This window comes from Streptomyces sp. NPDC031426, assembly GCF_055581585.1.
Genome location: NZ_JBVIJE010000015.1, coordinates 1 through 114,765, shown reverse-complemented (window position 1 = coordinate 114,765; position 114,765 = coordinate 1). Strand labels below are relative to the sequence as shown.

At 70.9% G+C, this 114,765-nt stretch carries 96 protein-coding genes, 1 tRNA gene and 1 rRNA gene (1 of these 98 only partly in view); 34 read left to right on the top strand and 64 right to left on the bottom strand.

Translation table 11 applies throughout. The annotated features are described in order from the left end of the window. From ACZ5NH_RS28555 to ACZ5NH_RS28545, 3 genes are all read left to right on the top strand, one after another. Positions 1–518: the 3' portion of a sucrase ferredoxin gene (locus ACZ5NH_RS28555; protein WP_468779203.1), read on the top strand. 424 nt of this gene lie to the left of the window's left edge; 518 of the gene's 942 nt are visible here — the last part of the coding sequence; its start codon lies beyond the left edge, outside the window; it ends in the stop codon at positions 516–518. 102 nt (positions 519–620) lie between these two features. Continuing rightward, positions 621–2,300: an ATP-binding protein gene (locus ACZ5NH_RS28550; protein WP_468779201.1), complete on the top strand. Its 1,680-nt coding sequence runs from the start codon at positions 621–623 to the stop codon at positions 2,298–2,300. Beyond that, the gene (locus ACZ5NH_RS28545) at positions 2,297–2,977 is read left to right on the top strand and encodes a response regulator (protein WP_468779199.1); all 681 of its coding nucleotides are present in this window, start codon (positions 2,297–2,299) and stop codon (positions 2,975–2,977) included. The genes ACZ5NH_RS28550 and ACZ5NH_RS28545 overlap by 4 nt, the downstream gene beginning before the upstream one ends. Before the next feature lie 24 nt (positions 2,978–3,001). Here ACZ5NH_RS28545 and ACZ5NH_RS28540 read toward each other — a convergent pair whose 3' ends face one another. The 3 genes from ACZ5NH_RS28540 to ACZ5NH_RS28530 all read right to left on the bottom strand — a co-directional run bounded on the left by ACZ5NH_RS28540 (position 3,002) and on the right by ACZ5NH_RS28530 (position 5,886). Further along, positions 3,002–4,060: an ABC transporter substrate-binding protein gene (locus ACZ5NH_RS28540; RefSeq protein WP_468779197.1), complete on the bottom strand. Its 1,059-nt coding sequence runs from the start codon at positions 4,058–4,060 to the stop codon at positions 3,002–3,004. 142 nt (positions 4,061–4,202) lie between these two features. Then, the gene (locus tag ACZ5NH_RS28535; RefSeq protein ID WP_388624904.1) at positions 4,203–5,081 is read right to left on the bottom strand and encodes an ABC transporter permease; all 879 of its coding nucleotides are present in this window, start codon (positions 5,079–5,081) and stop codon (positions 4,203–4,205) included. Next, complete coding sequence (locus ACZ5NH_RS28530) at positions 5,071–5,886, bottom strand: ABC transporter ATP-binding protein (RefSeq protein ID WP_388624907.1); 816 nt, start codon at positions 5,884–5,886, stop codon at positions 5,071–5,073. Before ACZ5NH_RS28530 ends, ACZ5NH_RS28535 begins: the two co-directional genes overlap by 11 nt. Positions 5,887–6,044: 158 nt before the next feature. Here ACZ5NH_RS28530 and ACZ5NH_RS28525 point away from each other — a divergent pair, with 158 nt between their 5' ends. Further along, on the top strand, positions 6,045–6,737 hold the full coding sequence (locus ACZ5NH_RS28525) for a response regulator (RefSeq protein ID WP_451555203.1): 693 nt from the start codon (positions 6,045–6,047) through the stop codon (positions 6,735–6,737). A gap of 27 nt (positions 6,738–6,764) precedes the next feature. Here ACZ5NH_RS28525 and ACZ5NH_RS28520 read toward each other — a convergent pair whose 3' ends face one another. The 6 genes from ACZ5NH_RS28520 to ACZ5NH_RS28495 all read right to left on the bottom strand — a co-directional run bounded on the left by ACZ5NH_RS28520 (position 6,765) and on the right by ACZ5NH_RS28495 (position 14,061). Next, a complete protein-coding gene (locus ACZ5NH_RS28520; RefSeq protein ID WP_468779194.1) occupies positions 6,765–8,357 on the bottom strand; it encodes a solute symporter family protein in 1,593 nt (530 codons plus the stop codon). Further along, positions 8,347–8,901: a DUF485 domain-containing protein gene (locus ACZ5NH_RS28515; RefSeq protein WP_468779192.1), complete on the bottom strand. Its 555-nt coding sequence runs from the start codon at positions 8,899–8,901 to the stop codon at positions 8,347–8,349. Before ACZ5NH_RS28515 ends, ACZ5NH_RS28520 begins: the two co-directional genes overlap by 11 nt. A 69-nt stretch (positions 8,902–8,970) precedes the next feature. Further along, positions 8,971–9,660, bottom strand: coding sequence for a response regulator transcription factor (locus tag ACZ5NH_RS28510; protein ID WP_468779190.1), 690 nt, complete (start codon positions 9,658–9,660; stop codon positions 8,971–8,973). Continuing rightward, positions 9,657–10,808 (bottom strand): sensor histidine kinase, encoded by a 1,152-nt coding sequence (locus ACZ5NH_RS28505; RefSeq protein WP_468779188.1) that lies wholly within the window; start codon positions 10,806–10,808, stop codon positions 9,657–9,659. Before ACZ5NH_RS28505 ends, ACZ5NH_RS28510 begins: the two co-directional genes overlap by 4 nt. Then, positions 10,805–11,326, bottom strand: coding sequence for a DUF1453 domain-containing protein (locus ACZ5NH_RS28500; protein WP_468779186.1), 522 nt, complete (start codon positions 11,324–11,326; stop codon positions 10,805–10,807). The genes ACZ5NH_RS28505 and ACZ5NH_RS28500 overlap by 4 nt, the downstream gene beginning before the upstream one ends. 611 nt (positions 11,327–11,937) lie before the next feature. Then, positions 11,938–14,061 (bottom strand): DNA gyrase/topoisomerase IV subunit B, encoded by a 2,124-nt coding sequence (locus ACZ5NH_RS28495; protein WP_468779184.1) that lies wholly within the window; start codon positions 14,059–14,061, stop codon positions 11,938–11,940. A gap of 440 nt (positions 14,062–14,501) precedes the next feature. Between ACZ5NH_RS28495 and ACZ5NH_RS28490 the strand changes: the two genes are divergently transcribed. Further along, positions 14,502–14,732, top strand: a complete 231-nt coding sequence (locus ACZ5NH_RS28490; protein WP_030735014.1) for a DUF7455 domain-containing protein — start codon at positions 14,502–14,504, stop codon at positions 14,730–14,732. A 101-nt stretch (positions 14,733–14,833) separates the two neighbouring features. On the opposite strand, the gene ACZ5NH_RS28485 is transcribed toward ACZ5NH_RS28490, so the two are convergent. The 6 genes from ACZ5NH_RS28485 to ACZ5NH_RS28460 all read right to left on the bottom strand — a co-directional run bounded on the left by ACZ5NH_RS28485 (position 14,834) and on the right by ACZ5NH_RS28460 (position 24,287). Next, a complete protein-coding gene (locus ACZ5NH_RS28485; RefSeq protein ID WP_468779182.1) occupies positions 14,834–15,694 on the bottom strand; it encodes a serine protease in 861 nt (286 codons plus the stop codon). Positions 15,695–15,814: 120 nt separating this feature from the next. Next, complete coding sequence (locus ACZ5NH_RS28480; RefSeq protein WP_468779180.1) at positions 15,815–17,359, bottom strand: RNA polymerase sigma factor; 1,545 nt, start codon at positions 17,357–17,359, stop codon at positions 15,815–15,817. A gap of 414 nt (positions 17,360–17,773) precedes the next feature. Next, positions 17,774–18,661 (bottom strand): FadR/GntR family transcriptional regulator, encoded by an 888-nt coding sequence (locus ACZ5NH_RS28475; protein WP_468779178.1) that lies wholly within the window; start codon positions 18,659–18,661, stop codon positions 17,774–17,776. Positions 18,662–18,822: 161 nt separating this feature from the next. After that, positions 18,823–21,384 carry an ABC transporter ATP-binding protein gene (locus ACZ5NH_RS28470; protein WP_468779176.1) on the bottom strand — a complete coding sequence of 854 codons (2,562 nt, stop codon included), beginning with the start codon at positions 21,382–21,384 and terminating at the stop codon, positions 18,823–18,825. 164 nt (positions 21,385–21,548) lie between these two features. Continuing rightward, entirely contained in the window at positions 21,549–22,307 is a 759-nt protein-coding gene (locus ACZ5NH_RS28465; RefSeq protein WP_388624936.1) for an NUDIX hydrolase, read from the bottom strand. A gap of 429 nt (positions 22,308–22,736) precedes the next feature. Continuing rightward, positions 22,737–24,287, bottom strand: a complete 1,551-nt coding sequence (locus tag ACZ5NH_RS28460) for a DUF4192 domain-containing protein (RefSeq protein WP_468779173.1) — start codon at positions 24,285–24,287, stop codon at positions 22,737–22,739. A gap of 143 nt (positions 24,288–24,430) precedes the next feature. Here ACZ5NH_RS28460 and ACZ5NH_RS28455 point away from each other — a divergent pair, with 143 nt between their 5' ends. Both ACZ5NH_RS28455 and ACZ5NH_RS28450 read left to right on the top strand, forming a co-directional pair. After that, positions 24,431–26,596: a RecQ family ATP-dependent DNA helicase gene (locus tag ACZ5NH_RS28455; RefSeq protein ID WP_468779171.1), complete on the top strand. Its 2,166-nt coding sequence runs from the start codon at positions 24,431–24,433 to the stop codon at positions 26,594–26,596. 265 nt (positions 26,597–26,861) lie between these two features. Next, positions 26,862–27,482, top strand: a complete 621-nt coding sequence (locus ACZ5NH_RS28450; protein ID WP_388635758.1) for a hypothetical protein — start codon at positions 26,862–26,864, stop codon at positions 27,480–27,482. Between the two features lie 548 nt (positions 27,483–28,030). Here the strand turns inward: ACZ5NH_RS28450 and ACZ5NH_RS28445 are convergent. From ACZ5NH_RS28445 to ACZ5NH_RS28435, 3 genes are all read right to left on the bottom strand, one after another. Beyond that, on the bottom strand, positions 28,031–28,663 hold the full coding sequence (locus ACZ5NH_RS28445; RefSeq protein WP_468779169.1) for a hypothetical protein: 633 nt from the start codon (positions 28,661–28,663) through the stop codon (positions 28,031–28,033). A gap of 68 nt (positions 28,664–28,731) precedes the next feature. Then, complete coding sequence (locus ACZ5NH_RS28440) at positions 28,732–29,433, bottom strand: ribonuclease HII (RefSeq protein WP_468779167.1); 702 nt, start codon at positions 29,431–29,433, stop codon at positions 28,732–28,734. Positions 29,434–29,514: 81 nt separating this feature from the next. Then, complete coding sequence (locus ACZ5NH_RS28435) at positions 29,515–30,138, bottom strand: TetR/AcrR family transcriptional regulator (RefSeq protein ID WP_468779165.1); 624 nt, start codon at positions 30,136–30,138, stop codon at positions 29,515–29,517. A gap of 182 nt (positions 30,139–30,320) precedes the next feature. Between ACZ5NH_RS28435 and ACZ5NH_RS28430 the strand changes: the two genes are divergently transcribed. After that, positions 30,321–31,868, top strand: a complete 1,548-nt coding sequence (locus tag ACZ5NH_RS28430) for an MFS transporter (RefSeq protein ID WP_388635750.1) — start codon at positions 30,321–30,323, stop codon at positions 31,866–31,868. Between the two features lie 365 nt (positions 31,869–32,233). Here ACZ5NH_RS28430 and ACZ5NH_RS28425 read toward each other — a convergent pair whose 3' ends face one another. From ACZ5NH_RS28425 to ACZ5NH_RS28415, 3 genes are all read right to left on the bottom strand, one after another. Then, the gene (locus ACZ5NH_RS28425) at positions 32,234–33,139 is read right to left on the bottom strand and encodes an ADP-ribosylglycohydrolase family protein (protein ID WP_468779163.1); all 906 of its coding nucleotides are present in this window, start codon (positions 33,137–33,139) and stop codon (positions 32,234–32,236) included. Then, positions 33,129–33,821, bottom strand: coding sequence for a histidine phosphatase family protein (locus tag ACZ5NH_RS28420; RefSeq protein ID WP_451555869.1), 693 nt, complete (start codon positions 33,819–33,821; stop codon positions 33,129–33,131). The genes ACZ5NH_RS28425 and ACZ5NH_RS28420 overlap by 11 nt, the downstream gene beginning before the upstream one ends. A gap of 153 nt (positions 33,822–33,974) precedes the next feature. Further along, on the bottom strand, positions 33,975–34,580 hold the full coding sequence (locus ACZ5NH_RS28415; protein ID WP_468779161.1) for a YdbC family protein: 606 nt from the start codon (positions 34,578–34,580) through the stop codon (positions 33,975–33,977). Between the two features lie 152 nt (positions 34,581–34,732). On the opposite strand from ACZ5NH_RS28415, the gene ACZ5NH_RS28410 reads away from it, so the two are divergent. Next, a complete protein-coding gene (locus tag ACZ5NH_RS28410) occupies positions 34,733–35,263 on the top strand; it encodes a TerD family protein (protein ID WP_468779159.1) in 531 nt (176 codons plus the stop codon). Between the two features lie 59 nt (positions 35,264–35,322). Here the strand turns inward: ACZ5NH_RS28410 and ACZ5NH_RS28405 are convergent, their stop codons facing one another. Both ACZ5NH_RS28405 and nrdR read right to left on the bottom strand, forming a co-directional pair. Then, positions 35,323–38,214 (bottom strand): vitamin B12-dependent ribonucleotide reductase, encoded by a 2,892-nt coding sequence (locus ACZ5NH_RS28405; RefSeq protein WP_451555871.1) that lies wholly within the window; start codon positions 38,212–38,214, stop codon positions 35,323–35,325. Between the two features lie 163 nt (positions 38,215–38,377). Further along, positions 38,378–38,929 carry a transcriptional regulator NrdR gene (gene nrdR / locus ACZ5NH_RS28400; protein ID WP_468779157.1) on the bottom strand — a complete coding sequence of 184 codons (552 nt, stop codon included), beginning with the start codon at positions 38,927–38,929 and terminating at the stop codon, positions 38,378–38,380. Between the two features lie 564 nt (positions 38,930–39,493). Here nrdR and lexA point away from each other — a divergent pair. Continuing rightward, the gene (gene lexA, locus ACZ5NH_RS28395) at positions 39,494–40,273 is read left to right on the top strand and encodes a transcriptional repressor LexA (RefSeq protein WP_468779155.1); all 780 of its coding nucleotides are present in this window, start codon (positions 39,494–39,496) and stop codon (positions 40,271–40,273) included. A 153-nt stretch (positions 40,274–40,426) separates the two neighbouring features. Here the strand turns inward: lexA and ACZ5NH_RS28390 are convergent, their stop codons facing one another. The 4 genes from ACZ5NH_RS28390 to ACZ5NH_RS28375 form a co-directional block, all read right to left on the bottom strand. Further along, a complete protein-coding gene (locus ACZ5NH_RS28390) occupies positions 40,427–42,418 on the bottom strand; it encodes an ATP-dependent DNA helicase (RefSeq protein ID WP_468779153.1) in 1,992 nt (663 codons plus the stop codon). 169 nt (positions 42,419–42,587) lie between these two features. Beyond that, the gene (locus ACZ5NH_RS28385) at positions 42,588–43,376 is read right to left on the bottom strand and encodes a GNAT family N-acetyltransferase (RefSeq protein WP_468779151.1); all 789 of its coding nucleotides are present in this window, start codon (positions 43,374–43,376) and stop codon (positions 42,588–42,590) included. A gap of 68 nt (positions 43,377–43,444) precedes the next feature. After that, a complete protein-coding gene (locus ACZ5NH_RS28380; protein WP_468779149.1) occupies positions 43,445–45,400 on the bottom strand; it encodes an IucA/IucC family protein in 1,956 nt (651 codons plus the stop codon). A gap of 280 nt (positions 45,401–45,680) precedes the next feature. After that, entirely contained in the window at positions 45,681–47,126 is a 1,446-nt protein-coding gene (locus tag ACZ5NH_RS28375; protein WP_468779147.1) for a diaminobutyrate--2-oxoglutarate transaminase family protein, read from the bottom strand. A 405-nt stretch (positions 47,127–47,531) separates the two neighbouring features. Between ACZ5NH_RS28375 and ACZ5NH_RS28370 the strand changes: the two genes are divergently transcribed. Further along, positions 47,532–48,755 (top strand): trypsin-like serine peptidase, encoded by a 1,224-nt coding sequence (locus ACZ5NH_RS28370; RefSeq protein WP_468779141.1) that lies wholly within the window; start codon positions 47,532–47,534, stop codon positions 48,753–48,755. Between the two features lie 87 nt (positions 48,756–48,842). On the opposite strand, the gene hflX is transcribed toward ACZ5NH_RS28370, so the two are convergent. The 6 genes from hflX to miaA all read right to left on the bottom strand — a co-directional run bounded on the left by hflX (position 48,843) and on the right by miaA (position 57,405). Beyond that, positions 48,843–50,333: a GTPase HflX gene (hflX, locus tag ACZ5NH_RS28365; RefSeq protein WP_468779139.1), complete on the bottom strand. Its 1,491-nt coding sequence runs from the start codon at positions 50,331–50,333 to the stop codon at positions 48,843–48,845. Positions 50,334–50,492: 159 nt separating this feature from the next. Beyond that, positions 50,493–52,064, bottom strand: coding sequence for a M1 family metallopeptidase (locus tag ACZ5NH_RS28360; RefSeq protein ID WP_468779137.1), 1,572 nt, complete (start codon positions 52,062–52,064; stop codon positions 50,493–50,495). Between the two features lie 104 nt (positions 52,065–52,168). Then, positions 52,169–54,436, bottom strand: a complete 2,268-nt coding sequence (locus ACZ5NH_RS28355; protein ID WP_468779135.1) for a RelA/SpoT family protein — start codon at positions 54,434–54,436, stop codon at positions 52,169–52,171. Positions 54,437–54,720: 284 nt separating this feature from the next. After that, positions 54,721–55,596 (bottom strand): diaminopimelate epimerase, encoded by an 876-nt coding sequence (gene dapF / locus ACZ5NH_RS28350; RefSeq protein WP_468779134.1) that lies wholly within the window; start codon positions 55,594–55,596, stop codon positions 54,721–54,723. A gap of 46 nt (positions 55,597–55,642) precedes the next feature. Continuing rightward, positions 55,643–56,176 carry a hypothetical protein gene (locus tag ACZ5NH_RS28345; protein WP_468779284.1) on the bottom strand — a complete coding sequence of 178 codons (534 nt, stop codon included), beginning with the start codon at positions 56,174–56,176 and terminating at the stop codon, positions 55,643–55,645. 290 nt (positions 56,177–56,466) lie between these two features. Next, entirely contained in the window at positions 56,467–57,405 is a 939-nt protein-coding gene (gene miaA, locus ACZ5NH_RS28340) for a tRNA (adenosine(37)-N6)-dimethylallyltransferase MiaA (protein WP_468779133.1), read from the bottom strand. Between the two features lie 182 nt (positions 57,406–57,587). On the opposite strand from miaA, the gene ACZ5NH_RS28335 reads away from it, so the two are divergent. Both ACZ5NH_RS28335 and ACZ5NH_RS28330 read left to right on the top strand, forming a co-directional pair. After that, positions 57,588–57,881 carry a hypothetical protein gene (locus tag ACZ5NH_RS28335; protein WP_468779132.1) on the top strand — a complete coding sequence of 98 codons (294 nt, stop codon included), beginning with the start codon at positions 57,588–57,590 and terminating at the stop codon, positions 57,879–57,881. Positions 57,882–57,905: 24 nt separating this feature from the next. Further along, entirely contained in the window at positions 57,906–58,199 is a 294-nt protein-coding gene (locus tag ACZ5NH_RS28330) for an antitoxin (RefSeq protein ID WP_388635717.1), read from the top strand. Positions 58,200–58,350: 151 nt separating this feature from the next. On the opposite strand, the gene ACZ5NH_RS28325 is transcribed toward ACZ5NH_RS28330, so the two are convergent. Together ACZ5NH_RS28325 and miaB are read right to left on the bottom strand one after the other, a co-directional pair. Continuing rightward, entirely contained in the window at positions 58,351–59,064 is a 714-nt protein-coding gene (locus ACZ5NH_RS28325; protein WP_468779130.1) for a class III extradiol dioxygenase subunit B-like domain-containing protein, read from the bottom strand. A gap of 89 nt (positions 59,065–59,153) precedes the next feature. Next, a complete protein-coding gene (miaB, locus tag ACZ5NH_RS28320) occupies positions 59,154–60,683 on the bottom strand; it encodes a tRNA (N6-isopentenyl adenosine(37)-C2)-methylthiotransferase MiaB (protein WP_450985575.1) in 1,530 nt (509 codons plus the stop codon). A 164-nt stretch (positions 60,684–60,847) separates the two neighbouring features. Between miaB and ACZ5NH_RS28315 the strand changes: the two genes are divergently transcribed. Next, entirely contained in the window at positions 60,848–61,438 is a 591-nt protein-coding gene (locus ACZ5NH_RS28315; protein ID WP_388635711.1) for a GNAT family N-acetyltransferase, read from the top strand. Between the two features lie 131 nt (positions 61,439–61,569). Here the strand turns inward: ACZ5NH_RS28315 and ACZ5NH_RS28310 are convergent, their stop codons facing one another. The 5 genes from ACZ5NH_RS28310 to ACZ5NH_RS28290 all read right to left on the bottom strand — a co-directional run bounded on the left by ACZ5NH_RS28310 (position 61,570) and on the right by ACZ5NH_RS28290 (position 65,149). Then, entirely contained in the window at positions 61,570–61,920 is a 351-nt protein-coding gene (locus ACZ5NH_RS28310) for an ArsR/SmtB family transcription factor (protein ID WP_468779127.1), read from the bottom strand. Between the two features lie 199 nt (positions 61,921–62,119). Further along, positions 62,120–62,470 carry a zinc ribbon domain-containing protein YjdM gene (locus ACZ5NH_RS28305; RefSeq protein ID WP_468779125.1) on the bottom strand — a complete coding sequence of 117 codons (351 nt, stop codon included), beginning with the start codon at positions 62,468–62,470 and terminating at the stop codon, positions 62,120–62,122. Beyond that, positions 62,467–62,913 (bottom strand): anti-sigma factor antagonist, encoded by a 447-nt coding sequence (locus ACZ5NH_RS28300; RefSeq protein ID WP_468779123.1) that lies wholly within the window; start codon positions 62,911–62,913, stop codon positions 62,467–62,469. Before ACZ5NH_RS28300 ends, ACZ5NH_RS28305 begins: the two co-directional genes overlap by 4 nt. Positions 62,914–63,086: 173 nt before the next feature. Then, entirely contained in the window at positions 63,087–64,811 is a 1,725-nt protein-coding gene (locus ACZ5NH_RS28295) for a SulP family inorganic anion transporter (protein WP_468779121.1), read from the bottom strand. After that, positions 64,808–65,149 (bottom strand): ArsR/SmtB family transcription factor, encoded by a 342-nt coding sequence (locus ACZ5NH_RS28290; RefSeq protein WP_451554827.1) that lies wholly within the window; start codon positions 65,147–65,149, stop codon positions 64,808–64,810. Before ACZ5NH_RS28290 ends, ACZ5NH_RS28295 begins: the two co-directional genes overlap by 4 nt. A gap of 223 nt (positions 65,150–65,372) precedes the next feature. On the opposite strand from ACZ5NH_RS28290, the gene ACZ5NH_RS28285 reads away from it, so the two are divergent. Then, on the top strand, positions 65,373–65,798 hold the full coding sequence (locus ACZ5NH_RS28285) for an SRPBCC family protein (protein WP_450985583.1): 426 nt from the start codon (positions 65,373–65,375) through the stop codon (positions 65,796–65,798). Between the two features lie 49 nt (positions 65,799–65,847). Here the strand turns inward: ACZ5NH_RS28285 and ACZ5NH_RS28280 are convergent, their stop codons facing one another. Then, the gene (locus ACZ5NH_RS28280) at positions 65,848–66,132 is read right to left on the bottom strand and encodes a hypothetical protein (RefSeq protein WP_451554825.1); all 285 of its coding nucleotides are present in this window, start codon (positions 66,130–66,132) and stop codon (positions 65,848–65,850) included. 46 nt (positions 66,133–66,178) lie between these two features. On the opposite strand from ACZ5NH_RS28280, the gene ACZ5NH_RS28275 reads away from it, so the two are divergent. Then, positions 66,179–66,853 carry a protein-L-isoaspartate O-methyltransferase family protein gene (locus tag ACZ5NH_RS28275; RefSeq protein WP_468779118.1) on the top strand — a complete coding sequence of 225 codons (675 nt, stop codon included), beginning with the start codon at positions 66,179–66,181 and terminating at the stop codon, positions 66,851–66,853. Between the two features lie 42 nt (positions 66,854–66,895). On the opposite strand, the gene ACZ5NH_RS28270 is transcribed toward ACZ5NH_RS28275, so the two are convergent. Further along, on the bottom strand, positions 66,896–67,645 hold the full coding sequence (locus ACZ5NH_RS28270; RefSeq protein ID WP_468779116.1) for a PP2C family protein-serine/threonine phosphatase: 750 nt from the start codon (positions 67,643–67,645) through the stop codon (positions 66,896–66,898). A 182-nt stretch (positions 67,646–67,827) separates the two neighbouring features. Between ACZ5NH_RS28270 and ACZ5NH_RS28265 the strand changes: the two genes are divergently transcribed. The 3 genes from ACZ5NH_RS28265 (at position 67,828) to ACZ5NH_RS28255 (ending at position 70,357) form a co-directional block, all read left to right on the top strand. After that, positions 67,828–68,187 (top strand): DUF6204 family protein, encoded by a 360-nt coding sequence (locus ACZ5NH_RS28265; protein WP_468779114.1) that lies wholly within the window; start codon positions 67,828–67,830, stop codon positions 68,185–68,187. 66 nt (positions 68,188–68,253) lie between these two features. Next, positions 68,254–68,697, top strand: a complete 444-nt coding sequence (locus ACZ5NH_RS28260; protein WP_468779112.1) for a MarR family winged helix-turn-helix transcriptional regulator — start codon at positions 68,254–68,256, stop codon at positions 68,695–68,697. Between the two features lie 223 nt (positions 68,698–68,920). Beyond that, a complete protein-coding gene (locus tag ACZ5NH_RS28255) occupies positions 68,921–70,357 on the top strand; it encodes a hypothetical protein (RefSeq protein ID WP_468779110.1) in 1,437 nt (478 codons plus the stop codon). Here ACZ5NH_RS28255 and ACZ5NH_RS28250 read toward each other — a convergent pair. Then, complete coding sequence (locus tag ACZ5NH_RS28250; protein ID WP_468779108.1) at positions 70,354–70,782, bottom strand: pyrophosphohydrolase domain-containing protein; 429 nt, start codon at positions 70,780–70,782, stop codon at positions 70,354–70,356. The two genes, ACZ5NH_RS28255 and ACZ5NH_RS28250, sit on opposite strands and share 4 nt — an antisense overlap. A 105-nt stretch (positions 70,783–70,887) precedes the next feature. On the opposite strand from ACZ5NH_RS28250, the gene ACZ5NH_RS28245 reads away from it, so the two are divergent. Beyond that, on the top strand, positions 70,888–71,886 hold the full coding sequence (locus tag ACZ5NH_RS28245; protein WP_468779106.1) for a TAXI family TRAP transporter solute-binding subunit: 999 nt from the start codon (positions 70,888–70,890) through the stop codon (positions 71,884–71,886). 82 nt (positions 71,887–71,968) lie between these two features. Here the strand turns inward: ACZ5NH_RS28245 and ACZ5NH_RS28240 are convergent, their stop codons facing one another. Together ACZ5NH_RS28240 and ACZ5NH_RS28235 are read right to left on the bottom strand one after the other, a co-directional pair. Next, on the bottom strand, positions 71,969–73,372 hold the full coding sequence (locus ACZ5NH_RS28240) for a sensor histidine kinase (RefSeq protein ID WP_468779104.1): 1,404 nt from the start codon (positions 73,370–73,372) through the stop codon (positions 71,969–71,971). 9 nt (positions 73,373–73,381) lie between these two features. Then, positions 73,382–74,068: a response regulator transcription factor gene (locus ACZ5NH_RS28235; protein WP_388635681.1), complete on the bottom strand. Its 687-nt coding sequence runs from the start codon at positions 74,066–74,068 to the stop codon at positions 73,382–73,384. A gap of 289 nt (positions 74,069–74,357) precedes the next feature. On the opposite strand from ACZ5NH_RS28235, the gene ACZ5NH_RS28230 reads away from it, so the two are divergent. From ACZ5NH_RS28230 to ACZ5NH_RS28195, 8 genes are all read left to right on the top strand, one after another. Next, a complete protein-coding gene (locus tag ACZ5NH_RS28230) occupies positions 74,358–75,134 on the top strand; it encodes an amino acid ABC transporter ATP-binding protein (protein ID WP_388635679.1) in 777 nt (258 codons plus the stop codon). Positions 75,135–75,232: 98 nt separating this feature from the next. After that, the gene (locus ACZ5NH_RS28225; RefSeq protein ID WP_468779101.1) at positions 75,233–76,069 is read left to right on the top strand and encodes a glutamate ABC transporter substrate-binding protein; all 837 of its coding nucleotides are present in this window, start codon (positions 75,233–75,235) and stop codon (positions 76,067–76,069) included. Positions 76,070–76,143: 74 nt separating this feature from the next. Continuing rightward, entirely contained in the window at positions 76,144–76,809 is a 666-nt protein-coding gene (locus ACZ5NH_RS28220) for an amino acid ABC transporter permease (RefSeq protein ID WP_388635675.1), read from the top strand. Then, a complete protein-coding gene (locus ACZ5NH_RS28215) occupies positions 76,806–77,696 on the top strand; it encodes an amino acid ABC transporter permease (RefSeq protein WP_468779098.1) in 891 nt (296 codons plus the stop codon). Before ACZ5NH_RS28220 ends, ACZ5NH_RS28215 begins: the two co-directional genes overlap by 4 nt. Positions 77,697–77,873: 177 nt before the next feature. Continuing rightward, positions 77,874–79,481: an FAD-dependent monooxygenase gene (locus ACZ5NH_RS28210; protein WP_468779096.1), complete on the top strand. Its 1,608-nt coding sequence runs from the start codon at positions 77,874–77,876 to the stop codon at positions 79,479–79,481. A gap of 76 nt (positions 79,482–79,557) precedes the next feature. Then, entirely contained in the window at positions 79,558–79,644 is an 87-nt protein-coding gene (locus ACZ5NH_RS28205; protein ID WP_313960178.1) for a putative leader peptide, read from the top strand. Positions 79,645–79,721: 77 nt separating this feature from the next. Continuing rightward, positions 79,722–80,255 (top strand): cupin domain-containing protein, encoded by a 534-nt coding sequence (locus ACZ5NH_RS28200; RefSeq protein ID WP_468779094.1) that lies wholly within the window; start codon positions 79,722–79,724, stop codon positions 80,253–80,255. Further along, positions 80,252–80,668, top strand: a complete 417-nt coding sequence (locus tag ACZ5NH_RS28195) for a rhodanese-like domain-containing protein (RefSeq protein ID WP_388635667.1) — start codon at positions 80,252–80,254, stop codon at positions 80,666–80,668. The genes ACZ5NH_RS28200 and ACZ5NH_RS28195 overlap by 4 nt, the downstream gene beginning before the upstream one ends. 61 nt (positions 80,669–80,729) lie before the next feature. Here the strand turns inward: ACZ5NH_RS28195 and recX are convergent, their stop codons facing one another. Both recX and recA read right to left on the bottom strand, forming a co-directional pair. Further along, positions 80,730–81,590 (bottom strand): recombination regulator RecX, encoded by an 861-nt coding sequence (gene recX, locus ACZ5NH_RS28190; RefSeq protein ID WP_468779092.1) that lies wholly within the window; start codon positions 81,588–81,590, stop codon positions 80,730–80,732. A 3-nt stretch (positions 81,591–81,593) separates the two neighbouring features. Then, a complete protein-coding gene (recA, locus tag ACZ5NH_RS28185; protein ID WP_468779090.1) occupies positions 81,594–82,721 on the bottom strand; it encodes a recombinase RecA in 1,128 nt (375 codons plus the stop codon). 311 nt (positions 82,722–83,032) lie between these two features. Between recA and ACZ5NH_RS28180 the strand changes: the two genes are divergently transcribed. Next, positions 83,033–83,779 carry a hypothetical protein gene (locus tag ACZ5NH_RS28180; protein ID WP_468779088.1) on the top strand — a complete coding sequence of 249 codons (747 nt, stop codon included), beginning with the start codon at positions 83,033–83,035 and terminating at the stop codon, positions 83,777–83,779. 74 nt (positions 83,780–83,853) lie between these two features. On the opposite strand, the gene ACZ5NH_RS28175 is transcribed toward ACZ5NH_RS28180, so the two are convergent. Together ACZ5NH_RS28175 and ACZ5NH_RS28170 are read right to left on the bottom strand one after the other, a co-directional pair. Continuing rightward, entirely contained in the window at positions 83,854–85,101 is a 1,248-nt protein-coding gene (locus ACZ5NH_RS28175; protein ID WP_468779086.1) for an AI-2E family transporter, read from the bottom strand. Positions 85,102–85,216: 115 nt separating this feature from the next. After that, complete coding sequence (locus tag ACZ5NH_RS28170; protein WP_388635657.1) at positions 85,217–85,411, bottom strand: DUF3046 domain-containing protein; 195 nt, start codon at positions 85,409–85,411, stop codon at positions 85,217–85,219. An 80-nt stretch (positions 85,412–85,491) separates the two neighbouring features. Here ACZ5NH_RS28170 and ACZ5NH_RS28165 point away from each other — a divergent pair, with 80 nt between their 5' ends. Further along, positions 85,492–86,436, top strand: coding sequence for a hypothetical protein (locus ACZ5NH_RS28165; protein WP_468779083.1), 945 nt, complete (start codon positions 85,492–85,494; stop codon positions 86,434–86,436). Between the two features lie 96 nt (positions 86,437–86,532). Here the strand turns inward: ACZ5NH_RS28165 and ACZ5NH_RS28160 are convergent, their stop codons facing one another. From ACZ5NH_RS28160 to ACZ5NH_RS28150, 3 genes are read right to left on the bottom strand one after another with little or no spacing between them, the layout of a single operon-like run. Then, complete coding sequence (locus ACZ5NH_RS28160) at positions 86,533–86,841, bottom strand: AzlD domain-containing protein (protein ID WP_388635653.1); 309 nt, start codon at positions 86,839–86,841, stop codon at positions 86,533–86,535. Beyond that, complete coding sequence (locus tag ACZ5NH_RS28155; RefSeq protein ID WP_468779081.1) at positions 86,838–87,614, bottom strand: AzlC family ABC transporter permease; 777 nt, start codon at positions 87,612–87,614, stop codon at positions 86,838–86,840. Before ACZ5NH_RS28155 ends, ACZ5NH_RS28160 begins: the two co-directional genes overlap by 4 nt. Before the next feature lie 23 nt (positions 87,615–87,637). Continuing rightward, complete coding sequence (locus ACZ5NH_RS28150) at positions 87,638–88,564, bottom strand: AraC family transcriptional regulator (protein ID WP_388635649.1); 927 nt, start codon at positions 88,562–88,564, stop codon at positions 87,638–87,640. A gap of 170 nt (positions 88,565–88,734) precedes the next feature. On the opposite strand from ACZ5NH_RS28150, the gene ACZ5NH_RS28145 reads away from it, so the two are divergent. The 3 genes from ACZ5NH_RS28145 (at position 88,735) to ACZ5NH_RS28135 (ending at position 95,544) form a co-directional block, all read left to right on the top strand. Then, complete coding sequence (locus ACZ5NH_RS28145) at positions 88,735–93,726, top strand: ATP-dependent helicase (RefSeq protein ID WP_468779078.1); 4,992 nt, start codon at positions 88,735–88,737, stop codon at positions 93,724–93,726. Between the two features lie 95 nt (positions 93,727–93,821). Then, the gene (locus ACZ5NH_RS28140; RefSeq protein ID WP_468779076.1) at positions 93,822–94,667 is read left to right on the top strand and encodes an Fpg/Nei family DNA glycosylase; all 846 of its coding nucleotides are present in this window, start codon (positions 93,822–93,824) and stop codon (positions 94,665–94,667) included. 112 nt (positions 94,668–94,779) lie between these two features. Beyond that, complete coding sequence (locus tag ACZ5NH_RS28135; RefSeq protein ID WP_468779074.1) at positions 94,780–95,544, top strand: SDR family NAD(P)-dependent oxidoreductase; 765 nt, start codon at positions 94,780–94,782, stop codon at positions 95,542–95,544. 360 nt (positions 95,545–95,904) lie between these two features. On the opposite strand, the gene ACZ5NH_RS28130 is transcribed toward ACZ5NH_RS28135, so the two are convergent. From ACZ5NH_RS28130 to ACZ5NH_RS28090, 9 genes are all read right to left on the bottom strand, one after another. Then, positions 95,905–96,375, bottom strand: a complete 471-nt coding sequence (locus ACZ5NH_RS28130) for a Dps family protein (protein ID WP_388635641.1) — start codon at positions 96,373–96,375, stop codon at positions 95,905–95,907. A gap of 192 nt (positions 96,376–96,567) precedes the next feature. Continuing rightward, on the bottom strand, positions 96,568–96,942 hold the full coding sequence (locus ACZ5NH_RS28125) for a helix-turn-helix domain-containing protein (RefSeq protein ID WP_053666341.1): 375 nt from the start codon (positions 96,940–96,942) through the stop codon (positions 96,568–96,570). Between the two features lie 109 nt (positions 96,943–97,051). Beyond that, positions 97,052–97,597 carry a CinA family protein gene (locus ACZ5NH_RS28120; RefSeq protein WP_451555557.1) on the bottom strand — a complete coding sequence of 182 codons (546 nt, stop codon included), beginning with the start codon at positions 97,595–97,597 and terminating at the stop codon, positions 97,052–97,054. After that, entirely contained in the window at positions 97,594–98,352 is a 759-nt protein-coding gene (gene pgsA / locus ACZ5NH_RS28115; RefSeq protein WP_468779072.1) for a CDP-diacylglycerol--glycerol-3-phosphate 3-phosphatidyltransferase, read from the bottom strand. Before pgsA ends, ACZ5NH_RS28120 begins: the two co-directional genes overlap by 4 nt. Further along, positions 98,349–99,821: a 30S ribosomal protein S12 methylthiotransferase RimO gene (gene rimO / locus ACZ5NH_RS28110; protein WP_468779070.1), complete on the bottom strand. Its 1,473-nt coding sequence runs from the start codon at positions 99,819–99,821 to the stop codon at positions 98,349–98,351. Before rimO ends, pgsA begins: the two co-directional genes overlap by 4 nt. 94 nt (positions 99,822–99,915) lie before the next feature. Then, positions 99,916–100,761, bottom strand: a complete 846-nt coding sequence (locus ACZ5NH_RS28105; protein ID WP_388635633.1) for a helix-turn-helix domain-containing protein — start codon at positions 100,759–100,761, stop codon at positions 99,916–99,918. 279 nt (positions 100,762–101,040) lie between these two features. Continuing rightward, positions 101,041–103,785, bottom strand: coding sequence for a DNA translocase FtsK (locus ACZ5NH_RS28100; RefSeq protein WP_468779067.1), 2,745 nt, complete (start codon positions 103,783–103,785; stop codon positions 101,041–101,043). A 124-nt stretch (positions 103,786–103,909) separates the two neighbouring features. After that, positions 103,910–104,590: a response regulator gene (locus tag ACZ5NH_RS28095; RefSeq protein WP_468779065.1), complete on the bottom strand. Its 681-nt coding sequence runs from the start codon at positions 104,588–104,590 to the stop codon at positions 103,910–103,912. 299 nt (positions 104,591–104,889) lie between these two features. Further along, positions 104,890–110,349 (bottom strand): HAMP domain-containing protein, encoded by a 5,460-nt coding sequence (locus ACZ5NH_RS28090; protein WP_468779063.1) that lies wholly within the window; start codon positions 110,347–110,349, stop codon positions 104,890–104,892. Positions 110,350–110,758: 409 nt separating this feature from the next. On the opposite strand from ACZ5NH_RS28090, the gene ACZ5NH_RS28085 reads away from it, so the two are divergent. Beyond that, positions 110,759–113,518 carry a SpoIIE family protein phosphatase gene (locus tag ACZ5NH_RS28085; protein ID WP_468779061.1) on the top strand — a complete coding sequence of 920 codons (2,760 nt, stop codon included), beginning with the start codon at positions 110,759–110,761 and terminating at the stop codon, positions 113,516–113,518. Between the two features lie 37 nt (positions 113,519–113,555). Here the strand turns inward: ACZ5NH_RS28085 and ACZ5NH_RS28080 are convergent. The 3 genes from ACZ5NH_RS28080 to rrf form a co-directional block, all read right to left on the bottom strand. After that, a tRNA-Thr gene (locus ACZ5NH_RS28080) sits at positions 113,556–113,628 on the bottom strand. Positions 113,629–113,712: 84 nt separating this feature from the next. Next, a complete protein-coding gene (locus ACZ5NH_RS28075; RefSeq protein ID WP_468779282.1) occupies positions 113,713–114,375 on the bottom strand; it encodes a DegT/DnrJ/EryC1/StrS family aminotransferase in 663 nt (220 codons plus the stop codon). A gap of 116 nt (positions 114,376–114,491) precedes the next feature. After that, positions 114,492–114,608, bottom strand: a 5S ribosomal RNA gene (gene rrf, locus ACZ5NH_RS28070). Positions 114,609–114,765 lie beyond the last annotated feature (157 nt).

Here is a 114,765-nt window from a genome sequence, read left to right as displayed (position 1 = left end):
ACGGCAAGCGCGACCGCTGCTGTGCTCTCCTGGGCCGTCCCCTCGCCGCCGAACTGTGCGCCTCGGGGGTGCGCGGCGTCTGGGAGGTCACCCACCTGGGTGGCCATCGCTTCTCGCCGACCGTGCTCGTCCTGCCGTACGGCTACGCCTACGGCCGCGCCGAGGCGCACACCATCAAGGAGGCGCTGCACGGCGCGCAGGAGGGGCGCGTGGTGGTCGAGGGGTGCCGCGGCTGCTCCGCCTGGGAACGGCCCGGTCAGGCGGCCGAGCTGGCCGTCCGGTCGGTGGCGGGCGAGTACCGGGCGGGGCTGCTGAGCGTCGTACGGACCGACGGTGCGGCCCCGCGCTGGGAGGTCACCGTCGGACACGCCGACGGCCGCCGCTGGCGGGTGACCGTGGCGCAGGGGGCGTCGCTGCCGCCGCGCCCGGAGAGCTGCGGCGCGGCGGTGCTCGGCACGCCGGCGCGCATGGACGTCGTCGCCGTGCGCGAGCTCAGGCCTACGGCGCCGGCGGGCTGAGCGACCGCCCTCCCACAGCGACCGCCTGTTTCAAGAACTGGTCAAGAGATCCCCACCACATCCCCTGGGGCGCGTCCGGTCACCCCACGTACCGTCATGGGCATGAGTCCCACTCCCCCCGCACGCCGTCTGCGCGTGGGTCTGCCGCGGCGGGTGTTCTCGCAGGTGCTGCTGATGCAGGTGGCGATCGCCGCGGGCGTCGCGGTGCTCGCGACCGGACTGTTCCTGGCACCGCTGAGCAGGCAGCTGGACCAGGAGGCGGAGCACCGCGCGCTGGCCATCGCGCAGACGACGGCCCAGGACCCGCAGATCGCGGAGGGCGTGCTGACCACCTCACCGACCGCGGACGGTCCGGTGCAGAAGGAGGCCGAGCGGATCCGACGGGCCACGCACGCGCAGTACATCGTGGTGATGGACCGGCGGGGCATGCGCTGGTCGCACACCACCCTCGCGGAGATCGGCGGGCATGTCTCCACCAACCCCAGGCCGGCTCTGGCCGGTCATGAGGTCATGGAGATCGACAACGGCACCCTGGGCCGCTCGGCCCGCGGCAAGGTGCCGCTGTACGACACCCACCACCGGATCATCGGGGCGGTCTCGGTCGGTATCGCCTACGACAGCGTGCGGGCGCGGCTGATCAGCGCGATCCCGGGCCTGTTCGCGTACGCCGGGGGTGCTCTCGCGGTGGGCGCGCTGGCCGCCTGGCTGATCTCCCGGCGGGTCCAGCGGCAGACCCGGGACCTGGCCTTCTCCGACATCTCGGCGCTGCTCGCGGAGCGCGAGGCGATGCTGCACGGCATCCGTGAGGGCGTGGTCGCCCTCGACCGCGGCGGCCGTGTCCGCCTGCTCAACGACGAGGCGCGGCGGCTGCTCGGCATCGGCGACGAGGCCGTCGGACGGACCCCGGACGAGGCGCTGGGCGCGGGCCGTACGACGGACGTCCTGGCCGGCCGGGTGACCGGCACCGATCTGCTCACCGTGCGTGGCCAGCGCGTGCTGGTCGCCAACCGTATGCCCACCGACGACGGCGGTGCCGTGGCCACCCTGCGCGACCGCACCGAACTGGAACAGCTGGGGCGCGAACTCGACTCCACGCGCGGGCTGATCGACGCCCTGCGCGCCCAGGACCACGAGCACGCCAACCGCATGCACACCATGCTCGGACTGCTGGAGCTGGAGATGTACGACGACGCCGTGGAGTTCGTCGGCGAGGTGGTCGGCGACCACCGGGCCACCGCCGAGCAGGTCACCGAGAAGATCCAGGATCCCCTGCTGGCGGCGCTGCTGGTCGGCAAGGCGACCGTGGCGGCCGAGCGGGGCGTCGCGCTGTGGGTGTCCGAGCACACCCGGCTGCCCGATCGGCTGATCGATCCGCGCGGTCTGGTCACGGTCGTGGGCAACCTGGTGGACAACGCCCTTGACGCGGTCGCCGGCACGCTGCACGCGCGCGTGGAGGTCGAGTTGCGCACCGAGGGCCGTACGGTCGTCCTCAGGGTGCGCGACACGGGCCCCGGGGTCCCGGCGGATCAGCGCGAGTTGATATTCACCGAGGGCTGGTCCACCAAGAAGCCGCCCGCGCACGGCAAACGGGGCCTCGGGCTCTCGCTGGTGCGCCGGCTCGCCCAACGACAGGGCGGAAGCGCGACGGCGGGCGAGGCGGCCGGTGGCGGCGCGGAGTTCACCGTGGTCCTGCCGGAGGCGCTGACCGAGCCGGAGCTGGAGCCCGCGGTGCCCGAGAAGTCCCTGGGGCCCGCCGCCGTCACCGAGGAGGAGGCCCGATGATCGAGGTCCTGGTCGTGGACGACGACACCCGCGTCGCCCGGGTCAACGCCGCGTACGTGGCGAAGGTGCCGGGATTCCACGTGGCCGGCGAGGCGCACAGCGCCGCCGAGGCGCTGCGGCAGGTGGAGACGCTGCCGCGGCTGGACCTGGTCCTCATGGACCACTACCTGTCCGACGACACCGGCCTCGCGGTCGTCCGCGAGATGCGCCGGCGCGGCCACCAGGCCGACGTGATCATGGTGACGGCGGCGCGGGACGTGTCGACCGTCCAGGCCGCGATGCGCCAGGGGGCGCTGCAGTACCTGGTGAAACCGTTCGCCTTCGCCGGTCTGCGCGCCAAACTGGAGGCATACTCCCAGTTGCGGCGCACACTGGACGGCGGCGGCGAGGCCGAACAGGCGGACGTGGACCGCATCTTCGGCGCGCTGTCCGCGAGGCCGGCGCCCGAACTGCCCAAGGGGCACTCCCCGACGACGGCAGAACTGGTGCGCCAGGCGCTGATGAACGCCGAGGGCCCGCTGTCCGCCCAGGAGATCGCCGAGCGGACCGGGGTGAGCCGGCAGACGGCCCAGCGGTATCTGAAGCTGCTGGAGCGCACCGGACGGGCGCGGCTGACCCTGAAGTACGGCGACGCGGGCCGCCCGGAACACCGTTACGTGTGGGCGACCCGCGGCTGAGCGGACGTCTGTACTTGGCCGCGTCTACTTGGCGGCGTTGACGAACTCGGTGGTGTACGTCTTGCTCAAGTCGACCTTTGCGTTCTTGATGTTCGGGTTGAACGACTTGAGGACCTTCTCAACCGTCTCCGGGCCGCCCTGGGGCATCACGCCGTCGTCGGTGAACATCGGCAGGGTGCTCTTGATGGCCTGGGCGTAGAGCGTCTTGTTGCCCTGGGAGTAGTCGGCGGGCATCTTGGCGGCGATCTCGTCGGCGCTGTGGGTGGACATCCACTTGAGCGTCTTGACGAATGCGTTGACCAACTTCTGGACGGTGTCCTTGTGTCCGTTCACCCAGTCCGTCTGCATGTACAGACTTGACGACGGGTACGGCCCGCCCAGCGCCTTCTGCGAGCCCTCGGGGGTGCGCATGTCGATGAGGACCTTGCCCGCCCTCTTGTCCAGGATCGTCGCGACGGTCGGGTCGGTGGTCATCCCGCCGTCGATCGCCCCCTTCTGGAGGGCCGCGATGAACGTGGGTCCGGCGCCTACGGCGACGGGGGTGAACTCGTTGACCTGCACGCCGTTCTTGACCGCGAGGTACTTGGTGAGGAAGTCGGTGGAGGAACCGAGCCCGGTCACGCCCAGCTTCCGGCCCTTGAAGTCCTTGGGCGACGTGAGGTCGCCGGCCGCCTTGTTCGAGACCACCTCGACCTCGCCGGGCGCGTGCGAGAACTGGACGACCGACTCCACCGACTTGCCCTTGGTCTGGAGGTCGAGGGTGTGGTCGTAGAAGCCGACCGCCCCCTGCACCTGGCCGGAGACGAGCGCGGTCTCGGCCTGGACACCGGCGGGTTCGCTGAGGAGTTGGACATTCAAACCCTCTGCCTGGAAGTAGCCGAGGCGCTGGGTGAGCATCGCGGGCAGATAGATGACCTTGTCCAGGCCGCCGACCATGATCTTGACGGTCTCGCCCTTGCCGCCGCCCCCATCGCTGCCGGTGTCGGCCGTGGAGCTGGCCGCGTCGTTGGCACAGGCGGTGAGCGAGGAGAGCGCCAGCAGGCCGGCTGCGGCCAGGGAGGCGTATCTGGCGGTGTTGCGCATGCGGTTCACGTCCTTGTGAGAGGGCGGTACGGGGAAGGCGTGGGGGACTGGTCCGGGGAGGGGCCCGGGGGCGGCCAGGAGGGCCATGGGTCCCCGGGGGGCGCCAGGCTGGGGCCGGAGATGGATCGGTGAAAGGAGCCGGTCAGCTGTCGGAACCGGAGGGCTTCCAGCGGAAGATGCGGCGCTCGGCGAAGGTCAGCAGCCCCTCGGCGGCGAGGGCGACGACGGCGAGGATGACCATCGCGGCGTAGACGCCGGCTGCGTTGAAGGTGTTCTGCGACTGCGCGACGAGCAGGCCGATGCCCTTGGTCGCGCCGATGTACTCGCCGACGATGGCCCCGATGAGGGCGAAGCCGAAGCTGACGTGGAGGCTGGTGAAGATCCAGGAGGTGGCCGACGGGATGACCACCTGGAGCGTGACACGGCGGTCGCCGGCGCCCAGGATGCGGGCGTTGGCCACCAGGTTGCGGTCCACCTCCCGGGCGCCCTGGAAGGCGTTGAAGAACACCGGGAAGAACACCAGCACGACGGCGGAGGCGACCTTGGAGGACGGCCCGAGCCCGAACCAGATCAGGAAGATCGGTGCCAGGACGATCCTGGGGATCGAGTTGAGCACCTTGATGTATGGACCAAGGACCTCGGCGAGCAAGCCGATCCGCCCAAGTGCAATACCGAGGAGCACACCGGCGACCACACCGATGACCCAGCCGAGCAGTGCCTCGTAGAGCGTGTACCAGATCTGTTCGCCCAGCGAGCCGAGCGCGGTTCCGTGGGTCACCCAGGTCCAGATCTGGTCCCAGATCTTCGACGGCATCGAGAAGTTGAACGGATCGATGACCTTCGCCCGGGACAGTCCCTCCCACAGGCCGAGGACGGCCACCAGCAGCAGCAAGCGCACAACGGCGACGAGAGCCTTGCGACGGCGGGCGGCCTGGGCGCGGGTCTGTGCGCGGTTCGTCTTGTCGGCGGGCTCGGTCGTGGCCGGCGCGACCTGGGCCTCGGGCATGACCTCAGGCGACATGGGCGGCACCCCTCTCACGGGTGATGCGGACCTCTTCGCCGAGGGACTCCCAGATCTCGCGGTAGATCTCGATGAACCGCGGCTCCAGGCGCACCGACTCCACCTTGCGCGGCCGGGGAAGGTCGATCTCGAAGACCTGCTTCACGGTCGCGGGTCCGGCGGTCATCACGACGACCTTGTCGGCGAGCGCGATGGATTCCTCCAGATCGTGGGTGACGAAGACGACGGAGGCGCCCGTGCCCTCCCACAGCTCCAGCAGCTCGTCCGACATCAGGGCCCGGGTCTGCACGTCCAGCGCCGAGAAGGGCTCGTCCATCAGCAGGATCTCGGGGTCGTTGACGAACGTGGCGGCGAGCGCCACGCGCTTGCGCTGACCGCCGGAGAGCTGGTGCGGGTAACGGTCCTCGAAGGCGGCGAGGCCGACGCGGGCCAGCCACTCCCGGGCCTTCTCCTTGGCCTCGGCCTTAGGTACGCCCCGGAAGCGGGGGCCGGCCATGACGTTGGACAGGACCGTGCGCCAGGGGAAGGTGGCGTCCTGCTGGAAGACGAAGCCGACCTTGTCGCCGACGCCGTCGACGGCCTCGCCGGCCACCAGCACCTCGCCCTCGCTGGGCTCCTCCAGGCCGCTGACCAGCGTCAGCGTGGTGGACTTGCCGCAGCCGGTCGGGCCGACGACGGCCACGAACTCACCGCGCTCGACGGTGAGGTCCAGACCGCGCACGGCTGTGTGCAGTCCCCCTGACGGGGTTCTGAAGGTCTTGCTCGCGCCCCGCAGCTCGATGGCGGGGCTGGTGTGTGCGCTCATGGCCCGGGACGGTAGGTGTGGCCCCGGCCACAGCAGGAGTCTTGTGAGCGCAAGCCGTTCTTTTGCTCGCAAGAGCCTGTTGTGCTCTTTTTGCTCGCGCTACAACTGCGGAGCCGAAACACGGGCTTAACGCTCGTCGGCCTTGAAGGAGAGGCCTGATGATTGACGTCCTGGTCGTGGACGACGACTTCCGCGTCGCTGAGATAAACGCCAAGTACGTGGGGAAGGTTCCCGGCTTCCGGGTGACCGCCCGCGCGCACAGCGCTGCCCAGGCCCTGGCCGCCGTAGAACGCGGCACCATCGACCTGGTCCTGCTCGACCACTATCTGCCGGACCAGACGGGTCTCGATCTCGTGCACCTCATGCGGGAGCAGGGCCACGGCACGGACGTCATCATGATCACCGCAGCCAGCGATGTGGCGACCGTGCAGCAGGCGATGCGCCTGGGCGCCCTGCACTACCTGGTCAAACCCTTTACCTTCGCCGCCCTGCGCACCCGCCTGGACTCCTATGCGGCGCTGCGTCGCACCGTGGAGCGGGTGGGCGGCCGCGGCCTGACCGGACAGGAGCAGGTCGACCGGATCTTCGGGGCGCTGCGGACGTCTCCCGCCCCCTCCGCGCCCGGCGTGCCGAGTGGCCACTCGGAGCCCACGACCGACCTGATCTGCGGCGTCCTGCACCGCGCCGACCAGCCGCTGTCCGCCCACGAGGTGGCCGCAAGGACCGGCCTGAGCCGCTCCACCGCCCAGCGCTATCTCCGTCACCTGGAACAGGCCGGCCGGCTCCGGCTCTCCCTGAAGTACGGCGACACCGGCCGGCCGGAGCACCGGTACGCCTGGGTGGCGCCGTAGCGATCCGTGCGCGGAGCCGGTGACCGGCTACACGGCGCCGGCGCCGGTCAGCGACCGGACCTCCGTCTCGGCGTACTTGGCCTCGTCCGCGACCTCCGCGGAGGTGACCGTGCCGAGCCAGCCGGCGAGGAAGCCGAGCGGGATGGAGACGATGCCCGGGTTCTGCAGCGGGAAGTACTGGAAGTCGACGCCCGGGAACAGCGAGGTGGGGCTGCCGGACACCACCGGGGAGAGCAGCACCAGTCCGAGCGCCGGGATCAGCCCGCCGTACACGGCCCAGACCGCGCCGCGGGTGGTGAAGCCGCGCCAGAACAGCGAGTACAGCAGCACCGGGAGGTTCGCCGAAGCGGCGACGGCGAAGGCGAGGCCGACGAGGAAGGCGACATTGAGGTCACGGGCCAGCAGACCGAGTGCGATCGCCACGACACCGATGCCGACCGCCGCCCAGCGCGCCACCGCCACTTCGCTGCGCGCCTTGCCTCGCGAGCGCCGCAGCGACGCGTACAGGTCGTGCGCCACCGACGCCGACGAGGCGAGGGTGATGCCGGCGACCACGGCGAGGATCGTCGCGAAGGCGACGGCGGCGACGACCGCGAACAGGACCGTGCCACCGGTGGAGCCCGCGCCACCGCCCAGGTCGAGGGCGAGCAGCGGCACCGCGGTGTTCCCGGCCGCGTTCGAGCCGCGCACCGCATCCGTGCCCACCACAGCGGCCGCCCCGAAGCCGAGGACGATCGTCATCAGATAGAAGCCGCCGATCAGCCCGATGGACCACACCGCGGAACGGCGGGCGGCACGCGCGGTGGCCACGGTGTAGAAGCGGGACAGGATGTGCGGCAGTCCGCCTGTGCCCAGCACGAGGGCGAGTCCCAGGCTGATGAAGTCGAGGCGAGCGGTCCAGGTCCCGCCGTACTTCAGACCCGGTGCCAGGAACGCCCTTCCATGACCGCTGCGGTCCGCGGCCGTGAGCAGCAGGCGGTCGACATCGCCGTGGAAGCGGAGCAGAACGAGGACGCTCAGCGCGATGGTGCCGCTCAGCAGCAGCACCGCCTTGACGATCTGGATCCAGGTGGTGGCCCGCATCCCTCCCAACGACACATAGATCACCATGAGCGCGCCGACCCCGATGACCGCCCAGGCCTGCTCGGCCCCGCTCGCCCGCCCCAGCAGCAGCGCCACCAGACTGCCCGCGCCGACCATTTGCGCCACCAGATACAGAACGGACACCGTGACCGAGGAAGTTCCCGCGGCGATCCGCACCGGCCGCTCGCTCATCCGAGCGGCCACCACGTCGGCCAGGGTGAACCGCCCGCAGTTGCGCACCAGTTCGGCCACCAGGAACAGCACGACCAACCAGGCCACCAGGAAGCCCACGACGTACAGCATCCCGTCGTACCCGTACAGCGCGATGAGCCCGGTGACCCCGAGGAAGGAGGCGGCCGACACATAGTCACCCGCGATGGCAAAACCATTCTCCATGGGAGAGAACAGCCGCCCTCCGGCATAGAACTCCTCCGCCGAACCACGCCGCCGACGGCTCACCCACGTCGTGATCCCGAGAGTGACGGCCACGAAAACGCTGAACAGCAGCAGCGCCAGCGTCTGATGCTCACCGGTCACGAGGCACCTCCCGCACTTCGCGGGTCAGTTCCTGGGTGTCCCAGCGCAGCTCCAGCGCCGCCCGGTCCCGACGGAGCCGCGCGTGCCGTGCGTAGGCCCAGGTGAGCAGGAACGTGGTGAGGAACTGTCCGAGCCCGGCCAGCATGGCCACGTTCACCGCGCCCGCCACGGGGCGGGCCATCAGCCCCGGCGCGGTCGTGGCGGTGACCACATAGCCCACGTACCAGGCGAGGAAGGCGGCGACTCCCGGCACGACGAACCGCCGGTACCTGGTGCGCACCTCCTGGAAGTCAGCGCTGCGCTGCACCTCGACGTACACATCACGTGCGCGCACCGCCGCTCCGCTCCGCTCCCCGCGTGCGGGTGGCACCGCCGGCGCCGGCACGCCGGTACCGTCCAGTTCGCCCCAGCCGGAGGCCAGTGTGTCGTACCAAGGGTCTTCGTACGCCTCGTCGCGGGAGGGCGCGCCGTGGTCTTGCCGGTTCTCGGCCGAACTCTCGGGACCGTCCCCGGCTCCATGGGCACGACCGTTGCTTGACTGCATGCCCAAGGATGGACAGATCGGGAAGATCCCTGACTCTTCTTCCTCGGGCTCTTCACCCCATCAGGTGATTCACTGTGCGGGCGGTCTCACCAGCCCCTTGCTGTAGGCGTAACGCACCGCCTGCGCCCGGTCCTTGAGGCCCGTCTTGGCGAAGAGATTGTTGATGTGTGTCTTCACAGTCGCGGTCGACACATGCAGCTTGCGGGCGATCTCCTGATTGCTGAGCCCTTCGGCGATCAGCAGCAGTACCTCTGTCTCCCGCGCGGTCAGTCCGTCGGGCGGCGCCTGGACGGTCGCCGGCGGGCTGGGCTCGGGCTGCGACAGCCGCTCCAGCAACCGGCGCTGGACACTCGGCGACAGACCCGCGTCCCCCGAGAGCACGCTCTCCACTGCACGCACGATCTCGTCACCGCCCGCGTCCTTGGTCAGATAACCCCGGGCGCCGGCGCGCAGTGCCGGGAACAGCGACTCGTCGTCCGCGTACGTGGTGAGCACCACGACCTCGGTCCCGGGGTACTGCGCCCGGATCCGCCGGGTGGCCTCGACACCGTCGCAGCGGGGCATCCTGAGATCCATCAGGACGACGTCCGGGGCCAGTTCCCCGACCAGCCGCACCGCCTCCTCGCCGTCTCCCGCGGCACCCACGACCTCCACCCCGGGCAGCAGCCCGAGCAGCATCACGATGCCCTCCCGGACCACGGTCTGGTCGTCGGCGACCACGACCCGTGCGGGACTCTTCTCCCCCTCCGTCTCCGTCATACAGGCACCTTCAGCGTCACCACGAACCCCTCCTCCTGCGGCCGCGCGTCCAGTGAGCCGCCCAGCAGCTCGGCCCGCTCGCGCATCCCCAGCAGACCGTACCCGGCTCCGGACCCCGTGAGTTCGCCCGGCCGCCCGCCCGTGTCCCGTACGTCCAGCCTCACTTCGTGCTCGCTGTAGTCGAGTCGCAGGTGCACCTTGGCGCCCTGTGCGTGCTTGCGGACGTTCGTCAGCGCCTCCTGGGCGACCCTGCGCACGGCCTGGGAGGCCTCGGCCGGCAGGGGTCTGCGCTCACCCGTCACGGTGACCTCGGCGCCATCGGCCCCGCTGACGAGTTCGCTCAGGAAGTCCTCCAGCGGGGTCAGCTCGCCCCGCAGCGCGGACAGGGCCTGCCGGGTCTCGGCGAGTCCGTCGCGGGCCATGCCCCGGGCAGCCACCACCCGCTCCAGGATGCGTTCTCGGTCCGCTCCCTTCTCGATCAGCAGCCGGGCCGCCTCCAGGTGCACCAGTTGCGCCGAGAGGCTGTGGGCCAGCACATCGTGGATCTCCCGTGCGATGCGGGCTCGCTCGGCCAGCGCCGCGGACTCCGCCTCGGCCGCCCGGGCTGCGCGCTCCTGGGCCAGCAGTTGCTGCGCATGGCCGCGGGCTTCGGCGTCCAGCCGAAGGACGTATCCAGCGAGGGCCATGCCCGCGACCGAGGCGGCCGTGGTCAGCCAGACGTCGTTGTTGAAAGCGGAATATGCTGCCAGGCCCACCGAGGTCACCGGCGCCGCGGCCGCGAGCGGCAGGCGCTCCAGGGCGCCGATCCCACAGCCGCACCAGATCACGAGGGCCGGCCCCCTGAATCCCGTGGCCTCGGCCTCGACCGCGATGCCCATGAGGGCGCCCATCAGCGTCAGGGAGGGCACCAACCGGTGCTGGTAGGTGGTCCGGAAGAAAGCCCAGGCCAGGAGGGCGGCGACAAGGACCCCGGCCATCGCACCGAGAGCGCCCCAGAGACCGACGTGCCTCTGGTTGTACGCGCCCCACAGGAGCATGCCGATCACCAGGCATCTGACGGACCAGGCGATCAGACGCCGGGGCCGGGTGGTTCCCTCGCGGCCGAGGGCCTCTCGTGACGGCCAGCGCGTCCAGGCGTTTTCCTTCACGCGCGCTCCCTCCATACCGACCGCGTGCCGTCACCGTACGCCGGGGCAGGGTGGTCCGTGGTGCCGAGGGCCTGCGCCCGCCAGACGAGGATTCCGCCGCGGACCAGTAGGGTGACGGCGAGAGCGCACATCAGGGCGGAACTGTTCTGGTGCAGGCCGAGTACGGCGCCGATGGCGTAGATACCGATGCGCATAGCTATGCCCACGATCCATACCGCGACGCTGGCCTTGGTGCTCTTGGTCCACACGACGCCGTCCGGTTCCCTCCAGACGCGGGTCGTCCAGGCCCAGCCGGCACCGGTGGCCACACCGATGATCAGCTCCACCGCGAGCAGCGCGGCGGATTCCGCATGATGGTGGGCGTCGAGAATGCCGGGCTCGCGCAGCGCGACGGCGGCAAGGACCACAGGGATCAGCCACCAGCGCCGGTCGGTGTTGATCGCGCGGGCGCGAAACTGCCGCACGATCACTATGGCGGCGACCGCCACGATCACCAGCGCGTTGACGAGCCCGGACATCAAAGCCTCCGTGAGCGAGAAGGTGGTGCCGGGAGCGGGTGCTGCCGGCACCTACGAAGCTACGGAAAAGCGCAGGTCGGGAGATCGGAGCGGGGGTGGATCACGGGTGGAAACCTGGAGCGGCTCGTCTCCACCCACGGGTGCAGATCCCGCGGGAGCGCATACCGGGCCGGTGCAAAGGCCGGGAGTGCCGGCGCCGGGGTGAGCGGGGAATCCGGCACCACCTCCGACGCCGGTTGACCGCCAGAAGAGCCGGGACCTCCCACTGCTCACGACGACTCGGACGGGAACGAGGGGGCTGACACAAGCGCCGCCGAACGCCCTCGAGCCCCAGACCGCGCCACAGCCGACGCCGCCGGTGCGATGCCGGGTGCGCGGCCGGCGTCCAGCGGCCGGTCGTCGCGGTCCAAGACACCGTCTGCCGTGTCCAGGCCATGGCTCACCGGCCACCGCACCCGACCGTCGAAGGAAGACCACGCGACCACCGGCGAAAGCCCCAGCCGCGGAGGCAGACCACCGTTCCCCTCCCCCGCCGGCCGATCCCTGCCGCCCCGGCCGACCAGGTCAGCCCGCCTGGGGCAAGCCCCGTCGGCCGAGGCCCGGTGCAGCGGCTACGCGTCGATGCGCGACCGGTCCAGTGTCGCCGCCGAGCCGGAGATGAACTCCTTGCGCGGCGCCACGTCGTTGCCCATCAGCAGATCGAAGACCTGCTCGGCGGCCTCCAGGTCGGACAGGTTGATCCTGCGCAGCGTGCGGTGACGCGGGTCCATCGTGGTCTCGGCCAGCTGGTCGGCGTCCATCTCACCCAGACCCTTGTAGCGCTGGATCGAGTCCTTGTACCGGATGCCCTTGCTCTGGAACTCCATGAGCTTGTCACGCAGCTCACGGTCGGAGTACGTGTAGACGTACTTGTCCTGGTCCTTCTTCGGCTGGACGATCTCGATGCGGTGCAGCGGCGGCACCGCGGCGAAGACCCGGCCGGCCTCGACCATCGGCCGCATGTAGCGCTGGAACAGCGTGAGCAGCAGGCAGCGGATGTGGGAACCGTCCACATCGGCGTCGGTCATCATGATGATCTTGCCGTAGCGGGCCTGGTCGATGTCGAAGGTCCGGCCCGAGCCCGCCCCTATGACCTGGATGATCGCGCCGCACTCGGCATTCTTGAGCATGTCGGTCACCGACGACCGCTGCACGTTGAGGATCTTGCCGCGGATCGGCAGCAGGGCCTGGAACTCGGAGTTCCGCGCCAGCTTGGCCGTACCGAGCGCAGAGTCGCCCTCGACGATGAACAGCTCGCTGCGGTCGACGTCGTCGCTGCGGCAGTCGGCGAGCTTCGCCGGCAGGGACGAGGACTCCAGGGCGGTCTTCCGGCGCTGGGCGTCCTTGTGCTGGCGGGCCGCGACACGCGTACGGGCGGCGGCCACCACCTTCTCCATGACGACCCGGGCCTGCGCGGCGGCGTCCCGCTTCGTGCTGGTCAGGAACGCCTTCAGCTCCTTGGTGACCACGTTGTTCACGATGCGGCGGGCCGCCGAGGTACCCAGGACCTCCTTGGTCTGACCCTCGAACTGCGGCTCGGCCAGGCGCACGGTCACGACGGCGGTCAGGCCCTCCAGGGCGTCGTCCTTGACGATGTTGTCCTCGGCCACCCGCAGCAGCTTCTTGGCGCGCAGCACGTCGTTGAACACGCCCGTCACGGACTGCTCGAAGCCGGAGACGTGGGTGCCGCCCTTGGGGGTGGCGATGATGTTGACGAAGGACCGGATGGTGGTGTCGTACCCGGTGCCCCAGCGCATCGCGATGTCCACACCCAGTTCACGAGTGACCTCGGTGGGGGTCATCTGGCCGTGCTCGTCGAGGACGGGGACGGTCTCCTTGAAGGTGCCCTTGCCCGAGAAGCGGATGACATCGCAGACCGGCTTGTCGCCCGCCAGGTACTCGCAGAACTCGCTGATGCCGCCGTCGAAGCGGAAGGATTCCTCGCCCTTGCTGCCGCCCTCTCCCAGGCCGAACTCGTCGCGCACGATGATCGTCAGACCCGGCACCAGGAAGGCGGTCTGCCGGGCGCGCTGGTGCAGGTTCTCCAGGGAGAGCTTGGCGTCCTTGAGGAAGATCTGGCGGTCGGCCCAGTACCGCACGCGCGTGCCGGTGCGGGTCTTGGGGATCTTCTTGGTCTTGCGCAGGCCGCTCTTGGCCTCGAACTTCGCGTCGGCGCCGTCTGCCGCGAAGGCGCCGGGCACGCCGCGCCGGAAGCTGATGGCGTGCGTGTGGCCGCCGCGGTCCACCTCGACGTCGAGGCGGGCGGAGAGGGCGTTCACCACGGAGGCACCGACGCCGTGCAGACCGCCGGAGGCGGCGTACGAGCCGCCGCCGAACTTGCCGCCCGCGTGCAGCTTGGTCATGACGACCTCGACGCCGGACAGGCCGGTCCTGGGCTCGACGTCCACAGGGATGCCACGACCGTTGTCGCGCACCTCCACGGAACCGTCGTCGTGGAGGATCACCTCGATGCGGTCGCAGACACCCGCGAGGGCCTCGTCCACGGAGTTGTCGATGATCTCCCACAGGCAGTGCATCAGACCACGACTGTCGGTCGAGCCGATGTACATACCCGGGCGCTTGCGCACGGCCTCGAGGCCCTCGAGGACGAGCAGGTGCCGCGCGGTGTAGTTGGAACCGTCCCGGTCTGCTCCTGCCAGCAGCGCTGTGGACGGCACGGACGTATCGGCGGTCACGCGGTTCGCTCCTCGCTGAATTTCAGTTTGCCCCCTACTGGGTAAGGGGACGGCTTCGGTCGCCGCTCAGAGGGTACCGAGGCCTGGTAGAGCCGGTGTAACGCCACCCTCGTCGAGAACTCAGACTAGTCCAGACTCGTATGCATGTTCGATCCCTCGATGGAGTGAAGTACATATCACGTTCCCTTGGAGGCATGAACCATTTAGGCTCCGGGCACGTCCTCATGAACAACAGGCAACCCCGCCTGGAGGACCGAGACACAACACTGCGCGAAACCGTAAGCACCACAAGAGACGCACTACGGCACATTCGCCGCCAACCGGCAGCAGACAGCCGCCCCGGAAGATTTTTTCGAGGAATAGCCACGAGCGGGAACGTTTTCGGGCTGGTTGGATGTTGACCCTGGTACGACAGCTCGTCGAGCTAGAGAAGAGGCGACGTGACTACTGTTCTGACCCCCGCGAGCCCGTTGACGGCCGCCGATCGCTGCGACCGCTGCGGCGCCCAGGCATACCTGCGCGTCGTCCTGCTCAGCGGCGGAGAACTGCTCTTCTGCGCCCACCACGGTCGCAAGTTCGAGCCGGAACTCAAGAAGATCGCCGCTGAGATACAGGACGAGACGGAGCGGCTGACCTCCGTTCCGAACACCGCTTCCGAAGAAGAGCGCTGAATCTCGCACACACGACGAGCCAGCCCCGGCACAGGCCGGTGAACGGGCGGCCGCTCCCCTCCGGGAGCGGCCGCCCGTGCTCATGTCCCTGTGCGGGCGCCTCAGGAGCCTCCGTGGGGCCTCCTACGGTTCCCCGAGGCCGCTCCCATGGCTTTCATGACGTCGGATGCGCGCGTGTACACGCCAGGCCTGCCCGGCCTGCCGCAGCCGCTGCCCCATGACACGAGCCCGATCAGCCGCCCTCCCGCCACCAGTGGGCCACCACTGTCGCCCTGGCAGGCGTCCGGGCCCCCGGCAACATCTCCGGCGCAGAGCATGCTGCCGGCCCGGTACGCACCGTCGGGACCGCCCGGATAGGCGCGGGCGCAGAGGTCGTCGGGCAGCACGCCTACGCGTGCGGCGTACAGCCTGTGCGCATAGGTGCCTTCGCCGGTCGTGTCCCCCCATCCGGACACGGTGGCCTGCGTGCCCGGGGCGTAGGCCGGATCACCTGCACCCGCCATGCCGATGACCGCGCGCTGTGGCAGCGGCTCGGCGAGGGTGAGCACGGCGAAGTCACCGGCATGGGTCCCGGTGTCGTACCCCGGATTGACCCAGGCATCACGTACGGCGATCTCCTGCCCCTCGTCCGACAGCAGATCGGTGCGGCCCGTGATCACCCGCAGGTCGCGCACGCGGTTCGGGGGCGCCCCGAGGACCTCCTCCGCCAGGCAGTGGGCCGCGGTGAGCACCGCCGTCCGGGCGACGGCCACACCGCCGCAGAACTGGCCCGCCCGCGTACCTCCGAACCGGTCACGGCTGGACAGCGCGACCGTCCACGGGGCCTGGGACACGTCTATCGGAAAGCCCCCGACCACCACGCTGTCGGCGGCCACGGGAGGCGCGCCCACCAGAGGTGTGGCGGTCATGACGGCCGCAAGGGCCAGCGGCCGGATCAGCGCCCGCGCAACGGAACAGCGCATACGCACTCCTCACTCTCAGTGGTGTCAGAATACCCAGAGTGATCCACCGCGCGGTCGCGCGCAGCACGAAGGCCCGGCTCCCGCGAGCGGAGCCGGGCCTTCGCCGTCGTACGACCTGACCTAGTCGAGGTAGTCGCGCAGCACCTGGGAACGCGAGGGGTGGCGCAGCTTCGACATGGTCTTGGACTCGATCTGGCGGATGCGCTCACGCGTCACGCCGTACACCTTGCCGATCTCGTCGAGGGTCTTCGGCTGACCGTCGGTGAGACCGAACCGCATCGAGACGACGCCGGCCTCGCGCTCGGACAGGGTGTCCAGAACGGAGTGCAGCTGCTCCTGCAGGAGCGTGAAGCTGACGGCGTCGGCGGGGACCACGGCCTCGGAGTCCTCGATGAGGTCACCGAACTCGCTGTCGCCGTCCTCGCCCAGGGGGGTGTGCAGCGAGATGGGCTCGCGGCCGTACTTCTGGACCTCGATGACCTTCTCCGGGGTCATGTCGAGCTCCTTGGCCAGCTCCTCCGGGGTGGGCTCGCGGCCCAGATCCTGGAGCATCTGGCGCTGCACGCGCGCGAGCTTGTTGATGACCTCGACCATGTGCACCGGGATACGGATGGTGCGCGCCTGGTCGGCCATGGCGCGGGTGATGGCCTGGCGGATCCACCAGGTGGCGTAGGTGGAGAACTTGTAGCCCTTGGTGTAGTCGAACTTCTCGACCGCGCGGATCAGACCGAGGTTGCCCTCCTGGATGAGATCCAGGAAGAGCATGCCGCGGCCGGTGTAGCGCTTGGCCAGGGAGACCACCAGACGGAGGTTGGCCTCCAGGAGGTGGTTCTTGGCGCGGCGGCCGTCCTCGGCGATGATCTCCAGCTCGCGCTTGAGCTTCGGCGCCAGCTTGTCGGCGTTGGCCAGCTTGTCCTCGGCGAACAGACCCGCCTCGATGCGCTTGGCCAGCTCGACCTCCTGCTCGGCGTTGAGCAGGGGGACCTTGCCGATCTGCTTCAGGTAGTCCTTGACCGGGTCGGCGGTCGCGCCGGCCGCGGCGACCTGCTGCGCGGGCGCGTCGTCCTCGTCCTCGTCGGACAGGACGAAGCCCGCGTTCTCGGCGACCTCGGGCTCGTCGGCGACCTTGGTGTCCTCGAGAACCTCGTCCTCGAGAAGTTCGACGTCGTCCTTCTTGGCCGTGGTCTTCTTGGCCGCCGTCTTCTTGGCGACGGTCTTCTTGGCGGCCGCCTTCTTGGCCACGGTCTTCTTGGCCGCGGCCTTCTTGGCGGGTGCGGCTTCCTCGGCGGAATCGGCTGCGGCAGGAGCGACGGGCGCCGCGGGGGCGGCCGTTGTGGCGGTGGCCTGCCTCGTCGTCGTCACCGTCTTCGCCGCGACCGTCTTGGTGGCGGTGCGCTTCGCCGGGCTCTTCGCTGCGACGCTCTTGCGGGTGCGCTTGGGCTCTGCGGCACTGACCATCAGCGTCACACCCTCTTCCTCAAGAATCTGGTTGAGGCTGCGCAGTACGTTCTTCCACTGAGTGGCCGGAATCTGGTCAGCTTCGAAGGCCCGACGCACATCGTCGCCGGCGATCTGCCCCTCAGCCTTTCCCCGCTCAATGAGCGCCATGACAGAGACGGACTCGGCGATCTCCGGCGGGAGCGTACGGGATGTGCTGGCCGACACGAACAACCTCTCGGAACGTTGGAAAACGGCTTCCGGCACCGTCCACTGCGGACAGGAGCCGACCACCGGCCTGGGGATGGGCCGACGGCGCGGGCGGGGCCGGGGAAGATGCACAGCGCCTGTGTTGGCGTCCGTATTCCCTCCGCGGCTGTCACCTCTTAGGTCATCGCGCTGTTCCCACGAGCGTTACGCCCAATCTGCGTGGCCCGAGTCACACCCCGTAAGCGGTCAAAAGCAGTCAGACATGGGCAGACGAGATCACCATTGCCGTCCTGCCAGGTCGCGCACATGCCCCCGGCGGCCCGCCGCACCGCTGGACCCCGCCGGACCGCACAGGGTCCGGCGGGGTCCAGCGGCGGCCGGCAAGGAGCCCGGCGCCGCCACGAGCACGCCGCACACCGACGACCGCGGGGGTCAGTGCTCGCGCGGGGCGGGTACCACGCGCTCGACCTCGGGATGGACCGTGAGCAGTTGACGCATGGCCGCCTCGGCGGCCGCGCCGTCGCCGGTGCCGAGCGCGTCGACGATTCGCGCGTGCTGCGCGAGCGACGTCTCGTTCGGCCGTTCACACCCCGTGACTGGGCCGCCGGAGACCTGGAGGGCCGCCGAGACGATCCCGGAGAGGTGCTCCAGCATGCGGTTGCCGGCGATCTGGATGAGCAGCCCGTGGAACTCGTTGTCGGCGCGCGAGTACGTCAGCGCGTCGCCCTGCGCCATGGCATGGCTCATGATCTCGACCATGTCACAGAGGCGCTGCTGCACGTCCTCCCGCCCGTGCCCGGCGGCGAGGCGGGCGGCGAGCGGCTCGATCGTCCACCGCAGCTCGCTCAGCTCGCGGCGCTGGTCGTCGCGCTGGGGCCCGAAGGCCCGCCACTCGATGATGTCCGGGTCGAGCAGGTTCCAGTCGCTGACCGGACGCACGCGCGTGCCGACGTTCGGGCGGGCACTGACCAGGCCCTTGGCCTCGAGGACACGGAGGGACTCGCGGACGACGGTGCGGGAGACCTCGAAGCGCTGGCCGATCTCCTCGGGCACCAGCGGTCGGTCCGCGCCCAGGTCGCCCGAGACGATCATCTGTCCCAGCTGCTGAACGAGTTGGCCGTGCAGTCCACGTCCGCGGCTGCCCGCGGCACGTCGGCCTACGCGGCCCAGATCAGGGTCCGCGCCCTCCCAGGAGGGCGCTGCGACGCGGTCGGCCACCTGCGGCTCTGCGTAGGGGTAGCGGTCGAGTTCGCCCGGGCCGGCCAGACCGGAGTCGGTGGAGCGGGCGGCGGTCATCATGGTGTGCGCAAGGGTACTCACGGATCCTTTGTCGGCGCCGTCTCCAACTCCCTTGAGGTCTTTGGTGAAAAGCACACGAAAGGGTGATCGCTCACCCCGTCGCAATTGACGCCTTATCGGAAAGAAATGGGCTTGCCGTGCGGAGTTGTGCACACGGCGGGACCGGAAGTGGACGCAACATGTCACCGGAACCGGGTGCGCAGCGTCGTGAACAGATACGCGCACAGCAGCACCGACAGCGACAACGCCAGTGCGCTGCCCATGGGTTGGGCGAGCACCCGGGCCATCCCGAGCAGGTAGCGCTCGCCACCGAAGGGCCACTGCGGCAGGAGAACCTCCCGCATCCGCACCGGGAACCCGGCGGCCATGCGCAGGGCGGGCCTCTGCATCGCCTGGTGCACGACGGGGACGACGACAACGGGTACGGCGAGTACGGTGGCCAGGCCGCCCGTGGTGGACCGGAACACACCGGCCGCCAGTACACCGGCCCAGGCACAGGCGACGACCAGACAGAACCAACTCGCGCCCAGCGAGAGCCAGTCCGCGGGAACTTGTGTCAGCTCTCGCCCGTAGACGATGTAGAGCGCTTCGGCGTCGCAGCCCACGGTGAGGAAGGCGAGGATGGCGGCGGTGGCTCCGGAGACGAGCAGTTTCGCGATGAGCAGTCCCAGCCGGCGGGGCACGGTGCCGCGGTCCGCCGCGAGGGCGGGGTGGCGGAACTCGTCCCCGAAGGCCAGCGCACCGAGCAACCCCGCCGCGAACGCCGCGGGCGGCAGCGGCAGCTCCCGCGGCCATGCGGCGAACAGCCGCGCCTGTGGGGTGTGCCCGATCCTGGCCAGCAGTACGGCGATGAGCGCGGAGACGGCCAGTACGGCACCGCAGGTGACGAAGCCGACGCCGATGCCGGTGGCACGCCGGATCTCGTAGCTAAGAGGACGCAGGGGGCTGGGGGCGGGGCGGACGGAGATGGGGGGTGGGAGGGGGAAAAGGGCATCGGGAACGCCGTCGAGGTGGGCGGCACGGGTGGTCTGCGGCTGACGAGTGCCGGGCTTCCTGGCGCCGGGGAGGCGGGTACGCAGGGCGGCGATGCTCGCTGCCACAGCGCTTGGGCCGCCGGACTGCGGTTCCTGGGCCGTGGAGGCAGCGTCGCGCCCGGCTTCCGTGGCAGCCGCCGCGTCGGCGGTCCGACCGCCGACGGCTCCCGCGAGCACCCCTGCGGGCAGCGCTCCGGCACTTCCGTCGAGCGTGTCGTCATCAGAGGGACCGACATCGCCGTATGCCGTCCCGCCGGTTCCCGGAGCCGCGTCGTCCAGCGACGCGCCCTCGGCCGGTTCGCGCTGGGGGGACTCCAGGTACTCCGCCCCCGGCCGGGCACTGGGCGTCTCGCCGAGCGACGGCTGCCCACCGCCGGCGGCCTGTGCCAGCTTGCCCTCCGGCAGTTCCTCGTCCAAGGAGGCGCTGGACACAGCCCGCTGCGGCACCGGCGTGTGCGCTGGGGCGTTCTCCCGCTCCCCCACCGAGAATCCGAACGGCAGGGCCGCCCGTTCTCTCCCCGAGAAACCCGAGGCCGCGGCGCCAGGCGCACCCGACAAGAGGCCGGACGCCACGGGGGCCTGCCCCGACACGGACGCGTCCACCACCGACGCGGCGGACTCAGCCGCCGCCGAACCGGGCGCCGGGAGGCCGGACGCGGACGCGGCCAGACCGATCCCCGAGGCACCCGGCTCCACCGTCGGCAGGCCGCGCACCACCGGCTCGGGCCCCGCGGACGACGCACCGGGCCCGGCGTGTTCCAGCTCCGCGTGGGGCTCGTTGGCCACCTCAGCGGTCGTTTCCTGGGACGAGCCTTCGATCGCGGCACCGGATCCCGGCCCCATGTCGCCGATCTCGTCAGCGAGTTGGTGCACGGGGATGCCGTGGCGGAACGCCGTCTCACCGACGTCGGCGGTAGTGGAGCCGTACACCGAGAGGCGATTGCCGCCTTCCCGTACGATCTCCACGGACCGGCGAGCGGTGCGGGCCTCCTTGGCGAGCAGGGCCGCGAGGCGAGCCGCGTGCGGACTGCGGACCGCCACCCGCGGACGCAGCCGGGTGCGGGCGAACTCGCCGGCCACCTGGTCGGCCACGAGCCTGCCGCCGTCGAGGGTCACGACCCGGTCGGCCGTGCGCGCGGCCTCCTTGGGGTCGGCCGTGGTGAAGAGCACCGTGCCACCCTGGCCGGCGTGGGCACGCAGCATGCCGTGCAGCCACTGCGCCTCACGGGCGGAGAGACCATGGGCGGGCTCGTCCAGGACGAGCGTGTGCGGATCGGGCAGCAGAGCGCAGGCCAGGCCGAGTCCGCGGTCCATCCCCCGCGAGAGCGTGCCGAGGCGCTCCTCACGGAGGCTGACGAGGCCGACCACTTCGAGGACTTCGTCGGCCCGTCGCGCGGGAACTCCCGCCGCCGCACACAACATGCGCAGATGCCCGCGGACCGAACGGGCCGGATGCCCCGGCACGTCCCCGAGGAGCACGCCGACCTCCCGCGAGGGGTGGGCGATCCGGTGCAGGGGCCGCCCTCTGAAGTAGGTGATGCCACGCCCCTGTTGAAGCTCGAGCATCAGCCTGAGCACGGTCGTCTTGCCCGCGCCGGCGCCTCCGAGGAGCACGGTGACATGCCCCGGTTGCGCTTCGAAGGACACGTCGTCGACGGCGGGCGGGTGCGCCTTGCGGGGATTGCTGGTCAGTCCGAAGGCCTGGATCATCTGCAGCAAGATAGCGCGCAATGTCTTGTTTTTCGGGTATCACCCGATCCAATACCACACGTGCTGCCGATCAACCTGGTTCAGATGCGCCGTTCGAGGGATGCGGCGCCCCTCCTCCGCGGTCGGCCCACCTGATCGTCCGCGCGGCCGACCGTCTGCGCTTCTCAGACCTCGGGGCGCAGCATCGGCGGATTGAGCAGGGTGGCGCCGCCCGCCCGGAAGAGCTGCGCCGGCCGGCCGCCCTGGCGCGTGGTCGTTCCTCCGGTGGGAACGAGGAATCCGGGGGTTCCGGTGACCTTGCGGTGGAAGTTGCGCGGGTCGAGGGCCACTCCCCACACCGCCTCGTACACCCGTCGCAACTCGCCGACGGTGAACTCGCTCGGGCAGAACGCGGTGGCCAGCGACGAGTACTCGATCTTGGACCGGGCCCGTTCCACGCCGTCGGCGAGGATCTGGGCGTGATCGAAGGCGAGCGGCGCCACGGGTTCGCCGTCACGGCCGTAACCGCCCTGCTGCAGCAGTTCCTCGACCGGTGCCCAGCGCGCGTTGCTGGCGTCGCCTCCCGCACGCGGGGCGGGCAGGTCGGGCGCGAGCGCGAGGTGCGCGACGCTCACCACACGCATGCGCGGGTCCCGCTTGGGATCCCCGTAGGTGGCGAGCTGCTCGAGATGAGCCCCGTTGCCCTGGGCCGGGGCCGAGGGGTCGTGTGCACACAGCCCGGTCTCCTCGGCGAGCTCACGAGCCGCCGCCTGTGAGAGGTCCTCGTCGGCCCGCACGAAGCCTCCGGGCAGCGCCCAGCGCCCTTGGAACGGGGGCTCGCCCCTGCGAACCGCCAGCGCACACAGGGCATGGCGGCGCACGGTCAGCACGACCAGGTCCACGGTGACGGCGAAGGGCGGAAAGGCTGACGGGTCGTAGGGCATGCCGCGATCATAGTCGTCTGCCTGACGATAAACACTCCCTTCCCCGGCCGCATCGATGGTGATTCCGCTTCGTTCTGGTATCGCGTGCAGGACCGGCTCCTGTTCTTGGCTTCCGTCGTGTCGTACGAGGTCACACTCCCAGCTGCAGACCTTCCGCCGCTTCCTCGACCATGACGAGCCCCAGCCGGCTGATGCGCACGGCGAACGGGGCGCCGGCGACTCGGAGCCCGGTCAGGCCGAGTGGCCGCGGTCGGCCAGGCCGCCGAGAAGTGCGCCACCGTCGTGGCCGCTGCACCGGCTCGCGCGAGATCGGTTCCCGAGCAGCCTCCGAGAGCGGGCACCGCACCCCGCGGACTCCGTCGATACGCCGGACGCCTTCCCTGGGCAGACGTTCGACCAGGTACCCGCCGGCACTCCCTCGCACGGCGATCACCCCTCCCTTTCGGGCTTCCGGTGGTCGTTCTTCGACAGGGCTGCGCCGGTCGTAGTGCCTTCCGCCGCACGCGTGCGCGCGCTGCCGAGGCCGCGGCCGCCGGGGCGTGAGGATTCGGCCGTCGACGGACCGTGATGGGAGCCGGCCGGCCGCCGCCGTCCGCCCGTGGGCCTGGCCGCGCGAGGGGCATCGCCGCCGTCGGCCGGTCGCACCCGGCGCCGTCGGCGCGTGCCTGTCTCTCGGCCCGCTTCGGCGCCGCCCTGATCGTCCTCTCGGGCGGTACCTGTCGCGTCATCGGTTGCCGGGAGCTCGGCACGGGCCGTCTTCTCGTCCATGTCCGGCTGTGAGCCGGTCTCCGCCGGCGTACGCCCCGCCCGGTCGGCGCGCAGGCAGCGGCGGACCGCTTCCGGGTCGAGGCCTTCGTTGCAGGCCTGGTGCAACAGCCGGGCGAACAGATAGTCGGGATCCGCGCCCAACGCCATGGCCAGCGCCTCACGGGCCTCCAACTCGTCACCTGTCGACCAGGCGACCCAGCCGGCCAGGGTCAGCGGGGCCGCGGCGTGCTCGCCGTAGGGCCCGACGCAGCGACGGGCCAGGGCCCGCCAGAGCCGGAGGGCCGGAACCGCCTCGTCGCCCTCCATCCATGCGGCCGCCCGGTCGCGGGTCGTGCGGTCCTGAAGGCCGAGGATCAGAGTCGCCGCCTCGTCATGTGCGAGCAGGCGGTCGTCGCGCAGGTCCGCCGGATGCGTGCCGGACACCGGTGCCGCGGCGGCGAAGCGGTGGATGACGCGCTCGGCGAGACCCAGGGTCTCCTCCGCGACTTCCGCGCGGGACGCCTCGTCGAGAATCCGGGGCACCAGGGTCATACCGGCCGCGTCCAGGGCGATCTCCTGCTCCAGGGCCGCGGTGGTCTCCCAGGGCTGCAGCCTGGCCCGCAACTCCCTGAGCGTGCCGCGCACTTGGATCCCGGCGTAGGTCGCCGCGGCGGCCAGGACGGAGGTGCCGGGAAGGCCCATCGGCGAGCCGTCCTCGGGGCAGCAGCTGTCGATCGGGCAGCAGTACGACCAGAAACGGCCGTCGGAGATGCACAGTGCCTCGATGACCGGCACGTCGAGCTCGCCGCACTGGGTGCGCAGCAGGTGGGCCAGCCGCTCGAGCCGTCGTTTGACGTCGCGGCCGGACTCTCCCGGGGCCGGTTCCTGGCAGACGTAGGCCACCATCTGTTCGGGCCGGGCGCCCCGCCGTTCACTGCCGGTCACCAGTCCGTGCGCGAGCTGGTGTGCGGCCGCCTCCCAGTCCTCCTCGTTCGCCGGGATGCCGAGCCGGGCCCTGCCGCCGAACCTGCCCCGGCCTTCGCGGTCGTGCAGGGCCACCAGCACCATGCTGTCCTCCGGCCGGTAGCCGAGAAGGTAGGGCAGGGCGTCGGCCAGCTCGGCGGGGGTGCGCAGCGTGACCTGCGCGTCGTGCGCGGACAGGCCGGTGAACGGGTCCTGTCCCGAGATGTCGCCGTTTTCGGACGGTCCGGTGGTTTCGCTGTGATTCGTCATGCGCAGACGATCTCGCGGATTCTGTGATTCCGCTTTGACCTGTGGACAAGTCGGATCAGGCACACGTCAAAACCGTCCCGGTTGTCCACAGCCGGGGGCAGCGGCCCGCCCGCTTGTCGGTCCCGTCCTGTTGTATGGAACGCATGGAGCACACGAGCAACGCGGACCTCCGGGCCCAGGCGGACGCCGTCCTCGCCCGGCTTGTCGGGGATGCCACGGGCGCGGCCCGGCTGCGCGAGGACCAGTGGCGGGCGATCGAGGCGCTGGTCGCCGAGCGGCGCCGGGCCCTGGTCGTGCAGCGCACGGGGTGGGGCAAGTCCGCGGTGTATTTCGTGGCGACCTCGTTGCTGCGGGCCAGAGGCGGCGGACCCACGGTGATCGTCTCGCCCCTGCTCGCGCTCATGCGCAATCAGGTGGAGGCCGCGGCCCGAGCCGGCATCCACGCCCGCACCATCAACTCCTCCAACACCGAGGAATGGGACGCCGTGCAGGCCGAGATCGCGGCCGGCGAGGTCGATGTCCTGCTGGTCAGCCCGGAGCGGCTGAACAACCCGGACTTCCGCGACCAGGTGCTGCCCAAGCTGTCCGCCGCGACCGGCCTGCTGGTCGTGGACGAGGCCCACTGCATCTCCGACTGGGGTCACGACTTCCGTCCCGACTACCGACGGCTGCGCACCATGCTCGGTGATCTCCCGCCAGGTGTCCCCGTGCTGGCCACCACCGCCACGGCCAATGCCCGGGTGACCGCGGATGTCGCCGTGCAGCTGGGCACCGGCGGCACCTCGGACGCCCTGGTGCTGCGCGGGCCGCTGGACCGGGAGAGCCTCAGCCTCGGCGTGCTGCGGCTGCCGGACGCCGCGCACCGGATGGCCTGGCTCGCCGACCACCTCGACGACCTGCCGGGCTCCGGCATCATCTACACGCTCACCGTGGCCGCCGCAGAGGAGGTCACCGCGTTCCTGAAACAGCGCGGGCACACCGTCGCCGCGTACACGGGCAAGACGGAGAACGCCGAGCGTCAGCAGGCCGAGGACGATCTGCTCGCCAACCGGGTCAAGGCCCTGGTCGCCACCTCAGCCCTCGGTATGGGCTTCGACAAGCCCGACCTCGGTTTCGTGGTCCACCTCGGCTCGCCCTCCTCCCCCATCGCCTACTACCAGCAGGTCGGCCGGGCGGGCCGCGGTGTCGAACACGCCGAGGTACTGCTGCTGCCGGGCAAGGAGGACGAGGCGATCTGGCAGTACTTCGCGTCGCTCGCCTTCCCCTCGGAGGAGCTGGTCCGGCGCACTCTGGACATCCTCGCCCGGGCGGACGGCCCCCTGTCGCTGCCTGCACTGGAGCCCCTGGTCGAGCTGCGCCGCTCCCGGCTGGAGACGATGCTGAAGGTCCTCGACGTGGACGGAGCGGTCCGCCGCGTCAAGGGCGGCTGGATCACCACCGGGCAGCCCTGGTCGTACGACACCGAGCGCTACGACTGGGTGGCCCGGCAGCGGGCGGCCGAGCAGGAGGCGATGCGCGCCTACGCGTCCACCACCGAGTGCCGGATGGAGTTCCTGCAGCGCCAACTGGACGACGAGGATGCCCGGCCCTGCGGCCGCTGCGACAACTGCGCCGGACCGCGCTTCACCGCCGACACGTCCATGGCAGCCGTGGACGCCGCGCGCGACGACCTGGGCCGGGCCGGCGTCGAGGTGGAACCCCGCCGCATGTGGCCGACGGGCCTGCCGGCCATCGGCATCGATCTCAAGGGACGCATTCCGGCCAGTGAACAGGCCTCTTCGGGGCGGGCTCTGGGTCGGCTGTCGGACATCGGCTGGGGCAACCGGCTGCGTCCGCTCCTCGCGCCCCAGGCGCCGGACACCGCTGTGCCGGACGACGTGGCGCGGGCTGTGGTCGAGGTCCTGGCCGACTGGGCGAAGGGCCCTGGCGGCTGGGCTTCGGGTGCGTCCGACCCCCAGGCCCGGCCGGTGGGTGTCGTCACCGTCGCCTCGCGGACCCGGCCCTTGCTGATCCACTCCCTGGGCGCCCGGATCGCCGAGATCGGCCGACTGCCGCTGCTCGGCTCCGTGGAGTTCGCCGAGGACGTGCCGCGGGTGTCGCGCAGCAACAGCGCGCAGCGGCTGAAGGCCCTCGACGGTGCGCTGACGGTACCGCCCGCCCTCGCTTCGGCGCTCACCGCGGCCGGCGGCCCCGTGCTGCTGGTCGACGACTTCACGGAGACGGGCTGGACCCTGGCGGTCGCGGCACGGCTGCTCAGAAGGTCCGGCGCCCGGGCGGTATTGCCGCTGGTCCTGGCCGTCCAGGGCTGACCGCGCACCCGCCGCGGCATCTGCACGGGACTCGGCCCGACACCTCAGGCGTCATCGGGCAAACCTTTGGGTAGGGATATAAGCCACGCACCACCAGATAACTGTCGGTGGCGCCAATTGCTCGTTGCCGCATCCAAGTTCGGCAGGAAGAATTGAGGTCCGCTCCCCGCACGGCTCGTCCGTGATCGGTTGGGCTCTGCTGCGGTGCGCGGTCCCTCGAATCCGACCTCGCCCGCAGTATGGGCGCGTAGCCGAAGGGAGGAACGTGACCTTCGGATTCGCCTCGTCCTCGGCGGCCTCGTTGTCGACCTCCGCGTCCGCCGCTTCCACCAGTCGTCTGCTCGAGCCGGCCGAATGGGCCGCCGCCGGAATCCCTCTGCTGCGCAACCCCCGTGAAGTCGTCAGCGGGCTGCATGCGCGCCATCGGCCCAGGCCCTCCACAGCGATCGTGGCAGTGCTCGATCCGGACGAGCGGCTGTGCGCCAGCGCATCGTTCACACGTCGCCCGGCCCCGGCCGACGGCTGGATGTTCCGCAACGCGCTGCTCGCCCAACTGCGCCGGGTGATTCCGCACGACCTGAGACGCCGGACCCCGGTGCGCACGGCCATCCTCGTCTACTGCCGTGAGGGCGACGCGCGTTGGACGGAGGAGGACGGCGCCTGGATGTGGGGGCTGCGTGACGCCTGCACCCTGCACGGTCTGCGATGCGGGGCGTACATCACACTGACCCACGACGGTTGGCATGTGCTCGGCGAAGGGCGCAGCGGCCGCCGCCCCAACGCCGACTCCGCACCCGAACCCTTCGCCACGTCCGAGACCCCGCCGCTCCCATCGCGCACCGGCGGCCCGGTCTCCGAGGTCCTGCGCCGCGCGGCGGCTCGCTGAGGGGCACGGCAGGAGGCCGGGCCCACGCCCGACCGTCTTCCGGCCACCGCCCCGCCCTTCGGACGGCGAGCCGACCACCCATCGCCCGGCCGCCAGGACGCCGCGCCGCATCAGGCCGCACCGTGCCCGAGGAACGCAAGGGCCGCCCGTGCCCGAAGCGATGTATGGGCCATACCGTGCCCGGGGGACACGGGGCTGAGCCGACCCGGGGGCCACCAGGCTGTGCCCCACCGAGCAAGCCGGCGCCCATGCGACATCCGGCAAGGAGCCGTACGGGCGGTACGAGAGCCTCAACCCAAGTTCCCGCGGCTCTGCCCATATGGGCGGCGGCTGCGCGGTCCCGATCGGCAGGCCCAGCAGCGTGAGCCCGGGTCCCGTCTCCGCCCTGCAACCGCTGCTCCGCACTCGGCGTCCTGGCGTAGTGCCGGGAAGCCGCCCAGGAGCCGAACGGCCGCCGGGGTACGGGCATGCCAATGGTCACGCCGTGCGGATTCCCGCGGAGCGGTCCCCTCTGTCACCCCGGTGCCCCGAGGTGCGTCGGAGCAGGCTCAGACGCCCGCGCCGAGTACCGAATTGATCTGCTGCGGGTCACCGCAGACGATCAGCAGGGCACCGGCCCGGGTGTGGGCCAGCGGAAGGGCCGAGGCAGCAGCGGAAGCCGGGCCTCCGTTGACGGCCACGACGACCACGGGACGTGACGCGGCGCGGGAGGCGACGGCGGCGTCCGCATAGAAGACGTCGTCACCGGCGTCGTGCTGCGCCCAGTAGGAAGCTTCACCGAAGGACAGCTCGTGCTCCGCCCACGGGTGCTGGGACCCGGTGGTGATCACGAGTACGTCGCCGGGGGCACGGCCGGAGTCCAGTAGCAGGTCCACCGCCTCCTCGGCGGCGTCGAGCGCGCCCTCGGCCGAGGCCGGGATCAGTTGGATCTGCGGGGTGACCGCCGCAGCGGCGGGAGCGGCCGGACCGGACGGGCCCGGCTTGGCCGAAGCGGCGTCACGCGGCGTGCGCTGCACCGGCGGAGCCGGCCGCGGAGGGCCGGGACGACCGGGGCGGGACGGAGCCGCGGGGCGGGGGCCGGGTACGGGGCGGGGGGTCGGCGCGGTACGGCCGCTGGCCGGAGTGGCGCGGGGACCCTGGGCACTCTCGTGAATCTGAGGCTCCTCGGGAATGAGAGGCATGAGCTGATATTTATCAAACATTGGTGCGGCGCGGGTGACCGGGTGGCACATCAGTGCGAGCGGAACCGTCAGAAATCGAAGCCGAGCTGACCCTCGATCTCCGGAACGCTTCCGTCCGCCCAGCTGCGGACCTTCTTGAGGTGCCGCCACTGAGGCAACGCATCAAGATACGCCCACGACAAGCGGTGGTGCGGGGTGGGCCCCCACTCCGCCAGTGCGGCCTTGTGCACGGGCGACGGATACCCGGCGTTGTCCGCAAATCCGAAGTGTGCATGGTCGGCACCCAGTTCGGCCATCATTTTGTCGCGCTGAACCTTGGCGATCACCGACGCCGCCGCGACGGCCACACACGACTGATCGCCCTTGATCACCGTGCGCACCTTCCAGGGGGTGCCGAGGTAGTCGTGCTTCCCGTCGAGGATCACGGCGTCGGGGCGGACCGGCAGGATGTCCAGGGCACGGACCGCGGCGAGCCGCAGCGCGGCCGTCATCCCCAGGTCGTCGATCTCCTCGGGAGAAGCATGCCCCAGCGCATAGGCCGTCACCCACGCCTGCAGGACCTCCGCCAGTTCCGTGCGCCGCTTGATCGTCAGCAGCTTGGAATCGGTCAGCCCCTCGGGCGGGCGGCGGAGTCCGGTGATCGCGGCGCAGACGGTGACAGGTCCGGCCCAGGCGCCGCGCCCCACCTCGTCGACACCGGCAATGACCTTCGCTCCGGTCGTGGCGCGCAGGGAGCGCTCGACGGTGTGAGTAGGCGGTTCGTACGGCATGGCGCCCTTAGCGTACGCCGATGGGATCGTCGGCCGACACCCCGGTCGCCCCACCGCCAGACGGATCGCCGCCGCGGGGGATCAGCTGCCGTGGGGCCGCAGCAGCGGGAGCATCAGCTGGTCGATCATCTCTTCGAGATCCTGATCGCACCATTCACTGGCGCACATCTTCGAGCGGTACATCATCATGGCCGGGATGGCGTCGAAGACATAGCCGTTGGCCGCGTCCGGACGCACCTCGCCCCGCTCTATTCCGCGGGTGATGACCTCACCAAGCAGTTTGACGGTCGGCTCCACCACTCCTCCGACGATCACCTCCTGGAAGCGTTCCACCTGGGTCTGATCGCACTCGTGAATCACGGAGCGCAGCGCGACACCCGGGGGCGAGAACATGATCTGCCGCACCTGGCGACACAGAGCGAGGAGGTCCTCGCGCACACTGCCGAGGTCCGGGGCCGTCTCGACCCGTGGCAGTCCGGCCACCAGGGCGTCCGCGACAAGGTCCTCCTTGGAGGGCCAGCGGCGATACACCGCCGCCTTGCCGGTCTGCGCGCCGGCGGCGACTCCCTCCATGGTCAGGCCTTTCCAGCCGACCTCGCCGAGCTGCTCCAGCGTGGCGTCGAGGATCGCGCGCTCCAGCACCACTCCGCGCCGACGAGGGGAAGCCGCCCGATCGGGAGCGGCCGTCCAGCGCGAGGTAACCATCTGTGTCCCTCCAACAAGGGAAGCGGGGATTCCGGGGGCGGGGTGCGCCACGCCGCAGCAACAGGGGGACGCAAAGCGGGGCGCAGGATTAAGTGAACGCTTGCGTTCACTGTTGCGGACTCACTACCGTGGACGCCTCAGTGAACGCGAGCGTTCACTAACGCCTTTATGGGGGACCCATTGTGACGACCTCTCAGCTGCTTCAGGAACCAAAACGCGGCGTGGCCCGCCGGGAGGGGCATCCCGGCATCGCACTCACCGTCATCGCGGCCTGCCAACTCATGGTGGTACTCGACGCGACGATTGTGAATATCGCGCTCCCGCACATTCAAGACGCGCTCAAGTTCAGCACGACGGACCTGACTTGGGTGGTCAGCGCCTACACGCTCACCTTTGGCGGCCTGCTGCTGCTCGGTGCGCGGGCCGGTGACATCCTCGGCCGGCGCCGGGTCTTCATGACCGGCATCCTCCTGTTCACCTTCGCCTCCCTGCTGGGTGGTCTCGCCCAGGAACCCTGGCAGCTGCTGGCCGCACGGGCTCTGCAGGGGGTGGGCGGTGCGATCGCTTCGCCCACGTCGCTGGCGCTGATCACCACGACCTTCCCCGAAGGCCCGGAACGCAACCGGGCGTTCGGTGTGTTCGCCGCCGTGTCCGCGGGTGGCGGCGCCATCGGCCTGCTGGCGGGCGGCATGCTCACGGACTGGCTGGACTGGCGGTGGGTGCTGTTCGTCAACGTGCCGATCGGCGTGCTGATCGCCTCGCTCGCGCCGCTGTACATCAACGAGTCCGAGCGGCATCCCGGGCGCTTCGACATCACGGGTGCGCTGACCTCGACGGCGGGCATGGCCTCGCTCGTCTACGGGTTCATCCGCGCCTCGGAGAACGGCTGGCGGGACGGTCTCACTCTCGGCTCGTTCGGCGCGGCTCTGGTGCTGCTGGTCGCCTTCGTCCTCACCGAGGTACGGGCGAAGGAGCCGATCACCCCGCTCAGGATGTTCGCAGACCGCAACCGCTGGGGCACGTACGTGATCATGCTCAGCCTCGCCGCGGCGATGTTCGGCATGTTCTTCTACATCGTGCTGTTCGTGCAGGACGTGCTCGGCTACAGCGCGATCAAGGCGGGTCTGGCCTTCCTTCCCGTGACGGTCGCGATCGCGGTCGGTGCCGGACTGTCCCAGCGCTTCCTTCCGGCACTCGGCCCGAGGCCGTTCATGATGGCCGGCACGGGGCTCGTGGCGATCGGGCTGACCTGGCAGGCCTTCATCCGGCCGGACAGCTCCTACCTCGGCGGCGTGCTGGGGCCGATGCTGGTGTTCGGCTTCGGCATGGGCCTGAACTTCGTGACGGCCACGGTCACGGCAGTGGCCGGCGTCGCCCAGCACGAGGCGGGTGCCGCCTCCGGACTGCTCAACGCCATGCAGCAGGTGGGCGGTTCGCTCGGGCTGTCCATCCTGACGACGGTGTTCGGCTCGGCCGCCAAGGACGAGACGAAGAAGCAGCTGCCGAAGTTCCTCGCCCACGGCTCGCCAGGACAGCAGGCCCACTTCGCCAAGACGCACCAACTGCCCGCGCCCTGGGGACACGATGTGCTCGCCCACGGCATCTCCACCGCCTTCGTGCCGGCTGCCGCGATGGCCGGGGTCGCGTTCCTCACCTCCTGGCTGGTGATCAGGGTCCGCAAGAGCGATCTCGATTCCCTCGCAGGCGTGGCGGGTCCGGGCATCGGCTGAACCGTCCCCGGCCGCACGGAGAAACAGTCGGCCGGACCGCCGCCCGGGGATGGGCGGCACACGCGACGGTCCGGCCGACCGCACCCAGGCCGCTGGCACCCGCAGGAGCGCCAGGACGGGAACCACCACCAGCACCGCCATCAGGTAGGCCATCTCCACACCCCCGCCAACCGTCGCTCTGCGCCTGTCCGGCGACCCGCCGCCGCAAGCCGCGGCACGGCGGACATGAGAGGAACGGCTGACGGTTACGCAGAGTTCCCACCAGGCACGGAGAGTTTCCAAGACCGCCTACCCGGGCGTGAACGGCACCGGCTCGGGCCACGAGATCACACCCGGATGCCCTCCGGCCACGGCCGTCGGACCCGTCAGAGCGCCGCCGGCACCCAGTCCGGCAGCACCTCACAGCGTTCCACCCACTCGGCGGGCGGTGTCCCCGCCTTGCCGGAGGCGATCACGCCGCCCACGATCGCGCAGGTCGTGTCCACATCGCCGCCGACCCCGGCCGTCGTCCAGAAGGCCGCCTCGAAGTCGCCCAGGGTCCGCGCGGCCGACCAGAGGGCGAAGGGAACGGTGTCGTGGGCGGTCGTACGGCGTCCGCAGCCCAGCACCGCCGCGACGGTGCCCGCGTCGCCGTAGTCGAGCATGTCCCGGGCGCGCCGGAGCCCCTGACCGACGGCGCTCTTCGGCACCAGGGCGATGACGCCGTCCAGGAGCGCCTCTGGGCTGGGCGGTCCGTCCGGCGAGCCGGCCAGCGCCGCCGCGGCGGCCACGGCCATGGCGCCGACGACGGCCTCGCGGTGCTGGTGGGTGGGGTAGGCCGAGATCTCCGCCTGGTGGGTCGCCTGCTCCGGATCGTCCGCGTACCAGGCGCCGAGGGGAGCGATCCGCATCGCCGCTCCGTTTCCCCAGGACCCCTGTCCGTTGAACAGTGCTGCGGCCAGTTCACGCCAGTCCTCGCCCTCCCGGACGAGTCTCAGCAGCCGGTTGACCGCGGGGCCGTAGCCCCGGTCGAAGTCGTGGTGCTCGGCGAAGGCGCGGGCCAGTGCATCCTGGTCGATGCGCCGGTGGGCGGCCAGGACGGCCACCACGGAGCAGGCCATCTCGGTGTCGTCCGTCCACTGCCAGGGACCCGCGGGCAGCGCGCGTCGCTTCAGCAGGGGGTAGTTCGCCGGGACGAAGAACTGGGAGCCCAGGGCGTCCCCCACGGCCAGTCCGCGCAGGCTCGCCAGGGCGCGCTCCAGGCGTCCGAAGGAAGAGGAGTCAGCGGTCATCGCTCTGCCACTCTATCCGTTCGCCCAGGTTCGCCCAGTACGGCACCGGTTTCCGCCAGCGCTCGAAGGGCCGGTCGAGCGTGTACCTGCCGTCGTCCCCGAGAACGAGCATCCGCATCTCCGCGTTCCCGGGGTTCGACAGTGACTCGAAGTCCGCGACCGTCCAGTGGAACCAGCGCATGCAGAACAGTCGCATCGCCAGTCCGTGTGTCACCAGGAGGACGTTCGGCGGGTGGTCCGGGGCCTCGAAGCTACGGAAGAGACTCTCCAGGAAGCCGCCGACCCGGTCGTACACGTCGGCGCCGGACTCGCCCTGCGGGAACCGGAAGAAGAAGTGGCCGTACGCGTCGCGGTAGGCCTTCTGCAGGCGCACGTCGTCGCGGTCCTGCCAGTTGCCCCAGTCCTGTTCGCGCAGCCTCGGCTCCTCCCGGACCCGTATGAGTTCGGGGTCGAGGTGGAAGGCGCGGAGCGTCTCGTGCGTCCGGCGGTACGGAGAGACGTACACGCTCACGCGTTCCCGGCCGAAGAGCTCCCGGAGCTCCTTGCCCGTCTCCTCCGCCTGCCCCCAGCCGCGCTCGGTCAGCGCGAGAGCGTGGTCGGGCTCGCGCTCGTACACGGAGTCGTCGACGTTGCCCGTGGACTCGCCGTGCCGGACAAGGACGATGCGCCGTGGTCGTGCCATGCCGAAACCCTAGATCGAACGAGGGAAGATCGAGCACTCGTACCGGCCCCATACGGCGTAGGTCACACGAATCTCGCCGCCAGGGCCTTTCCCGGGTCCGGCGAGTCGCACCTTCAGGCGGTGAGTTTGGTATTCAAACGTACGACGGTGGCCTCAGACCGTCCAGGACGGCTCCAGCTCCACGATGTCACCGGAGAGCGCCGCGACGTCGGCCTCGGTCTGGGCACGCAGCGCGAGACGTTCCACCCGCTCGGTACGGTACTTGCCGTGCTCGGCCGCCGACCGCCACATCGACAGGACCAGGAACTCCTGTGCGGGCGCCTCGGCGAACATGCCGCGGATCATGCCGGGCGAACCGGCCATCGCCGGGTTCCAGACCTTCTCCTGCATGAGCGTGAAGTGCTCGACGCGCCCCTCGTGGACGCGGCACAGGGCCACACGGATCAGATCGGAGTCGGTGAACCGCGGCTCGAAGCCCGTCTTCACATCGAAGCGGTACTCGAAGAGCTTGACCTGCACATCCTTGAACGTGCCGGACTGGGCGGCCGCCAGGCGGTCGTGCGAGCGGGCCATGAAGGAGTCGTAGAAGGCACGGCTCTCCCAGAAGGCGAAGATGTGTGCCACCCCCGGCCGCTGCCGGCTCCAGCCTCCACCCTGCCCCCGGAAACCCGGCTCCCCCAGAAGCCCCGCCCATTTCCGCTGCCCCCGCTCGAAGCCGCGGCGGTCCACCACGGTGCAGCGAATCCACTTGACCAGCACCGCGCCATCGTAAGGCCACGGGGCGTGGCGTCGGTCACGCTCGGGCGGAGATCGCCCGCGCATGCGCCCCGCGCGCGTGGCACGATGGACAAGAAGCCCTGACTGCACCCGAGTTGGGGAGCATGGCAGCCACCGGGGGAAGGGGAAGCCTGTTGACCGGTTTCAGCAAGGGAATCGGCAAGGTCGAGGTCGGGCTCAAGTGGGACCCCAGTCCTGCGGGTCAGCCGCCCACCGATCTCGACCTCGTCGCCGCGACGTTCCTGTCGGGCGATCCGTACGGGACCCCGGCCTATCTGGTGCACTTCGACAGCCGCTCACCGGACGGCACGATCTTCCTCAACCGGGACAGCACGGACGGCAGGGGCTTCGGCTGGGACGAGGTGATGACGCTGGAACTGGACCGGCTCGACGGCCGGTACGCGCGCGTGGTGGTCGGTGTCGTCATCCAACAGCGGTTCGGCCACAAGACGTTCGTCGATGTGCTGAATCCGGCCATGCGCATCCGGGTGGACCGCTACACCGTGCTCGCCCAGGACGACTTCGGCTCGGTCCGCGGCGCGACGGCGGCCACGATCGCGGAATTCGTCCGTGACGACTCCGGGGAGTGGAGCTTCCGTCCCGGCGTGCACGGCTTCGAGGAGGACCCGGCGACCTTCACCCGGGTCATGGGCAGGGCCCAGTAGCGGTAAGGGGCGCCGGCCATTGCCGGCGCCCCTTGCTTCACTTCAGAAACCGCGCTTCATCAGCTGCAGCCGCTGGTCGAGCCGCAGCCCTCGCAGATGTAGCAGGAACCGGCCCGCTGCATCTTCGTACCGCAGGAGAAGCACAGCGGGGCGTCGGCCTGGATGCCCAGCTGCATCTCCACCAGCTCGGCGCTGGTGTGGGCCTGCTTCGGGGCGGGCTTGGCCGCCTCGGACTCGGCCTTCGGCGTGGCGACCGCCTTCAGCTCCTGCGCGCGGGGCGCGGACTGGGCCAGACCCTCGACGTCGACCTCGTCCTCGTTCGGCTCGTAGGAACCGGTCTCCAGGTGCCGCTGACGCTCCTCGGCGGAGTGGATGCCGAGCGCGGAACGGGTCTCGAAGGGCAGGAAGTCCAGCGCCAGGCGGCGGAAGATGTAGTCGACGATCGACTGCGCCATCCGCACGTCCGGGTCGTCCGTCATGCCGGCCGGCTCGAAGCGCATGTTGGTGAACTTCGAGACGTACGTCTCCAGCGGCACGCCGTACTGGAGGCCGACGGAGACCGCGATGGAGAAGGCGTCCATCATGCCCGCGAGGGTCGAGCCCTGCTTGGACATCTTCAGGAAGACCTCGCCGAGACCGTCGTCCGGGTAGGAGTTGGCGGTCATGTAGCCCTCGGCGCCACCGACCGTGAAGGACGTGGTGATCCCCGGGCGGCCCTTGGGGAGACGCTTGCGGACCGGGCGGTACTCGACGACCTTCTCGACCTTGGCCTCGACGGCCGCGGGCTCCTCGGCCTTCTTCTCCTCGGTCTCCTTCTTCTTGGCCGACAGCGGCTGGCCGACCTTGCAGTTGTCGCGGTAGATCGCGAGCGCCTTGACGCCCAGCTTCCAGGCCTCGAAGTAGATCTCCTCGACCTCCTCGACGGTCGCCGTCTCCGGCATGTTGACCGTCTTGGAGATGGCGCCGGAGATCCACGGCTGGATCGCGGCCATCATGCGGACGTGGCCCATCGGGGAGATGGCGCGCTCGCCCATGGCGCAGTCGAACACCTCGTAGTGCTCGTGCTTCAGTCCGGGGGCGTCGATCACATTGCCGTGCTCGGCGATGTGGGCGACGATCGCCTCGATCTGCTCCTCCTGGTAGCCCAGGCGGCGCAGGGCCTGCGGGACGGTGCCGTTGACGATCTGCATCGAGCCGCCGCCGACCAGCTTCTTGAACTTCACGAGCGCAAGGTCGGGCTCGACACCGGTGGTGTCGCAGGACATCGCGAGACCGATGGTGCCGGTCGGGGCGAGGACGGACGCCTGCGAGTTACGGAAACCGTTCTTCTCACCGAGACGGACGACGTCCTGCCAGGCCTCCGTGGCGGCGGCCCACACCGGGGTGTCCAGGTCGTCCATGCGGACGGCCTTGCCGTTGGCGTCGGCGTGCTGCGCCATGACGCGCTTGTGGGCGTCGGCGTTGCGGGCGTAGCCGTCGTACGTGCCGACGACCGCGGCCAGCTCGGCGGAGCGGCGGTAGGCCGTACCGGTCATCAGGGAGGTGATGGCGCCGGCGAGGGCGCGGCCGCCGTCGGAGTCGTAGGCGTGGCCGGTGGCCATCAGCAGGGCGCCGAGGTTGGCGTAGCCGATGCCGAGCTGGCGGAAGGCGCGCGTGTTCTCGCCGATCTTCTGGGTCGGGAAGTCCGCGAAGCAGATCGAGATGTCCATCGCGGTGATGACCAGCTCGACGACCTTCTGGAAGCGCTCGGTCTCGAAGGACTGGCTGCCCTTGCCGTCGTCCTTCAGGAACTTCATCAGGTTCAGCGAGGCCAGGTTGCAGGACGTGTTGTCCAGGTGCATGTACTCGCTGCACGGGTTCGACGCGGTGATCCGGCCGGACTCGGGGCAGGTGTGCCAGTTGTTGATGGTGTCGTCGTACTGGATGCCCGGGTCGGCGCAGGCCCAGGCGGCCTCGGCGATCTTGCGGAAGAGCGCCTTGGCGTCGACCTCCTCGATGACCTCACCGGTCATACGGGCGCGCAGGCCGAACTTGTCGCCCTCCTCGACCGCCTTCATGAACTCGTCGTTCACGCGGACCGAGTTGTTGGCGTTCTGGTACTGGACGGAGGTGATGTCGTCGCCGCCCAGGTCCATGTCGAAGCCCGCGTCGCGCAGGACGCGGATCTTCTCCTCCTCCTTGACCTTGGTCTCGATGAAGTCCTCGATGTCGGGGTGGTCGACGTCGAGCACGACCATCTTGGCGGCGCGGCGGGTGGCACCACCGGACTTGATGGTGCCGGCGGAGGCGTCGGCGCCGCGCATGAAGGAGACCGGACCGGAGGCGTTGCCACCGGAGGACAGCAGTTCCTTGGAGGAGCGGATGCGGGAGAGGTTCAGGCCGGCACCGGAGCCGCCCTTGAAGATCATGCCCTCTTCCTTGTACCAGTCGAGGATCGACTCCATGGAGTCGTCGACGGACAGGATGAAACAGGCGGAGACCTGCTGGGGCTGCGGGGTGCCCACGTTGAACCAGACGGGGCTGTTGAAGCTGAAGATCTGGTGCAGGAGGGCGTAGGCCAGCTCGTGCTCGAAGATCTCGGCGTCGGCGGGCGAGGCGAAGTACTTGTGGTCCTCGCCGGCCTTCCGGTACGTCTTCACGATGCGGTCGATCAGCTGCTTGAGGCTGGTCTCGCGCTGCGGGGTGCCGACGGCACCACGGAAGTACTTGCTGGTGACGATGTTGACCGCGTTCACCGACCAGAAGTCGGGGAACTCGACGCCACGCTGCTCGAAATTGACCGAGCCGTCGCGCCAGTTGGTCATGACGACGTCACGGCGCTCCCACGAAACCTCGTCGTACGGGTGCACGCCAGGGGTGGTGTGGATGCGCTCGATGTGCAGTCCCTTGTTACCCGCCTTGGTGCCCTTGGCTCGGGAACCTCGTGCCGGACCGCTCGCCGTCTCTGTCATGCCGCCTCCCTGTACGGGCAAAACGCCCTGAAGTGCCCCGTTTGTTCCCGTGGCACGGTGTTCTGTCTTGTGTTGCGGGCACCCTCAGCTGCCGCCCGCAACAGGTCTTCGGTCGCCGCCTGGCGGCCGGAACCCGGCTCTTCTCCGGATTCCGGCCCGCCGGTCAGTCGGCGATGTGGGCGGGCACGGGGACCTGAGTGGTCCCGCCGCGCCCGCGGTCGTCTTCCTGACTCCCCGCTCCCGCGACTTCCTCGTCCGCGGCGGGGCCTCGCGTCGCCTCCCTCAGCTCCGCGATGGCAGCCTCGAAGTCCTCGAGCGAGTCGAACGCCCGGTAGACGGAGGCGAATCGCAGATAGGCGACGAGGTCGAGCTCCTGCAACGGGCCGAGTATGGCCAGCCCCACGTCATGGGTGGTCAGCTCGGCGCTTCCGGTGGCTCGCAGCGCCTCCTCGACCCGCTGGCCGAGCTGGGCGAGCGCGTCCTCGGTGACAGGCCGTCCCTGGCATGCCTTGCGCACGCCATTGATGACCTTGGTACGGCTGAAAGGCTCGGTGACCCCGGACCGCTTGATCACCATGAGCGAGCACGTCTCCACGGTCGTGAAACGACGGGAGCAGTCAGGGCACTGGCGGCGCCTGCGGATCGACGTGCCGTCGTCGGTCGTACGACTGTCGACCACACGGCTGTCGGGGTGCCTGCAGAAGGGGCAGTGCATGATCTCCAACCCTCCTCACAGCAGACTCAAAAACCTCACCAGGCCACATGAGCCCCGCGAAGCAGCCCTAAGCATAGGCGATCGCCGAGTCACCTCGGACCGGGGGGACCACAACTTCTGGGCTGGCGCAGCAATCCAACCACTAGATGTGGGGCTTGGCTCATACATCGAAGCCAACTCGCGTGTCGCGAGACAAGGAAGCGGACGCTGACCTGCACAGAGCCCGCAGAGACACGCGGGCGCAGAGCCGTATCGCTGTGAGGCTTACGGAGATAGCGTGGGCGCCGCACGGAGGACGCGTGGGACTCCGGCACAGAAGGGACCCGGAGCCCGGACGAGCAGGTTCCGGATGGCAGACTGGGGCAGCGACCCACGAGGTCGGCAACCTCAGCGGTGAAGAGTACAACAATGGGCGCTTTTGCCCGCCCGGTGGCGTGTCAGCGATACACCCAGACACATGATCGCGTCAGGTGAATCGCACTTTTTCACTCGAACGTGTGTTTGGCGCAACCTTTCGAAAGCAACTACCGTTGTCCAGCAGGGAGACCATCGAGAGGGGCCGACGTGACCACCACCGCAGACAGTGCCACCATCACCGCCCAGGACCGCTCCCAGGGACGAGTCGAGCCGGTACACGTGATGAACGAAGCCACGAATCCCGAGGGACACAAGCGTTCCCTGCCGGGCCGACCTCCAGGCATCCGGGCGGACAGCTCCGGGCTCACCGACCGGCAGCGCCGCGTGATCGAAGTCATCCGGGACTCCGTACAGCGGCGCGGTTACCCGCCGTCGATGCGGGAGATCGGGCAGGCCGTCGGTCTCTCGAGCACCTCCTCGGTGGCCCACCAGCTGATGGCGCTGGAGCGGAAGGGCTTTCTGCGCCGCGACCCGCACCGCCCGCGCGCGTACGAGGTCCGAGGTTCGGACCAGGCCGTGACCGTGCAGCCCACGGACACCGCCGGCAAGCCCGCCGCGTCGTACGTCCCGCTGGTCGGCCGCATCGCCGCAGGTGGCCCCATCCTCGCGGAAGAGTCCGTCGAGGACGTCTTCCCTCTCCCCCGCCAGCTCGTCGGCGACGGTGAGCTGTTCGTGCTGAAGGTCGTCGGTGACTCCATGATCGAGGCCGCGATCTGCGACGGCGACTGGGTCACCGTCCGCCGTCAGCCGGTCGCCGAGAACGGCGACATCGTGGCGGCGATGCTCGACGGCGAAGCCACCATCAAGCGCTTCAAGCGCGAGGACGGCCATGTCTGGCTCCTCCCGCACAACGCGGCCTACGAGCCGATCCCCGGTGACGACGCGACCATTCTGGGCAAGGTCGTCGCGGTGCTGCGGCGCGTGTGACGCCTGCGGCGGGCGGGCCGTATGGCCGGCTCGCTCCCTGACCGGGCCCCGGAACCCCTGCGCCGGTTCCGGGGCCCTGCTGTGTCCAGCGGGCTGCACGGTGCTTTCGCATCGCGGGGTAGCCTGACCGGCGCCGGTCAGGCTACCCCGCGATCATTTAGCCTCGGCCTGCTGCGCTTCCGCCGCCTGCGCCGCCGCGTCGATCGCCGCGAGCGACTTGCGTACCTGGTTACGGTCCGTGGTGTACCAGAAGTCCGGCAGTGACGCCTTGAGATAGCCGCCGTACCGTGCCGTGGCCAGCCGCTGGTCCAGTACGGCGACCACACCCCGGTCCCCCGACGCGCGGACGAGCCGGCCGGCACCCTGGGCCATGAGCAGGGCCGCGTGGGTGGCCGCCACCGCCATGAAGCCGTTGCCGCCCGCGTCCTCCACCGCCTTCTGCCGGGCGCTCATCAGCGGATCGTCGGGACGAGGGAACGGGATCTTGTCCATGACGACGAGCTGACAGCTGGAGCCGGGCACGTCGACGCCCTGCCACAGAGACAGGGTCCCGAACAGGCAGGTCTTCGGGTCGGCCGCGAAGTTCTTGATCAGTTCGCCGAGGGTCTCCTCGCCTTGGAGCAGGATCGGGAACTCGGGAATCCGGGAGCGCAGCTCCTCCGCCGCGAGCTGCGCGGCCCGCATGGACGAGAACAGCCCGAGCGTGCGGCCACCGGCCGCCTGGATGAGTTCGGTCAGCTCGTCGAGCATGTCGGAACGTTCTCCGTCACGCGCGGGGCGCGAGAGATGCCTGGCGACATAGAGGATGCCCTGCCTGCGGTAGTCGAAGGGCGAGCCGACGTCGACGCCCTTCCACTTCGGCAGGTCCTCGCCCTCCACACCCTCGGGGCCGAGGCCCAGGGACGCACCGACGCCGTTGAAGTCGCCGCCCAGCTTGAGGGTCGCAGAGGTGAGGACGACGGCGCGGTCGGCGAAGAGCTTCTCCCTGAGCAGGCCCGAGACCGACATGGGAGCGACCCGCAGGGACGCACCGAAGCGATCGTGCCGTTCGTACCAGACGACGTCCCACTCCGAGCCGTTCAGGACCCGCTCCGCCACGTCGTGCACCGTCTCCACCGAGGCCAGGGCCTGCTTGCGGACGGCGTCCTCGTCCTGCACCGACTTGTCGCGCGTCGCACCGATCGCGGAGATGACCGTCCGGGCGGCGTCCCGCAGCGCCATCAGGGCATAGCCGAGGTCTTCCGGGATCTCCTCCAGACGGGCGGGCAGGGCCAGCTCCATCAGCCGCTCGAAGCCCTCGGCGGCGGTCTGGAGCTGATCGGCGGCCTTCTCGTTCACCAGCTTGGCGGCGCGGCGCACCGCCCGGTTGACCTGGCCGGGCGTGAGCTCGCCGGTCGCGACGCCGGTGACCCGCGAGACGAGCTCGTGCGCCTCGTCCACAATCAGCACCTCGTGCTGCGGCAGCACCGGCGCGCCCTCGATGGCGTCGATGGCGAGCAGCGCGTGGTTGGTGACTACGACCTCGGCGAGCTTGGCGCGCTCGCGGGCCATCTCCGCGAAGCACTCGGCACCGTAGGCGCACTTCGACGCGCCCAGGCACTCCCGCGACGACACCGACACCTGCGCCCAGGCGCGGTCCGACACGCCCGGGGTGAGGTCGTCCCGGTCGCCCGTCTCCGTCTCGTCGGACCAGTCCCGCAGCCGCAGGAGGTCCTGGCCCAGCTTGCTGGTGGGCGCGGCGGCCTCGAACTGGTCGAAGAGGCCGTCCTCCTCGTCCTGCGGCATGCCCTCGTGCAGGCGGTGCAGGCACAGATAGTTCGACCGGCCCTTGAGCATCGCGAACTCCGGCCGGCGGCGCAGCAGCGGGTGCAGGGCCTCGACCGTGCGCGGCAGGTCGCGTTCCACGAGCTGGCGCTGCAGCGCGAGTGTGGCCGTCGCGACGACTACCCGTTCCCCGTGCGCGAGCGCCGGCACGAGATAGCCGAGCGACTTACCGGTGCCGGTGCCGGCCTGGACCAGCAGGTGGGATCCGTCGTCGATCGCCTCGGCGACCGCTTCGGCCATGGTCACCTGGCCGGGGCGCTCCGTGCCGCCGACAGCGGTGACAGCGGCATGCAGGAGTTCGGGGAGGGAGGGCTTCGTCATAGCCCGACCACCCTACGGCCCGGCACCGACAAACGGGCGATCAAGACGGCGAGGGAGGGCGGGATCACGGCCGGGCTCCTGGTGGAAATTGGCTTCGGAAATTTCTCGGAACGCGGGAACCCCAGCGCCCCGTGCTTCGTACTACATGTGAGCGTCCAGTCACACAACGCTACAGAACATCGCGCAGGACTCGGTCACGGATCATGAGGGCGGCCCGCTTGCCGGGCAGGTCGACCTCGGCCGCGTACCGGAAGCCGGCGCTCAGGAACGCTGCGACGGAGGGGGTGTTGCGAAGATCGGGTTCCGCTACGACCCGTGCGCAGGCGGGGCGCCGGTCCAGGATCAGGTCGGCTACGGCGCGGAGCAGGACGGATCCCAGTCCCTGCCCTCGATCCGCCGCTCCGCCGACGAGGAGGTGGATCCCGGTGTCATGCGGACGAGCCGGATAGCGGCGGGCCAGCGGATCCAGGTCTGCCCGGTAGATCTCCCAGTAGCTCATCGGTGTGCCGTCCAGCAGGCCCAGACACGGCGTGCTGCGTCCGTCGCCCTCGAGTTGGGCGCGCAGGTGGTCCTCCGTCCGGTTCTGGGGCCCGGCCAGCGCCCAGAATTCCGCGACGGCGGGGTCGTTCATCCAGCGATGGATGAGCAGCAGGTCTTCATCGATACGGACAGGAACCAGTTGGAAGGAGCCGACGCGAGTGACCACCGGGCCCCACGTGGGGAGCTGGTCCAGGAGGTAGGCCGTCCCTCCGGCGAAGAGCGCGAGGAACTCGGCGGGCAGATGCAGGTCCAGCGTGTCCTCGCTGTCCCCGTCGTCGTCCTCGATGGCGAAGCCGGTGAAGGGGGCCCGCAGGACACTCATGCTGTCCGCGCGGGGGCCAGGGGCGCCAGGGCCGACGGGGGCTCCCGGACAGGCAGGGCCGGCACCGGGGGCGGCGTTCGCGTCGGTGGGAGGCATGGTGCGCTCCTCTCAGGAGACGAGGTGGGTCATGGTCCTCGGAAGTGCGGAGAGACGGTTCGATTCGCTCAGGAATGAAGGGGGTTGGCGATGGTGACGTAGACGGACTGGGTGTCGACCGGGCCGATGAGTTCGTCGAGGCCGTGCAACCGGGTCAGCAGGTTGGCCTTGCACCGCAGCACGGGCGAGTCGAGCAGGCGGCGGGGCAGGGAGGTGCGCAGGGCGTTGGGTCCTGCGGCGACATCGGTGAGGAAACGCCGGAAGGCCGCGAGGAGGAGTCGTTCGTCGGCCAGGCGTTGGGAGCCGAACGCGCCGATCAGGCCGAGCACGTTGTTGATGGCGAGGTAATAGACGAAGCGTTCGTCGGTGACCTCGTCGGAGACGAAGGTGTCGCTGCGCTCACCGATACCGGGCAGCCGGGCATCCAGTTCGGCTCGCCGGGACTCGCGGAAGTAGTAGCCCTGGTTGTCGCGGTAGTAGCCGCCGGCGGGCCAGCCGTCGCCGTCGAGCAGAAGCAGGGTGTTCTGCTGGTGGGCTTCGAGGGCGATGCCGGCCTCGCTGTCCAGCCAGAGCACGGGGCGGACGACCTGCTCCAGGTAGCGGAGGAACCACTCCGCGGCAACGGCTCCGACGGGCCGCCCGGTGCGTGCGGCGAGCTTCGCCACAAGCTGGGCCAGCCGGGAGCGCATGGGCCGGGCCGGCTGCTGGACGCAGGAGCTGCCTTCGGGTTCGGCAACGGGCCCGGGCGAGACGAGACCGGCGACACAGCCGACGTTGTCGGTCGGGCTGAACGGGTTGTGCCTGATCATCACGTCGAGTCCGGGCACGGGCCGGCCGTCCGGGTCGTCGACGGCGAGCCAGGCGGGGTCGCGGACGATGTCGAAGCCGGGGTGTACGGCCTGCCACTGCTTGAACAGGCCGGTGCGCAGCAGTCGGTGCACCTCGACTCCCCGATGGAGTTCCTTGCGCAGGTTCTCCCGGCGGGAGTTGGTGATGCGCAGTCCCAGCGACAGCTTGAGCATCGCGGGGGCGCCGGATCGGTGGACCGTGCGCACGGAGGACGTGGGATGCCAGTAAGCGCCGAGGGGACCGAGGTCGCGGAGGAGACCGGAGTCGAGCAGGGCGGCGACGGGTTCGCGATGGCGCAGCTCGCGGGCCTGCCACGGGTGCAGCGGGAGGGCGGCGTGGCCGTCGGGCAGGAGGAGGTCGGTTGCGGCGAGGCGCCGGGTGAGATGGTCGGCGGGGACGGGGCGACCGCGCTCGGTCCAGGCCGAGTCGGTCGCGAGGAGGGAGGGGGCGACAGCCATCCAGTGAAGGGGGAAGGCGCCACGCAGCTCCGGTGAGTAGAGGCGGGCTTCTGCCTCGGTCAGACCTTCCCGGCTCTTGGGTGTCGGGTGCAGGGGGTGTCCGAGGAGGAGAGCCTGCTCTGCGGAGAGGAAGAGGTCGGGCGCGTCGGTGGGCTGCTCGCGCCGGTCGCGGATGAAGGCCGCGGTGCGGCGGAGGGAGTCGGCCACCCTGGCCACGAGGCCGCCGTCGTCGTGGCGGCAGGCCGCATTGGAGTCCGGGGCGCGGGAGGTGCTGCCCGTGTCTCCGGCTGTCTCCCGGGCGAGCAGCGCCGCCAGGGTGACGGCGTCGACGGCCGGGGCGGCCTCGGGGGCGCTGGTCAGGTGTGGTGGACCGAAGCGGTGCGAGCCGGTGGGCGACCAGTAGCGGACCGGCACGAGCAGGGAGATGCCGCTGGCCGGAAGCGGGAGGCGGAGGGTCCCACTGGTGGGGGCGGCGAGGCTGGTCTCGCGTACCCAGCACCGCAGCAGGTTCTCCACGGCGGCGGCCTGGGCCGCGATATGCGGGTCGGGATGGTCCAGCAGGTCGGCGCCGGGCTCGGTCACACGGGTGAGATCCGCGGTGCGCCGCTTCTGCTGGGGAACCGACTCGGCGAGCGGCACGGGAGCGACCGGGGTGGCGGAGTCTCCCTGGTCGTCGGGAGCGCCGGAGCTGCCGTCGGGAGTGGGAGTGGCGTTCATGACGGCTCCTCGTGGCTGGCTGGGGTGGTGCTGGGCTCGTGCCGTCGCTCGAGCAGCGTTCTCCCGGCCGATGGTTGCCTCGGCGGCGCCGACGGTCGGCTCGGCCGTGTCGAAGGGCCGGGTCGGCGGGGAGAGCGGGCGTGGGCGAGAGGGCTGGGGATGTGTCATGGGAGCCCGTTTCGGCCTGAGCGTCCTTGGAAGGAGATGCAGTTGGATGAGCAAGGTCGGTGTTCGTGAGGCTGGTGCCGGCTTCGAGGGCCGGGCGGTGTGGGTGTGGCTCTCAGCCCGCGCGTTGGCCAGGGCCGTGGTGTCCGCCGTGGTGTGGGCCGTGTGGGCCGTGCTCTTCGTAACTGCGGGCGACCGCGGCCACCGCGTCCGACAGCCGGTCCAGAACGGCCGCCGCCTGCTCCTCGCTGATCGTGAGCGGGGGAAGCAGCCGGACCACCGCCGAGTGGCGGCCGCCGAGTTCGACGATCAAGCCGCGCTGGAGGCACTCCCGCTGTACTGCCACGGCGAGTTCGGGCGCCGCCGGATACGGGGTGCGGGAGGGCTCCAGCCCCGTGGCCGCGGGGCTGTGGTCGAGGGGCTCGGACCCGGCGCGCGCCGGGTCCACCAGCTCGACCCCGATCATCAGTCCACGCCCCCGCACCTCGCCCACACACGCGAACGTGTCGGCGAGTTCGCCGAGTTGGTTCAGCATGCGGGAGCCGAGGTCGGCCGCGCGTTCGGCGAGGCCGTTCTCTCGGACATAGGTGAGGGTGGCGGTGCCCGCGGCCATGGCGAGCTGATTGCCCCGGAAGGTTCCGGCGTGGGCGCCGGGTTGCCAGACGTCGAGATCGTCGCGGTAGACGATCACGGCCAGTGGGAGGCTGCCGCCGATGGCCTTGGACAGGACCATCACGTCAGGGGTGACGCCGCTGTGCTCCACGGCCCAGAAGGCGCCCGTCCTGCCCACTCCGGTCTGGATCTCGTCGGCGATCAGTGGGATGGAGCGGTCCGCCGTGAGCCGGCGCATACGGCGCAGCCAGTCGTCCGGTCCGGGAATCACTCCGCCTTCGCCCTGGATGGGTTCGAGGATCATCCCGGCGGGCAGGGGCACGCCCGACTTGGGGTCGTCCAGGAGGGACTCGGTCCAGCGGGCGGCGAGTTCGGCGCCGCGCGCTCCGCCGACGCCGAAGGGGCAGCGGTAGTCCTGCGGATAGGGCAGACGGGCGACCTGGACGTCCGGGGCTCCGCCGGAGGCGGCCAGGGCGCCGGCGGTCATGCCGTGGTAGGCGCCGGTGAAGGCGAGGATGCCGGTGCGGCCGGTCGCGGCCCGGACCAGTTTGAGGGCGGCCTCGACGGCGTCGGTACCGGCCGGACCGCAGAACTGGACGCGGGCGCGATCGGCGAGGCCGGGCGGGAGGGTGCGGAACAGCTCGGTGATGAAGGCGTCCTTCACGGGGGTCGCCAGGTCGAGGACGGAGAGGGGAGCGCCGGAGTCGAGGACCCTGCGGATGGCTTCCAGTACGACCGGATGGTTGTGGCCGAGGGCAAGCGTTCCGGCGCCCGAGAGACAGTCCAGATAGCGGCGGCCGTCGGCGCCCTCGATGGTGAGCCCTCGGGCCCGGACCGGGACGATGGGCAGGGCCCGGGCATAGGTGCGGGCGGAGGACTCACGCGCCGACTGGCGTCTGAGGATCCCCTCGTGCACAGCACGCTCTTCCCCGTGCATCCCTGCAGCCATCGACTCCGTAACGGCCACGGCTCGCTGTCCTCCCCGCTGTCCAGAGGCGAGTTGATCCTCGGGGACCGGAGACAGGCAGCTGGCCCCCCACCCCTACAACCGTGGACCGTTCGGCGGGTTACGGGTTTACGCAAGATCATTGCCACGACGGGACGACGGCATGGACGGCAATCCGGAAGGCCGTACCGCCGAGTGGACGTCACATCGGGCAATCCAGGGATGGTTGTCCTGGTCAGACGGCTTGTGGCCGAACCGTTGCCGTTCCGTCGGAAGTCCCCCACAGCCAGCGCATAGTGTGTGATGCCGTTCCTAGACGGTCGTGAGACCGGCATGAACTCCCCACGAGTTCGCGGCCGGTGGCACGGCCGAAGCGCCGAGTACCTTCACAGCAGGGGGAGTCACAGCATGCGATCCATACGGCCGTCGTTCACTGTTCGGCGAGGGAGGGGCGCGCGCCGTACCTCCCCCGCGCTGGCGGCGGTCGCCCTCGCCTCCACGCTGGCGCTGACCGCCACTGCCTGCAACGGCGACGACAAGGCCGACGACAAGCCGACCGCCTCGGCGACCGCGGACGGCATCGGCGACGGCAAGATCAGGATCCCGGACGACCTCAAGCAGAGGCTCAAGGAGCACGGGATCGACATCGACAAGTGGAAGAACGGCGCCTGGAAGAACTGGAACAAGGAAGACTGGCTGCGCGAGGCCAACGACTTCATCAACCCGATCATCAAGGGCCTGTGGGATCCCAACCGGATGCGCCACGCCAACGACCCGAACAAGGGTGTCAACGACAACGACATCTCCGGTGACCAGGGCGTGACGGACCCGACCCCGCAGCCCGTGAAGGCCCAGGCGGTCACGCCGCTGTACCACACCAACGCGGCCGCCTCGGGCAAGGTGTTCTTCGACTCCCCCCAGGGCCACATGGTGTGCTCGGGCACGGTCGTGGAGGACCCCGCGCACCCGGGCAAGTCCAACCTCGTCTGGACGGCGGGGCACTGTGTGCACGCCGGCAAGAACGGCGGCTGGTACCGCAACATGGCCTTCGTGCCGTCGTACAACAACTCCGGCGAGTCGGTCGCTCAGCTGCAGAACGCCAGCCGGTCCGAGGTCGCCCCGTACGGTGTCTGGTGGGCCGATGCGGCGCGGACCTCGCAGCAGTGGATCGACCAGGGCGGCGAGACCGGCGGCAACGGTGCCCCGTACGACTTCGCGGTGATCCATGTGACGCCCGAGCAGGGCAACGGCGGCAAGTCGCTGGAGGAGACCGTCGGCGGGGCGCTGCCGGTGAACTTCAACGCTCCCGCGGTGCCGAAGGTCGACGGCATCACGGCGTCGGGCTACCCGGAGGCGGCTCCGTTCGACGGTCAGCTGCTCTACCAGTGCAAGGACAAGCCGGGCCGGCTCTCCATCGACCAGTCGGCTCCGACGATGTACCGCATCGGCTGCACGATGACCGCGGGCTCCTCCGGCGGTGGCTGGGTGGAGACCGGTTCCGACGGTAAGCCGGCGCTGGTGTCCAACACCTCGATCGGTCCGGTGACGTCGGGCTGGCTCGCCGGGCCGCGGCTGGGGTCGGTGGCCAAGGGCGTGTATGAGGCGGTCAGCAAGAAGTTTGCCGGGCAGTAACGGCGGTTGACTTCGCCATCTCGCGGCTGAAGAGGCGCGAAAGGCCCGCCCCCCGAAAGGGGAGCGGGCCTTTCGCATGGCCTTGGATCAGGACGCGGAGACCGGTGCGTACGGCGCCAGGTCCGCCGCCAGTTCCTCGTGCACCCGGACCTTGAGCAGGGTGCCCTCCGCGGTGTGCTCCTCGGAGATCACCTCGCCCTCGGTGTGGGCGCGGGCGACGAGCTTGCCGTGGGTGTACGGCACGAGCGCCTCGATCTCCACCGAGGGGCGGGGCAGCTCGTTGTCGATCAGGCCGAGCAGTTCCTCGATGCCCCGGCCGGTGCGGGCCGAGACGGCGATGGAGCGCCTCTCGACCCTGAGCAGCCGCTGGAGGACCAGCGGGTCCGCTGCGTCCGCCTTGTTGATCACGACGATCTCGGGCACGTCGGTGGCGCCGACGTCCCGGATCACCTCGCGCACGGCGGCGAGCTGCTCCTCGGGGTTCGGGTGCGAGCCGTCCACCACGTGCAGGATCAGGTCGGAGTCGCCGACCTCCTCCATGGTGGAGCGGAACGCCTCGACCAAGTGGTGCGGCAGGTGACGGACGAATCCGACGGTGTCCGCCAGGGTGTACAGCCGGCCACTGGGGGTCTCGGCCCGGCGGACGGTCGGGTCCAGGGTCGCGAACAGCGCGTTCTCGACCAGGACGCCGGCGCCCGTGAGGCGGTTGAGCAGGGAGGACTTGCCGGCGTTGGTGTAGCCCGCGATGGCGACGGACGGCACCTTGTTGCGCCGGCGCTCCTGGCGCTTGATCTCGCGCCCGGTCTTCATGTCCGCGATCTCCCGGCGCATCTTCGCCATCTTCTCGCGGATCCGTCGCCGGTCCGTCTCGATCTTGGTCTCACCGGGGCCACGCGTGGCGAGGCCGCCGCGACCGCCACCCATCTGCCGGGACAGCGACTGACCCCAGCCGCGGAGCCTGGGCAGCATGTACTGCATCTGCGCGAGAGCCACCTGCGCCTTGCCCTCTCGGGACTTGGCGTGCTGGGCGAAGATGTCCAGGATCAGGGCCGTACGGTCGATGACCTTGACCTTGACGACGTCCTCCAGCTGGATCAGCTGGCCCGGGCTCAGCTCACCGTCGCAGATGACCGTGTCGGCGCCCGATTCGAGGACGATGTCGCGCAGCTCCAGGGCCTTGCCGGAGCCGATGTAGGTGGCCGCGTCCGGCTTGTCGCGGCGCTGGATCACACCGTCGAGCACGAGCGCACCCGCGGTCTCCGCGAGGGCGGCAAGCTCCGCGAGGGAGTTGTCGGCGTCCTGAGCAGTGCCGGTGGTCCACACCCCGACGAGCACGACCCGCTCCAGGCGGAGCTGCCGGTACTCGACCTCGGTGACGTCCTCCAGCTCGGTGGACAGGCCCGCCACACGGCGCAGCGCCGCGCGCTCGGAGCGGTCGAACTGGTCGCCGTCCCGCTCGCCGTCGATCTCGTAGCTCCAGGCGTCGTCCTCTTCCATCAGGGCATCGGCCCGAAGACCCTCGGGATAGGCGTACGCGAGGCGCTTGGTGTCCTGGGAAGGGGAAGAAGAGGAGGTCATTGGATCCTTACGTCGATGGGAAGCCGTTACGGCGTCGGTGGCCGGTCCCGCTGGGCCGACTCTATGTCGTCAACGCACGAATACCCCGGGAGATTCCCGTTGTCCCGTCTCGCGCCGACCCGAAGATGGTCGCACGAGGCGGCCCGTCTCGTCACCGTGTTATCGCGCGCTCCGCGGTGCCTCGGGCCCGGCGGTCCCGGTCGGTGAAAGCTGCTTCCATTCCGGGTGGCCGGGCATCGGCGGGGTCTTCTCACCGTACAGCCAGTCCTTGAGGAAGCCGCTCAGGTCGCGGCCGGAGACCGCCGAGGCCAGCTGGACGAAGTCGGCTGTGGTGGCGGTGGAGTCCCGGTGTTCGAGGACCCAGATCCGTTCCAGCCGCTCGAAGGCCGGTCGGCCGATCTTCTGGCGCAGGGCGTAGAGGACCAGCGCGGCGCCGTCGTACACGCTGGGGCGGAAGATGCCGATCTTCTGGCCGGGGGCGGGGACCTTGGGCCGGGCGGGCGGGCCGCCGGCCTCGCGCCAGCGGTCGGAGGCGCTGTACGCGGCCTTCATCCGCTTCTCCATGGGCCGGTGCGCGGTTTCCTCGGCGTACAGCTGCTCGTACCAGGTGGCGTGCCCCTCGTTCAGCCAGACGTCGGACCAGGTGGCGGGGCTGACGCTGTCGCCGAACCACTGGTGGGACAGCTCGTGCACCATGACCGACTCGATGTACCACTTGGGGTAGGCGGGCTCGGTGAACAGGTTCTTCTCGAAGAGGGAGAGGGTCTGTGTCTCCAGTTCGAACCCGGTGGAGGCCTGTGCCATGAGCACGCCGTACGTCTCGAAGGGGAACGTGCCGACCTTGCTCTCCAGCCAGGCGATCTGGCCGGGCGTCCTGGCGAGCCACGGTTCGAGGGCCTTGGCGTCGGAGCTGGGCACGACGTCGCGCATCGGCAGCCCGTGCGGTCCCTCACGGTGCAGCACGGCGGAACGGCCGATGGACACCTGGGCGAGTTCGGTGGCCATGGGGTGCTGGGTGCGGTAGGTCCAGGTGGTGGTGCGGCCTACCCGGTCGGCTCCGGCGGGCAGCCCGTTGGCCACGGCCGTGTAGCCGTTCGGGGCGGTGATGTGGAAGGTGAACATCGCCTTGTCGGACGGGTGGTCGTTGCACGGGAAGACCTGGTGGGCGGCGTCGGCCTGGTTGGCCATGACAAGGCCGTCGGAGGTGCGCACCCAGCCGCCGTCCTGGTCCTTGGCGTAGACGGGATCGCTGGTGTGCTTCACCGTGATCCGGGTCCAGCTGCCCTCCGCGATGCCGTGGTCCGGGGTGACGACCAGGTCCTCGCCGGCGCTGGTGAAGGCCGCGGGACGCCCGTCGACCTCGACGGACTGCACGGTGCCGTGCGTGAAGTCGAGGTTGATCCGGTCCAGGTCGGCGGTGGTCCAGGCGTCGATGGTGGTGACGGCCTGGAGCGGCTTGTCGTTGGTACCGGGATAGGTGAAGGACAGGTCGTACGACGCCACGTCGTAGCCCGGGTTGCCCAGCTCCGGGTAGAGCCGGTCGCCGATGCCGAGGGGCTCGGCCGGGCCCGTGGCGGCGAGGAGACAGACGGAGACGGCTGAGGCGAGCAGGGCCGCCTTCCGGTGCCGCAAGACCCGGGGCCGGGTCCGGGAGTGGGGTCGGGATCCGGTCCCGGGCTGGGTCCGTGACTCGGAGCAGGCACGAGGGCCGACGCGGGGGGTGAGCAGCATGTCCCACCGCTACCAGTGCCTGCCCGCGCTACGACGGCGACTCGCACCCGGCCCACCCGATCGGGTTCGGTCGGGAGAGCCTTCTGATCCAAGCGCGGCAGCCCTCAGGAGCCCGGGGCCTGATGCTGGGCGCGGGACACGTCGTACACGCCCGGGACGTCCCGCATGGCGCGCATCAGGGCCGGGAGGGCGGCCGCGTCGGGGAGCAGGAGGGTGTACGTGTGCCGTACCCGCTGCTGGCTGGGCGGCTCCACGGTCGCCGAGACGATGTCGACGCCCGTCGAGGAGATCGCCTCGGTGAGGTCGGCGAGCAGATGGGGGCGACCGAACGATTCAGCGACCAGGGTGACCCGGCACTCGGTGGTGTCCCCCCAGCGCACGCCGATCTCCGCGCGCCCCCTGCCCTTCATATGCGCCACCGCGGCGCACTCCACCCGGTGCACGGTCACCACTCCCCCGCGCACCGCGAAGCCGGTGATCTCGTCGGGCGGCACGGGCGTACAGCACCGGGCGAGCCGTACGGAGGCCCCCGGCCGGTCCACGAGGACGTCGGCGCCGCGGGACCGGGTCGCGGGAGTGCCCTCGGCCGGTGCCGCGTCCGCCGGGCGGGACGCGGCGGTGCTCGGGGCCGCATCGGCGTGCCGTGCGGGGGCGGTGGCCTCGGCGGTTTCGGCGCGGGTGCCGGTCATGTCCTCCGCGCCGGTGCCGCCGCCGGGGTGCGTCGCCAGCCAGCGCTGGATGGCGATGCGGGCGGCCGGGGTGTGGGCGTGCTCCAGCCATTCCCGGGAGGGCTCGGAGGCCGGGTCCTGGCCCATGAGGAGCTGGACGGTGTCGCCGTCCTTCAGGACGGTGCTGAGGGTGGCCAGGCGGCCGTTGACACGGGCGCCGATGCAGGCGTGCGCGTCCTCGCCGTACTGGGCGTACGCGGCGTCCACGCAGGTGGCGCCCTCGGGCAGGCCGAGCGTGCCGCCGTCGGGGCGGAAGACGGTGATCTCGCGGTCCTGGGCGAGGTCCTCGCGCAGCGTGGACCAGAAGGTGTCGGGGTCGGGGGCGGCCTGCTGCCAGTCGAGGAGCCGGGAGAGCCAGCCGGGACGGGTGGGGTCGGCGCGCTCACCGTCGGCGGGGGCGTCGGCGGCGGGGGCGGGGGCGTACGGATTGCCGAGGGCGACGACGCCGGCCTCGGCGACCTTGTGCATCTGGTGGGTGCGGATGAGGACTTCGACGACCTGGGCGGCGATGGGGGTCCCCCCGGGCGAGTCGGTTCGGGCCTGGGGGCGGGCGACGGCCGTGTGCAGTGACTGGTACAGGTTGAACTTCGGTACGGCGATGAAGTCCTTGAACTCCGAGACGACCGGCGTCATGCACGTGTGCAGTTCGCCGAGAACGGCGTAACAGTCGGCGTCCTCGTTCACCAGCACGAGCAGGCGGCCGAAGTCGGTGCCGCGCAGCTGTCCGCGTTTGCGGGCCACGCGGTGGACGGAGACGAAGTGCCGCGGGCGGATGAGGACTTCGGCCTGGATGCCGGCCTCGCGCAGCACGCCGCGCATCTCGTCGGCGACCTCGGCGAGCGGGTCGTCGGGGCGCGCGGCGTTCTCGGCGATGAGCTCGCGTGTGTGCTCGTACTCCTCGGGGTGCAGGATGGCGAAGACCAGGTCCTCCATCTCGGTCTTCAGGGCCTGCACGCCGAGGCGTTCGGCGAGCGGGATGAGGACGTCGCGGGTGACCTTGGCGATCCGCGCCTGCTTCTCCGGGCGCATCACGCCGAGGGTGCGCATGTTGTGCAGGCGGTCGGCGAGTTTGATCGACATCACGCGCACGTCACTGCCGGTGGCGACGAGCATCTTGCGGAAGGTCTCCGGCTCGGCGGCGGCTCCGTAGTCGACCTTCTCCAGTTTCGTGACGCCGTCGACGAGATAACGAACCTCCTCGCCGAACTGTTCCCGCACCTGGTCGAGCGTCACATCGGTGTCCTCGACGGTGTCGTGGAGCAGAGAGGCCGTCAAGGTCGTGGTCTCGGCGCCGAGTTCGGCGAGGATCAGGGTCACGGCGAGCGGGTGGGTGATGTACGGTTCACCGCTCTTGCGCATCTGGCCGCGGTGCGAGGACTCCGCGAGGACGTAGGCGCGGCGCAGCGGGTCGAGGTCCGCGTCGGGGTAATGGGCGCGGTGCGCCTCCACGACGTGGCTGATGGCGTCGGGCAGTTTGCCGCGCACGGCGGGGCCGAGCAGCGCGGCCCGACCGAGCCTGCGCAGGTCGATCCGGGGCCGGGACTTCCTGCGGTCCGCCCTGGGCACCGCGGGGGCGGTGGCTGCCGCGGACGCGGTGGGCGATACCGGGCCAGGGGTCGCAGGGTTCGTGGCCTCCGCACTCATGGGCACCTCCGGCTCGTGGACCGGCGGACGGAGGCCCCAGGGCGTACGCGGCTCAGGGATGGCGACGTTCCCCCGTCCGTGCCGGTGCTTGATGCTATCGAGCCCACCACGCCCGACCGACCGCCTCTCGCCGAGCGTGAAACGGATCACCCATTCGAGCGATGAAAAGGAGGTTTAGGGTTTGCGCCAACTGCCTTGGTCTCGGCCGCCGTTTCCAACGTCCCGGGGCACCGGAAACCGCTGATCCGGAAGCCGCGGGGCGTCCCCCACGCGGTCACGCCGCATCAGCGAAGGGCGTTTTCCAGCCATTCACCGTCGATCTCACCCTCGGCGACGATCACGGCGGGTCCGGTCATCTCGATCTCACCGTCGGGCCGCTCGGTGATGACCAGACGGCCGCCGGGCAGGTCGACGGTGTACGTGGCCGGGGTCCCGGTGACGGCCGGGTCGGCCCCGTCGCGCCGGGCGGCTGCGACGGCGACGGCGCACGCACCCGTGCCGCACGAGCGGGTCTCGCCGGAGCCACGCTCGTGCACGCGCATGGCGACGTGGCCGGGGCCTCGGTCGACGACGAACTCGACGTTGACCCCGTCGGGGTAGGCGGCGGCCGGGCTGAACGGCGGCGGGTCGTACAGGGTGCCGGCCTGGGCGAGGTCGTCGACGAAGGCGACCGCGTGCGGGTTGCCCATGTTCACGTTGCGGGCGGGCCAGCTGTGCTCTCCGACGCTCACCGTGACCTCGCCCTCCGGCAGGCGGGCGCGGCCCATGCCGACGGTGATGTCACCGTCCTTCGCGATGTGGACCGTCTTCACGCCCGCGCGCGTGGCGATCGCGAGATCGCCCTCGCCCACGTGTCCGGCGTGCTGGAGGTAGCGCGCGAACACACGGACTCCGTTGCCGCACATCTCGGCGACCGAGCCGTCGCCGTTGCGGTAGTCCATGAACCACTCGGCCTCGGCCGCCATCGCCCGGGCCTCCGGGTGCGCGGCGGAGCGCACCACGTGCAGCACCCCGTCGCCGCCGATGCCGGCCCGGCGGTCGCACAGGGCGGCGACGGCGGCCGGGCTCAGGTCGAGGGCGTTCTCCGGGTCCGGGACGATCACGAAGTCGTTCTCGGTGCCGTGGCCCTTGAGGAAGGGGATCCGCGTGCGCGTGCTCATTCCTCGATCGTAAAGGACGGCAGCGGTCCCGCTGCGGACCGGTTGTTCAGCGCAGCCTTGCCACGCGCCAGACCGCGAGGACCACGACCACGGCCACCAGGAGGACGTATCCGAGTACGACCCGCCAGTCCGGGCGCTGGTCCGAGCCGCGTGGCGGGAGGCCGGGCATGGTGTAGCCCACGCGGCGGGCGGCCATCATGCCCCAGCCGGCGGCGCAGGAGCAGATCAGCAGGCCGAGCATGGCGATGACGGCGCCGCTGTCGCCGAAGTCGAAGGCGAGCGGGAAGGCGAACATCAGGGAGCCGACGGCGGACAGTCCCACGATGGGAGCGAGCTGCCAGAGGCGGAGCCTGCGCTGCGGGCGCAGCTCGACCTCGACCTCCGGACCGCCCGGGTACATCTCCTCGGGCGCCGGCCCGTCGTCGGTCACACCGTCCGGCGTCTCGTCGGGACCGTCGTCGGTCAGCCGGTCCGCGGTGAGCCGGTCTTCCGTGAGCCGATCTTCGGTGAGCCGGGGGTCGACGAGCCGGTCGTCGGTGAGGCGGGCCTCCGCCGGCCGGCCTTCGGCCTCCGCCGGCAGGTCCCCGGTCCGACGGGCTTCGGGCAGCCGGTGGCCGGCCGGGCGGTCTCCGCTCAGACGCTCTTCGGTCAGACGGTCCTCGGCCGGGCAGTCGTCGGTCAGACGGCCGCCCGGGGCCGGTTCGTCACCCGCAGTGGTGACGTGCTCGGCACTCTGTGCGGTGTCGCGAGGGCCGGCCTCCATCGCCACGCGCCCTCCCAACTAGGCTCCACTTGGTCGATCGAAGCTCGATGATGGCACGGCACCGAAGGCCTCGATGACCGGCGGCGCATCCCGATGCCATGACGTGATCAGGCTGTAACCGGTCGTTCGACCAACGCCAGGGCCTGGTGCGGAAGTTCCCCGCGGTCGGCTGCGGCCCCACTCAACCAGTGCACCCGGGGATCGCGCCTGAACCACGAATCCTGACGGCGCGCGAAGCGCTTGGTCGCGCGTACGGTCTCGGCCCGGGCTTCCGCTTCGGTGCACTCTCCGGCGAGCGCCGCGAGCACCTGCTGGTAACCCAGCGCACGCGACGCCGTGCGCCCCTCGCGCAACCCCTCCGCCTCCAGTGCGCGCACCTCGTCGACGAGGCCCGCCTCCCACATCCGGTCGACACGGCGCGCGATGCGCTCGTCGAGCTCCGGACGGGCGACGTCGACTCCGATCTGGACGGTGTCGTACACGGAGTCGTGACCCGGCAGATTGGCGGTGAAGGGCCGGCCGGTGATCTCGATCACTTCCAGCGCCCGGACGATACGGCGGCCGTTGCTCGGCAGGATCGCGCGGCCGGCCTCCGGGTCGGCGGCGGCCAGCCGGGCGTGCAGCGCACCCGAGCCGCGCAGGGCCAGCTCCTCCTCCAGGCGGGCGCGGACCTCGGGGTCGGTACCGGGGAACTCCAGGTTGTCGACGGCCCCCCGGACGTACAGGCCGGAGCCGCCGACCAGGATCGGCCAGCGGCCCTCGGCGAGCAGTGCGTCGATCCGGGCGCGGGCCAGTTTCTGGTACTCGGCGACGGAGGCGGTGACCGTCACGTCCCAGATGTCCAGCAGGTGGTGCGGGATGCCGCCGCGCTCCTCGGGCGTCAGCTTGGCGGTGCCGATGTCCATCCCTCGGTACAGCTGCATGGAGTCCGCGTTGACGACCTCCCCGCCGAGCTGTTGGGCCAGGAAAACACCGAGATCGGACTTTCCGGCCGCGGTGGGTCCGACGACGGCGATGACACGGGGGGCGGAGGGTGCACTGCTCACCGCACCAGTCTCGCAAACCTCCAGGCCGCGCCTCGAACGAGTTACGTGACGGGTGGGATTCCGGGTCGTTGCCCGTGGCGGATACCGCCATCCGGATCACCGGAGGCGGTGACCCGGGCGGCGCAACCGTACGCACCGGGTAACGCGGGAATTCGCCCGCACGAGTACCGTATGGAGTGGATATGGGCGTTTTTGCTCGATTCTTCGGAAGGTCGAAGACGACTCCGGAGACCTCGGCCGCCGAGGCACCGGCTGGTGCGGAGCCGGAAGGAGCCGAGGCGGAGGAAGCGGAGTCGGCGGAGGCCGAGGCGGCCGGGTCGGCGGAGGCGACGGGGTCGGCCGGGGGCGAGAGCGAGGACGCGGCGACGCGGTCGGACGCCGCCGCGGACGACGCGTCCGACGGCTCCGGCATCCCCAGGCAGCAGTCCGCCGAGGAGGCCGCCGACAATGAGTCCGGCGAGGGCGCCCGCAGGTAACTGCCCCGCGAGGGAAGGTGGACCATGGGTCTGTTGGACAACATGAAGGCCAAGCTCGGCCCGGCCAGGGACAAGGTGTCGGACCTCGCGCGACAGCACGGGGACAAGGTTCAGCACGGTATCGACAAGGCCGCGAAGGCCGTGGACGACCGGACCAAGCACAAGTACAGCGAGAAGATCCACGCGGGCACCGGCAAGGCCAAGCACGCGGTCGACCGACTCGCGCACAAGGAAGGTCACGGTCCGGAGCGGGCCGGCGGCACTCCGACGACCCCCACCCGGCCCACCCCGCCGGAGGGCCCGCCACCGGCTTCCTGAGCCTCCTGGACGGCGGCACACGAGCCTGCCGGACGGCATACGGCCGTACCGCAGGCGGATCGGCGGACGGTCGTGGAGCACAGCGGCTCCCGGCCGTCCGCAGGTTTCGCGTGCGCCGGGGTTTCCGGGACCGGGTGGCCACCGAGCCGCGCTAGGACCAGGTGGCCACCATGTATCCCACGCCGTACGGCGCGTCCTCGTACAGGAGTGCGCCGCTGAGGCCGGCGTCCTCGGCGGCGCCGGCCAGGACCTGCCAGGGCGCCCGGCCGGAGGCCTTCAGTTCGTGTGCCAGTTCGGCGTCCAGCGCCTGGACGGCCGCCACGTCCGCCGCGCCCAGCGCCCTGGCGACCTCCGCGTCGAAGGGTGCCGCCCGCTCGTCCAGGTAACCTGGCGCCTTGACCGTGCGGCACGCGCTGGCGTCTCCCATCACCAGCAGCGCCACGCGTCCGGCCCTGGCGCCGATCTCCCTTCCGGCTTCGACGCACCGCTCGGGCGCGAGCGCTTCCCCGACACCGAGTCCCTCGATCGGGGCATCCGCCCAGCCGGTCCGCTCCAGCAGCCAGGCGCCGACGGCCAGCGACGGGGGCAGCTCGCGCTCGGAGACGTCCGCCTCGGCGGGGCCCAGGCGGACCTCCACGTCGACCCCGAAGCCGCGGAAGGACCCCCGAGTGCCCTGCGGAAACGATCCGCGCCCGCTCTGCTCGGCGGGCCCGACGACCACCAGGAGGTCCGGGCGGGAAGCGGCGAGCACACCCAGGGCGTCGGCGCAGGCCGCGCGCGCGGCATCCATCTCGTGCGCGGCGCCCGCGGCCACCTCGGGCACGATCAGCGGAGGGCAGGGACAGACTGCGGCGGCGACAAGCATGATCGGCAGGGTACGCCGTACGCCAGCCGCCGGCCGAGTCGGTCCTCGATGAGCACGTCGGTCAGGTCGATCTCTGTCGTGACGGGCCCTCAGTCGCAGCCGCAGCCGCTTGCCGTGGCGACCGGCAGCGGCTCCGGCACCCCGATCCTCGGCAGGCCCAGCATGACGCCGGCCGGCTTGGCGGCCTCGGCGGCGTTGCGCTTCTCCCAGGCGTCCCCCGCGCGCGTGCGGCGCACGGAGAGGACGGGGCCCTCGGCGAGGAGGTGGTGCGGGGCGGCGTACGTCACCTCGACCGTGACCACGTCACCGGGGCGGACCTCCTGCTCCGGCTTGGTGAAGTGGACGAGGCGGTTGTCGGGGGCGCGGCCGGAGAGCCGGTGCGTGGCGCCGTCCTTGCGCCCCTCGCCCTCGGCCACCATCAGCTCCAGCGTGCGACCGACCTGCTTCTTGTTCTCCTCCCAGGAGATCTCCTCCTGGAGGGCGACCAGCCGCTCGTAGCGCGCCTGGACGACCTCCTTGGGGATCTGGTTCTCCATGGTCGCGGCCGGGGTGCCGGGCCGCTTGGAGTACTGGAAGGTGAAGGCCTGCGCGAAGCGCGCCTCGCGGACCACGTGCAGGGTCTGCTCGAAGTCCTCCTCGGTCTCGCCGGGGAAGCCCACGATGATGTCGGTGGTGATCGCGGCGTGCGGGATGGCGGCCCGCACCTTCTCGATGATCCCCAGGTAACGCTCCTGCCGGTAGGAGCGGCGCATCGCCTTCAGCACGGTGTCCGAGCCGGACTGCAGCGGCATGTGCAGCTGCGGCATCACGTTCGGTGTCTCGGCCATGGCGGCGATGACGTCGTCGGTGAAGTCACGGGGGTGCGGGGAGGTGAAGCGGACCCGCTCCAGGCCCTCGATGTTCCCGCAGGCGCGCAGCAGCTTGCTGAAGGCCTCGCGGTCGCCGATGTCGGAGCCGTACGCGTTGACGTTCTGGCCCAGCAGCGTGATCTCGGAGACACCCTCGGCGACCAGCGCCTCCACCTCGGCGAGGATGTCGCCGGGCCGGCGGTCCTTCTCCTTGCCGCGCAGCGCCGGGACGATACAGAAGGTGCAGGTGTTGTTGCAGCCGACGGAGATCGACACCCAGGCCGCGTAGGCGCTCTCGCGCCGGGTCGGCAGGGTGGACGGGAAGGCCTCCAGCGACTCGGCGATCTCGACCTGCGCCTCCTCCTGCACGCGGGCGCGCTCCAGCAGGACCGGCAGCTTGCCGATGTTGTGCGTACCGAAGACGACGTCCACCCAGGGCGCCTTCTTCACGATGGTGTCGCGGTCCTTCTGCGCGAGGCAGCCGCCGACCGCGATCTGCATGCCGGGCCGCGAGGCCTTCTTCGGCGCGAGCCTGCCGAGGTTGCCGTACAGCCGGTTGTCGGCGTTCTCCCGTACGGCGCAGGTGTTGAACACGACCACGTCCGCGTCCCCGTCCGACCCCTCGGGGGCCCGCACATACCCGGCGTCTTCGAGCAGGCCGGCCAACCGCTCGGAATCGTGGACGTTCATCTGGCACCCGTAGGTGCGCACTTCATACGTCTTGGGTGCTTGAACGTCCACTGCGGGGCTCCGGTCGCTGCTGCTGGTCATGCGTAAAGGGTAGGCCGTCCCCGGAGAACCCCGCCCCGGGCTCCGTCGCGGTGGGCCGGGACGAGAAGACCGGCTGTCCCTATGGGCGGCCGCACTCCGACTCTGCCGATAACCGCCCCACGGGGCGGTGGATCAGGACTCGATGCCTCTGACAGGATGTGTCCATGATCCCGTCGTCACCGGTGCCCCCGGTCGTTCCCGCAGGTCGGATGGCCCAGCTCCAGCAGCCGGTGCTCGGTCTGCCCCACGGCCTGGAGCTGCGGCCGTGGCACGTCGACGACGCCGGTGTCCTGGTGGCCGCCGGCCAGGATCCGGCCATACGGAAGTGGAACCGCCTGGAGGTGGGGTCACCGGAGGGCGCGCGCCGGAGGATCGAGCGGATGCACCGGCGCTGGCAGACCGAGGAGGCCGCGATCTGGGCCATCGCCCGGGCGGACGGCGGCGAGGCCCTGGGCCTGATCGGATGGGGGGACATCGACCTCGCCGACGGCAACGCCGAGATCCTCTACTGGATCCTGCCCGCCGCACGAGGCGGCGGTGTCGTCGCCGAAGCGACCCGGGTCGTCAGCCGGTGGGCCCTCGACGAGCTGGGCCTGCACCGGCTCCGCCTGTGCCACTCGACCGCGAATCCCGCGTCCTGCCGCGTGGCGGAGAAGGCCGGCTACTCCTACGAGGGCACGCAGCGCAGCGCGCTGCTGCACGAGGACGGATGGCACGACGAGCATCTGCACGCCCTGGTGCAGGGAGACATCTGAGACCGTCAGCGGTCGTCGCCCGCGCGGGCAGGTTGAAGCACGGGCGCCATACCGCTCAGCGTCGTACACGGTTGAAGGCCGCCGGCGGCGCGGCTCGGGCCACCCCGTGTCGGCTCGGGAGGCGGCCTTCGCTACGACGGCGGCGTCCCCTCGCCCTGCGCGGCCTGCAGGTCGGCGAGGAGTTCGGCCTGGCCGGCGAGCACGCCGGAGAGGATCATACGGGCCACGCGCAGCAGTTCGGTGACGTGCGGGCTGGTGAGCGAGTAGTACACGGTCGAGCCCTCCTTGCGGGTCTTGACCAGGTTGGCCCGCCGCAGCACGGCGAGTTGCTGCGAGAGGTGCGCGGGCTCGATGCCCACCTCGGGCAGCATCTCCGCGACCGCGTGCTCGCGCTCGCTCAACAGCTCCAGGACCCGGATGCGGGCCGGGTGACCGAGCGTCTTGAAGAACTCGGCCTTCAGCTGGTACAGCGGCGTACTCACCTGGCCGTCCCCTCCCCGGTGCAGCGGCACGGCCCCGCCGGCCGGGCCTCGGCGCATCGCATCCACCCACTCGTCACGAACATGCGGCCCATCCTCGCCTGCGGACGCGGCCAAGCCGAATCCGCAGGCGAGGACGAGGACCGCGGACGCGCAACCGCCCGGGACGTCGTGCGGGCGGCCGGCACGGCGAGGTGTCGGGTCAGGCCTTCTTGACCACGCTGGACTTGAGCTGCATGGCGCCGAACCCGTCGACCCTGCAGTCGATGTCGTGGCCGTCCACACCGTCGACGAGGCGGATGTTGCGCACCTTGGTACCCGCCTTGATCCCGGTGGGGCTGCCCTTGACCTTGAGCGTCCTGACCACCGTCACGGTGTCACCGTCGGCGAGCACATTGCCCACCGCGTCCCTGATCACCTTGGCCCCGGCATCATCTGCGGACTCCGCGGACGGCGACCATTCGTGGCCGCACTCGGGGCAGACCAGGAGCGTACCCATCTCGTAGGTGTACGCACCGGAGCATTCTGGGCAGGGGGGAAGGTTGTCACTCATGGCACAAGGGTCTTTCCGTCAGTGAGCGGGTGTGCGGGTCGGGCAGGGGTCAGGCGGGCCGGCCGTCGGTGCGCCATGCCTGCTGACCCTCCTCGGGGACCGATGGGTGCCGGGCATGGGCGGCGAGGGCGGCGGCCAGGTCGCAGTGGACGCGGATCCGGGCAGTCGCCGGTCGGGACCAGCGAGCCGCCGGCGGGGATGGCGGCCGGTTCCAGGCCACGACCCGCCCCGGCGAGGCGGCGTGCGGGCTCGGTGATGGCCAGCCGGCCCTCGGCGGACCGGCTGAGCAGCGCGGTCAGGTCGAGGATGACCGGTCCGGTGCCGCGGGCGACCACCCAGCCGACCGCGCCACCGAAGCGACGGACCGCCTCCCGGCCCAGATGTCCGGCGACGGAGAGGATGCCGAGATCCTGCTCGATGGTGCAGCGCCCCTCGATGGTCATGGGGGTGAACTTCTTTGCGGTGCGGCCCGTCGGGGTCAGAGGGGGAGGGTGATCCAGATGCTCTTGCCCCGCCCGTCGGCGTCCGCGCGGACCACCGGTGGCGCCGAGATCCCGGGTCAGCTCCGGGTCTCCGGGCCGGAGACCTCGACCATGCGGAGGGCCGGGGGGAGTGCTCATCGCAGGGCTTCCTCGCTGGAGGTTCGGGGCTTGGGGTGGGCAGGTGCGGGCAGGAGTCCGGCGAGTTCCAGGTGGTCGCGCGCGCCTCGGATCGCTTCCGGGGTGGTGGCGTATTCCCGGCCGTCGTGCCGCAGCAGGTCCAGCGCGCCGACGGAGTCCAGGACCTGGTGCTGGCCAGGGCGTATACCGGAGGCCAGGACGAGGATGCCGCGCCGTGTCAGCTTCTCCACCGCGTCCTTGAGGACCAGCGCCCCGGTGGCGTCCATGGTCGACACCCGCGACATGCGCAGGATGACCACCCGGACGTCGGCCACATCGGTCAGCTCCAGCAGGAAGCGGTGCGCGGCGGCGAAGAACAGCGGCCCGTCGATGCGGTACGCGACGATGTGCTCGGCCAGCAGGGCGTGCTCCTCGGCGCTGTGGTCGCCCCGGTCGAGGGGCACCTGGTCGAAGCGGGCCTGCTTGGCCACGGCGCGCAGGGCCAGGGCGCCCGCCACGACCAGGCCGATGATCACGGCGTAGACGAGGTCCAGGACGAGGGTCGCCGCGGCGGTGAGGACGAGAATCACCGCGTCCGAGCGGGTCGCCTTCGCCATCGCCCACAGCGAGCCGACCTCGACCATGCGGATCGCGGTGGCCAGCAGTACCCCGGCCAGGGCGGCCAGCGGGATCTTCGAGACAAGGGGCGCCGCCGCGAAGACGATTACCGCGAGGACCGCGGCGTGGGTGAGGGCGGCCAGCCGGGAGCCCGCGCCGGTGCGGACATTGACCGCGGTACGGGCGATCGCACCGGTAGCGGGGACGCCGCCGAAGAGCGGAGCGGCGATATTGGCGAGGCCCTGCCCGAACAGCTCCCGGTCCGGGTCGTGCTTCTGCCCCACCGTCATCCCGTCCGCGACCGAGGCGGACAGCAGTGACTCCAGGGCCGCGAGCGCCGCCACGGCCGCGGCCGGGCCGAGCAGGGTGCCGAGCGAACCGAGGTCCAGGAAACCGAGGGACGGCGCGGGCAGCCCGGACGGCAGGTCGCCGATCGGCTTCGCCGCGTCCAGCCGCGCGCACTGGGACACGACGGTCGCCGCGATGACCGCGAGGATGGAGAACGGGACGGTCGGCCACCGGCGGGCGCCGATCAGCATGACCACGGCCACCGCCCCGGCGAATCCGACCGCCGTCCAGTTCGGATGCCGCGCGAACGCTTCGACGGCCCGCCAGGTCACCACCAGCACCCGGTCACCCTCGGGCTTGGGCACGCCGAGCGCGTTCGGGACCTGTTGGAGCCCGATCACGCAGGCGATGCCGAGAGTGAAGCCCTCGACCACGGGTGCGGGCACGTATTGCATGTACCTGCCGGCCCGCAGCGCTGCCAACGCCACAAGCATGAGGCCCGCCATCAGCCCGACGGTCAGTACGCCGGTCGGCCCGTACTTGCCGACGATCGGCACCAGCACCACGGTCATGGCTCCGGTGGGCCCGGACACCTGGAGGTTGGACCCGCCGAACAGCGCGGCAAGCGCGCCGGCGACCACGGCGGTCGCCAGTCCCGCCTCGGCGCCGAGACCGGAGGAGACGCCGAAGCCGAGCGCGAGCGGCAGAGCCACGATCGCCACGGTGAGACCGGCCAGCAGGTCCCGCCGGGGGTCGCGGCGCATGTCCGCCAGGTCGGCGCGGGCTGGCAGGAGTGCGGTGAGCCGGGCCTTCGCCCCGCTGATCCCCGAAGTCATCGCGCGGCGACCTCGGCGTCCCGCAGCTCGGCCAGCAGTTCGCTGCGGCCGGCGAGCATCTCGGTCAGGATCCGGCGCGCAGCCTTCATCAGGTCGGCGACGTCCCCTCCGGCCAGCTCGTAGACGACGGTCGATCCCTCCCGGGTGGCGGTGACGATCCCGGACCGGCGCAGCACCGCCAGCTGCTGGGACAGGCCCGAGGGTTCCACCTCGATGGCGGCCAGCAGGTCCCGCACCGGCCGCGGTCCGTCCTGCAGCAGTTCCAGCACCCGTATCCGTACGGGATGCCCCAGCATCCGGAAGAACTCGGCCTTGGCCTGGTACAGCGGAACGGACACGAGCCCTCGGCTTCCCTACGACGACGCGGCCCGCATCGGAGCGGACACAGTCGACTAAGCATCTAACCAATTGCGAAATTTTGCAATTCCGCAGGTGCAGCTCACGGACGCCGGCGCTTCGGCGCTGCCCCTGGTGCGGGCCGCACGGCTCCCCTCGCGCCCCGCCGGGCGCACACTTGTAAGCGGAAGGCCATGCGTCATGAGCCGCACGTGGAGGTGAGCCATGAGCACCCTTGAGCTGCATGTCGACGTCGATGTTCCGGTCGACAGGGCCTGGGAGACGCTTCACCGGGTGGAGAACTACCCGCGCTTCGTGGACGGAGTGCGGGGCGCGCGTACGGAGGCGGGGGGCCGAGCACATCTGGAGGTCGAGGCAGGCGGCCGGGCCCGGGAGGTCGAGGCCGAGGTGACCGACCGCGGCGAGCACGTGATGGAGTGGCTCACCACGAGCGCTCCCGAGCTGACGGGCTCCTTCTCGGTCCAGCCGATCGACCAGAACCACACCCGGATCCAGGCACGGCTGGAGTACGACCCCGGCACGGTCCGGGACGCCTTCGGCGGGCCGAAGGGGTTCGCCCAGACGAACGCGATCGAACGGCTCGTCCGCAGCGATCTGGAGCACTTCAAGGAGTACCTGGAACGCGGGTGAGCGGCGCGCACACGGTGAGCGTGGCAGCGCCGGGCGGCGGCTACGCCGGTCAGGTCTCCATCACGGCATCGCAGTCCGGGCAGACCAGAGATGCGTGTTCCTCGGGGTACCAGGGCGCTCCCGGATGTTCGGCGGGCTTCCAGTCGGTCGTCTCCATGGCGAAGGTGTCCCTGCCGCAGAGGGTCCGCGGTCCCGCGGCCGTCCGCGACCCCGGTGCCGCGGGTGCCGCGTGCACCTTGCGGACGCGGCGTTCCACGCCACCCGCCGGTCCCGTGGCCCCGGTGGAGCGTGTTGCGCCCGGCCTGTCGAGTTCGTAGACGACGATCTCGCTCATGTCTCCACCGTAGGCGTCGCCACCTGATGGTGCGGTGAACCCGGCCGTGAACCCCGTACGCGGAGAACCGGACGATCTCGTGCGGGCCCTGGTGTCCGCCGGGGTCGGGGACGAGCGACTGCTCGCGGCCGTCCGGACGACGCCCCGCGCGGGATTCGTCCCGGCCGACCAGCAGGCCGCCGCCTACTTCGACGTGCCCATTGCGATCGGGCAGGGGCAGGTCACCACCCAGCCCTCGCTGTCCGCCATGATGATCGAGGGCCTTGAGCTGGACGGGTCTGAGCACGTCCTGGAGGTCGGCACGGGCCTGGGCTTCCAGACCGCTCTGCTCGCACAGCTGGCCGCGGACGTGGTCAGCATCGAGATGCGGCCGGACATAGCCCGCGAGGCGCGCGTGAATCTGGCACGTCAGGGCGTGCGGAACGTGGAACTGCGGGTCGGCGACGGCAGCGGCGGCGTGCCGGACCGGGCTCCGTACGACGCCGTCCTCGTGTCGGCCGCCTTCCCGGAGGTGCCCGCGCCGCTGGTCGCGCAGGTACGCCCGGGTGGCCGTCTGGTGCAGCCGATCGGGCCGGGGGGACACGAGCAGGTGGTCTGCTTCGGGCGTACCGCGGCGGGGCTGGCGCGGCTGCGGGTGGTGACCTCGGCCTGCTTCGTCCGGTTGCAGGGGCGATACGGCTTCCCGCTCGGCGAGGCGGAGTCGGATCCGGGCTCTCCCTAGTCGTGCGCGACGCGTATCCCTGGTCATGCGTGCCGCGTATCCCTAGTCGTCCGCGACGCGAACGACCGCCAGCGTGATGTTGTCGGGGCCGCCCGCGGCGATGGCCGCCTTCCACAGCTCGAAGGCGGCGCGGCCGTCGTCGTGCTCCCGCATCACCTCGTCGAGCACATCCGCGGGCAGCGGATCGGTCAGGCCGTCGGTGCAGACGAGGTAGCGGTCGCCGGGAGACAGGGACTCGGCCGTCACATGGGGGTGGACGGCGCGGTACGAGGGGCTGCCGCCCAGGCACTGGGTGACGATGGACGTGGTGCGCTGCCCCGGTTCGAGCGGCGGGCTGTCATCGACGCTCACCTGGCGCAGCCCGTCGCGGGAAGCCGCGTAGACCCGGCTGTCCCCCACGTTGAACACCAGCAGCGAGCCGGACTGTACGACGATGCCGGCGACCGTCGTGCCCATGGCGGTGAGCTCGGTCTCCTCCTCGCCGCCGGCGGCCGCGTACAGGGCGCGATTGCAGGCGTTCAGGGCGTCGCGGACGGCGTCCTCGGCGCTCAGGGCGGGTCCGACGGACGCGATCCGGCGGGCGACCAGGGCGCTGGCCACGTCGCCGCCGGGATGTCCGCCGAGCCCGTCGGCAACGGCGACGACAAGGGGCGTACCGAGCGGGAACATGAGGGTCTGCGGACTCTCCGTCACCGTGGCGCACAGGGTCCACGGCCCGATCACGAGGCTGTCCTCGTTCCGTTCGCGGAGCAGCCCGGGATGACTCAGCGCGCTCACCGCCACGTACCGCATGGAACGCCACCGCCTTCCCGGACGGGCCACGGCAGTCCGCCGGCTCGCTGTCCGCGGCTCAAGGGTAGGCGCTCGCCCCAGGAGCCGAGCTGCGCCGCGGCACCTCGGCGGGGCGTGAGCACAGGCCCCGGTGCCTGGAAACCCGGTGGAGACCGAAGGCCCGCCGTGCCTAGGCTCGCGGGATGAGCACTCGCACTTTCCGGATCACCGTCCGCGGGGCCTTCGACGGTCTCACCGACGCACAGCGGGCCGCACTGCTGGCCGACGCCGCCGAACACGACGTGCTGCGCGCCGCGTTCACCCCCGAAGGCAACCTGACCTACGACATCGCCGCCCGGTCGGCCTTCGTCTTCCGTTTCTCCGCCGCCGGGGAGGAAGAGGAGGACATCCTGGAGGCGACCGAGCGGGCCGAGGAGGCGGCGAAGGCCTGGCTGACCGAGCGCGGCTACGGCTTCAAGAACCTCCGCTCCACCGCCGAGGACCTCTCCCAGGCACCGATGGGCAAGCGGCAGCGACGCGCCGCGCGTGCGAACGGCGCATAAACTTGAGCACTCAAGGAGACCGCAATGAGCGGCCCCGAGGACACCGGGAGCGGGCGGTGAGGGGCCATGAGTGACGCCCTGGACGCGGCACTGCGACTGGTACGGGCCCAGGCGGCGCTCGTGCGGCGCTTCGACTCCCGGCTGAGCGGGTTGCACGGCGTGAGCCTCGCCGACTTCACCCTGCTGCTACGGCTGAGCCAGGCGCCCGGCGGCCGTATGCGGCGGGTCGATCTCGCCGAGGCACTGGGCCTGACGGCCTCCGGGGTCACGCGCGGGCTCGCGCCACTGGAGCGGATCGGACTGGTGACCCGCGAGGCGGATGCCCGGGACGCGCGCGTGGCGTACGCGTCGCTGACCGGGACGGGCCGCCGGCGGCTGAAGGAGATGCTCACGACGGCCGAGGAGACCGCCACCGAGGTCTTCGCGGCCCCGGCGTTGAACACCGAGGACATCACACAGCTGTCGGCCCTGCTGACCCGCCTCGGCGGCACCGGCCTGGCCGGGCCCTGAGGCCCAGCTTCACATCACCGTTTTTCGGCCCCGCCGTGGCGTGAACTCGCGGTGGGGCAGGTCACCTTGAGATGTGGCCGGATTGTGCGGGCCCCCCGCACAAGGGCATGGCATGCTCATGGCCGATCACGAGTTACCGACCGGTTCTACTAACTAGTAGCCAACTCGCCCGGTACCTCTCTGCCACCCCCCACTTCACCCAGGACCGACCATGCGCAGACGCATGCGGCACAGACGTGCCCTGCTGCCCGCCTTCGCCGTGACCACCCTCTTCCTCGCCGCGGCCTGTTCCTCGCCCACCTCGCACGCCGGACCGTCGGCCACCGCGGGGCACGACCGGCAGGTCGAGGTCGCGGACCGCTCCGCCGACGGTGCGGACCACTCGCTCGCCGTCGCCGCCGCACCCGCGACCACCGCCACGACCGCCGCGTCCGCCACGGGGGGGCCGGCCGGCTCCGGGCAGCGGGCGCACAGGACGTCGCTCTCCGTCACCTCGTACGACAGCCGCACCCGGCGAGCCGTCCTCACCGACAAGTCCAACAAGCCCGTCCCGCACAGGAGTTCATCCTCTTCGTCCCCGACCACCTCCCCCGTCCCGTCCAGCGCCCCGCACAAGACCTCCGTCGGTGATGTGATCGCCAGTGCGCCCGCACCCGGGGCACCGCACGGGCTGCTCGCCAAGGTCACCAAGGTGCTCGGCGAGACGGACGGCGGGACCGAGGTACAGACGGAACCGGCCACCCTCAACGCGCTGCTCGGCGACGAGACGGCCAAGGGCGCCGTACCGGTCGACCCCTCGTCCTTCGCCGTCGACAAGCTGCTTCCCGGTGTGAAGGTGTCCTGGGCGACGGCCGGCCACCTGCACGCCGGCCCGAAGGGTGCCACGGTGCCGCTCGGCAGCCTCCGGCTCGACGTGAGCGCCGGCATACCGACGGCCCCGAACGCCCCGGTCTCCGCAACCGCCTCGGTGCACGGTTTCGTCCAGGTCGCCCCGCAGGTCGACTTCGCCTACGGCGGCGCCGGTACCGATGCCCCGCCCGGCTCCGCCTACCTCGGCCTGTCCGGCGACTGGACCTCCGGCTGGGCGGTCGAGGGCCGGACCGCCGCGGCCACCGGCACGCCGCTGCGGATCCCGTTCGCCAAGCTGCACGCCGACCCCGTCCTCCAGGTCGGCCCGGTCCCTGTCGTCGTCAACCTGGACCTGACCGCTTACGTCCAGATCAGCGGCGACGGACGGATCACCGTCGACGTCCAGCAGAGCCTCAAGGGCGGCTTCAAGGCGGGCGGCACCTTCGGCCCGGTCAGGGGCTGGACACCGGTCAGCTCCTCGGACATGACGAGCACGCCCGTGCGCGCCTCCGTCACCACCGCCGGGAACATGAAGACGGCACTCGGCGCCGAGGCCTCGGTGGGCCTCTACGGCACCGTCGGCGTCACCGCCGACCTGGCGCCGTATCTGCGGGGCGAGGCCTCCGGCACAGTCACCGCCGCCACGGGCGGCGGGGCGAAGGCCTCGGGCACCTGGGGCGTGTACGGCGGGGTCGATCTGTCCGGGACCCTGCGGCTCCAACTGTCCGTCTTCGGCACACCGGTCATCCAGCGGAGCATTCCGCTGGGCACCCTGAACCGCGAGTGGAAGCTGGCGGGCGGCACCTTCTAGACACCCGCCTGCGCAGAACTGTCCTGCGCCGCCGGTATCCAGCCCTGGCGGCGCAGCACGGCCGACACGTCCGGCGCCCGGTAGTGCTCGCCCTTGAGGACCTTGCCGTCGGCCCGGCGGGCGACCTGTCCGTCCGGGCCGAGCTTGCTCATGTTGGCGCGGTGGATCTCGGCGATCACCTGGTCGAGGTCGATGCCGTGGACCAGCGCCGTGCCGTACGCCACGTAGACCACGTCCGCCAGTTCGTGCGCGAGCTTGTCCAGCGGGCCGTTGACCGCGACCTCGGCGACCTCCGCGGCCTCCTCGGCGAGCAGTTCCCCACGGTGCGCGGCCAGTTCGGGGTCCACCTCGGTCGGCGTACTGCGGGCGTCGAGGCCGAAGGCGAGGTGGAACTCTCGGACGAGGTCTGCGGGCGAAGTGCTCATGCGACGACTGTAACGGCCACCACTGACAGAGCCTTCCGTCCACTTCCGGGCCATGGACCGACCCCGCCCTGGTCAGCGTCGCGCCCGGCCTGGCAGGATCGCCGCATGTCCAAGGTGTTCCCCCGTATCAGCAGGCGCCGGGCGCTGCCGGCCACGGCCGCCGGTGCCGTGGTGCTCGGGCTGCTGCTGTGGTGGCTGCTGCCGCTGGGCGAGAAGCCGCCGAGCGGGGAGATCGTCTTCAGCACGGGCACGCCCCGGGGCGTCTACCAGGAGTACGGCGAGCGGCTGCGCGCCGAGTTCGCCAAGGACATGCCCAACTTGAAGGTGAAGCTGCTGAACAGCGCCGGCTCGCAGGAGAACGTACAGCGGGTGGCGACCGGCAGGGCCGACTTCACCATCGCGGCGGCCGACGCCGTGGAGGCGTACGAGTTGCGGCACGGAGGCGGCGCCGGGCGGCTGCGCGGGGTGGCCCGGCTCTACGACGACTACGTCCACCTCGTCGTGCGCAGCGACTCGGACATCAGAAACGTCGCGGACCTGCGGCACAAGCGGGTGGCGATCGGGCTGCCCGACTCCGGGGTACGGCTGATAGCCGACCGGGTGCTCAAGGCCGCCGGCATCGACCCCCGCAAGGACATCACCCCGGTCGCGGACGGCATCGACACCGGGCCGGACCGGCTGGAGCAGCGCAGGATCGACGCCTTCTTCTGGTCGGGCGGTCTGCCCACCAAGGGACTCGCCGCGCTGGCCCAGAGGGCCGCCTTCAAGTTCGTACCGATCGAGGGCGATCTGGTCACCAAGCTGCACAGCCAGAGCGAGGAGGCGCGCTACTACCGGGCCACCAACATCCCGGAGTCGGCCTACCCGGCCGTGCAGCAGGGCAACGAGGTTCCGACGATCTCCGTCTCCAACCTCCTGATGACCCGCGCGGACATGGACCCCCGGCTCACCGAATGGGTGACCCGCACGGTCATCAAGAGCCGCGACGACATCGGCGCCCTTGTCCACTCCGCCCAACTGGTCGATCTGCGCACCGCCATCTACACCGACCCGTTGCCCTTGCAGGAGGGCGCCCGGCGCTACTACCGCTCGGTCAAGCCGTAGCCCGGGCGCGCCCCGTTCCGCCGCCCGCGGCGGTGCCCGCCCGGCCCGGCCGCCGCCTCCGGCATCGCCGCTGCTCGCTGCGTCAGGATTCCCCGTGCCGAGGCACGGTCACCGTCACCCGCAGCCCCCGCGGCTCGTGGTGGGCGTAGTCGATCGAGCCTCCGCCCGCCATGAGCAACGCACGCACGATGGACAGGCCGAGGCCCGAGCCCTTGATGTTCTGGTGGCGGCCGCTGCGCCAGAACCGGTCGCCTACGCGCGCGAGTTCCTCGTCGGTGAGGCCGGGCCCGGTGTCGGTGACGACGACCGTGGAGCTGTCGCCGTCGGCGGCGACGGTGACCTCCACCGTGCCGCCCTCGGGGGAGAACTTCACGGCGTTGTCGATCACCGCGTCCAGGGCGCTGGACAGGGTGATCGGGTCCGCCCAGGCGGTCGTGGGCGGGCAGTCCCCGGTCAGCCGGACCCCCATGGCCTCGGCGGCCGGAGACCAGGCGGCGACCCGCTCCTCGGCGAGGGCGCCGATGTCGGTCAGCCTCAGGTCCGCCTCGGCGTGCTCGGCCAGCGCCAGGTCCAGCAGGTCGTCCAGGACCTGTGCGAGGCGTTTGCCCTCGGTGCGGACCGAGGCGATCTCCTCGTTGTCCTGGGGGAGTTCGAGGGCGAGCAGTTCGATGCGCAGCAGCAGCGCCGCGAGGGGGTTGCGCAGCTGGTGCGAGGCGTCCGCGACGAAGGCGCGCTGCTGCTCCAGCACGTCCTCGACGTTGTCCGCCATCTCGTTGAACGAACGGGCGAGCCGTCTGAGTTCCGGCGGCCCGCCACCGACCGCGACCCGTGACTTCAGCCGTCCGGTGGCGATGTCGTGGGTGGTGGCGTCCAGGACCCGTACCGGTCTGAGCACCCAGCCGGTCAGCCGCAGCGCCGCGCCGACGGCCAGCAGCATGGCCGCGATCTCGCCCGCCCCGATGACCAGCCAGCCGCGGAGGATCCGTGAACGCATCTGCCCGGTGGGCGAGTCGGTGACGACGACCGCCACGACGTCCCCGTCCCGGATCACCGGCGAGGCCACGACCAGCCGGCTGCGCTGCCACGGCCACACCTGCCGCGGGTCATGGCTGCGCCGGCTGAGCAGCGCCTCCTCGAAGGCGTTCCGCACCTCCCCCGTCCGCGGGACGAACCAGTCGTCGGGGGCGTTGGCCATCGCCGAGCCGTTGCGGTAGAAGACACCCGAGCGGATGCCGTAGACACCGTAGTAGCTGCCCAGTTCGCTGCGCAGGGCCGCCAGGCGCTCGTCGGTGCTGGTGCGGCGCGATCCGCTGGGCGCGTCGGTGACGAACTGGGCGAGCGCCGCGAAGCGTGCCGTGTCGTCGATGCGATCGACGACGACCTTCTGCTGCTGTGCGGCGGCCAGGCTGAGGGCGAGCGGCAGCCCGAGGGCGAGGAGGACGGCCGCCATCAGGACGATGAGCAGCGGCAGGAGCCGTGTGCGCACCCGTCCCCGCTAGGCGGCCGGGGCGACGAGCCGGTAGCCGACGCCGCGTACGGTCTCGATCAGCGCGGGCATGCGCAGTTTGGCGCGCAGGGAGGCGACGTGCACCTCCAGGGTGCGGCCGGTGCCCTCCCAACTGGTGCGCCAGACCTCGCTGATGATCTGCTCCCGCCGGAAGACCACCCCGGGGCGCTGCGCGAGCAGGGCGAGCAGATCGAACTCCTTGCGGGTCAGTTGGATGACCGAACCGTCCACGGTGACCTGTCGGGTGGGCAGTTCGATGCGTACGGGACCGAGCAGCAGGGCGCTCTCGCCGCCGGCCGCCGGGTCCTCGTGGACGGTGCGCCGGCTGACGGCGTGGATGCGGGCGAGCAGTTCCCCGGTGTCGTACGGCTTCACCACGTAGTCGTCGGCGCCCAGGTTGAGCCCGTGGATGCGGGAGCGGACGTCGGAGCGGGCCGTCACCATGATCACCGGGGTGCTGGTGCGTTTGCGGATCTTGCCGCAGACCTCGTAGCCGTCCTGGTCGGGCAGGCCCAGGTCGAGCAGGACCACACCGAAACCGTCGCCCTCGGGGACGAGCGCCTGCAGGGCCTCCTCGCCGCTGCGCGCATGAGTGACGTCGAAGCCGTGCCGCGCGAGTACGGCGGACAGGGCCGCGGCGACGTGGTTGTCGTCCTCGACGAGCAGCAGTCTCATCCCGGCCCCCTCCGGTTCAGCGGTCGTACGTCCTGGATTCACGTGGGCGGTACAGCTCACGCGCGCGTGCACCATGGCAGTGACGCCGATGGACTAGGACGGCGTCAAGAGGGTTCCGGTTGCCCGTCGCTTCCGTTATCCGGCCGATACGCGCAGGGGCGGCATGGGTCACGACCCGTGTCCGACAGCTACCGGATTGTGATGCTCAGATCTCCCTCAGATGTGATGACGCAGGTCACAGCCGCTCACTACTGTCCTCCGAAACCGAGGAGGACGGAGCCCGAGAGCGATGACCAATGTATCGGTGACCAAGGAAGAGGTGGTCACGTCCGGCGAACTGGTCGTCCTGAAGAGCGTCAACAAGCACTTCGGCGCGTTGCACGTTCTCCAGGACATCGACCTGACGATCGCCCGCGGCGAGGTCGTCGTGGTCATCGGGCCCTCCGGGTCCGGAAAGTCGACCCTTTGCCGCACCATCAACCGTCTGGAGACGATCGACTCGGGCACCATCGCCATCGACGGCAAGCCCCTGCCCCAGGAGGGCAAGGAACTGGCGCGGCTGCGGGCGGACGTCGGGATGGTCTTCCAGTCCTTCAACCTCTTCGCGCACAAGACCGTGCTCGAGAACGTGATGCTGGGTCAGCTCAAGGTCCGCAAGGCGGACAAGAAGCAGGCCGAGGACAAGGCCCGGTCCCTGCTCGACCGGGTCGGCGTGGGCACCCAGGCCGACAAGTACCCCGCCCAGCTGTCCGGCGGCCAGCAGCAGCGCGTCGCCATCGCCCGCGCACTGGCGATGGATCCGAAGGTCATGCTCTTCGACGAGCCGACCTCCGCCCTCGACCCCGAGATGATCAACGAGGTCCTCGAGGTCATGCAGCAGCTCGCCCGCGAGGGCATGACGATGGTCGTCGTCACCCACGAGATGGGCTTCGCCCGATCGGCTGCGAACCGTGTGGTGTTCATGGCCGACGGCCGGATCGTCGAAGAGGCTGCGCCCGACCAGTTCTTCAGCAACCCGCGCAGCGACCGGGCCAAGGACTTCCTGTCCAAGATCCTGCACCACTGACGACGCCGGCCGCCCCGCGCCCCTGGGTCGCCTTTCCAGGCCGTGGGTTGCCTTTTCCAAACGGACCTCGTTCCGCACTCCCTCAAAGGACGTTCACCATGAAGCTCCGCAAGGTCACCGCCGCCTCGGCCGCCGTACTCGCGCTCGCCGTGGGCGCCACCGCGTGCGGCGGCGGCAAGAAGGACGACAACGGCTCCTCCGGCGGCGGCAAGAAGATCGCCATCGGCATCAAGTTCGACCAGCCGGGCCTCGGCCAGAAGACCCCGCAGGGCTACTCGGGCTTCGACGTCGACGTGGCCACCTATGTCGCCAAGAAGCTCGGTTACAGCGCGGACCAGATCGAGTGGAAGGAGTCGAAGAGCGCCGACCGCGAGACCATGCTGCAGCGCGGGGACGTCGACTTCATCGCCGCCACGTACTCGATCACGCCGAAGCGTGAGGCGAAGGTCGACTTCGCCGGCCCGTACCTGCTGGCCCACCAGGACGTGCTGATCCGCGCGGACGACAACTCCATCAAGTCGCCGGCGGACCTGAACCAGAAGAAGCTGTGCTCGGTGACCGGCTCGACCTCGGCGCAGAACGTGCACGACAAGCTGGCCCCCAAGGCGCAGCTCCAGCAGTACCCGACGTACTCGGCGTGCCTGACCGGTCTGCAGAGCAAGGCGATCGACGCCCTGACCACGGACGACTCGATCCTCGCCGGCTACGCCGCCCAGGCCCAGTTCAAGGGCAGGTTCAAGCTCGGCGGCTTCAAGATGACCAACGAGAACTACGGCATCGGCGTCAAGAAGGGCAGCGACCTCAAGGCCAAGATCAACAAGGCGCTGGAGGAGATGGTCTCCGACGGTTCCTGGAAGGCGGCCGTGGAGAAGAACTTCGGCCCGGCCAACTACAAGTACGAGCCCGCCCCGAAGATCGGCGACATCAAGAGCTGAGGAAACGCCCGGCAGGTGCGCCGTCCCTGACGGCGGCGCACCAGGGCATCCCTACACGCGGAAGCGCGGGAGACGTGTTCGACTTTCTTGACAAGTACGACGTGCTGGGCGCCTTCTGGACGACGGTGCAGCTCACGCTGCTCTCGGCCGTGGGCTCCCTGGTCTGGGGCACCCTGCTGGCCGCCATGCGGGTGGGCCCGGTGCCGCTGATGCGCGGTTTCGGCACCGCCTACGTGAACATCGTGCGGAACATCCCGCTCACGGTGATCATCCTGTTCGCCTCGCTCGGGCTCAACCAGACGCTGCTCATCGACATGGGCTCGAAGCAGGTCGACACGACCAACTTCCGGCTGGCCGTACTCGGTCTGGTCGTCTACACGTCGGCCTTCGTGTGCGAGGCGATCCGGGCCGGCATCAACACGGTGCCGGTCGGCCAGGCGGAGGCCGCCCGGGCCATCGGCCTGAGCTTCACCCAGGTGCTGGGCCTGATCGTGCTGCCGCAGGCCTTTCGCGCGGCCGTCCTCCCGCTGACCAATGTCCTGATCGCCTTGACGAAGAACACGACGGTGGCGGCCGCGATCGGCGTGGCGGAAGCGGCGCTCCTGATGAAGAAGATGGTGGAGAACGAGGCGCAGTTGCTGCCGATCTCGGCAGTCATCGCCTTCGGGTTCTGCTGCCTGACCCTGCCGACGGGTCTGATCCTCGGATGGGTGAGCAAGAAGGTGGCGGTGAAGCGATGAGTTCGGTCCTGTACGACGCCCAGGGCTCCCGCGCCAAGCGGCGCAACGTCCTGTACACGGCGGGCTTCCTCGTCGTCCTAGCGGCCGTCCTGTGGTGGGTGTACAAGGCCCTGGACGACAAGGGCCAGCTGGACTGGGTGCTGTGGAAGCCGTTCTTCAGCTCCGAGGCGTACTCGACGTACATCTGGCCGGGTCTGCAGAACACCTTGAAGGCGGCGGCCCTGGCGATGGTCATCGCGCTTCCGCTGGGCGCCTTCTTCGGCATCGCCCGGCTCTCGGACCATGTGTGGGTGCGGATACCGGCGACGGTCGTGGTCGAGTTCTTCCGTGCGATTCCGGTGCTCGTCCTGATGATCTTCGGCAACGAGCTGTACAGCCAGTACACCAACGTGAGTTCCGACGACCGTCCGCTGTACGCGGTCGTCACCGGCCTGGTGCTGTACAACGCGTCCGTGCTCGCCGAGATCGTCCGCGCGGGCATCCTCGCCCTGCCGAAGGGCCAGTCCGAGGCGGCCATGGCGATCGGTCTGCGCAAGGGCCAGGTGATGCGGCTCATCCTGCTGCCGCAGGCGGTCACCGCGATGCTCCCGGCGATCGTCAGCCAGCTCGTGGTCATCGTGAAGGACACCGCGCTCGGCGGTGCCGTCCTCACCTTCCCCGAACTGCTCGCTTCGGCGAACACGATGAGCGGCTACTACGGCGCCAACACCATCGCGTCCTTCACGGTGGTGGCGGTGATCTTCGTGATCATCAACTTCTCCCTGACCTCGTTCGCGAGCTGGCTGGAGGGCCGGCTGCGGCGCGGCAAGAAGTCGACCGGGGCAGTGCTCGGCGTGGAGGACACCGTGGGCGTCGCGGGCCACGCGGGAACGGGAACCGCGGCCTGACACCAGGTCAGGCCCGAACGCATCACCCGGAGGCAGTGGCGTGATCGCCACTGCCTCCGGTCGCTTGACGCAAACTCTGCCAATGGGTTGCATACGTTCTGTGATCGTGCACCCCGCTCCCCCTTCCTGTTCACTTGTCTCCGTCAGGGCATCGTCACGGGCAGGGGGCGCCGCGTCATGGACCCGGTGATCATCGTCGGAGCGGGGCCGGTCGGACTTACGCTCGCCCTGGCGCTGGCCCGCCAGGAGGTGCCGTGCGTCGTCCTGGACGAGGGCCCCGGCAAGGACGAACCCCGTCCGGCGCGCACCGTCGTCCTGCGCGAGGACACGGCCGCCCTGCTGGAGCGGCTGACCGGGGTGGCGCTCGGTGAACAGGGTGTGCGCTGGGCCGGATGGCGGTCCCTCAGGCGCAAGCAGGTGATGAGCGAGATCACCTTCGGGGCGGCGGACCCCGCCGCCCCGCTGCACATCGCCCAGCACGTCCTCGGCGGCGCCCTGCGCGCGGCCATCGCCGACGAGCCACTGGTGAAGGTGGCCGTGGACAGCCGTCTGGACTCGATCGAGCAGGAGCGTTCCGGCGTCACCGCGCACACCCGCGGCCTGAACGGCACCTGGTGGCGCGGCAGTTACCTGGTCGGCTGCGACGGACCGCGCTCGACGGTGCGCAAACTCCAGGACATCCGCTTCCCCGGCCGTACGGCGGTGGAGCGGCACGCGGTCGCCGCGCTGCGCACGGAACTTCCGTGGCAGGGTCGGGCGTTGCTCCATCGGACGCCGCCGTGGCGGCAGTCCGGGCCCCCGGCCGGGGAGGTGACCGCCCGCCCCCTCCCGGACGGCGTGTGGCGCCTGGACTGGCTGCTGCCACCGGGCAAGGACCTGGTCACGCCCGAGATCCTGGTGGCCCGGATCCGCGAGACGCTCGCGGGCTGGACGGACGGCTCCACACCGGCGTACGAGCTGCTCGACACCGGTGTCCACACGGTGCACCACCGGCTGGCCCGCCGGTGGCGCGTCGGCCGGGTCTTCCTCGCCGGGGACGCGGCCCATCTGCTCGGCGCGCTCGGCACCCAGGGGCTGGACGAGGGCCTCAGGGACGCCGACAACCTCGCCTGGAAGCTGGCCCCGGCCTGGCACCACGGCCCGCGCGAGGCGCTGCTGGACAGCTACCAGACCGAACGGCGCGCGGTGGTCGCCGCCCGGCTGCGCGCCGCCGACCAGGTGCTGCCGGTGCTGCGCGGCGCCGGCGGCCTGCGCCAGATCGTCCCGGGAGCGGGGCGCGGCCATGACGCGCTGCTCATGGACGGTCACTTGGGGCGCGGGCCGCTCGGTGCGCCGGGGGCGTACGCCAACTCGCCGCTCGCGCCCCGGCATCTGGAGGGTGAGATCCCGGTCGACACCCCGGCCGGAGCACCCGTCACCGACGTACGGGTCACCGCGGAGGATGGTTCCTTCGTTCAACTGCGCGACCGGCTCGGCCGCGGCGCCCTGCTCGTCGTGCTGATCGCGCCCGGCACGGGGGTGTGGGACCGCAAGCACTGGGTCTCCGCCGGAGTGATGCCCCGGCTCGCGGCGGCCGTGACCGCGCTGCCCTACCCCGCCGAACTGCTGGTCGCCGAGAGCTACCCGGGTGCGCCGGCGCACAGCGTGCTGCTCGTGCGCCCCGACGGCCACCTGATCACCGCGCTGAGCGGCGTTCGTCCGGCCGACCTCTACGCGGCGGCGGAGGCGGCGGTGGGCGGCGCGGCCAAGGAGGAGCCGGCCCAGGCGGCCTCCGCCGCCCGCTGACCGCAGCCCCGTCACCCTCTGTCCACATGGTGACGGTGAGTTGACCGGAGTACACCGGCATGCTGTACTCCGGACCATGACCGACACCTGCGTGCGTCTGTGGCGGAGGGTCCATATGGACCTCGTCCGCTATGCGGGCTGCGTGTGTCGCCCGTCCTGCTGAATTCGCATCCCTCTTCCTGTCCGGGCGCCGCGGTGCGCCCGTTCCGCGAACCTTCTTCAGGCTTCAGGACGGTGTACGTGTCTGTCTCTCCCGCTCCCGTGTCCCCTGCCGTCGGCTCGGCACCCACCCAGGCGGACCTCCTCGACTTCGTCCGGCGCACGGCCGCCGACGCAGAGCTGATCGCCTCCCTTCCGCTCGACCCGGAGGGCCGCACCTGGGTGCGGCTGCAGGGTCCGGGCGGCAGCGAGGCATGGCTCATCGGCTGGCCGCCCGGAACCGGCACCGGCTGGCACGACCACGCCGACTCGGTCGGCGCGTTCCTCACCGCCTCGGGCGTTCTCAAGGAGAACTCGCTCGCCGCCCGGCTGCCGACCGACGGCTGGAAGACCCTGGAACTCACCGAGGACGTGGACCGCGCACGCCGGATGCCCGCGGGCGAGGGCCGCTCCTTCGGCTGCCACCATGTCCACGAGGTCCTCAACGAGTCCCCCGACGAGCACGCGATCTCCGTGCACGCCTACTACCCGCCCCTGCCGCGCATCCGGCGCTACAGCCGTACGGGGCATGTGCTCCGCCTCGAGCAGGTCGAACGCCCGGAGGACTGGCAGTGAGCGGCACCATCGGTCAAGCCCCGGTCGGCATCGACGAGTTGCTGGAGCGGGTGCGCGCCGGCTACCGGCGCATAGAGGCTCGGGAGGCGCACGAGGCGGCGCGGACCGGCGAGGCGCTGCTGGTCGACATCCGGTACGCGGCCCTGCGCGAGCGGGACGGGCTGATCCCCGGCGCTCTCGTCATCGAGCGCAACGAACTGGAGTGGCGTCTCGATCCCCAGGGCAGCCACCGCGTCCCCGAGGCAACCGGCCACGACCTGCGCGTCGTGGTGATCTGCAATGAGGGCTACGCCTCCAGCCTCGCGGTCGCTTCCCTCCGGCAACTGGGCCTGCACCGGGCCACGGACCTCGTGGGCGGCTTCCAGGCGTGGCGGGCCGAGGGCCTTCCAGTGGAGCCGACAACGCCCGGTTGACCCACCGCGGACGCGAGGGGTTCGCAGAACCCGATGGCTCCCCGCTCTGCGCACCGAAGACTCAGAAGTCGCCTTCTCCCAGGAAGTCCGTGTCCTCGCCCTCTTCCTCCAGGGCCTGGCGGACGACACGGAGGGCCATGCCCTCGGGGTAGCCCTTGCGGGCGAGCATCCCGGCGAGCCGGCGGAGCCGCTTGTCACGGTCGAGGCCACGGGTGGCGCGCAGTTTGCGGTCCACGAGTTCGCGGGCCGTCGCCTCCTCCTGCTCGGAGTCGAGCTGGGAGACGGCCTCGTCGATCAGGGTCTTGTCGACCCCTTTGGTGCGCAGCTCCTGGGCGAGCGCCCGGCGCGCAAGCCCCCTGCCATGGTGCCGGGACTCCACCCAGGCGTCGGCGAACGCGCTGTCGTCGATCAGCCCGACCTCCTCGAACCGCGACAGCACCTCCTCGGCCACGTCCTCGGGGATCTCCCGCTTGCGCAGGGCGTCCGCGAGTTGCTTGCGGGTGCGCGGGGTCCCGGTGAGCAGGCGCAGGCAGATCGCCCGTGCCCGCTCAGCCGGGTCCCCTGAAGACTCCCCCCGCTCGGCCCTCGACGAGGAAGGGGCGCCTTCGTCCTCCTCGGGCGCGTCCCCGAAGCCGCGCCGCCGTCGGCCGCGCCCGCGCTCGCCCCGCGGGCCGACGCCGCCTCGGGAGCGCCGGCCGGGCGAGCCGCCCCCGTACGGCTCGTCGCCCGTGTCACCCCGGTGGGCGCCGCCGGCATCCCCGTACCCGCCGGTGCCGCGGTACTCGTCGTGACCCTCGTAACCGTCGTCCGGGTATCCGTCGTCGCTGCCCGGGGCGGCGCCCGGGTGGCCCCCGGTGCCCCTCCCCCGTGGGGCACCGGGGGTGGCGTACTCGTACTCGGCCCAGTCGGTTCGTCGTGTCACGGGTCAGCTCTTGGCTGCGGCGGCCTTGGGCTTGGTGGCCTTGGCGGCTGCCGGGGCGGGCGCCGCCTTGGCGTCGTCGGCGGCCGCGGCGGTGACCGCGGCGTCCCCGCCCGGCTCGGCGGCGGGCTCCTCCGGCCGGACACCGACGCCCAGCTTCTCCTTGATCTTCTTCTCGATCTCGTTGGCCAGATCGGGGTTGTCCTTGAGGAAGTTGCGCGCGTTCTCCTTGCCCTGGCCGAGCTGGTCGCCCTCGTACGTGTACCAGGCACCGGCCTTGCGGACGAAGCCGTGCTCCACGCCCATGTCGATCAGGCCGCCCTCGCGGCTGATGCCCTGGCCGTAGAGGATGTCGAACTCGGCCTGCTTGAAGGGCGGGGCGACCTTGTTCTTCACGACCTTGCAGCGGGTGCGGTTGCCGACCGCCTCCGTGCCGTCCTTCAGGGTCTCGATGCGGCGGATGTCGATACGCACCGAGGCGTAGAACTTCAGCGCGCGGCCACCAGTCGTGGTCTCCGGGGAGCCGAACATCACGCCGATCTTCTCGCGGAGCTGGTTGATGAAGATCGCGGTGGTCTTGGACTGGTTGAGCGCGCTGGTGATCTTCCGCAGGGCCTGGCTCATCAGCCGGGCCTGGAGACCGACGTGGCTGTCGCCCATCTCGCCCTCGATCTCCGCGCGCGGGACGAGCGCGGCGACGGAGTCGATGACGATCAGGTCGAGGGCACCGGAGCGGACCAGCATGTCCACGATCTCCAGGGCCTGCTCGCCGTTGTCGGGCTGGGAGAGGATCAGGTTGTCGATGTCGACGCCGAGCTTGCGCGCGTACTCGGGGTCGAGGGCGTGCTCCGCGTCCACGAAGGCGACCTGACCGCCGGCCTTCTGGGCGTTGGCCACGGCGTGCAGGGTCAGGGTCGTCTTACCCGAGGACTCCGGGCCGTAGATCTCGACGACACGGCCACGCGGCAGGCCACCGACGCCGAGGGCGACGTCGAGCGCGGTCGACCCGGTCGGGATGACCTCGATGGGCTCCTTCGACCGCTCGCCCATGCGCATGACCGCGCCCTTGCCGAATTGCCGTTCAATCTGCGCGAGCGCGGCGTCGAGCGCCTTCTCGCGGTCGGTTCCTGCCATGGGTTCCACCCGGTTTGCTTGAGTCGATCGCTTCACGTCAAAGACGCTAACGCCTGCCACTGACAATGCGCCCCGACGCAGGCCCAGCCTGTGGATAACCCTGGGACTTCTTCCCGCAAAACGGGGCGAAATCCACCGCCAAAGCCTCGCCTGAGCCTCCATAAGAATGGATGTTCGATTTTGGTGTCAAGCACACCACCCGGTGCCCGGAACCCGTGCTCCGGCGCCCCGCACCGCTACTCCCGGCGGCGTACGGCGGGTGTCTTCGGCCGGACGACGACCGGGCGTGCCGCTCCCGGGAGCCTTGGCCCATGAACAATCCGCGCGCCGTCGACCGCCTCTGTCATGCGACGGGGCTGCTTCTCGTCCTGTCCGGTCTCGGGCACCTGGGCGTGTTCGCGGTGGACGGGGGCCCGTGGGTCGGCCCTGTCTCCTGGCGCAAGCCCGTCACGTTCGGACTGTCCTTCGGGCTGACGCTCATCGCGATCACATGGGTCACGTCGTATCTGCACGTCGGCCCGAGGCTGCGCTCGGCCCTGCTGCTCGTCCTCGCCGCCGACTGCGTGGTGGAGGCCGGCGGGATCACCCTCCAGGCGTGGCGCAGGGTGCCCTCGCACCTGAACATGGAGACCCCCTTCGACGCGGCGGTGTCCATGACCCTCGCGGTCGGCGGCGGTGTCCTGGTCGCCCTGCTCACGGTGTTCGCCGTCGCGTCCTCCCGGCACCGGCCGACAGGCCCGGCCGGAATGCCGCTCGCGGTCCGCTCCGGGTTCGCGATCCTGCTGGTGGCACTGGCCTCCGGGGCGGCGATGATCGCGCGCGGGGTCGTACTGACCCGCACCGGCCATCAGGAGGCCGCGTACCGTTCGACGGCCCCGCTCAAGCCCCTGCACGGCGTGAGCCTGCACGCCGTGCTCGCCCTGCCCGCGCTGGCCTGGCTGCTGTCCCGCTCGCCCTGGAGCGAACGGACACGCCGTCGGATCGTGGCCACAGCGGTCGGCTGCTATACGGCGGCCGTCGCCGCAGCGGGAGTGTGGGCGGTGCTGACGTACCGATGACGGGACCCAGGCGGCACCGGCCCACCCCGTGCCTCTCCGGTCACCGGCCCGCGGCGTTTCCGAGGCGCACCGCCCTACGACGACTCCTCCGGCTCGGGCTGCACGGCCCGCGGTCGGCGTATCCGCGCCAGCACCCCGGCACCGCCCGGGCCCCGGCTCCGGTGCCCGTGCACCCTGGGGTCGTCCGTGACGGCGTAGCGCTTCACATACGCCCCGAGGAACGCCTGGAGGGTGGCCACCGCCGGGATGGCGATCAGCGCGCCGACGGCGCCCAGCAGCGCGGTGCCGGCGATGACCGAGCCGAAGGCGACCGCGGGGTGGATGTCGACGGTCCTGGCGGTCAGCTTGGGCTGGAGCATGTAGTTCTCGAACTGCTGGTAGACCACCACGAAGGCCAGCACCCACACCGCGTACCAGGGGTCGACGGTGAACGCGATCAGCATCGGCAGCGCGCCGGCGAGATAGGTGCCGATGGTCGGGATGAACTGCGAGACCAGGCCCACCCAGACGCCGAGCACGGGCGCGTACGGCACGCCGAGGGCCAGGAGCAGGATGTAGTGGGCGATGCCGGAGATGAGCGCCATCAGGCCGCGCGAGTAGAGGTAGCCGCCCGTCTTGTCGACGGCGATCTCCCAGGCGCGCAGCACCTCGGCCTGACGTGCGGGCGGCAGGACGGAGCACAGGGCGCGGCGCAGCCGGGGACCGTCGGCCGCGAAGTAGAAGGAGAACAGCCCCACCGTCAGCATCTGGAACAGCCCGCCGAGCACCTGTGCGGAGACGTCGAGGACACCGGCGGCGCTGTTCTGCGCGTACTTGCGCAGCCAGTCGGAGTGGAGCAGGCCCTCCTGGACGTCCACCCGCCGCAGCTCGGTGTGGAAGCTCTCGTTGATCCAGTTGATGAGCGAGTCAAGGTAGTCCGGGAAGCCCTCGACCATCTTGATGATCTGGCCGGCCAGCATGGAGCCGAGCAGGGTGACGAACCCGGCGACGGCGATCGTCAGCCCGAGGAAGACCAGGAAGGTGGCCAGCCCCCGGCGCATGCCGCGGGCGGCCATCCGGCTCACCGCGGGCTCTATCGCGAGGGCCAGGAAGAACGCGATCAATATGTTGATCAACAGACCGGTCAGCTGGTGGAAGGCCCAGCTGCCGAGCTGGAACGCGGCGATCAACGCGAGCGCGAGCACCATGGCGCGCGGCAGCCAGCGCGGCATGCGGCCGACCGCGGCGACGGCGTCGGGAGCCGTGGGCCGCTCGGGCCGTGTCGTGCCGGTCGCTGCCGCGTCCCCGGTCAGCGACTCGTTGTCCTCGTCAATCGGTGCCACCGGCCAAGTCTCGCCCACGCCACCGACAACCGGCGCCCACCTGCGATCTTCGTGACCGATCGGTGCCGTACGGCCGGTCTCTTCACGGACGAATCGGAAGCTTCCAGGCAGCGCGTCAGCGCCGCTCGCCCGGCACGTTCATGACCGTGCAGACCACGCGCCACACGTCCTTCGCGTCCCAGCCGGCGTTCAGCGCCTCGTGCACCGTGCGCCCGCCCAGCTCGGACATGACGTGATCGCGCGCGAAGGTGTCGGCGTACCCCGGACCGAAGTGTTCCGCCATCCGCTGCCAGAAGACCGTCAACCGCATGACTCCAGTATCCCGCCCCTGGGGGTGGGCCCCGGCCGGGAGCGCTTGCCGAGACCGCTTTCCGTCCTACGGTCTGACGCATGGCCGAAACAGGAGCTTCCCCACTCCCTTCCACGCCCCCGGCGCGCTCCCCGCTCTTCCGCGCCGAGCACTTCGTGTGGCTCACCGCGCGCGTGCTGGAGCAGCGCCTCTTCGCGTACCACTTCCTGCACGGCACCCCGGACGCGGTCGAAGCGGCACTGGACGCCTACCGCAACGAGGACGGCGGGTACGGGCACGCGCTGGAGCCCGATCTGCGCGGCCCCGTGAGCCAGCCCCTGCACTCTGCGCACGCGCTGCGCGTCCTGGACGACATCGGGCGCTGCGGCGGGCAGCGGGTCGAGCGCGTGTGCCGCTATCTGACCTCGATCTCCACCGCGGACGGCGCCCTGCCGGCGATCCATCCCAGCCAGCGCGGATATCCGGTGGCACCGTTCGTCCCGGTCGTCGACGACCCTCCCAGCGCGCTGCTCGCCACGGGACCGGTGGTGGGGCTGCTGCACGGCAACGAGGTGTGGCACGCCTGGCTGTTCCGGGCCACCGACTTCTGCTGGCAGGCCGTGGAGTCCCTGGAGAAGTCCCATCCGTACGAGGTGGAGGCCGCCGTGGCCTTCCTGGACTCCGCTCCCGACCGCTCGCGCGCTGAGGCCGCCGCGGACCGGCTCGGCCGCCTGGTGCGGGAGCAGCGGCTCGCGGCCCTGGAGCCGGACCGGCTCGACGCGTATCCGGTCGCGCCCGGTTACGCTCCGGGCGAGCATCACTTCCCGCACGACTTCGCCAGGACTCCGGACTCACTCGCGCGCGCGTGGTTCACGGACGACGAGATGGCACGGTCCCTGGACCACCTGGCCGCCGAGCAGCAGGACGACGGCGGCTGGCCGATCCGGTGGCACCAGTGGGCACCGGCCCCCGCACTGGAGGCACGCCCCCGGGTGACGATCGAGGCACTGCGCACCCTGCGGGCGTACGGCCGTTTCGTCGGGTGAGCCGGTGGCGTACGGCCGCCCGCCCGGCGTCCGGGCCCGACCGGTTCGCGCGCGGAACCGCCCCCGTGAGCCGCGTCGGCCCGCGTCGGTCCCGCGTCATCCGCCGAGGGCCCGTACGCCCGCCGTCACGATCACGGCCGCCGCGACGACCAGCAGGAACGGCGCACGCAGCACGAGCGCCACGGCGGCCGCGCCGAGCCCCGCGACCCGTGCGTCCAGCACGAGACCGTGCCCGTCGGCGAACGTCTGCTGAGCCGTGAGCGCGGCGAGGAGGGCGACGGGCAGCAGGGCGGCGAGCCGCCGTACGAACGGTCGCTCCATGGCGCCCGCGGGCACCAGCAGCCCGGCGAGCTTGACGGCGTAGCAGCCGAAGGCGGTCAAGGCGATCGCTGTCCAGGTGTTCACCGGTCCTCCTCCGCTGCGGCGCCGCCGTTCGGTCCGCTCACCGGCTCGCCCTGTGGGCCGCGTGGCCTTCTGCGTCCCTCGGCGACCAGAGCGATCGGTGCCGCCAGGGCCGCCACCAGGACCGGGACGCCGGCCGGGAGGACGGGCAGCAGACCGAGGCCCAGCAGGACCGCCAGGCCGGCGACCGCGCGCTCGGTGGCCGTCCGCAGCATCGGCGCGAGCAGCGCCAGGAACACGGCGGGCCCGGCCGCGTCCAGCCCCCACGCGCGCGTGTCGCCGATCGCCTTGGCGCCGAGCGCGCCGAGCAGCGTGGTGAGGTTCCAGAGCGCGTACAGCGTGAGCCCGGTGACGGTGAAGCCGATCCGCCGGGCGCGCCGGGTCGGCTGGGCCAGGGTGACCGCCGTGGTCTCGTCGATCACCCACTGGGCGGCGAACGGCCGTACCCCGCGCGGGAGGCCGAGCAGCTGCGACAGCCGCAGCCCGTAGAAGGCGTTGCGCACGCCGAGGAAGAAGGCGCCGGCGGCCGCCGTGAACGGACTGCCTCCCGCGGCGAGCGCTCCGACCAGGGCGAACTGGGATGCGCCGGTGAAGACCAGGAGGCTGAGCGCGCAGGTCTGGAGCAGTCCGAGCCCGCTGCCGGCCGAGGTCACCCCGAAGGCGAATCCGGACAGGCCGACGGCGACGCCGACCCCGAGGGCGTCCCGTACGACGGCCCGGTCGGACTTGTCCGCGCCGTCGGCGGTCATGTCCGCGAGTGCTGTCTGCTGTGCCACGCCGCAGACGGTACGGACGTCCCTCACCCCGGGTCTTGTACGTTCTTGCGCCCGCGCATGTTCTTCGGCTCGCCGGTGTTCCTGCGCTCGCGCTGGTAGGCGCCCGGGGGCACGCCGATGATCCGGGTGAAGTGCCGGTTGAGGTGCGGCTGGTCGGTGAAGCCGACCGCGGTCGCCGCCTCGGCGGGGGGCGACCCCGCGTCCAGCAGGAGCCGCGCGCGGCGCACGCGGGCGTCGGTCAGCCAGGTGTGCGGCGGCATGCCGTACGCGTCACGGAACGCCCGCAGGAGCGCGAACGGGCTGGTGCCGAGGTCGGCAGCCAGCCGTTCCAGGGTCGGCGGCTCGGCCATCCGCTCGTCCAGCACCGCACGCGCGCGTGCCGCGATACCGGCTCCGGCCGTGCGGACCGGCCGCTGGGGCAGCGGTCCGCCGTTCAGTCGCAGCAGTCTCGTCACGGCGACCCGCAGCAGGGTGTCGGCGGCCAGCGCGTTGCCCTCGTCGGCGGCGCGCAGCACCTGGTGGACCAGGCGGACGGTGTAGGGGTCGTCGAGGACGGGACTGACGAAACCCGGCGTGCCCCGGATGGTGGTGGTCTCGGCGGCGATCGCGGCGACCACCTCGGGCGAGGGGTAGACCGCGCCGTACCGCCAGCCCTCGGGGACGCCGGCGCGCCCGGTGTGAGCGGTGTCGGGGTTGACCAGGGCGAGGGCTCCCGCGCCCGCGGACACGTCGGAGCCGCGGTGGTGGAAGACCTCGACGCCGTCGGCTATGGCCGCGATCACGAAGTGCTCGTGGGTGTGCCGGACGAAGGTCTTGTGGATGTACCGGGCCCGCAGGAGGTCCACGCCCGGCAGGTCGTCGTACCGCCAGTGCCGCGCACGCTCCACCGGCCGACGCCCGCCCGTCTCCCCGCCCGTCCGTTGCTCGCCCCGCCGAGCCGCACCCGCCATGCGTCCATTCTCCGCCCACCGCCCGCACCCCCCGCGGCCCGCTCCCCGTCCCACAGTCCCGCAGCCGCCACTACATCACTGCCCGCGACCGCGCCCCGGGGCCCACTCCCTGCCGCACGGCGTTTGCCCAGGTCAGGGTGATTGTCAGTGGCCGGGTGCAACATGGACGCATGGTCAGCTCCGCACACCGAGCCCTCGACGGCTTCTCACCCGCGACCCGCGGCTGGTTCACGGGGGCGTTCTCCGCGCCCACCGCGGCCCAGGCCGGCGCGTGGCGGGCCATCGGTGCGGGCTCGGACGTGCTGGTGGTGGCCCCGACAGGCTCGGGCAAGACGCTGGCCGCGTTCCTCGCCGCCCTGGACCAGCTGGCCGCGACCCCGCCCCCGGCCGACCCGAGGAAGCGCTGCCGGGTGCTCTACGTGTCCCCGCTGAAGGCCCTCGCGGTCGACGTCGAGCGCAACCTCCGCAGCCCGCTGACCGGCATCCGACAGGAATCCGTGCGCCTGGGCCTGCCCGAGCCCGAGGTCAGGGTCGGCATCCGCTCCGGCGACACCCCGGCGGCCGAGCGGCGCGCCCTGTCCACCCGCCCGCCGGACATCCTGATCACCACCCCCGAGTCGCTGTTCCTGATGCTGACCTCGGCCACGCGCGACGCGCTCACGGGCGTGGAGACGGTGATCCTGGACGAGGTGCACGCGGTCGCGGGCACCAAGCGCGGCGCCCACCTCGCGCTCTCCCTGGAGCGACTCGACGAGCTGCTGCCGAAGCCGGCCCGCCGGATCGGCCTGTCGGCGACGGTCCGTCCGGTGGACGAGGTGGCCCGGTATCTCTCGCCCCGGCGCAAGGTGGAGATCGTTCAGCCGGAGTCCGGCAAAGAGTTCGACCTTTCCGTGGTCGTCCCGGTCGAGGACATGGGCGGACTGGGCGGCTCCCCGGCGACGGACGCTGCCGAGGGCGGGGAGCGGCCGTCGATCTGGCCGCATGTGGAGGAGCGGATCGCCGACCTGGTCCAGTCCCACCGCTCCACGATCGTCTTCGCCAACTCCCGGCGGCTCGCCGAGCGGCTGTGCAACCGGCTCAACGAGATCGCCTACGAACGGGCGACCGGCGAGACCCTGGACGAGCACCACGCGCCGGCCCAGCTGATGGGCGGCTCCGGCGCGGCCCAGGGCGCACCCCCGGTGATCGCCCGCGCGCACCACGGCTCGGTCTCCAAGGAGCAGCGCGCCCTGGTCGAGGAGGATCTGAAGGCGGGCCGCCTGCCCGCCGTGGTCGCCACGTCCAGCCTGGAGCTGGGCATCGACATGGGCGCCGTCGACCTGGTCGTGCAGGTCGAGTCGCCGCCCTCGGTCGCCTCCGGTCTCCAGCGCGTCGGCCGCGCGGGGCACCAGGTGGGCGCCATCTCCACCGGTGTCGTCTTCCCCAAGTACCGCGGCGACCTCGTCCAGGCGGCCGTGGTCACCGAGCGGATGCGCACGGGCTCGATCGAGTCGCTGAAGGTGCCGGCGAACCCGCTCGACGTGCTAGCGCAGCAACTGGTCGCGATGACGGCCCTGGACACCTGGCAGTTCGACGACCTGCTCGCCGTGGTCCGCCGTGCGGCCCCCTTCGCCTCGCTGCCCGAGTCGGCGTTCACGGCGGTCCTCGACATGCTCGCGGGCCGCTATCCGTCCGACGCGTTCGCGGAGCTGCGTCCGCGCGTGGTGTGGGACCGCGTGACCGGCGAGATCACCGGCCGCCCGGGTGCCCAGCGCCTGGCCGTCACCTCCGGCGGCACGATCCCCGACCGCGGCCTGTTCGGGGTCTTCCTCGCCGGTTCCGACCCCAAGAAGGGCGGCGGCCGGGTCGGCGAGCTGGACGAGGAGATGGTCTACGAGTCCCGGGTGGGCGACGTCTTCACGCTGGGCACGAGTTCCTGGCGCATCGAGGACATCACCCGTGACCGGGTCCTGGTCTCCCCCGCGCCCGGCGTGCCGGGCCGGCTGCCCTTCTGGAAGGGCGACCAGCTGGGCCGCCCGCTCGAACTGGGCCGCGCGGTGGGCGCGTTCCTGCGCGAGGTCGGCTCGCTGCCCAAGGACGACGCCCGGCTGCGGCTGCTCGCGGCGGGCCTGGACGTCTGGGCGGCGGACAACGTGCTGTCGTACCTGGACGAGCAGCGCGAGGCCTGCGGCCATGTCCCGGACGACCGCACGATCGTCGTGGAGCGCTTCCGTGACGAGCTGGGCGACTGGCGGGTCGTCGTGCACTCACCCTTCGGCGCCCAGGTGCACGCCCCGTGGGCCCTCGCGCTCGGCGCCCGCCTGTCCGAGCGGTACGGCATGGACGCGCAGGTCATGCACGCCGACGACGGCATCGTGCTGCGCCTGCCCGACGCCGACCTGATGGGCCTGGACCTGCTCGACCAGGCACCGATGAAGGCCGGGACGGAGTACGACGCCGAGCAGGCGCCCGTCGGCGCGGCGGACGTCGCCTTCGACAAGGGCGAGGTCGACCAGATCGTCACCGACCAGGTCGGCGGCTCCGCCCTGTTCGCCTCCCGGTTCCGCGAGTGCGCCGCCCGCGCGCTGCTGCTGCCGCGCCGCAACCCCGGCAAGCGCACCCCGCTGTGGCAACAGCGCCAGCGCGCTGCCCAACTTCTCCAGGTGGCGAGCGAGTTCGGCTCGTTCCCGATCGTCCTGGAGGCCGTCCGCGAATGCCTCCAGGACGTCTTCGACGTCCCCGGGCTCACGGAGCTGATGGGCGACATCGAGTCCCGCAAGGTACGCCTGGTCGAGGTCACCACCCCGGAGCCGTCCCCCTTCGCCCGCTCCCTCCTCTTCGGGTACGTCGCCCAGTTCCTGTACGAGGGCGACTCCCCGCTCGCCGAGCGCCGCGCCGCCGCGCTGTCCCTGGACTCCCGGCTGCTGGCCGAGCTGCTGGGCCAGGCGGAGCTGCGCGAACTGCTCGATGCCGAGGTGCTGACCGAGCTGGAGCGCGAGCTGCAGTGGCTCACCGAGGACCGCCGGGTCAAGGACGTGGAAGGCGTCGCCGACGTACTGCGGCTGCTCGGCCCGCTGACCGACGCCGAGCTGGTCGCGCGGGGCGCGGATGCGCAGTGGGCGCGCGAGCTGGTCGGCGCCCGCCGCGCCATCAAGGTCCGGATCGCCGGCGCCGACCACTGGGCGGCGGTCGAGGACGCGGGCCGGCTGCGCGACGCGCTCGGCACGGCACTGCCGGTCGGCGTGCCCGAGGCCTTCACCGAGCCGGTCAAGGACCCGCTGGGCGATCTCCTCGCCCGGTACGCCCGCACCCACGGCCCGTTCACGTCGGCCACGGCCGCGGCCCGCTTCGGCCTGGGCGTGGCGGTCACCGAGGGCGCCCTGCAACGGCTCGCCGCGAGCGGCCGAGTGGTGCAGGGCGAGTTCCACCCGGCGGGCATCGGCCAGGAGTGGTGCGACGCGACCGTACTGCGCCGTCTGCGCCGCCGTTCCCTGGCGGCCCTGCGCCATGAGCTGGAGCCCGTGCCACCGGCCGCGCTCGCCCAGTTCCTGCCCCAGTGGCAGCACATCGGCAAGGGGCACGGTCTGCGCGGCGTCGACGGACTGGTGCGCGCCGTCGAGCAGTTGCAGGGCGCCTCCGTGCCCGCCTCCGCGCTGGAGAAGCTGGTCCTGCCCTCCCGCGTGGCGAACTACACGCCCGCGATGCTCGACGAGTTGACGGCCGCCGGCGAAGTGGTGTGGTCCGGCGCGGGCGCGCTGCCCGGCAAGGACGGCTGGGTCTCCCTCTATCTGGCGGACGCGGCCCCGCTGTTGCTCCCGCCGCCCCATCCCCTGGAGCTGACCGCGCTCCACCAGTCCGTACTGGACGCCCTCTCCGGTGGCTACGGCCTGTTCTTCCGCCAGATCGCCGACCAGGTCCGTGCCACCACCCACCCCGACGTCACCGACCCCCAACTGGCCGATGCGCTCTGGGATCTGGCCTGGTCGGGCCGGCTCACCAACGACACCCTCGCGCCGATGCGCTCCCTGCTGGGCTCGGGCCGTACGGCGGGGTCGACCGCGCACCGCGCCAAGCGCGCCGTCCCGCGCGGGCGCTACGGCTCCCTGACGGCCGCCGCGCGTACTGCGTCCCGTACCGGTCCGCCGACGGTCGCCGGGCGCTGGTCACTGCTCCCGACGGCCGAGCCGGACCCCACCGTGCGCGCGCACGCGCTGGCCCGCACCCTGCTGGACCGGCACGGCGTGGTCACCCGCGGGGCGGTCGCCGCGGAGGGGGTCGAGGGCGGCTTCTCGGCGGTGTACCGCGTGCTGTCCGCGTTCGAGGAGAGCGGCCAGGCGCGGCGCGGCTATGTGGTCGAGGGCCTGGGCGCGGCCCAGTTCGCCATGGACGGCGCGGTGGACCGGCTCCGGGCGGTGTCCAACGCCCGCGACCGCGGCGAGAGCCTGACCGCCGCGGCCCCCGGAAACGGTTTCCCGAGTCCCTCGAACGGCTTCGCCGCACCGCCGTTCCCGAACGACTTCGGCGGAGGCGACGGCCCACCCCACGAACACCCCCTCCCCGGCGCCTTCGACGGGTCGGACGGCGGTTTCACCCACCCCGGCCTCGACGGCGACTTCACCTGGCCACCGGCAGACCCCCCGCCCGGCCCCGGCGACTATGTCTCGCCCCGCGACCTCGCCGACCCCTTCGCCTCCCCCGGCTACGGCGGCCCCAGAGGCGGCGGAGCCGGCGCCTACGGCTCACCGGCGCACCGGGGTTATGGCAGTGGTCGTACGGGCACGGCCGCACCCGACCCACTTGCCGTGGTCCTCGCCGCGGCCGATCCCGCCAACGCGTATGGCGCCGCCCTGTCCTGGCCCGAGCCGCCGACCGGTGCCGGGCACAAGCCGGGCCGCAAGGCGGGCTCGCTGGTCGTCCTGGTGGAAGGCGAGCTGACGTTGTACATGGAGCGCGGCGGCAAGACCCTGCTGGCCTGGCCCGCCGGCCCGGACACCGCTGCCCCGGACGACCCCCGGCTCCGTACGGCCGCGCAGGCCCTGGCCGCGGCGGCCCGCGCGAGTTCCCTCGGCACGGTCACGGTCGAGCGGATCAACGGCGCCCAGGCCCTGACCTCGCCCATAGGCACCCTTCTCGAAGCAGCGGGCTTCGTGGCGACACCGCGCGGCCTGCGCCTGAGAGCGTGACCGCCGACGGGCGTCCCCGCCCCCACCGCCACCTTCACCGCCACCGCCACCGCCACCCGAACGCCCACCTCACCCGACCGTGGCACCCTTGACGCATGCCCGAAGGTGACACGGTCTGGCAGGCCGCGAGGCGGCTGCACGAGGCCCTCGCGGGCAAGGCGCTGACCCGCAGCGACTTCCGGGTGCCGAAGTACGCGACGGTCGACCTCACCGGCACTACGGTGCTCAGCACGATCCCGCGCGGCAAACACCTGCTCACCCGGTTCGAGGGCGGCCTGACCCTCCACACGCATCTGCGCATGGAGGGAGCCTGGAAGGTGTACGGCATCGGCGAGCGCTGGCGGGGCGGTCCCGCACACCAGATCAGGGCGATCCTCGGCACCGCCGACCGCACGGCCGTGGGCTACCGGCTCCAAGTCCTGGAGCTGCTGCGCACGAGCGAGGAGGAGCGGGTCGTCGGCCATCTGGGCCCCGACCTGCTCGGCCCGGACTGGAATCCCGAGCGTGCCCTCGCCAACCTCCTCGGCGATCCCGCCCGCGCGCTCGGCGAGGCCCTGCTCGACCAGCGCAACCTCGCCGGCATCGGCAACATCTACAAGAGCGAGCTGTGCTTCCTGCTGGGCGTCACCCCATGGCTGCCCGTCGGTGCGCTGCCCGCGGACCGCGCGGAGAAGCTGCCTGCGCTCGCCAAGAGACTCCTGGAGGCGAACCGGGACCGCCCGGTCCGCCAGACCACGGGCCTGCACCGGCACGACCTGTTCGTCTACGGCCGCGCACCCCGCCCCTGCCTGCGCTGCCACACCCCGGTCCGCATGGCCGACCAGGGCGACGGCTCCCGGGAACGCCCCACCTACTGGTGCCCGACCTGCCAGACGGGCCCCGCCCCGGCCCCGGGCTCACCGCAACACCGGCGAGACCGCAGACCCCGCCGCACCGCCTGACGCCCCGCCCGACACCGCTCCGGCGTCGTCGGCACTGGCGTTGTCGGAGCGGCATCGGCGGCCGCTGACACGGCAATTGACGGCCCGTCAGAAAGGGCCGTACCGTCGCTCCATGCCCCTCACCGCGTACGACCTCACCGCACGCACCGTGTTCGTCACCGGAGCCGCCGGCGGTATCGGCCGGGCCTCCGCCGTGCTGCTCGCCGAGGCGGGGGCGACCGTGCACTGCGCCGACCGGGACGCGGACGGCCTGCAGGGCACGGCGGAGCTGATCGAGAAGCGCGGCGGCACGGCCCGTACGCATGTCCTGGATGTCACCGACCGGGCCCGGCTCGCCGAGGCCGTCCGGTCCTGCGAGCGCCTGGACGTGATGGCGGCGATCGCCGGGATCATGCACAGCAGCCCCGTGCTGGAGACGCGTGACGAGGATCTCGACCGGGTGCTGAACGTCAACTTCAAGGGTGTGCTGTACGCCTGCCAGGAGGCGGCCCGTTCGATGCTGGCCCATGACACGCGGGGCAGCATCGTGACCATGGCCTCCGGCGCGGTCGACACCGGAGGCACCGGGCTGCTCTGCTACGGCGCGGCGAAGGCGGCCGTGGTCCAGCTGACCAGGACGCTGGCCACCGAGGTCGGCCGGCACGGCATCCGGGTCAACGCGATCGCGCCGGGCTGGATCCGCACCCCGATGACCGACCGCCACGACCGCGAGACGCAGGCGCACACCGAGGGCCTGATGGCCCGGATGGCACCGCTGGGCCGGGTCGGTGAGCCGGACGACGTCGCTCACGCCGTGCTCTACCTGGCGTCGGACGCCTCGGCGTTCACCACTGGTCAGATACTTCGCCCGAACGGGGGTGTGGCGATGCCCTGGTAGCGTCCCCCTCGCGCCAGGCGGCCACCCAGCGCCCCTTCGACACGGCCCCCACCGTCTGCCCCTTGGGGACGCAGTGCACGGGCAGCAGGCTCAGCCCCCACCCGCCGGCCGCGACGGCGCCTTCCAGGAGACCCGCGCCCTGGCCCAGAGCCATCCGGAGCACGGCCCACCACCACAAGGCCGCGAACCCCAGCCCGACCGCCCAGCGCACTGTCCGCGCCACCATGCCCGCCACCACCTCCTGCCGGACGCTAGACCTCCGCCCGCCCGGCGGGGAAGGCGCACCACGGGCTCACCGGCGCACGAACATCAGCCCGTCCGCACCTGAGCAGCACCGGCAACCGACCCCGGCCAGAACACCTACGCGTTCTCCGCCTGGAACATCCAGTGATGCTTCTCCAGATCCGCTGTGATCCCGATGAAGATGTCCTGGGACACCGGATCCGGCTCCCCCGTCGCCGCCACCCGCACCCGCATCCCGGCGATCACCGCGCCGAGCGCGTCCACCATCGCCCGTACCGCGTCCCCGTCCTTGATCCAGCCCGCCGGAGTGGTGCCGATGCCGCTGCCGGAGGCCACCGTGGCGGCGCGTCCGTCCGGCGGTACGCCCAGGGCCGAGGCCCGCTCGGCCACCGTGTCGGAGTGGGTACGGGCGGAAGCGACGACCTCGTCGAGCTGGAGGTGGATGGAGCGGAAGCGGGGCCCGACGATGTTCCAGTGGATCTGCTTGGCGACCAGGGAGAGGTCCACCAGGTCGACGAGGGCACCCTGCAGCGCCTCGGCCACGGTCTTCAGGTCCCCCTCGGCCAACGGGCTCTTCACGACGTACATCCGCTTCCTCCGGTGCTTCGGCGCCGTCACGTCCCTCCACCATGACCGCATGGACCGAGCCCGGCAAACGGGCGCAAAAGTGATGCAACCCATACACGCGACCGGCAAAAAGAAAGCCCCGGCCACACTTCTCGGTTCGTTCCGAGAAGCCGACCGGGGCCTCACACGTTCGCTAGGCCGCGCACACGTGTGTCACGCGGCGACCACATCCACTGCCTCCGCGGGCGCCTTGATGGTCACCCGTTCCGGTGGCACACCGGTCACCGAGACGGAACCCAGCATCGGACGGACCGGCGTGGGCACGGGCTCGGTGGCCGCGGCGGACTGGGCCAGTTCGGCGAGCGCCAGCTCGTCGCTCACTTCTCGCATGAGTTCCGACATCCGTACGTCCAGCGCGTCGCAGATGGCGGCGAGCAGCTCGGAGGAAGCCTCCTTCTGCCCCCGCTCCACCTCGGAGAGATAGCCGAGTGAGACTCGGGCGGACGAGGAGACTTCGCGCAGAGTACGGCCCTGGCGTTGGCGCTGCCGACGCAGCACGTCACCCAGCAGGCGACGGAGCAGAATCATCGGTGGCTCCCTCCTCGGACCGCGTAGCCGCATCCTTCTCGCCCCACCGTACCGCCTCGCGCTGCGGCCGTGCGGGGAGCGATGTCGTGTTCACTCAGGGCTGCAAACATCAAAACCCCCCGTTCCGTTCCGTATCCTGTGCCCGCTCATTACCGGTCTGTTCGCCCGCCAGCTGCTCGAGGAGCACTGCGAGTACGCTCCGTACACTCTCCATACGAATTTCCGCACGGCTGCCGTTCAACCGCAGGGCTTCCACTTTTCCGCCGCCGGCGGAACCGGGGCGGTCGGTGAGCGGCCCGTCCACCGCCACGAAAACCGTCCCGACGGGCTGGCCGTCCTGCGGTTCGGGGCCGGCGACTCCGGTGGTCGCGATGCCCCAGTCGGCGCCCAAAACCTTCCGTACTCCGGCTGCCATCTCACCCGCGACCTGCGGATCCACCGCTCCTCGCTGCGCCAGCAGGGTGGCGTCGACGCCCAGCAGCTCATGCTTCAGCTCGGTGGCGTAGGCGGTGACCGAACCCCGGAACACCTTGGACGCTCCGGGGACCGAGGTGATCTCCGCCGCCACCAGGCCACCGGTGAGCGACTCGGCGACGGCGAGGGTCTCGCCCCTCACGGTCAGTAGCCGCACCAGTTCGGTGGCCTGCGAGCTCACGCTTCCTTCTCCTCCAACGCCGCCGCGCGCTCGGCGATTCCCTGCCTGCGCAGCACAATGGCTTGTCTCACGTAGTCGAGTCCGGTGACGACGGTGAGGACGACCGCCACGGCCATCACCCAGAACCTCAGCGTGGCCAGCCATCCCGTCAGCGCCAGGACGTACATCCCGACCGCCACGCCCTGGGTGAGGGTCTTGAGCTTGCCCCCACGGCTGGCCGGGATCACGCCGTAGCGAATGACCAGAAAACGAAGCACCGTGATGCCGAGTTCCCGGCCGAGGATCACGGCCGTCACCCACCACGGCAGATCGCCCAGGGCCGACAGACAGATCAGCGCTGCCCCCATGATGGCCTTGTCGGCGATGGGGTCGGCGATCTTCCCGAAGTCGGTGACCAGGTTGTAGGTGCGCGCCAGATGCCCGTCGAACAGGTCGGTGATCATGGCGATGGCGAAGGCCGCCCAGGCCAGCGAGCGCCAGGCCGGGTCATAGCCGCCGTTCGCCAGCATCAGCGCCACGAAGCCGGGCACCAGGAGCAGCCGGAGCATGGTCAGCAGATTGGCCACGTTCCAGACGCTGGCCTGGTTGACGGCCGCGGCCGCGATCTTCCCGCCGCGCGCGGACCGGCCGCCACTGTCGGGACCTGGAGCAGAACCGGAGACCTCGGACCGAGCGCCGTCGGCAGCGGCGGCGGAACTCCGGGCGCCGTGCGCGCCGGAGGAGCCACCCGCGGCGGATGCCGGGACTCCGGTCATCTGTCCGCCTCCTCACTGCACGCGAGCGAGCCGGCCAGCGGCTCGGCCACCAGGTCGACACCTTCCGTACCGACCACCTTCGCCTCGACCATACGTCCGACGCTCAGGCCCGCGCCGCTCGTGAGCAGAACCTGGCCGTCGGTCTCGGGCGCCTGGTGCGCGGCACGGCCGTACACGCCCTCTTCCTCGTCGACGGACTCGACCAGGACGTGCACGGTTGCGCCGACGCGCTCCTCGGCGCGCTGCGAGACGAGCTCCTCGGCCAGCCGGGACACCCGGGCCAGGCGCTCGGCCACGACGTCCTCGTCGAGCTTGTCGTCGTAGGTCGCGGCCTCCGTGCCCTCCTCGTCGGAGTAGCCGAAGACACCGATGGCGTCCAGGCGGGCGCCGTTCAGGAAGCGCTCCAGCTCGGCCAGGTCCGCCTCGCTCTCGCCGGGGAAGCCGACGATGAAGTTGGAGCGCACGCCGGCCTCGGGCGCCTTGGAGCGGATGGTGTCGAGCAGCTCCAGGAAGCGGTCGGTGTCGCCGAAGCGGCGCATGGCGCGCAGCACGCCGGGCGCGGAGTGCTGGAAGGACAGGTCGAAGTACGGGGCGACCTTCGGGGTGGAGGTCAGCACGTCGATCAGCCCCGGACGCATCTCGGCCGGCTGCAGATAGCTCACCCGCACCCGCTCGATGCCGTCGACCTCGGCCAGCTCGGGCAGCAGGGACTCCAGCAGGCGGATGTCGCCCAGGTCCTTGCCGTAGGAGGTGTTGTTCTCGGAGACCAGCATGATCTCCTTCACACCCTGCTCGGCCAGCCATCTCGTCTCGTTCAGCACGTCGCTGGGGCGGCGGGAGACGAAGGAGCCGCGGAAGGACGGGATGGCGCAGAAGGAGCAGCGCCGGTCGCAGCCGGAAGCGAGCTTCACCGAGGCGACCGGGGAGCCGTCGAGGCGGCGGCGCAGGGGGGCGCGGGGGCCGGAGGCGGGCGCCAGGCCCTCCGGGAGATCGGCAGGGGCGTGCCCGGGCAGGGCGACGGACGCGGCCGATTCCTGGCGCTCGGCCGGGCTGATCGGGAGCAGCTTGCGGCGGTCGCGCGGGGTGTGGGAGGCGTGGACACCGCCGGACAGGATGGTCTGCAGGCGGTCGGAGATGTTCACGTAGTCGTCGAAGCCGAGCACGCCGTCCGCCTCGGGCAGCGCCTCGGCGAGCTCCTTGCCGTACCGCTCGGCCATGCAGCCCACCGCCACGACGGCCTGGGTTCTCCCATGGTCCTTGAGGTCGTTGGCCTCGAGGAGGGCGTCGACGGAGTCCTTCTTCGCGGCCTCGACGAAGCCACACGTGTTGACCACGGCGACATCGGCGTCCGCGGCGTCCTCGACGAGCTGCCAGCCGTCCGCCTCCAAACGGCCTGCGAGCTCCTCCGAGTCCACCTCGTTACGGGCGCAGCCGAGAGTGACGAGTGCGACGGTACGGCGTTCAGGCATGGGCTCAAGAGTACTTCGTCTCACTGACAGCCCACGTCGACGGGGTTGGCCGATCTTGGCCAACCCCGTCCCACACGCTCTTCCCGAGGGCTCCTCAGCCCGCCACCGGGTCACCCTTCGTGTAGGTGAGGCGCTCCACCTGGCCCGCCTGGAAGTTGTCTTCGATCTTCTTGCCGTTGACGTACAGCTCGATCGCGCCGGCGTCGCCGAGGATCAGGTTGATCTTGGAGCTGTCCTGGAAGGTCTTGGACTCGCCCTTGCTCAGCAGCCCGTCGAAGAGCATCCGGCCGTTGTGGTCCTTGGCCGAGATCCAGCTGCGTCCGTTGGGCGCGCTGACCTGGACGGTCACCTTGTCCTGGGGCGCGGCGGCGATGGCGCTGTCGGAGGGCGCGGTGCTCGGCGTGGCGGGCTTGTCCTTCTTCGGCGTGGGCGAGGCGGACTTGCTCGCCGCGGGCGTGCCGCCGCCCCCGGCGACCTGCGACTTCGCGTCATTCCCCGAGTTGCCGCCCTTGACCGCGGTGAAGCCGACGAAGCCGATCACGACGACGATCGCGGCGACCATGGCGGCGGTCCAGTTCGGCCCGCGCCGCTCCGGCCGGATCCGCTCGGCCTCGAACAGGGGTGCCGCCGGGGTGGGTGCGGGACGGCCGCCGTGCTCGGCGTCGTACTGGGTGATCAGGGGTGCGGGATCGAGGTGGACGGCCTTGGCCAGCGTTCGGATGTGTCCGCGGGCGTACACATCGCCGCCACAGGGGGCGAAGTCGTCCGCCTCGATGGCGTGGATGATGGCGATACGGACACGAGTGGCGGTGCTCACGTCGTCCACGGTGAGCCCGGCCGCGATCCGCGCCTGCTGCAGGGCGCGGCCCACGGAGACACGGGCTTCCTGGGACTCGTCTTGCAACGGACGCTCGTCTTCAGGGGAGTTGCCGATGGACACGGGGGCGCCTTTCGAGCGTGTAGCCACCTGTGCTGGAAGCTCAGTCTAGGGGGGGTACGAAAGGGTGGGGCAACCGGGCGGTCTGACTTTGTACACCATAGGAATGGCCGGACATTCCTATGGTTCGACAGGCAGGTACCCCATCGTGGGATGCCTATCTGTCCTTTCGCTCAACTGGACGTACGACAAAGGGAAACGGTTGCTCGCCGCTCCCTAACGGGTGGATCACGGACGATGCCGCCACCCGGCGTAACCGGCGCCCGCCGGACGGCCTTCGCCCTACTCCCCAGACTCCCCGCGGATCAGGGCGAGCACGCCGTCCAGGTCATCAGGCTTCACAAGAACGTCACGTGCCTTGGATCCCTCGCTCGGGCCCACGATGTTGCGGGACTCCATGAGGTCCATGAGCCGCCCGGCCTTGGCGAAGCCGACACGCAGCTTGCGCTGGAGCATGGAGGTCGACCCGAACTGGGTGGAGACGACCAGCTCGGCCGCCTGGCACAGCAGATCCAGGTCGTCGCCGATGTCCTCGTCGATCTCCTTCTTCTGCTTGCTGCCGACCGTGACGTCGTCCCGGAAGACCGGCGCCATCTGGTCCTTGCAGTGCTGGACGACGGCCGCGACCTCGGCCTCGGTGACGAACGCGCCCTGCATACGGGTCGGCTTGTTCGCGCCCATCGGCAGGAACAGGCCGTCGCCCTTGCCGATGAGCTTCTCTGCGCCGGGCTGGTCGAGGATGACCCGGGAGTCGGCGAGCGAGGAGGTGGCGAAGGCGAGCCGGGAGGGCACGTTGGCCTTGATCAGGCCGGTGACCACGTCGACCGACGGACGCTGGGTGGCGAGCACCAGATGGATGCCGGCCGCGCGCGCGAGCTGGGTGATGCGCACGATCGCGTCCTCGACGTCGCGCGGGGCGACCATCATCAGGTCGGCCAGCTCGTCCACGATCACCAGCAGATACGGGTACGGCTGCAGCTCGCGCTCGCTGCCCTCCGGCGGCTTGACCTTGCCGTCGCGGACGGCCTGGTTGAAGTCGTCGATGTGCCGGTAGCCGTAGGCCGCCAGGTCGTCGTAGCGCAGGTCCATCTCGCGTACGACCCACTGGAGGGCCTCGGCGGCCCGCTTGGGGTTGGTGATGATCGGCGTGATCAGGTGCGGGATGCCCTCGTAGACGGTCAGCTCCACCCGCTTGGGGTCGACCAGGATCATCCGGACGTCCTCCGGGGTCGCCCGCATCATGACCGAGGTGATCAGGCAGTTGATGCAGGACGACTTGCCGGAGCCGGTCGCACCGGCGACCAGCATGTGCGGCATCTTCGCCAGCGAGTGCATCACGTACCCGCCCTCGACGTCCTTGCCGAAGGCGACCAGCATCGGGTCGTCGTCCTCGGCGGACTCCGCGAGCCGCAGCACATCGCCGAGGTTGACCATCTCCCGGTCGGTGTTCGGGATCTCGATGCCGACCGCGGACTTGCCGGGGATGGGGCTGATGATCCTGACGTCCGGGCTGGCGACGGCGTACGCGATGTTCTTGGTCAGCGCGGTGATCCGCTCGACCTTCACGGCGGGGCCGAGCTCGACCTCGTAGCGGGTGACCGTCGGGCCGCGGGTGAAGCCGGTGACGGCCGCGTCGACCTTGAACTCGGTGAAGACCTGGGTGAGCGAGGCGACGACCGCGTCGTTGGCCTCGCTGCGCGCCTTGCCGGGCCCGCCGCGCGTGAGCAGGTCCAGCGACGGCAGTGAGTAGGTGATGTCCCCGGAGAGCTGGAGCTGCTCCGCGCGCGGCGGCAGGTCGCGCGGCTCCTCGGGGGCTCTCTTGGTCAGGTCGGGGACGATCCCGGCCGTGAGTTTCTCCTGCTTGGGGCGCGCTGCCGGGACCGGCGCCGGGGCGGGCGCGGGGGCCGGGGCCGGGGTGGGCACCGGCGTGGTCTCCTCGCGGTCGCCCACGCTGACGCCCTGGGTCAGGTCCGCGACCAGGGGGGAGGGCGGCATGCCGTGCAGCACCGCGCCGTCGAGCGCCGCGGCGGCGGCCGCCGCGACGTCCACGGCGTCCATCCGGCGCTGCGGATCCGGCTGGGGCACCGCGGAGCGCCTGGGGCGCCCACGGCGCCGCGAGAGGGCCTCCTCCTCGGCGCTGTCGGGGTCGTACGCCTTGGGGGCGGACGAGCGCTTGCCGGGGCGCGCGGGCAGCGCCTCGCGCCACTGTTCGTCGTAGCGCTCGTCGTCCTCGGTGAAGTCCTCCGCCTCGTGGTCGTGCAGCACGCCCAGGCGTACGCCGAGCGCCCGCAGCCGCTGCGGGATGGCGTTGACCGGGGTGGCGGTCACCACGAGCAGCCCGAAGACCGTCAGCAGCACCAGCAGCGGTACGGCGAGCGCGTCGCTCATGGAGTACGTCAGCGGAGTGGCCGCCGCCCAGCCGATGAGGCCGCCTGCGTCCCTTATGGCCTGCATGCCGTCGCTGCGGGCGGGCGAGCCGCAGGCGATGTGGACCTGCCCGAGCACGCCGATGACGAGCGCGGACAGGCCGATCACGATCCGCCCGTTGGCCTCCGGCTTCTCCGGGTGCCGGACGAGCCGTACGGCGATCACCGCGAGCAGGATCGGCACCAGCAGGTCCAGTCGGCCGAAGGCACCGGTGACGAGGATCTCCACGAGGTCGCCGACGGGGCCCTTCAGGTCGGCCCAGGTGCCGGCGGCGACGATCAGCGCGATGCCGAACAGCAGCAACGCGATGCCGTCCTTGCGGTGGGCCGGATCGAGGTTCCGCGCGCCCTGCCCTATGCCGCGGAAGACGGCGCCGACGGCGTGCGCGAGGCCCAGCCAGAGGGCGCGCACGAGTCGGTACACGCCCCCGGTGGGGCTGGGCGCCGGCTTCGGCGGCGCGGCCTTTCGGGCCGGGGCCTTCTTGGCGGGCGCCTTCTTGGCCGGAGCCTTCTTCGCTGCGGCCTTCTTCGCCGGAGCCTTCGCGGGAGCGGCCGCCTTCCTGGCGGGCTGCTTCTTGGCTGCGGAGGGACGTGAGGCCATGGGTGTGAGGTTACCGGGGGAGACGACGGCGGACACGTGTGCCCACAGCTTCACCCGTTCGTGTCGCCCTTGTCGAGGACCGGAACTGACGCACGCTCATGGGCAACCGCCGCCCGGGTGTACGTCAGTTCTGCGCCGGCACCGCCGAGCCGCCGGGGCCGGCGCCCGGCTCCAGGGCGTCGAGCGCGCGGCGCAACCCGGTGAGTTTGCGCTCCAGATGGGCCGCCGTGGCCACCGCGGCCGCGTCCGCCGAGTCGTCGTCCAGCTGCTTGGACAGTGCCTCGGCCTGCTCCTCCACGGCCGCGAGCCGCGCGGACAGCTCGGCGAGCAGCCCGGCGGACTCCTTGCCGCCGACCGCGCCCTTGCCGCCGCCCTCCAACTGCAGCCGCAGCAGCGCCGCCTGCTCCCGCAGCTGGCAGTTCTTCATGTACAGCTCGACGAACACCGAGACCTTCGCGCGCAGGACCCACGGGTCGAAGGGCTTGGAGATGTAGTCGACCGCGCCCGCCGCATAGCCCCGGAAGGTGTGGTGCGGGCCGTGGTTGATCGCCGTGAGGAAGATGATCGGGATGTCCCGGGTCCGCTCGCGCCGCTTGATGTGCGCGGCGGTCTCGAATCCGTCCATGCCCGGCATCTGGACGTCCAGCAGAATGACCGCGAAATCGTCCGTGAGCAGTGCCTTGAGCGCTTCCTCCCCGGACGATGCCCGCACCAGCGTCTGATCGAGCGCAGAGAGGATCGCCTCCAGCGCCAGCAGATTCTCCGGCCGGTCATCGACCAGGAGGATCTTGGCCTTCTGCACCATGGCCCGCCCTCCTCGCCCCGGCGGTACACCGGGCGCCGCCCCAGGGGACGACTCCCTTTCGCCGCCCGTCCTTGTGCCGGTCATCGTAGCCGCACCCCGCCCGTCGCCACACCCTGTCACCGCGATGTCACTGTGCACATAGCGAAAACGCGGCGGGGGTGGTGATGGTTCCCGGAATCCCACATTCCCATACGTTCGCAGGCCACCCTAAGCCGTACCTTCGCCCTCACCTCAAGTGGACAACTCCCGACCCACGCCAAGGGTTCTCCGGGTGTTCACATCCCCGTGCGCCGATCTCGTCACTTCCCACCCATCCACTGCTGCATCACGGCCAGCAGATGATCCGGGTCGACCGGCTTGGTCACGTAGTCGGAGGCACCGGACTCGATCGCCTTCTCCCGGTCGCCCTTCATCGCCTTCGCGGTCAGCGCGATGATCGGCAGCCCGGCGAACTGCGGCATCCTGCGGATCGCCGTGGTCGTCGCGTACCCGTCCATCTCCGGCATCATGATGTCCATCAGCACGACCGCCACGTCGTCGTGCTGCTCCAGCACCTCGATGCCCTCGCGGCCGTTCTCGGCGTACAGCACCGACAGACCGTGCTGCTCCAGGACGCTGGTGAGGGCGAACACGTTGCGGATGTCGTCGTCGACGATCAGCACCTTCTCGCCGCCGAACCGCACCCCGCGCGCGGACTGCGGCGCGCTCTCCTGCTCCGGCACCGCCCAGTGCTCGGGCCGCTGCTCACCCTGCGGCAGACCTCGGCGCCGGCGCCGGAAGAGCGCGGCGGGACCGTTCTGCGTCTCCCGGTACGACTTCACCTCGGCCGGAGTCTCGATCTCCACGGCGGACAGCTCCGAGGACTGCCGGGCCTCGGAGGCCAGCAGCTCGCCCGCCTCCAGCGGGGGCACCGACTGCTGGTAGCCCTGCGGCGGCAGCTCGCTCGGGTGCAGCGGCAGGTACAGCGTGAACGTCGAGCCGCGCCCCGGTTCGCTCTGCGCGTAGATCTCACCGCCGAGCAGCTGCGCAATCTCCCGGGAGATCGACAGACCGAGGCCGGTGCCGCCGTACTTGCGGCTGGTCGTGCCGTCCGCCTGCTTGAACGCCTCGAAGATCACCCGCATCTTGCCGGCCGCGATGCCGATGCCGGTGTCCGTCACCGAGAACGCAATCAGCGGTCCGTCCGGATCGGTCAGCGAGCCGGCCTCCAGCAGCTGCTCCCGGATGCCCACCGGCACGTCCGCGCCGGCCGGCCTGATCACCAGCTCCACCGACCCGGAGTCGGTGAACTTCACCGCGTTCGACAGCAGGTTGCGCAGCACCTGCAGCAGCCGCTGCTCGTCGGTGTGCAGGGTCGCGGGCAGCTCCGGGGAGACCCGTACGGACAGATCCAGGCCCTTCTCCGCGGTCAGCGGCCGGAAGGTGGCCTCCACGTAGTCCACGAGCTGCACGAGCGCGATACGCGTCGGGGAGACGTCCATCTTGCCCGCCTCGACCTTCGACAGGTCGAGGATGTCGTTGATCAGCTGGAGCAGGTCGGAGCCGGCGCCGTGGATGGTCTCGGCGAACTCCACCTGCTTCGGGGACAGGTTGCCCTCGGCGTTGTCGGCGAGCAACTTGGCCAGAATCAGCAGCGAGTTGAGCGGCGTACGCAGCTCGTGCGACATGTTGGCGAGGAACTCGCTCTTGTAGCGCATCGACACCGCGAGCTGCTCGGCACGCTCCTCCAGGACCTGCCTGGCCTCCTCGATCTCGGTGTTCTTCACCTCGATGTCGCGGTTCTGCCGGGCCAGCAGCTCGGCCTTCTCCTCCAGTTCGGCGTTGGAGGCCTGCAGCGCCTTCTGGCGGTTCTCCAGCTCGGCCGAACGCTCGCGGAGTTGCTCGGTCAGTTCCTGCGACTGCTTCAGCAGCTGCTCGGTCTTGGTGTTGACCGAGATGGTGTTGACGCTCGTCGCGATCATCTCGGCGATCTGGTTGAGGAAGTCCTTCTGGATCTGCGTGAACGGCGTGAAGGAGGCCAGCTCGATCACACCGAGCACCGTGCCCTCGAACAGCACCGGCAGCACGATCACCTGCGCCGGCGGGGCCTCACCGAGCCCGGAGGAGATCTTCAGGTAGCCACTGGGCGCGTTCTCCACAAGGATCGTGCGCTTCTCCTCGGCGGCCGTGCCGACCAGCGCCTCACCTGGCCGGAACGACGTCGGCATGGAGCCCATCGAGTAGCCGTACGAGCCCAGCATGCGCAGCTCGTAGTTCTCCTCGCCATCGCCGCCGTCCTTGCCCTCCTCCATGAGCGGCATCGCCACGAAGAACGCGCCGTGCTGCGCGGACACCACCGGCGTCAGCTCGCTCATGATCAGCGAGGCCACGTCCTCCAGGTCCCGGCGGCCCTGCATGAGGCCGGAGATACGGGCCAGGTTGCCCTTGAGCCAGTCCTGCTCCTTGTTGGCGATGGTGGTGTCGCGCAGGTTGGCGATCATCTTGTTGATGTAGTCCTGGAGTTCCTGGATCTCGCCGGACGCGTCGACGTCGATCTTCAGGTTCAGGTCGCCGCGGGTCACCGCGGTCGCCACGCGCGCGATGGCACGCACCTGCCGGGTCAGGTTCCCGGCCATCTCGTTCACCGACTCGGTCAGGTCCCGCCAGGTGCCATCGACGTCACGCACGCGTGCCTGGCCGCCGAGCTGTCCCTCCGTACCCACCTCACGGGCCACGCGCGTGACCTCCTCGGCGAAGCTGGACAGCTGATCGACCATGGTGTTGATCGTCGTCTTCAGCTCGAGGATCTCGCCGCGCGCGTCAATGTCGATCTTCTTGGTCAGGTCACCCTTGGCGATCGCCGTGGTCACCATGGCGATGTTCCGCACCTGACCGGTCAGGTTGGACGCCATCTGGTTCACGGACTCGGTGAGGTCCTTCCAGGTGCCGGCCACACCCGGTACGTGCGCCTGGCCGCCCAGGATGCCGTCCGTGCCCACCTCACGGGCCACCTTGGTGACCTGGTCGGCGAACGAACTCAGCGTCTTGACCATGATGTTGATGGTGTCGGCGAGCTGCGCGACCTCACCGCGCGCCTCGATCGTCACCTGCCGCGTCAGATCGCCGTTGGCGACGGCCGAGGCCACCTGGGAGATGTTCCGCACCTGCATGGTCAGGTTGTTGGCCATGAGGTTGACGTTGTTGCTGAGGTCCTTCCAGATACCGGTGACACCCGGCACGTGCGCCTGACCGCCCAGGATGCCCTCGGTGCCCACCTCACGGGCCACCCGGGTCACCTGCTCGGCGAAGCTGGACAGCTGATCAACCATCGTGTTGACCGTCGTGACGAGTTCGAGGATCTCGCCCTTCGCGTCAACAGTGATCTTCTTCGACAGGTCGCCCTTGGCGACCGCGGTCGTGACCTCGGCGATGTTGCGCACCTGGATCGTCAGGTTGTTCGCCATGAAGTTCACCGACTGCGTGAGGTCCTTCCAGGTGCCGGAGACCCCCTGCACCTCGGCCTGACCGCCCAGGATGCCCTCCGTACCCACCTCACGGGCCACTCGCGTGACCTCCTGGGCGAACGACGACAGCTGGTCCACCATCGTGTTCAGGGTGTTCTTCAGCTCCAGGATCTCCCCGCGCGCGTCCACGGTGATCTTCTGGGAGAGGTCACCGCGCGCCACGGCCGTCGCGACCTGCGCGATATTGCGGACCTGGGCCGTCAGGTTGCCGGCCATGCCGTTCACGGAGTCGGTCAGGTCCCGCCACACACCGGCCACACCAGGAACCTGCGCCTGACCGCCGAGGCGGCCCTCGGTACCCACGTCACGGGCCACCCGGGTCACCTGGTCGGCGAAGGCGGACAGCTGATCGACCATGGTGTTGATCGTGTTCTTCAGCTCAAGAATCTCACCGCGCGCGTCGACGTCGATCTTCTGCGACAGGTCACCGCGCGCCACGGCCGTCGTCACCTGGGCGATCTGCCGCACCTGCGAGGTGAGGTTGCCGGCCATGAAGTTGACGGAGTCCGTCAACTCCTTCCACGTGCCCGACACGCCGTCCACCCGGGCCTGACCGCCGAGGCGGCCCTCCGTACCCACGTCACGGGCCATCCGCGTGACCTGGTCGGCGAAGCTCGACAGCTGGTCCACCATTGTGTTCACGGTGTTCTTCAGCTTCAGCATCTCGCCGGAGACGTCCACGGTGACCTTCTGCGACAGGTCGCCGTTGGCCACGGCCGTCGTCACCTGGGCGATGTTGCGCACCTGACCGGTCAGGTTGCGGAACGCCGTGTTGACGGAGTCGGTCAGGTCCTTCCAGGCACCGGCCGCGCCCGGCACCTGCGCCTGACCGCCCAGCTCACCCTCGACACCGATCTCCCGCGCGACCCGCGTCACCTCGGCACCGAACGCCGACAGCTGGTCCACCATCCCATTGACGGTGTTCTTCAGCTCCAGCATCTCGCCGGCCACGTCGACCGTGACCTTCTGCGACAGATCACCACTGGCCACAGCCGTCGTCACGGTCGCGATGTCCCTCACCTGGATGGTCAGGTTCCGGAACACGGTGTTGACGGAGTCCGTCAGGTCCTTCCACGTACCCGCGGCGCCCGGCACGTTCGCCTGCCCGCCGAGCCGGCCCTCCGCGCCGACCTCGTTCGCCACGCGCGTGACCTCGTCCGCGAAGATCCGCAGCGTCTCGGTCATCTGGTTGATCGTCTCGGCGAGCTGTGCCACCTCACCGCGCGCCGGAACCGTCACCTTCTGCGACAGATCACCACTGGCGACAGCGGTCGTGACCTGCGAGATCCCGCGCACCTGCGCGGTCAGGTTGCCCGCCATCGTGTTGACGGAGTCGGTCAGCTCCTTCCACACACCGGCCACACCCGGCACCTGCGCCTGACCGCCCAGGATGCCCTCGGTGCCCACCTCACGGGCGACCCGGGTCACCTCCACGGAGAAGGACGACAGCTGCTCCACCATCGTGTTGACGGTGTTCTTCAGCTCCAGCATCTCGCCGGCGACCTGCACGGTCACCTTGCGTGACAGATCACCCCGAGCGACCGCCGTCGTCACCAGCGCGATGTCGCGCACCTGGGCGGTCAGCTGCCGCGCCATGGTGTTGACGGACTCCGTCAGGTCCTTCCACGAACCGGACATGCCGCGCACCCGGGCCTGACCGCCGAGCTTGCCCTCGGTGCCGACCTCGCTGGCCACGCGCGTGACCTCGTCCGTGAACGTCGACAGCTGGTCGACCAGATTGTTGACGGTACGGCCGACCTTCAGGAACTCGCCCCGCAACGGGTGCCCGGTGCCGCCGTCCAGCGCCTGCGTCCGCAGCTCCATCCGCGGCGACAGATCGCCCTCGGCGACCGCCGTGAGCACCCGGCCGACCTCCGACACCGGCCACACGAGATCGTCGACGAGCGCGTTGGAGGCGTCGATCGCGGACGCCCAGGAGCCCTCGCAGGCCCCCTTCTCCAGCCGCTCCGTCAGCTTGCCCTCACGGCCCACCATGCGCCGCACCCGGGACAGCTCACCGGTCAGATGCAGGTTCCGGTCGGCCACCTCGTTGAAGACGGCCGCGATCTCCGACATCACGCCGTCCCCGGAGACCGTGAGCCGCTTGCGGAAGTTCCCGTCCCGCATCGAGACGAGAGCCGCCAGCAGCCGGTTCAGGGCAGCCGTGTCCACGGCGGTGGTCTCACCGCGCCTGCCCAGGGACGGTCCGCCTTTCGCACGCGTCTTCGTGCCACGCGTCGCCGCGCCAGACTCCACTGTGTCCCTCCCGGAGGGGTAGACCGTTACTGCTGTGCTCGGCCGCTTCGGCCCGGCCTGCCGGTTTCGGCATACCGGTTACTTTCGGCGTACCGGTTACTGCTGCGTATTTCTGCCAGACGAGATCCGGCCACACCAGAGGCTGCTGCCCGCCGTACACGGAACACACGCAGGCTGACCCGACCTTCATCAGAAGCTTGCCCAGTGTTTCACCCCGGCCCAACCAGGCCATAACAGTTCGGCAGCTTCGCACATCGTCCGCACACCATGGGGGGTAAACACCGGCGACCGGCATCCGCTCGGACGGCGAAGGTAAGTAACCTTGCATGCGGCTGTCCAGCCGCACCGGTCCGACCGGCTTGGGCGGTGGCACGAGAACGAGCGGGCATCGGAGGGGCGGCCGCAGACCATGACCACCGGAGTCATCCCCGGGGGACAGTCCCCGGAGCCACAGCCGACGGGCGAGCTGATGCCGCAGCAGCGACGCGAGCCCGTCGGCCACGCAGCCCTGCACGTAGACAACCGGCCGAGGAGTTCTGTGATCACCGCGCGCGCGGCCGCCACCTTCGAGCCCGTGGGGCGATCGGTCGCGACCGCCCGGTCCTTCGTCCGCGACACCCTCCAGGGCTGGGGCTTCGCCGACATCGTCGACGACGCCGTGGTCCTCACCAGCGAGCTGGTGACCAACGCGGTCGTCCACGCGGGCACGCACGCGGACGTTCTGTGCCTGCGCACCGAGGACGGTGTGCGCGTCGAGGTCTCGGACCGCTACCCCGAACGCGAGGTCCCCCTCCAGCACGCCGCCTCCTCCATGGGCAGCCCCGACCGCGAGGGCGGCCGCGGCCTGCAGCTGTGCGCGGCCCTGGCCACCCGCTGGGGCGTCGACTACACGCCCACCCACAAGAACGTCTGGTTCCAACTCAACCTCCCCGAACGCCCCGTCGGCACCCGCACCGCCGGCCCCTCCCTCCCCGCCGACCTGCTCCCGCTGGCCGACAGCCGGGTGCGCGTCGCGGTCCTCCAGGTGGACCGGGACGGCTCGATCACCTCCTGGAACGAGGACGCCGAAGAACTGTTCGGCTATCCGGCCGGCGAGGTCATCGGCAAGCCCCTCACCGAACTGGCGGCCTGGCCGCACACCCCGGGGACCAGCACCGGTGTGGCCGAGGCCCTGCAGCTCTCCCGCTGGGAGGGCAGCTACGGCATCCGCGGCGCCGACGGCCGCGTGGCCTCGGTCTACGCCTCCCACCTCAGGGTGCGCGACACCGGCGGCGAACCCTCCACCGTCTGCCTCCTGGTCCGCGACCACGAGCGCGCCGTACTCCAGACTCCCCCGCGCGTCCCGGCCGGCGACCAGACCCCGTCCGCCGACGGCCAGAGCACCGACCCCTTCGAGGTCTTCATCGGCTCCCCCGCCCCGGACGACCTCGACGGCCTGCTCCAGCGCACCGTGGAGCGCGCCCGCGACATGCTCGACGCCGACTCCGCGTTCCTGCTGCTGGCCACCGACGACGAGACCGAGCTGGAGGTCCGCGCCTCCACCGGCCTGCCCTCCGCCCGCCAGCGCTTCGCGCGCGTACCCGTCGAAGCAGGCCCCGGCCGCTACGGCTCCGCACGCATGCCGGCCGTCCACGACGACCTCACGTCCGTCCCCGGCGCCGTACCGCTGCTCGCCGGCACCGGGATGCGCTCGGTCGTCACCGTCCCGCTGAAGGTCGAGGGCCGCCTCACCGGCTCGCTCGGCGTCGCGGCCGAGGCACCGGGCCGGTACTCCAACGAGGAGGCGCTGCGCCTGCAGTTCGCCGCCGACCGGATCGCCCTGGCCGTCGAGTCGGCCCGCCTCGGCGAGCTGGAGCGGCTGCGCCGCGGCTCCCTGAGCTTCCTGGTCGAGGCCTCCGACCTGCTGGCGGGCACCCTGGACCGCGACCAGACGCTGGCCCTGATGGCCCAGATGACGGTCCCCACCCTGGCCACCTGGTGCGCCGTCTATACGATCGCCGACCAGGCCTCCGAGCCGTATCTGTCGTACGTCCTGCACGAGGACGAGGAACTCATCGACGGCATCAAGTCGTTGCTGTCGAAGGTCCCGCCGCCGGACCCGGTACCGACCCCCGGCGCCCGCGTGTGGGCCGTCCCCGCCGAGGTGGCGCACCGGGCGGCCCTGCGCTCGTCCATGCGCAGCCTCGGCCTGTCCGGCGGTCCCACCCACCGGGTCAGCGCGGGCATCGGCCCCACCCTCGCCACGGCCTCCGCCGTCGGCGGCGAAACGGTCGTGCTGCCCCTCGTCGCCCGTAACCGCGTCATCGGCATGCTGACCCTGGGCAAGCCCACGGACGAACACTTCCGCCAGGAAATCCTGGAACTGGCCGAGGACCTGTCCCGCCGGGCGGCACTCGCCCTGGACAACGCCCGCCTGTACTCGGAGCGCACGGCCATCAGCCAGTCCCTCCAGCGCAGCCTGCTCCCGCCGGGCCTGCCGCAGATCGACGGCGTCGAGGTCGAGGTCATCTACCGCGCCGCCGGAGAGGGCAACGAGGTCGGCGGTGACTTCTACGACCTCTTCCCGATCGGCAACGGCGCCTACGGCTTCGCCATCGGCGACGTCTGCGGTACGGGCCCCAACGCGGCGGCGGTCACCGGACTCGCCCGGCACGCCCTGCGCCTGCTGGCCCGCGAGGGCCTGTCCGGGCCGGCGGTCCTGCAGCGCCTGAACTCTGCGATCCTCGACGAGGGCGACCGCAGCCGCTTCCTGACCCTCCTCTACGGCGAGATGCGCCCGCAGGAGGACGGCAGTGCCGAGCTGAAGGTGGTCTGCGCCGGCCACCCGCTCCCCCTGCGCCTGCGCCAGGACGGCACGGTGACGCCGGCCGCCGAACCGCAGCCGCTGCTGGGCGTGATCGAGGACCTGGAGCTGCACGAGGAGACGGTCACCCTCGACCCCGGTGATGTACTGCTCTGCGTCACGGACGGCGTCACCGAACGCCGTGAGGGCGCGCGCATGCTGGGCGACGACGGCCTCGCCGACGTCCTCACGACCTGCACGGGGCTGACGGCGGGCGCGGTCGCCGCGCGCATCATGCGGGCGGTGGAACGCTTCGCGTCGGACGCCCCGTCGGACGACATGGCGATCCTGGCGATGCGCGTCCCGGGAATCCACAAGGACGCATGAGAAAGACCCCGCCCGAAGGGCGGGGTCTTTCTCTTTGAGCCCCCAAACGGAATCGAACCGTTGACCTTCTCCTTACCATGGAGACGCTCTGCCGACTGAGCTATAGGGGCCTGTCGTTTTCGAGGTTTCCCTCGCCGCGACGAAGAAACTCTACCCCGAGCGGGCCCGAGTTCCCAAATTCGTTCGGAACCCGCTCAGTAGGCGGGCTGCAGCAGTCCCCCGAGCGCGTTGCACGCGGACACGATCCGGTGCATCTCCCGCTTGGTGAGCGAGGCGTCCACGGGCAGCGTCAGCGTCTCGTCGGCGGCCAGCTCGGTCTCCGGCAGGGACACGCACCGACGGAACTCCGGCAGCCGGTGCACGGGCGTCTTGACCGGCACCCGGCAGTCAACGCCCTTGGCCCGCAGGGCCATCGCGAAGGCGTCCCGGTCGGGCCGGCCGTTGCCAGGTACTCGCACGACGTACTGCTGGTAGGTGTGCCTGTCACCGCCGTCCGGCGTCCGTACGCCCTTGAGCTTGCCGTCGAGGTAGGCGGCCCGCTGCCTGCGCTGCGCTATCTCGTCGTACGGCGCCTCGGACTCGCCCTGCTCCAGCACCAGGACACCGTGCCGCTGCCCGAACCCGTGCAACCGCCGCACATCGGCGCGTCGTCCGAAGCGGTGCACGACAACGACCGCCGCGGTACGCGGAGTTACAGCTGCCTCGACAGAGCCGGGGTCGAGGCAGTAGGTCACCGGGTCTATGTCGGCGAACACCGGGAGCGCACCGGCCAGGGTCACCGCCTCGGCGACCTCGACGTTCCCAAAGGCAGGTACGACGACCTCGTCACCGACTCCGACGCCGGCGGCCCTGAGCATTGCAGCAGTTCCCATGTGCTGGATGCTGGGTGCGCAGGGTGAACGACACGTTAAGCAAAACGTAAAAAGGCCGGACCCCGAACCGAAGTTCAGGATCCGACCTTTTTATAAGAATTGTTCGGCGGTGTCCTACTCTCCCACAGGGTCCCCCCTGCAGTACCATCGGCGCTGTGAGGCTTAGCTTCCGGGTTCGGAATGTAACCGGGCGTTTCCCTCACGCTATGACCACCGAAACACTATGAAACTGACAACCGGACCGCCATCGGATGGCGGGGCTGTTCGTGGTTTCAGAACCAACACAGTGGACGCGAGCAACTGAGGACAAGCCCTCGGCCTATTAGTACCGGTCACCTCCACCAGTTACCTGGCTTCCAGATCCGGCCTATCAAC

Coding starts and splice junctions, on each gene's coding strand:
- ACZ5NH_RS28550 (WP_468779201.1), top strand. CDS start 621: ATGAGTCCCACTCCCCCCGCACGCCGTCTGCGCGTGGGTCTGCCGCGG.
- ACZ5NH_RS28545 (WP_468779199.1), top strand. CDS start 2,297: ATGATCGAGGTCCTGGTCGTGGACGACGACACCCGCGTCGCCCGGGTC.
- ACZ5NH_RS28540 (WP_468779197.1), bottom strand. CDS start 4,060: ATGCGCAACACCGCCAGATACGCCTCCCTGGCCGCAGCCGGCCTGCTG.
- ACZ5NH_RS28535 (WP_388624904.1), bottom strand. CDS start 5,081: ATGTCGCCTGAGGTCATGCCCGAGGCCCAGGTCGCGCCGGCCACGACC.
- ACZ5NH_RS28530 (WP_388624907.1), bottom strand. CDS start 5,886: ATGAGCGCACACACCAGCCCCGCCATCGAGCTGCGGGGCGCGAGCAAG.
- ACZ5NH_RS28525 (WP_451555203.1), top strand. CDS start 6,045: ATGATTGACGTCCTGGTCGTGGACGACGACTTCCGCGTCGCTGAGATA.
- ACZ5NH_RS28515 (WP_468779192.1), bottom strand. CDS start 8,901: ATGCAGTCAAGCAACGGTCGTGCCCATGGAGCCGGGGACGGTCCCGAG.
- ACZ5NH_RS28510 (WP_468779190.1), bottom strand. CDS start 9,660: ATGACGGAGACGGAGGGGGAGAAGAGTCCCGCACGGGTCGTGGTCGCC.
- ACZ5NH_RS28500 (WP_468779186.1), bottom strand. CDS start 11,326: ATGTCCGGGCTCGTCAACGCGCTGGTGATCGTGGCGGTCGCCGCCATA.
- ACZ5NH_RS28485 (WP_468779182.1), bottom strand. CDS start 15,694: ATGCGCTGTTCCGTTGCGCGGGCGCTGATCCGGCCGCTGGCCCTTGCG.
- ACZ5NH_RS28470 (WP_468779176.1), bottom strand. CDS start 21,384: ATGATCCAGGCCTTCGGACTGACCAGCAATCCCCGCAAGGCGCACCCG.
- ACZ5NH_RS28465 (WP_388624936.1), bottom strand. CDS start 22,307: ATGCCCTACGACCCGTCAGCCTTTCCGCCCTTCGCCGTCACCGTGGAC.
- ACZ5NH_RS28460 (WP_468779173.1), bottom strand. CDS start 24,287: ATGACGAATCACAGCGAAACCACCGGACCGTCCGAAAACGGCGACATC.
- ACZ5NH_RS28455 (WP_468779171.1), top strand. CDS start 24,431: ATGGAGCACACGAGCAACGCGGACCTCCGGGCCCAGGCGGACGCCGTC.
- ACZ5NH_RS28445 (WP_468779169.1), bottom strand. CDS start 28,663: ATGCCTCTCATTCCCGAGGAGCCTCAGATTCACGAGAGTGCCCAGGGT.
- ACZ5NH_RS28440 (WP_468779167.1), bottom strand. CDS start 29,433: ATGCCGTACGAACCGCCTACTCACACCGTCGAGCGCTCCCTGCGCGCC.
- ACZ5NH_RS28435 (WP_468779165.1), bottom strand. CDS start 30,138: ATGGTTACCTCGCGCTGGACGGCCGCTCCCGATCGGGCGGCTTCCCCT.
- ACZ5NH_RS28425 (WP_468779163.1), bottom strand. CDS start 33,139: ATGACCGCTGACTCCTCTTCCTTCGGACGCCTGGAGCGCGCCCTGGCG.
- ACZ5NH_RS28420 (WP_451555869.1), bottom strand. CDS start 33,821: ATGGCACGACCACGGCGCATCGTCCTTGTCCGGCACGGCGAGTCCACG.
- ACZ5NH_RS28405 (WP_451555871.1), bottom strand. CDS start 38,214: ATGACAGAGACGGCGAGCGGTCCGGCACGAGGTTCCCGAGCCAAGGGC.
- nrdR (WP_468779157.1), bottom strand. CDS start 38,929: ATGCACTGCCCCTTCTGCAGGCACCCCGACAGCCGTGTGGTCGACAGT.
- ACZ5NH_RS28390 (WP_468779153.1), bottom strand. CDS start 42,418: ATGACGAAGCCCTCCCTCCCCGAACTCCTGCATGCCGCTGTCACCGCT.
- ACZ5NH_RS28385 (WP_468779151.1), bottom strand. CDS start 43,376: ATGCCTCCCACCGACGCGAACGCCGCCCCCGGTGCCGGCCCTGCCTGT.
- ACZ5NH_RS28380 (WP_468779149.1), bottom strand. CDS start 45,400: ATGAACGCCACTCCCACTCCCGACGGCAGCTCCGGCGCTCCCGACGAC.
- ACZ5NH_RS28375 (WP_468779147.1), bottom strand. CDS start 47,126: ATGGCTGCAGGGATGCACGGGGAAGAGCGTGCTGTGCACGAGGGGATC.
- ACZ5NH_RS28370 (WP_468779141.1), top strand. CDS start 47,532: ATGCGATCCATACGGCCGTCGTTCACTGTTCGGCGAGGGAGGGGCGCG.
- hflX (WP_468779139.1), bottom strand. CDS start 50,333: ATGACCTCCTCTTCTTCCCCTTCCCAGGACACCAAGCGCCTCGCGTAC.
- ACZ5NH_RS28360 (WP_468779137.1), bottom strand. CDS start 52,064: ATGCTGCTCACCCCCCGCGTCGGCCCTCGTGCCTGCTCCGAGTCACGG.
- ACZ5NH_RS28355 (WP_468779135.1), bottom strand. CDS start 54,436: ATGAGTGCGGAGGCCACGAACCCTGCGACCCCTGGCCCGGTATCGCCC.
- dapF (WP_468779134.1), bottom strand. CDS start 55,596: ATGAGCACGCGCACGCGGATCCCCTTCCTCAAGGGCCACGGCACCGAG.
- ACZ5NH_RS28335 (WP_468779132.1), top strand. CDS start 57,588: ATGGGCGTTTTTGCTCGATTCTTCGGAAGGTCGAAGACGACTCCGGAG.
- ACZ5NH_RS28330 (WP_388635717.1), top strand. CDS start 57,906: ATGGGTCTGTTGGACAACATGAAGGCCAAGCTCGGCCCGGCCAGGGAC.
- ACZ5NH_RS28325 (WP_468779130.1), bottom strand. CDS start 59,064: ATGCTTGTCGCCGCCGCAGTCTGTCCCTGCCCTCCGCTGATCGTGCCC.
- miaB (WP_450985575.1), bottom strand. CDS start 60,683: ATGACCAGCAGCAGCGACCGGAGCCCCGCAGTGGACGTTCAAGCACCC.
- ACZ5NH_RS28315 (WP_388635711.1), top strand. CDS start 60,848: ATGATCCCGTCGTCACCGGTGCCCCCGGTCGTTCCCGCAGGTCGGATG.
- ACZ5NH_RS28305 (WP_468779125.1), bottom strand. CDS start 62,470: ATGAGTGACAACCTTCCCCCCTGCCCAGAATGCTCCGGTGCGTACACC.
- ACZ5NH_RS28300 (WP_468779123.1), bottom strand. CDS start 62,913: ATGACCATCGAGGGGCGCTGCACCATCGAGCAGGATCTCGGCATCCTC.
- ACZ5NH_RS28295 (WP_468779121.1), bottom strand. CDS start 64,811: ATGACTTCGGGGATCAGCGGGGCGAAGGCCCGGCTCACCGCACTCCTG.
- ACZ5NH_RS28285 (WP_450985583.1), top strand. CDS start 65,373: ATGAGCACCCTTGAGCTGCATGTCGACGTCGATGTTCCGGTCGACAGG.
- ACZ5NH_RS28280 (WP_451554825.1), bottom strand. CDS start 66,132: ATGAGCGAGATCGTCGTCTACGAACTCGACAGGCCGGGCGCAACACGC.
- ACZ5NH_RS28270 (WP_468779116.1), bottom strand. CDS start 67,645: ATGCGGTACGTGGCGGTGAGCGCGCTGAGTCATCCCGGGCTGCTCCGC.
- ACZ5NH_RS28265 (WP_468779114.1), top strand. CDS start 67,828: ATGAGCACTCGCACTTTCCGGATCACCGTCCGCGGGGCCTTCGACGGT.
- ACZ5NH_RS28260 (WP_468779112.1), top strand. CDS start 68,254: ATGAGTGACGCCCTGGACGCGGCACTGCGACTGGTACGGGCCCAGGCG.
- ACZ5NH_RS28255 (WP_468779110.1), top strand. CDS start 68,921: ATGCGGCACAGACGTGCCCTGCTGCCCGCCTTCGCCGTGACCACCCTC.
- ACZ5NH_RS28250 (WP_468779108.1), bottom strand. CDS start 70,782: ATGAGCACTTCGCCCGCAGACCTCGTCCGAGAGTTCCACCTCGCCTTC.
- ACZ5NH_RS28245 (WP_468779106.1), top strand. CDS start 70,888: ATGTCCAAGGTGTTCCCCCGTATCAGCAGGCGCCGGGCGCTGCCGGCC.
- ACZ5NH_RS28235 (WP_388635681.1), bottom strand. CDS start 74,068: ATGAGACTGCTGCTCGTCGAGGACGACAACCACGTCGCCGCGGCCCTG.
- ACZ5NH_RS28230 (WP_388635679.1), top strand. CDS start 74,358: ATGACCAATGTATCGGTGACCAAGGAAGAGGTGGTCACGTCCGGCGAA.
- ACZ5NH_RS28225 (WP_468779101.1), top strand. CDS start 75,233: ATGAAGCTCCGCAAGGTCACCGCCGCCTCGGCCGCCGTACTCGCGCTC.
- ACZ5NH_RS28215 (WP_468779098.1), top strand. CDS start 76,806: ATGAGTTCGGTCCTGTACGACGCCCAGGGCTCCCGCGCCAAGCGGCGC.
- ACZ5NH_RS28210 (WP_468779096.1), top strand. CDS start 77,874: ATGGACCCGGTGATCATCGTCGGAGCGGGGCCGGTCGGACTTACGCTC.
- ACZ5NH_RS28205 (WP_313960178.1), top strand. CDS start 79,558: ATGACCGACACCTGCGTGCGTCTGTGGCGGAGGGTCCATATGGACCTC.
- recA (WP_468779090.1), bottom strand. CDS start 82,721: ATGGCAGGAACCGACCGCGAGAAGGCGCTCGACGCCGCGCTCGCGCAG.
- ACZ5NH_RS28180 (WP_468779088.1), top strand. CDS start 83,033: ATGAACAATCCGCGCGCCGTCGACCGCCTCTGTCATGCGACGGGGCTG.
- ACZ5NH_RS28170 (WP_388635657.1), bottom strand. CDS start 85,411: ATGCGGTTGACGGTCTTCTGGCAGCGGATGGCGGAACACTTCGGTCCG.
- ACZ5NH_RS28165 (WP_468779083.1), top strand. CDS start 85,492: ATGGCCGAAACAGGAGCTTCCCCACTCCCTTCCACGCCCCCGGCGCGC.
- ACZ5NH_RS28150 (WP_388635649.1), bottom strand. CDS start 88,564: ATGGCGGGTGCGGCTCGGCGGGGCGAGCAACGGACGGGCGGGGAGACG.
- ACZ5NH_RS28145 (WP_468779078.1), top strand. CDS start 88,735: ATGGTCAGCTCCGCACACCGAGCCCTCGACGGCTTCTCACCCGCGACC.
- ACZ5NH_RS28140 (WP_468779076.1), top strand. CDS start 93,822: ATGCCCGAAGGTGACACGGTCTGGCAGGCCGCGAGGCGGCTGCACGAG.
- ACZ5NH_RS28135 (WP_468779074.1), top strand. CDS start 94,780: ATGCCCCTCACCGCGTACGACCTCACCGCACGCACCGTGTTCGTCACC.
- ACZ5NH_RS28130 (WP_388635641.1), bottom strand. CDS start 96,375: ATGTACGTCGTGAAGAGCCCGTTGGCCGAGGGGGACCTGAAGACCGTG.
- ACZ5NH_RS28125 (WP_053666341.1), bottom strand. CDS start 96,942: ATGATTCTGCTCCGTCGCCTGCTGGGTGACGTGCTGCGTCGGCAGCGC.
- pgsA (WP_468779072.1), bottom strand. CDS start 98,352: ATGACCGGAGTCCCGGCATCCGCCGCGGGTGGCTCCTCCGGCGCGCAC.
- rimO (WP_468779070.1), bottom strand. CDS start 99,821: ATGCCTGAACGCCGTACCGTCGCACTCGTCACTCTCGGCTGCGCCCGT.
- ACZ5NH_RS28100 (WP_468779067.1), bottom strand. CDS start 103,785: ATGGCCTCACGTCCCTCCGCAGCCAAGAAGCAGCCCGCCAGGAAGGCG.
- ACZ5NH_RS28095 (WP_468779065.1), bottom strand. CDS start 104,590: ATGGTGCAGAAGGCCAAGATCCTCCTGGTCGATGACCGGCCGGAGAAT.
- ACZ5NH_RS28085 (WP_468779061.1), top strand. CDS start 110,759: ATGACCACCGGAGTCATCCCCGGGGGACAGTCCCCGGAGCCACAGCCG.
- ACZ5NH_RS28075 (WP_468779282.1), bottom strand. CDS start 114,375: ATGCTCAGGGCCGCCGGCGTCGGAGTCGGTGACGAGGTCGTCGTACCT.